Here is a 111083-nt window from a genome sequence, read left to right on the forward strand (position 1 = left end):
GCCCTTGAGGACCGCAATGGTCCCGCGGGCAGAAGCGACGTCGTCTTCGACCAGAAGCACACGCATTTTCACCACCAGGAGTTTTCGTTGACCAAACGTTACCACCTTGGGTTGCATTATGTCGATAGATAAACGTAAAAGCATCTCTAGATTTTTCTGATAATCAAAAATTAACCGTCTGGGTTGTATTCAATTAGGAGACGGATGGCGATTGCGGGAGAACTGACGTGCCGGCCCTGGATGACCTGAGCTCACGTCTCGACGCCGTGCGCGCGTCCCTCTCCGATGTGTCGGCCTTCCATGTCTCCGGTCAGGTGTCGGGGATCAGTGGACTGGCGGTCGAGTTGTCGGGCCTCGACCGGCATGTGGCCGTCGGTGACCGTATCCTGCTGCGTGGACGTGAGCCGCAGCCGGTGCAGGCCGAGATCGTCGGCTTCAGGAGCGGCCTGGCCCGCGCCATGGCATACGGTTCGCTCGACGGGATCGGGCCGGGAAGCGGCGCTACCTATGCCATCGGTGCGGGAGCGATACCCGGCCGGCTGGCGCCGACGGACGCCTGGCTCGGACGGGTTATGGATCCGCTCGGCCGCCCGATGGATGGCAAGGGGAGGCTGCCGCTTGGTCCGGTCTCCCGCCCGGTGCGCGCCGGCCCCCCAGAGGCAACGCTGCGCGCCCGGCTGGGGCCAAGGCTGGATCTCGGTGTGCGGGTGATGAACCTGTTCACCACCTGCCGCGAGGGCCAGCGCCTCGGGCTGTTCGCAGGCTCCGGCGTCGGCAAGTCGACGCTGCTCTCCATGCTGGCGCGGCAGACCAAGTGCGACGTCACGATCATCTCCCTGGTCGGCGAGCGCGGCCGCGAGGTTCGCGAGTTCATCGAGGACGATCTCGGTGCCGAGGGGCTGGCACGCTCCGTGGTGATCATCGCCACGTCCGACACCCCGCCCCTGATGCGCCGCGAGGCCGCCTATTCCGCCATGACCGTTGCCGAGCACTTCCGCGACCAGGGCAAGTCGGTGCTGCTGCTGATGGACAGCGTGACCCGCTTCTGCCTGGCGCTGCGGGAGATCGGGCTTTCGGCCGGCGAGCCGCCGGCGACGCGAGGCTATCCACCGAGTGTGTTCGCCGAGTTGCCACGCCTGCTGGAGCGTGCCGGACCGGGTCCGATGCTGCCGGATGGCACCGCGGGGCAGATCACCGCCCTGTTCACCGTGCTGGTCGAGGGCGACGATCACAACGAGCCGGTCGCCGACGCCGTGCGTGGCATCCTGGATGGGCATGTCGTGCTCGACCGCAAGATCGGCGAAGGTGGCCGCTATCCGGCGGTCGACGTGCTGCGGTCGTTGTCGCGCTCGGTGCCCGGCTGCAACGATGCAAGGCAGAACCTGCTGACCCGCAAGGCAAGACAGGTCCTGGCGCTCCATGCCGACATGGCTGACATGATCCGTCTCGGAGCCTATCGCAGCGGCAGCGATCCGGCGGTAGATGAGGCCATCGTGCTGGCTCCGCGCATCGAGGCCCTGCTGCGACAGGATCGCGGCGGAGCGACCGGGATCGAGACCAGCTTCGAACTGCTGGAACAGGCACTTGCTGTCGGGCACGCGACATGAGCCGGAACCCGCTCATCACCCTGCTACGCCTGCGTGATGCGGAACTCGACGATGCGAAACGCACGGTGGCCGGAGCGCTGGTGCGTGAACACGCGGCTAGCCGCCGCCTGGAAGTCGAGGAAGCCGCGTTGTCGCGCGAGATGACGATGGCGACCAGCATGGCAGGTGGCGACGACTGCGTGGACGCTTTCGCACGGTGGCTGCCCATCGGCCGGAAGGCGATCGGCGAGGCGCTCATTGCGTGCCAGGTGGCGGCGGCCGAGGTGGATCACGCCCGCACCGTCCTCACGCTGTCACGCGCGGGCCACCGGTCGGTGGAAATGCTGATGGAGAAGCAGACGCTGCAGACCGCCGCCGAAGCCGCGATCAGGACGCAACGCGAGATGGACGACCTCGCGTTGCGCCTGCGATCAGCGTAGCGGCCTGGAAGGCTTGCGACGGCGCAGCAGGCTTCGCACTGCTGCGAAAGCGCCACGTCCAGCATAGCGTCCAGCCGGACCCATGATGGTGCTGGTCACTGCCGTCAGGGCGACGGCGTTGCGCAGATCATGCAACGCCCTGTCGCGAACTATCCTGGCTTCGACCTCAACCGGATCCGGCAATTTGCCGCGCCCCAGAAGAAGGAACACCACCAGAAACAGAACGTCGACCCCGAGCACGATCACGGATGCCCAGACCTTGCCGGTGTGCCAGGGGCCCTCGCATAGGGTCCAGAGCACTACGTGCACCGAGATCAATGCGAAGAACCCGAACACGGCCGCCACGACCAGGAAGGCGGCACGCCGGGCAAAGCGCAGTGCAGTCTTCTGAAGAAGCAGCCCTTCGGACGAAGCGGCGGTCTTGGCGAGTTCGACGACCTTCATGCCCCGGGCCGGATCAGCGCGCTATGCGGCCGAGGAAGTATCCGACCACCGCCGAGATCGCGATCGCGATCAGCGGCTGCCCGCGAACCTGCTCCGACACGTTCTTGACCTGGGTATTGGTCAGGTCGCGAGCGCTGGTGACCGCGGATTCAGCCTTGCCGGCTGCGTCGGCCAGGGCCGGCGTGACACGCTCGTTCAACAGCTGCTCGACCTGGGCCCGTAGGGACTGAAGCTGCTCCTGGGTATCCTGCGCAGCATCTTTGACCTTGTCGGAAACAGCCATGATAAGCCCCCTTATGAATGTAGCGCTCGAACGTGTTGCAATCGGACAAGTTGCACCCGTCCGATGAGCCCGGAGAGGGCCCTGGAGGTGCAGGATCTCCTGCTGTCGACCGCGGCGGCGGGCAATCCGGCGACGGCTAACCAGGCCCTGTCGCTGTCCGTTGGCGGCGGCGAAAGCATCACCTTGCTGGGTCTCCGCGACGGCGGCGCGCCGGACCTGCTGGACACCATCGCCGGCCATCTTCCAGCCGCAGCCGGCCGGATCCGTGTCGATGGACGCGATGTCGCGGCGCTGCCACCTGGCGACCGCCGTATCGGGTTGATCTCGGCACGAGACCCCTTGTTCCGGCACCTGACCGTGCGGCGGAATATCGGCTTTCCGCTGCGCGCGCGGCGGGTGCCGGAACCGGAACGCACCCACCGGGTCGACCAGCTGCTCGCGCTGCTCGGGTTGGAAGCCGACGCGGATCGCAGGCCGCGCGACCTTTCCCCGGCTCGGACGGTACGCGCGGCGCTGGCGCGTGCGCTGGCCGCCGATCCGGCCTTCATCCTGCTTGACGATCCGTTCGCCGCCCTGGACCCGGTATCGCGGCGCGAGCTGCATCAGGTCTTGCGCCAGCTTGTCTCCGCGCGCGGTCTTGGCCTCCTGCTCGCCACCAGCGACCGCGAGGACGCGCTGTCGCTGGGCGGCCGCATCGGGATTCTCGATCGTGGGCGACTGCGCCAGCTTGCGACCGCGCCCGAGCTGCTCGACCGGCCGGCGGACGAGACCGTCGCCACCGTGTTCGGCGGCGCCAACAGCCTCACCGGTCAGGTTCAGGACATCGAGGACGACGTGGCGCTGGTCCGCCTGAGCGCCGGGCCGACGGTTGAGGCTATGGCTGCCGAGGGCCTGCAGGCCGGCATGCTGTGCATCGTCTGCATCCGGCCGGAACGGGTCGCGGTCGCCTTCCTGTCGGGCGCGCCTTCCGCCTCCGGAGACGGCCAGCTCGGCAGCGACGTACTGCCCGCGACGCTCTCCGAGACGGTTCATCTGGGCGACCATCTCAGGCTGCGCTTCCGGCTCGCCGGCGGCGGCGAGATGGTCGTGCACCGGCCGGCATCGCAGCCCACCTCCCAGCTCAAGCGCGACCGCCCGGCGGAACTCGCCTGGCAGCCGTCGCATGCCATCGCCTTTCCGGCCCCCGACATGTAGCCGGGCGTAGAAGGCCGGACGCCCGGCCGGCCTGTTCCAGCACGCCGCAACCTGCTCTATGCACTATCCGCTTTCGCCCAGCCGCCTTGTGCCCAGCTCCTGGTTCTTAGCCCAGCCCGTCCATCGCAAGAGAGAAAGTCCACGTCCTGAGCGCCGCTGCGACCCTCGAGAGATGATCCGACCGAGCAGATCGCCATTCCGGTGCGCTCCGGTGCTCTGGCTTCTGCCTGCACTGGCGTGCGGCGGCGCCGCTGCCGAGCCCCCGACCCCGACGGCCTCCCGTGCCGCCGTGTCTCGTCAGGCGAGCGCGCATCCGGACGCGCTGCAGGTCGCCTCCCTGGGCGGCGGCCTGCAGGAGGCGCAGCAAGCCACCCTGTTCAAGCCGTTCAACGATCAGACCGACATCGCCCTGCATGTCCAGGGCTGGGACGGCAGCCTGTCCACGCTGCAGAAGCGAGCGGCGAGCGGCGCCGTCGGCTGGGATCTGGTGTTGATGGAGGAGGCGCCGCTCCGGGTGGCCTGCCGGCAGGGACTCTTCATCCCCGACCCGCGAGGCACCGGCGATCGCGCCGACAGGCCGGACAGTACGGGTGCCGGGTGCGGCGTCAGCGCCTGGCGCGAGAGCATCGTGCTGGCCTGGGACAAGGGCCGGGTGGACTCCACGCCGACCTGGGCGGATTTCTGGGACGTCGCGCGCCGGCCCGGCAAGCGCGGCCTCAAGCGTGATCCGCGTGGCACGCTGGAGATTGCGCTTATGGCCGACGGGGTGGCGCCGTCCGACATCTATCGCACCCTGCAGACGCCGGACGGCATCAACCGCGCCTTCCGCAAGCTCGACCAGCTCAAACCCTACATCGTCTGGTGGCAGACCCCGGCCGAGGCGGTGCAGATCATAGAGAGCGGTGCCGTGCTGATGACAAGTGCTCCGAGTGGCGAGATCGCCACGGCCGATCGCCTCGGCAACCGGCATTTCGGCACCCAGTGGCAGCAAAGCCTGGGCGACGTGCTGGACTGGGGCATCACCCGATCGGCGGGCCCGGCAGCGCGTGACGTCGCCCGGCACCTCCTGGACTTCACCCGGCAACCGGACCGGGCGCAGGCATTCGCCGCAGCCTATCTCGCCCAGGCCAACCCGAGCCCGTCGACGACCGCCACGGCCGCAGACCCTCCGGGGGCAACCGCCTCGACCGACAAACCCGCACCGGCGGCTCCGGTGCCGCGACATGCCGACACGCTCATGCTCGACGAGGATTTCTGGGCAGCTCAACTCGAACCGCTGGGACGCCGGTTCGAAGCCTGGATCAGCGCGAAGTGACGCCTGATTGAGGGCCTGGCCCAAGCTGGCGGTGATCGCGCTCATGCTGCCAGGCGCGATCACCGCCGCGATCCTGCCCGTGCTGCTGAACCATCCCCCCAGCCCGGCCGGGCTGCGTGTATGGCGCCTCGCCCTGGCGCTGCCGGTGCTGCTGACGCCTGTCCTGGCTTCGTTCTGGCAGTTGCAACGCGGCGAGGCGCGGGCGGCCGCGAGCCTCGGCGCCAAGCGCTTCGACCGGCTGCGCTGGATCTGGCTGCCACAGCTCGCCCCAGGCCTCGCCGCCAGCCTGGTGCTGGCGTTCCTGCTCGCCGGTGCTGCATTCCTGACCCGGCATTAGCCGGCACTTCCAGCCTGCCGGCGGTCGCCCTATTCTTCCGGCGCATGACCGAGCCCTTCTGGAAGCGCAAGCGCCTGGACGAGATGACCACGCAGGAGTGGGAATCGCTCTGCGACGGCTGCGGCCGCTGCTGCCTGCACAAGCTGCGCGACGAAGACACCGAGGAGGTCATCTTCACCAACGTCGCCTGTCGCCTGCTCGATCCCGAGAGCTGCCAGTGCGCCGACTACGCGAAGCGGCAGCGCAAGGTGCCGGATTGCGTGCGCCTCACCCCGCAGAGCCTGCCCGAGATCGACTGGCTGCCGCCCTCCTGCGGCTACCGGCGCCTGCAGGAAGGTCGCGACCTCGCCTGGTGGCATCCGCTGGTCTCCGGCCGGGCGGAGAGCGTGCACGAGGCCGGGATCTCGGTGCGCGGCCGGGTCGTCGGCGAGCGCGAGGCCGGTCCGATCGAGCATCATGTCGTCGACTGGCCCGGGCGTACGCCGCGCGCCATCGGCCGGCCGGCGGTGCCACCGACGATGCGCCGGCGACGGGTCGAGCGGGCTTCATGAGCCGGGAGCCGGTCCGCAAGCTGAAGCGTACCGGCCAGAAGCGTACGGACCAGAAGCGCGCGGGCCAGAAGCGCACCGGAATGGCGCCGCCGCCGGAAATGCTGCTGCTCGCGGGCGGCGAGACGCCGATACGATGGCAGCGGTCACGGCAGGCGCGGCGGGTCTCGCTACGGATCGACCCGCGCGCCGGAACGGTGGTGGTGACGCTGCCCCCGCGTATCACCCGGGAAGCGGGACTTGCCCTGTTGCACGCCCACTCCGGCTGGATCTCCGGCAAGCTGGCGGCACTCCCTGGCCACGTGGTTTTCGATGCGGAGGCCATGGTTTCGCTCAGTGGCGTGCCGCACGTGATCCGCCACCATCCGCAGGCGCGTCGCGGCGTCTGGGTCGAGGCCGGCGAGATCCGGGTCAGCGGCGATCACGCCTTCCTGCAGCGCCGGGTGCTGGATTTCCTGCGTGGCGAGGCACGCGATGTGCTGGGTGCGCTGGCCCGGGGCATCGCCGAGGCCTCGGTCGCGACTGGTGCCGCCCTGCGGCCACGACGGCTCGCGATCAAGGATACCAGTAGCCGCTGGGGCAGCTGCTCGTCCGACGGCGTGGTGATGTTCAGCTGGCGCCTGGTGATGGCCCCGCCGGAGATCCAGCACTACGTCGTCGCGCACGAGTTGGCGCATCTTCGCCACCTGGATCACGGAGCCAACTTCTGGGCCCTGGTGGCGGCGCTGACCCCGCACCGGCAGCGCGCGGAGGCCTGGCTCCGGCTGCACGGCGCGGCGCTGCTGCGCATGGGCTAGGGCCGGTAGCCGCGTTTCGCTCCCGGGTTTGCGGTGGCCGCGGCTCGCCCTGTAGGTTCAAGCAGCCGCGTGCGCGCGGGCGTGATGGAATGGTAGACATAACGGACTTAAAATCCGTAGGGCCTCGCCCATGCCGGTTCGAGTCCGGCCGCCCGTACCACTCTCGCCGCCCATACCACTCCGACCGCTAGACGACCCGGCCGATGATGCGCTCGGCTTCCACGAACAGGCCAGGCGGCACGTCGTGGCCGGACGCCTTGATGTTCTCGTCGATCTGGTCGGGCCGCGATGCGCCGATGATGGCCGAAGCGACATTGGCCTCGCGCAGCACCCAGGCGATGGCGAACTGGGCCAGTGTCAGGCCGGCCTGCTGCGCCAACGGCTTCAGCGCCTGCACCGCCTCCAGCACCGGCGGCTCAAGCCACTGCTTGCGGAAGGCGCCGTTCATCGCCTCGCTGGCGGCGCGGCTGTCGGACGGCACGTTGGCGCCGGGGGCGTATTTGCCCGTCAGCACGCCCTGGCCAAGCGGCGACCAGACGATCTGCGAAATCCCCGAGCGTGCGCAGAGTGGCATGACCTCGCGCTCCGGATCACGGTGCAGCAGCGAATACTGCGGCTGGCTGGACACGAACTTCGTAACGCCCGGCAGAGCCAGCGCCGCGGCGATCCGGTCCGCCGGCCATTCCGAGAAGCCGAGTGTGCGTGCCTTGCCGGCCTTCACGATCTCGGTCAGCGCCTCCATCGTCTCCTCGAGCGGCGCATCGGCGTCATAGCGGTGGCACTGGTAGAGATCGACGTGATCGACCCTCAGCCGCGCCAGCGAAGCGTCGATCTGCTTGTGCACCTGTGCCCGGGACAGGCCGCGATCGGTGTCGCTCATCGGGAAATAGAGCTTGGTGGCCAGCACGTAGCTGTCACGCGGCAGGCCTGCCAGCGCCTCGCCCAGCACCGTCTCGGCGGCGCCGCGGCCGTAGACGTTGGCCGTGTCGATCAGGGTGATGCCGCGATCGAGCGCACGGTGGACGCAGGCGATTGCGGTCTGCTTCTCGACGCCACCGGACGTCGTCAGCCACGATCCGAACGCGATCTCGGATACGGTGATGTCGCTGTCGCCAAGTTTGCGAAATTTCATCTCTGCCTCACTGAAAGTGCGCTGTGCCCCACCGCCGCCAGGGTAATCGGTAGGGCAAGATGCAGCACAGTGCCGGGACTGCTACCGCCGCGACCACGCCGATCCTCTGCGATGCGCTACCCGCTTGACTGGACCAGGTTACTCACGCGAGCACTGCCAAGGCGCCCAGGGGCGGCGGCGGCAACAATGCTACGCTTTACGCTCGCGGCAGCGCGGGGTTGCGGCTGCGATACACCAGGCCCGCCGCCGACAGCGTCGCCTGCACCGGCAGATGGACAGCCAGCGCCTTGCCCCGGCGAAGGCCGGCGCGTGCCTGTTCGAGACGCTGGCGCAGCAGCATGGCAGTCGGCGTGGTGCCGAAATGGCTGCTGGAGGCTTCCTGCAGGGAGCGTATGCCGTCCGCCCTGCGCAAGTGGCGCGGCGGCAGGGATCCCGGACGGGATAGCTCGCCCTCGAGGCAGCCCATCAGGCCATCGATGCTGCGACCGGCCTCGCCGTCCCATGAAAAAAGTGGGCGTCAAAAACCACTGGAGCAGCACCGCGTGCTTCGCCATCGCACCGGCCAGCACCAGCTTCAACGCAACGTCGCGGCTGCCCGATGCCGTCGCCACCCTGCCGGCTGGCCTGGAGCTGTCCACCATCCGCAAGCTTGCAGGCAGACTGGCCTGCGACGCGTCGCCTGCGCCGGGATACACTTCGCAGGCCATGATGGGGCGGCTGACCTACCCGTTCTGACCGGTATCCTCCACCGGCGCCGGCGGCTGGTGCAGTTGCACGCACAGCCTGAAGTTCTGGATTGCCTCGTCACCCGGCTGCATGTCGATGCGTACCGCCCGCGTCGGCCATTGCGGCGTCGAGAGGGTCAGTGTCTGCGCGGGATCCAGGAAGCGCCCCAGGTCGGCCATCGAGATCGGCGCCACCAGGCCGACCGGACCGCTCTCGCCGAGCGGCACGAACGTTCCGGCGCGGTCGAAGCTGAAAGTCGGGCGATCCACCTGCACCGGCCAGGCCGCCACGTTCAGCGACAGCGTCGGCTGGTCGGAGCCGGCATCGTAGCGCAATGCCAGGGTCGCCTCGCCGTCCTGGTCGAACTTGAGGGCGCAATAGCTGCGGCCATCGGCGAGCAGCCCGCTGGCGCTGTGCCAGTGCAGCGCCGGATCCGCATGCGCCGGCAGCCCGCCCGGCAGCAGCAGGCAGCACGCCAACAGCCGACGCAGTCGACGCACCATCAAACCCCCCCTTGCTGCACCGGTGGGTATACCCTGCATGGTTGCGGGATGCATGCCGTGCATGCACCGCGCCACGGGTCGCGGGGCGATATCATGGATCAAGGACGGCAGCCGCCTTGCCGCCGACGCAGTTCAGCCGCCCTCGCCATCGGCGACGAGCACCAGGCTGATGCGGTGGCCCGGCACCGGCGTTCCGCGCTCCTCGATCCCGCGCGGCAGGATGCGCGTCCCGTGGAACAGGATCGCCGCCGGATGCACCCCCTCGTGCACCAGCGCAAGGGCAACGCTGCGCAGCAACTCCGCCTGCGCCTGCGGGTCCAGGTTCGCCGGGGCGGGAGCGATCTCGATCTGTGTCGTCGCAGCGCGTCCCATGCTGTGCAGGGCGAGGTCCATCACCCTCGCCGCGTCCTGATCCGGGAAGCGCACCGGGTCGGCGCGCATCAGGTAGCGGATCAGCTTCACATCCGGCGGCACCGGCCTGGTATCCAGTCCGGCGATTGAGGGAAGCGGCTTCGGCGGATAGCCCCAGCGTGCCACGACGAAGCTCAGGATGTTCGGGACACCGGCGCCGCCGCCGCCCTGGGTGCCGCCCACCTCGTCCACACCGACATGGTTGGTGCCGTAGAGCGGGTTGGCATAGCTGTAGGCGGTGCCGAACTCCTCTGTCCTGGTGCCGGTCTGGGTGTCATGGAGCACTTCGCGTGGCTGCTCGCCGGCGGTGATGCGCGGGATGATGGTATGTATCGGCGAGGCGGTGACGCTGTCGCTCAGGCTGAGCGCCTGCGCCCCCGGGGCCGGCTTCGTAAGAGTGAATGGCTGAGCCCCGCCGGACGCGGTCTGGGCATCGGCCCGGGGCGACAGGAAGGCCAGCAGGATCCCATAGCCAAGCGCGAAGCGTGTCCCCGGTGCATGCACGGGATCAAGCGTAGTCCGCCACTTGGCAGCCGTGCGAGACCTTCCCATGTTACGAAGATGATCCCGTTCTCCGTCCTCGACCTGTCCCCGATCATCGAGGGGGGCGACGCGGCGTTGGCGCTGCGCAACACCCTGGACCTCGCCCGCCACGCCGAGGCGCTGGGCTACCGGCGCTACTGGGTCGCCGAGCACCACAACATGCCGGGCATCGCGTCGGCGGCCACCGCCGTGGTCATCGCCCATGTGGCGGGTGGCACCAGCCGCATACGGGTCGGCTCGGGCGGCATCATGCTGCCGAACCATGCGCCGCTCACCATTGCCGAGCAGTTCGGCACACTGGCGGCGCTGCATCCTGGCCGCATCGATCTGGGCCTGGGCCGCGCCCCGGGCTCCGACCAGCGCACCATGCTGGCGTTGCGGCGCGATCCGGGCAGCGCCGACCGCTTTCCCAACGACGTGGTCGAGCTGCAGTCCTACTTCCAGCCGGCGGTGCCGGGCCAGGCGGTGCAGGCGGTTCCCGGCGCCGGCCTGGACGTGCCGATCTGGCTGCTCGGTTCCAGCCTGTACAGCGCGCAGCTCGCCGCGATGCTCGGCCTGCCGTTCGCATTCGCCTCGCACTTCGCACCGGACCTGATGGACACCGCGATCGAACTGTACCGCGGCCGCTTCGAGCCGTCGGATGCACTCGACAAGCCGCACGTGATGCTCGGCGTGAACGTGTTCGCCGCCGACACCGGGCGCGAGGCCCGGCGCCTGTTCACCTCGGCACAGCAGCAGTTCATGATGCTGCGGCGCGGCCAGCCGATCAAGCTGCAGCCGCCGGTCGACAGCATGGACGAGCTGTGGTCGCCGATGGAGGCGGCCGGCATCATGCGATCCCTCAGTGCCGCGGTGGTTGGCGACCGGCTCGCGGTTCGGGACGGAATAGAACGCTTCATCGAGATGCACCGCCCGGACGAGCTGATGGTGGCGGCGCAGATCTACGATCACGAGGCACGCCGGCATTCATTCGAGATGGTGGCTGAGCTGCAGCGCGACCACGTGCTGGCCTGATCGGTCGGGGCGGGTCGGGTTGCCCTCGCAACTGGCGCGCCGGCGTCCTGACCTGCGCGAGGCAGGCTGGCCTTCCAGACCGCCGGACTCGGCAACAGGCGCGACGTCGATGACGCGCTCACCGGCTACGCCCGGACCCAGCGCCAACGCCGGCAGGCGCTCGAGGTGGTGCGGCAGAGCCGGCTGACGCTGAATGCCGCGACGGAGTCGTACCGGCAGGGCGCCTTGGACTTCCTGAATGTGGACGACCCCGAACAGGCTCTCCTGCAGGCCCAGGGTCAGCGGGCGACTGCCGACACCCTGACGGAAGTCGACCTGGTCGCACGGTAAGAGGCACCTGGCGGCTGGGACGTTGCCGACCGCGTGCCCGGTCCGATCGCAGTCCCTGCTGCTACCCTGGCCCAGCCGGGCTTCAGTGCCGCAAATGGCGCATCGAGACGATCAGGTCGGGTCCGCGCAGCAGCGCCAGGTTCAGGAGCACGGCGAACACGATGGCGCCCAATCCGACGCAGACATAGTGATGCACGGCAAAATCAAGCCACTGGTCGAGAAGAACGGACACACGCTGCCTCCGTCGCCACACCCATCAGGCAACAGGAGTATCGAGCATCCCGCTTCGAGAAGTCGACAGAAATTCAGTCTCTCCTCGCGATCTCCTGAAGGATTGCGATGCTCTCCACGCACGCCGCCGCCGCCTCCCTGCCCTTGTTGTGGGCGTCGTCACGCGAACGCACCACCGCCTGTTCCTCGGTGTAGGTGGTGAGCACGCCGAACGCGATCGGTACGCCGGTGACGAGCGACGCCTGCATCAGGCCGGTTGCCGCACCCAGGCTGATGAACTCGAAATGCGCTGTATCGCCCTTGATCACGCAGCCGAGGCAGATCACCCCGTCATAGCGCCGCGTACGCGCCAGCGCCTGCGCCAGCAGCGGCAGTTCGAAGGCGCCGGGACTGGCGAAGATGTCCTCGTCACGCAGGCCGATGCCATGCTCCGCCAGCCACGCAACGGTGCCCGCGCGCAGACCGCCGGTGACGTCGGTGTTGAAGCGGCTGACCACCAAAGCGAGGCGCGGTGGCGTCTCGAAGGCGAGGAGCGGCGCGTCGCCCGTTGCGTCCGGCTTGCTCATGCGTATGTCTCCAGCTGACGGTTCACTGCGCCGCGGCAGCGTGATCGGGCTGCCGGCCATGGCCGAGCCGCATCGCTTTCGCCTCGAGATAGGCGCGGTTGTGCGGATTGGGCACGATCTCCAGCGGGACCTGCCGGCGCACATCGATGCCGTTGGCACGCAAGGCGCGGATCTTGTCGGGATTGTTGGTCAGCAGATCCAGCCGCTCGACCGCCAGCTGACGCAGGATGCGCGCGGCGATCCCCCAGTCGCGCTCGTCGGTGGCGAAGCCGAGCCTGTGGTTGGCGTCGACAGTATCCAGTCCCTGGTCCTGCAGCGCATAGGCGCGGATCTTGTTGGCAAGACCGATGCCGCGCCCTTCGTGGCCGCGCAGATAGACCAGGACCCCGCCGGGGCTTCCCGAAATCAGGTGCAGGGCGCGACGCAATTGCTCGCCGCAATCGCAGCGCAGCGAGCCGAGTGCATCCCCGGTCAGGCACTCGGAATGTAGCCGCACCAGCGGCGCGTCGCACGACTGGAGGTCGCCGCTGACGATCGCAAGATGCTCGATGCCGTCACGGGGATCGCGGAACGCATGCACGGTGAAGGCGCCATCCGGTCCGCCGGCATGCACCTGGCCGAACGCGCTCGGCAGGCGTGCGCTGCCGACCGGATCGAGGCGATCCGGCAGCGGGTTGAACAGGGCCGCGTTGGCGCCGCTCGCGGCCAGCGCCAGCCGGTAGCGTACCAGGTCGGCGATGCTAACGATCGGGATGCCGTTCCGGGTGCCGAACTCGCGCAGCTCGGGCAGCCGCGCCATGCTGCCGTCGGCGCTCATCACCTCGCAGATCACCGCCGCCGGCCTGAGCCCGGCAAGGCGCAGGATGTCGACCGACCCCTCGGTGTGACCCGCTCGTGCCAGCACGCCGCCCTGGGCAGCGCGCAGCGGAAAGACATGGCCGGGCGACACCAGGTCGTCGGCGCGCGCATCCGGCGCGGCGGCGACCTGTATGGTGCGGGCGCGGTCATGCGCCGAGATGCCGGTATCGACACCGTCACGTGCCTCGATCGAGACGGTGAAGGCCGTGCCACGCGGCGCGGTGTTGTTGCGCACCATCATCGGCAGGCCGAGGCGGTCGAGCTGGTCGGCCTCCAGCGCCAGGCAGACCAGCCCGCGGGCGTGCGTGACCAGGAAGTTCACCGCCTCGGGCGTCGCGTGCTCGGCGGCCAGCACCAGGTCGCCTTCGTTCTCGCGATCCTCGTCATCGACCATGATCACCATGCGGCCGTCCCGCAGTGCTGCGATCGCCTCGGCGAGAGGAGCAGGGATCTGCAGCGGGGGCGGGTTCAGGTCCGGGGCTGGCATAGCTGCTCCACATACTTGGCGATGACGTCCACCTCGACATTGAGGGACGCACCCGGAACCAGCCGGCCGAGGGTGGTGTGCTCCCAGGTGTGCGGGATGATCATCAACGCGAGGCTGAAGTGGTCCGGGGCGTTGGCGGTTCCTATCGCGTTGATGGTCAGGCTGATGCCGTCCAGCGCAATCGACCCCTTCTCGACGCAATAGCGCCGCAGCGCCTGCGGCACGTCGAGCTGCACGGCCCAGGCGTCACCCTGCGGCGTCGCCGAGGCGAGCGTTGCGGTGCCGTCGACATGGCCCTGCACCATGTGGCCGGACAGCCGCGTGGTCGGCGTCACCGCCCGCTCAAGGTTGACCTGATCACCTTCGCCAAGCCGTCCGAGCGAGGTGCGATGCAGCGTCTCCGGGCTGACGAAGAAGATCGCGGCCCCGCCGGCGTCGCTGTACGTGACGGTAAGGCAGACGCCGTTGACCGCGACGCTTTCGCCAAGGGCGAGGTCGGTCAGGCTGGTGTCCAGCACCAGCCGGATATCCTTCCCGCCCGGCTCGACGGCACGTACCCGGCCGAGGGTTTCTATGATGCCGGAGAACATGTGGCCTCCTGTTCCAAAGTGATTTCCGAGGGGATCCCGTCGATCAGTCGCAACGGCGTCGTCGCGGTGCGGGCGCGCACGCTGACCAGATCCCCGGCATCCGGCTGCCGGCGTATGGTCAGCCAGTCATCCCACAGATCGGTGCGCCGCAGGCTCGCGAGCAGGCGCGGGCCGGCCTCGACCATGGCCCACAGCACCCCGTCGTCACGCAGCCCCTGCATCAGGGCCGGCAGGTCGGGCGCCGTGCGTAACCTGAAGCCGCGCGCTTCGGCCTGCCGCCGCCAGGCTGCGGGCAGGCCGTCGCCGCGGTCCAGTACGGCGATGACACGACGGCGCTCCGGATGATCGGCGACATGCCGGACGGTGAATTCGGGCGCGTCGGCGATTATCGTTCCGAGCCCGGTGACGATCGCATCGGTGGCGCGGCGCAGCCGGTGCGCGAGCTGCAACGACGAGGGCGAGGTGAAGGTGCGGGCGCCGGGTGGCGGGATCATGCCGCCGTCGAAATCGAGCGCCTGCTTGACGGTGACCCAGGGACGTCCGCGCAAGGCGCTGGCGAACGGCGCGATCAGCGCCAGGCAGTCGCGAGCTTGCGGGCTGTCCGGCGCGGCCATATGCACGTCGAGGCCGGCATCGCGCAGTCGCCCGGCGCCACCGCCGGCCACGCGCGGGTTCGGATCGCGCACGCCGATCCAGACGGTACGGATCGGACTCGCCAGGATCGCCCCGGTGCAGGGCGGGGTGCGGCCGACATGGTTGCAGGGCTCGAGGGTGACGACGGCGGTGGCCGCCCGCGCCAGCACTCCGGCGGCTTCGCACCGGCGCAGCGCAAGCGCTTCCGCATGAGGCTCCCCGGCGCGATGGTGCGCCGCCACCGCCAGGATATGCCCTTGCGCATCGAGGATCGCGCAGCCGACCGGCGGATTGGGCGCGGTGGCGCCGACACGGCGCACGGCCTCGGCGATCGCGGCCTGATAGGCCAGCGCGATAGCGTCCGGATCGACCTGCTGCGTCGTGCCCTGCTGCATCCACCCCGTCCCTGCGGACGCACCCGGGGCATGCGGACAGGAGGGCACGGTTGTACGGGCACGCGCACATCCCTTCAGGGACGGGCGTGCCGAACCGCGTTCTCTCCCATCCGGACTATACCGTCGGCCCCGGAATCACACCGGGTCTGCTTGACCCTGCCGAAATTGGCAGGCGCTCGCGGGCTGAAACGGCCGGTTCCAGGCCGAAGCCGGGAGCCGGACATAATCACCGCCGGTGGGGAATTTCACCCCGCCCTGAGAACGTCTCGACCGGCCACCATGGCCGGACGGGTGTCATTAAAGGCTGCACCTGCCGCACCGCAAGATGTGACCTGGGTTTCACGCTTTCAGCTTGTGGATCAGCTCCTGCGCGGCTGCCGGGGCGCGGTGCTTGGCGCCGGAGATGACGTAGGCATAGACCGGCCGCTCCCGCGACAGTGCGCGCAGCCGCGCGGCCCAGGCATCGAGATGCTCCGGGGCATAGCCTAGCGGTTCCTCGTCGCGTGTCGCCTGCAGGCGCAGATAGGCGAAGTCCGCGGTGAGCGGATAGCCGGTCTCGGTCCCCGGCGCCTGCGGGTCGAGGTCGAGCGCCACCAGCGCGACGTTGCGCTGCTCGATCAGCCTGAGCGCCGGGTCGCTCGAAAAGCTTGGATGCCGTGCCTCCAGCGCATGACGGAGCGCGATCCCGTCACGCTCCGCCGGCAGCAGGTCGAGGAAGGCGGCCAGCGCGTCCGCGTCGAAGCGCCGCCCGGGCGGCAGCTGCCACAGGATCGGCCCCAGCGCCGGTCCCAGCTCGGTCAACCCGGAACCGAGGAACCGCTCGATCGCCGGCGCCGCCTCGCTGGCGTCCTTGCGCTGCGCGGCACCCCGCGCGGCCTTCACCGAGAACACGAAGTCCTCCGGCACCGCGTCGCGCCATGACCGGAAGGTCTGCGGCGTCTGGGTGCGGTAGAAGGTGCCGTTGATCTCGATCGAGCCGAGCCGGGCGGAGGCATAGGCCAGCTCGTCGGCCTGCCGCAGTCCCTTGGGATAGAAATTGTCCCGCCACTCCGGGAAGTTCCAGCCGCCGATGCCGATGCGTATCGGATGGGATACAGCCTTCTTCGCGCGCGCCATCATGTGCTCCAGGCTTGCCGCCCACTCGCGGTCTGCTTGCGAAAACGCTACGACCTCGGGCGGCCGGACAGAAGGAGCCACCGGATGCCAGACGCATCGACCGGGATGATCGTCACCATCGGGGAGATCCTGGTCGAGATCATGGCCGAGACGCCCGGCCAGGGCTTCCGCGAACCGCTCCCCCTGATCGGCCCGTTCCCGTCCGGCGCGCCGGCGATCTTCATCGACCAGGTGGCACGGCTCGGCGCGCCGGCCGGCATGATCGCCTGCGTCGGCGACGACGATTTCGGCCGCCTGAATATCGAGCGCCTGCAGCGCGACGGCGTCGATGTCGGCGCCATCCGGATCGATCCGGACCTGGTCACCGGCAGCGCCTTCGTGCGCTACCGCGAGGATGGCGAGCGCGACTTCGTCTTCAACATCCGGCACAGCGCCAGCGGCGCGATGCGGATCGACGATGCCGCCGAGCGCCTGCTGCGGTCCTGCCGCCACCTGCACGTGATGGGTTCGTCGCTGTTCTCGGACCACCTGATCGAGGCGGCCAACGGGGCAGTGGCGCGGGTTCGCGACAGCGGCGGCACCGTCTCCTTCGACCCCAACGTGCGCAAGGAGATCCTGCGCGCCCCGGGGATGCGCGCGGCGCTGCAGGAGATGCTGCGACGCTGCGACATCTTCCTGCCGAGCGGGCCGGAACTCACCCTGCTGACCACGGCGACCGACGAAGCCGGCGCCATCGCCGAGATCCTGGCGCTCGGGGTGCGCGAGATCGTGGTCAAGCGCGGGGCGGACGGTGCCAGCCATTACGATCGTGACGGCGCGCATCACGCACCGGCCTTCGGCGTCGCGGAGATCGACCCGACCGGCGCCGGCGACTGCTTCGGCGCCACCTTCGTCACCTGCCGCCTGATGGGCATGGGTGCTGCGGACAGCCTGCGCTATGCAACCGCCAGCGGTGCGCTCGCTGTCGGAGTACGCGGACCGATGGAAGGCGCCAGCAGCTTCGCCGACCTCGACGCCCTGATCTCCAGCCAGGCCGGAGACGCCACGTGACAAGCCCGGCCCTCACCCGCCTCGCCGCCGCGCGCGTGCAGGGCGTGCCCGCCGGTCTCGTGTCGATCTGTTCGGCGCATCCGCTGGTGATCGAGGCGGCGCTGCTGCAGGCACGCGACGACGGCACCGAGGTCCTCATCGAGGCGACCTGCAACCAGGTCAACCAGGAGGGCGGCTATACCGGCATGACGCCCGCCGCCTTCCGCGACTTCGTGCACGGCATTGCGGATCATGTGGGCTTCGCACGCGAGCGCGTCGTCCTGGGCGGCGACCATCTCGGACCCAATCCCTGGAAGCACCTGCCGGCGGACGAGGCGATGGCGCGCGCCGAGCGGATGATCGCGGGCTACGCCGAAGCCGGCTACGTGAAGCTGCATCTCGATGCCAGCATGGGCTGCGCGGGGGAGCCCGCTGCCCTGGACGACACCCAGACCGCCGGACGCGCCGCCCGCCTGGCCGCCGCCGCCGAGCATGCCGCCCCCGGGCAGGCGGTGTACGTCATCGGCACCGAGGTCCCGACCCCCGGCGGCGCGCTCGAGGCGCTCGACCATCTGCAGCCGACCGAGGCCGATGCCGTCCTCGCCACCTACGCCGTCCATGCGGACGCCTTCCGCGACGTGGCGAAGGGCGACGCCTGGCGCCGGGTGCTGGCGATCGTGGTGCAGCCCGGCGTCGAGTTCGGGCACGAGAACGTCGCGGTGTATGCGCCGGAGCGTGCGCTGGCTTTGAGCGCATCCCTCGACGCCATGCCGGGACTGGTGTTCGAGGCACATTCCACCGACTACCAGCCGGAAGCGAGCCTGCGGCGCCTGGTGCAGGACGGCTATCCGATCCTGAAGGTCGGTCCCGGCCTGACCTTCGCGCTGCGCGAGGCGCTGTACGGGCTGGACGCGATCGACGGCATCCTGCATCCCGGACACGACCGGCTTGTGGACACCATGGAGACGGTGATGCTGGCCGAGCCGAAGCACTGGCGGAGCCACTATCCCGGCACGTTCGACGAGCAGCGCCTGCTGCGCCACTACAGCTACAGCGACCGCATCCGCTACTACTGGCCGGTGCCGGCGGCGCAGGCGGCGGTGGACGCGCTGCTGGGCCGTCTCGGCGACAGCCCGATCCCTGAGACGCTGGTCAGCCAGCACCTGCCGCGGCTGCATGAGCGCGTCATGCTCGGCGCCATTCCGCCGCTGGCCCGCACGCTGCTGATCGAGAGCGTGCGCGACGTGCTGCGCATCTATGGCCGGGCATGCCGGCCATCCGCGACACCATCGACGAAGGAGAGGCAGGCATGATCCTGCAGGGCAAGGTCGCCATCATCACCGGTGGCGCGCGTGGCATCGGCCGCGCCATCGCCGAGCGCTACACGAGCGAGGGTGCCATCGCGGTGATCGCCGACCTCAACGAAGCCGGCGCCCAGGCGGCAGCGGCCGAGATCGGCGGCGGCTGCATCGGACTGGCGCTGGACGTGACCCGCCAGGACTCGATCGACACGCTGGTGGCGGCGGTGGTTGCGCGCTATGGCCGCATCGACATCCTGGTCAACAACGCCGGCATCTTCGACCTCGCCCCGACCGTCGAGATAACCCGGGCCAGCTACCAGCGGGTCTATGCGGTCAATGTCGAGGGACTGCTGTTCACCCTGCAGGCGGTGGCGAAGCAGATGATCGCCCAGGGAAGCGGGGGCAAGATCATCAATTTTGCCTCCCAGGCCGGGCGGCGTGGCGAGCCGCTGGTGGCGATCTACTGCTCCTCGAAGGCGGCGGTGATCAGCCTGACCCAGAGCACCGGGCTCGACCTGATCCGGCATGGCATCAACGTCAACGCCATCGCGCCCGGGGTGGTCGACAACGAGCACTGGGACGATGTCGATGCCCGCTTCGCCCGCTACGAGGGCCTGCAGCCCGGCGAGAAGAAGCGCCAGGTCGCCGCGTCGGTACCGTTCGGCCGGATGGCGCGTCCCGACGAGGTCGCCGGACTGGCCCTCTTCCTAGCCGGCCCGGACTCGGACTATATCGTTGCGCAGACATACAATATCGACGGCGGCAACTGGATGAGCTGACCGCCGGCAGGGGGAAGACGTTTATGAAGATGAACAAGAAGCACGGGCTGACGGCCGCCGTGGCCGCCGCCGGGATGGCGCTTGCGGGCTCGGCACAGGCCGACACGACGTTGACGATCGCGACCGTCAACAACGGCCAGATGATCCAGATGCAGAAGCTGACGCCGGTGTTCGAGAAGTCGCACCCGGGGATCCACCTGAACTGGGTGGTGCTCGAGGAGAACGTGCTGCGCCAGCGCGTGACCACCGACATCGCCACCCACGCCGGCCAGTTCGACGTGCTGACCATCGGCAACTACGAGGTGCCGATATGGGCGAAGCAGAACTGGATCGAGCCGATGGACAACCTGCCGGCGGGCTTCGACGCCGAGGACATCCTGGCCCCGGTGCGCGAGGGCATCAGCTACAAAGGCAAGCTCTACGCGCTGCCGTTCTACGCCGAGAGCGTTATGACGCTGTATCGGACCGACCTGTTCAAGAAGGCCGGGATCACCATGCCGGCAGCGCCGACCTACGACCAGATCCGCGAATTCGCCGACAAGATCACCGACAAGTCGCATGGCATCTACGGCATCTGCCTGCGCGGCAAGCCGGGCTGGGGCGAGAACATGGCCTACTTCTCGACGCTGGTGACGGCGATGGGCGGCCAGTGGTTCGACATGCACTGGCACCCGACCATCAACACCGCCGCCTGGAAGCAGGCGCTCACCTACTATGATGACATCCTGAAGGCCGACGGACCGCCGGGCCTGTCCTCGAACGGGTTCAACGAGAACCTGTCGCTGTTCACAAGCGGGCATTGCGGCATGTGGATCGACGCCACCTCGGCGGCCGGCATCGTCTACGACAAGAAGCAGTCCACCGTGGCCGACAATGTCGGCTTCGCGGCGTCGCCGACCGGCAGCTTCACCGGCGGTCCGACCTGGCTGTGGTCGTGGAACCTGGCGATCCCGAAGAGCTCGCCGCATCTCGACGCCGCCCGCCAGTTCGTGACCTGGGCGACCTCGAAGGACTACATCAAGCTGGTCGCGCAGACCGATGGCTGGGTCACCATTCCGCCCGGCACGCGCGCCTCGTCGTTCGCGGCGCCCGAGTACAAGCAGGTTGCGCCGTTCTCGTCCTTCGTCGAGGACGCCATCAACCACTCCAACCCGACCGGCCAGACCAAGAACCCGCGGCCCTATACCGGCGCCCAGTATGTCGGCATCCCGCAGTTCCAGGCGATCGGCACCAGCGTCGGCCAGACCGTCGCGGCGACGCTCGCCGGCCAGCAGACGGTCGATCAGGCGCTTGCTTCGGCGCAGGCCTCGACCAACCGGACCATCCGCCAGGCTGGCTACCAGAAGTAAGCCGGACCTGATTTCTCGCGCCTGACGAGCCGGCTCCCCGTTCGCGGGGAGCCGGTTTCGTTTCTGCTCTCTCCTGATCAGCCTCCGGGCGGCAGCTTCATGCCGAGCTGGTCGAACAGGAACGCCATGTAGTCCGCCTGCTGGTCGACGCGCACGCTGAGCGCGCTGCCGATGCCGTGCCCGGCCTTGTCGCTGATCGAAAGATAGACCGGATAGCCGGACGCGGTCGCCGACTGCAGGCGCGCGATCATCTTGCGCGACTGCGCCGGATTGACCCGTCCGTCATGCGTGCCGGTCGCCATGAATACCGCCGGGTAGCGCACCCCGTCGCGCACATGCTGGTACGGCGAATAGGCCAGCATCGCCCGGAACTGCGCCGGATCCTTCACCGAGCCGAATTCCGTCACGTTGAAGGCGCCGTTCGGGTCGAGCTCGATGCGCATCATGTCGTAGATGCCGACCAGCGACACCACGGCACGGAACATCGACGGCGCCTGCGTCAGCGCCGCACCCATCAGCAGGCCGCCGTTGCTGCCGCCGAGGATGGCAAGATGCGCCGGCGAGGTGATGTGGTGCGCGATCAGCGCGTGGCCGGCGGCGAGGAAATCGTCGAACACGTGCTGCTTGTGGGTCAGCGCGCCGTCGCTGTGCCAGGTCTCGCCGTATTCGCCGCCGCCACGGATATTCGCGACCGCATATTCGCCGCCGGCATCCAGCCACAGCCGCGTCGCCGCGCCGGCGAAGCGTGGCGTCATCGAGACGTCGTAGCCGCCATAGCCATAAAGCAGGGTGGGTCGCCGGCCATCGGCGGGAGCACCGCGACGGCGGATGATGTTCACCGGCACCCGGGTGCCGTCCTTCGACGTCGCGAAGATACGCACCACCTCGGCATCGTCGAACCTCACCGGACTGGTCTCGGCGAGACCGGTCGGCGCCGATCGCCGGGTCGCCTCGTCGTAGGACAGCACCCGCGTCGGCTGCAGGTAGGTCTGCACGCTGTACAGCACATGGCCGTCCGGCGTCGGCTCGAGTTCGTCCACCGCGGCGATCGGCGGCAGCGCGATCTCGCCCCTCGGCGTGCCGTCATGGGCGAAGACCGCCACCCGCGACGGGCCGCCGGCAAGTTCGCGCAGGTAGAGCGCGTCGCGCGTCACCGCCACCGCCTCGCCACCGAATTCGCCGCCGCCCTCGATCGCGCCCTCGCCCTGCGGGACCAGCAGTCTCGCGTGCGACAGGGCGAGGTCGGTGAGCTCCAGCGCCAGGATCCTGCCGCGTGGCGCATCCCGCTTGGACACCAGGTAGAGGATGTTGTCCGGTCCGATCGTGCCGGCGACCACCTGGTCGGCAAAATGGGTCACCTGCTCCACATGGTCACCGCCCGGGCCGCCGCCGGCAGCAATCACGTAGTGCTCGTACTCGCCGCCGTCGCCGTTCGCCACCGACACCAGCACGGCGTCCGGGTTCTCCCGGCTGTCGAGCTGGATTTCCGCGATGCGCGGAAAGTCGCGCCCCAGCACATAGCTGTCGGTCGCCGGGTCGGTGCCGATGCGATGATAGAACACCTGCTGGAAGAAATGCCGGTCGGCGTCCGGACGCTCGCGGCCAGGATAGCGCGTGTACCAGAAGCCCGAGCTGTCCGCGCGCCAGGCCAGCGATCCGCCGGCGGTCGGATATTGCGCGCGTGGCACCGCTTCGCCGGTCTCGTGGCCGGTGGCCACGTCATACACATGCACGGTGCCGTCCTCGCTGCCGTTGCGCGACAGCGACACAGCGACCCGCCTGCCGTCCGGGGACGGCACGAACCAGTCGATGGCGGTCTGCCCCGATGGATCGATGACATTCGGGTCGACCACCGCGCGCGCCTGCGCCGGATCCGCCGAGGCCGGCATGACGCTCACCATCGGCTGCTGCTTCGGCGGCTGCACGGTGAGCGTGAACAGCCGGCCGCCCGCCATGGTCAGGGAGTGATACGACGGCGAGGTGTGCGAGGCGACGGCCATGATGCGGTCGCGCAGGGGCCGGCGCGCCGGAAGCGGATCGAGGTAGGCCCGGGTGCGGTCGTTCTGCGCCGCCGACCAGGCGGCTGTCCCCGGATCGCTGCCATCCTCCAGCCAGCGATACGGGTCGGCGACGGCAACGCCGTGATAGTGGTCGGTCACCGTCCGCACGGTGGTGGCGGGGGCGCCGCGATCGGCGGCGATGCCCAGGGCCGGAGCGCCGGCCGCCATCGCAATGCCGGCAAGTAGAGCAAGGCGGGTGTTGGTCGAGCAGTGTCGCATCCTGATCTCCTTGGGGACAGGCCGGACGCTATGCGCCTGTTCCGTACTTGACGAGAAGGGTGCACGACACTTCCAGCCGCCTGCCGCGTTGCCATGGCCATGAGCCGCGAAGCCGAACCAGCACCGAACCCTTCCGAAGCGAGCACGATGCCAGAGAGCATTCCGCATCGCCGCGCGGATCGCACGCAGCTGCAGCAGATCATCCTGGGCCTCGATGACGGCGTGCTGATCATCGATCCGGACCAGACCATCGCCTGGGCGAACAAGGCGGCGCTCGACATGCACGGAGTGGTCGATATCGCCGATCTCGGTGCGACGATCGACGAGTATCGTGCCCGCTTCGAGTTGCGCTACCGGAACAACCATCGGTTGCCGGAGGGCGCCTACCCGATGGAACGCATCATGGCCGGCGAGGCGTTCGACGAGGTGGTGGTCGAGGTCGGGCCACCCGGCGAACCGGCGCGCTGGACCCACCGGCTGCGCAGCCTGGTGCTGAACACCCCGGACGGACGGCCGGACTGCCTGGTGCTGATCATCAACGACGAGACCGATCGCTACAGCGCCGAGGAGCGCTTCGAGGCGACGTTCGCAGCCAATCCGGCGCCGGCGATCATCTGCCGCCTCAGCGATCTCCGCTACGTCAAGGTCAACCAGGGCTTCGTCGACCTGAGCGGCTTCGCGCGCGAGCAGCTGCTCGGCCGCCTGCTTTACGACGTCGACGTGCTGGAGGCCGCGTCCGATCGTGACCTGGCGGTGGCGCGGCTGCAGGAGGGGCGCACCATCCCGCAGATGGAGGCGACGCTCAGGCTCGCCGACGGCGGCAGCAAGCTGGTGATCGTGGCCGGGCAGCCGATCGAGGTTGGTGACGATGCCTGCATGCTGTTCTCGTTTGCCGACCTGGAGCCGCGACGGCGTGCCGAGGAGGCGCTGAAGCACAGCGAGGAGCGCTTCTCGAAGGCGTTCCGGATCGCGGCCGGTCCGATGATGGTGAGCGCACTCGAGGATTGCCGGACGCTCGATGTCAACGACGCCTTCATCGCCGCCACCGGCTACGACCGCACCGAGGCAATCGGCCGGAGCATGGCCGAACTGCAGCTCTGGGGCGACGAGGCAGCCCACCTACGCATCCACGACGAGCTGCGCAACCTTGGCCACGTGCATAGCCTGGACGTGCGGCTGCGGACCAAGCATGGCGAGGTGGTCGACTACCTGCTGTCGGCGGAAACCGGGACCATCCAGGGCGAGCCCTGCATCATCAGCGTCATGCAGGACATCACGGCCCGGAAGCGCTCGCAGGAGGAACTGCTGGCCGCCATCGAGGCGGTCATGCAGGACACGTCGTGGTTCGGGCAGCGCATCGTCGAGAAGCTCGCCAACCTGGCCCGGGCCGGACAAAGTCGCCCCCAGGTGGAGACGACCGACCTTTCGCAACGCGAGCATGAGGTCCTGACCCTGGCGGCGGGAGGCCTGGACGATGTTGCGATTGCGGCAAGGCTCGGCCTGTCGCGTGTGACGATCCGCAATCATATGGCCGCGATCTACGCCAAGATCGGCGTCAATCGCCGGGCGGCCGCGGTGATCTGGGCGCGCGAACGCGGCCTGGACGGCTCGGGAGATCGTCGTTCCCGTCAGCATCGCCGGACGGGACCAGGGCAAAAGAACCAGCCGGCCGGTTCGAAAGGACCAGGATGGAGGCGTAATGATCAGCCTTTTCAGGAGGTTGACCACAGACTCGATGTAACGAACACTGTCTCTCAGCGGCGTTCGACCCACTCCGACCGTGGACGGGACAGCGGTGCCGACAGGGGGACGTCGGATGGCAATCATCGCAGCGAAGGCAGCGACCGCCGGCTCGAGGGCTCCATCAAGGATGCCTTCGGGAAAGTGACCGGCAATCATGCGGCAACCACGGCGAAACACACGGAGCAGCCCACAGGCAAGGCGGATGACGCCGCCCGTGTGCACCAGGGCAAGGGACGCGGCACCCCCGGATAGCCGGCCACGCGCCACGATGGTCCTGGGCGAACCGCCGTTCTGGCCCCATTGCGCGGATTTCGACAGCTCCATGCTGGACACGATGCCGGGCCGCATCGGCCCGAGACCCAGCCGGCTCTGCCCGGACGGGCGGCCCCCATGGCCTTGAAGCAAGTTGGCCCGGACCGGTTCGAGGATGCCGACAGGGGAGTGCGGATCGATCTGGCGGACCGCAACGGCAATGCCGGTTACCTCAAGGGTCACTCCGGCCCATGGCGCGACTATCTCGACTATGCCGTTGAACGGCTGCAGGCGGGCAACTGGTACTATCGATCATCAGGGCCGCCGGCCGATCGCTTCCGGGCCGACGGAGATCCCGCGGCGGCGCGACAGAAGATCATGTTGCCGAAGGACGCCTTCATCCGGGGCTTCAGGCGCGCCTTCATACGAAGACGCGGGCGCCCTGCCAGCCGGGACGAAGTCTCCCAGTATGTCTCGGACATAGTCGAGGCGCTCCTGCTCAATCATCGCGCCCTGCACGGTGATCGGGACATCGCCGTTGCGGATCCGGAGATCGTCCTGTTCGAGGGACGGATGTCGATGGATGAGCTCCATGCCTCCCTGCAATCCAAGCCCGGCGCCGCGCGGGCAACTGGCGCCGACCGGACCGCGTGACCACCCGCACCGTGGAGAGCGGACGGTCCGATGACCAGGTCGCACAGTACGTTTGACCCAGGCGAGTAAGTAAATAGCACCAGGTATTTCCGTAAAAATCTGCGGTTATCAGTGACTTGACTACGAAACCAGTCCGCCCACTTCTCGTTCCATGGCATACCGCGACGCCGGCCATGTCGGCCGCTTTCGCAACGGGAGGACGAGCATGGACAAGGATCGCATCGAGGGCGGTGCCCGAAAGATCAAGGGGGCTCTCAAGGAGACCTTCGGGAAGGTGACCGGGGATCGCGTGACAGCCGCCGAGGGCAGCGCGGAAAAGGCGGCGGGCGAGGCGCAGGCCGAGACCGGAGCGTTCAAGGACAAGGTGCGCGACGCGACGAAGTAGACCCGCTGCGGATCGATACCGGTGCCGCACAAGCATTCCTGGAGCCTCTGTAATCATGTCCACTTCCTATGACGCGACCGCGGCCTATCCGGCCGCGGGCGACGGCACGCGCGTCCGCGTCTCCTGGTCGGCGATCTTCTGCGGCGTCGTCCTGGTTGTCGCGATCCAGATCGCACTCGCCATTCTCGGCACCGGCGTCGGCCTCGGCCTGATCAATCCCGGTCATGCCGACAGCGCGAGCGCCTCCAGCCTCGGCAGCGGTGCCGGGGTCTGGTGGCTGGTCAGCACGATCCTGTCGCTGATCGCCGGCAGCTACGTCGCCGCTCGCCTGGCAGGCGTCGCGTCTCGCCTCGATGGCGCCATGCACGGGCTGGTGGTCTGGGGCCTGGCCCTGCTGCTCACCGTCTACCTGATCACAACCGCCGTCGGCGGGTTGGTCGGCGGCGCGTTCTCCGCTCTCGGCGGCACCCTGTCAGCCGCGACATCGGTAGTCGGCGGCGCTGCTTCCGCCCTCGGCGACGGCGTCAAGGCTGCGGCGCCGCAGGCCGCCCAGGCTGCCGGCATCACGCCCGACGGGATCCAGAAGCAGCTGACCGCGCTGATCAACAACCAGCCGCCCGCCGATCCCGCGACGATGTCGGCGCCCGATGCCGCCCACGCCATCGCGCAGGAAGTACCGGACCTGTTTGCCGCACCCGGCAAGGCCGATGCCGCCCGCCAGCGCATAACCGCGATCGTCGCCGCCCAGGCTCACATCACGCCGCAGGAGGCCCAGGCACGCGTCAACAACGTCGAGGCGCAGGTCAACCAGACGCGCCAGCAGGCGGTCGCGATGGCCACCCAGGCCGCCGATGCCAGCGCCAGCGCAGCCTCGCGCGCCTCCTTCATGGCGTTCGTCGGCCTGCTCATCGGTGCGCTCGCCGCGACCGGCGGGGGTCTCATCGCTTCCCCGCGTCGGGATATCGCAACCCTGGCCGGCCGGACGTCCAGGATCTGACTGTCAGGCTGCCAGACCAGCAAACAACGGCCAGACCGGCAAACAACGAAACGAAAGGAACCATCGATGGACAAGCATGAGGCAAAGGGCGCCATCAAGGACGCGGTCGGCAAGGTGAAGGATGGCTTCGGCGGCCTGACCGGCAAGCCGACCACACAGGTTGATGGCAAGATCGACCAGGCATCCGGCAAGCTGGAGGGCAAGTTCGGCGGGCAGATCGACGACCTCAAGGAGCAGGGTGCAGATCTCGCCGACGCCGGCTCCCGCCTTGCCGGGCAGGCGGCCGACCAGGTGCGCGATGCGGCGCGAGCGACACGTGCCCAGGCCAGCGAATACGCGCATAGCGCTGCGGACGCCGGCGCCCAGGCCAGCCGCACTATCGGCGAGACGGCCAAGCGCCAGCCGATCCTCTCGGTGGTCGCGATCGGGGCCGCCGGCTACCTGATCGGCTTCCTCGTACACTCGCCGCACAGCCCGTTTGCGCCGGCCCGCTCCACCCGGAGATAGTGCAACTGGCAGGACCGGATCCCCGGGGCTAGTCCCTGGGTATCCGGTCCTGGATATACCCGGTCGGGTTTCGAACCTTCCCGTCCGGCCGACGCATGAAGCCGCCCGGCTTGCGCCAGGCCAGACCGGGTCAATTCCCCTGCAGCGTCGCCGCCCTGGGCTCGGGCAACAGCAGGAGCAGCACGGCTGCGATCAGGCCGGAGGCGCACAGCGCATACAGCCCGGCGCCGTGCACCGCGAAATGATGATCCGCCCACTCGCGCAGGTTCGGGGCCACGAAACCGCCGAGATTGCCGAGCGAATTGATGATCGCGAACGCCGCCGCCGCCGCGACGCCACCGAAATGGTCGGCCGGGAAGGTCCAGAACACCGGCTGCGCGCTGATGATGCCGCTGGCGGCGACGCAGAGCGCGATGATGGCAATCACCGGCGGTGCCTGCGCCGAGACCGCGATGCCGATCGAGATGCCGAGCAGCGAGATCACGCCGAACAGGCGCCGCCGGCCGAGCCGTACCGCCATTGCCGGCCAGAACAGGGTGACGGCGATCCCGCAGGCCCAGGGCAGTGCCGAGACCAGGCCGACGATGAAGCCGATCTTGCGCCCGACCAGCTCGCTGACCTGGGTCGGCAGGTAGAAGGTGACGCCGTAGCTGCCGATCTGCAGGGCGAAGTAGATGGCGATGAAATGCAGCAGCCGCACGTCGCGGAAGGCGTCGAGCAGGCTGTGCCGACCGACCGCGCGCTTCTCCTCGCCCTCTGCGGCAATCGCCGCGTTGAGCGCCCGCTTCTCGTCCGGCTCGAGCCAGTGCACCGAGTCCGGACTGTCCGGCATCCAGAACAGCACGCCGATGCCGACGACCGAGGCGAGCAGCCCGTCGATCAGGAACATCCACTGCCAGCCGGCGAGGCCGAGCCAGCCATCGAGGTCGAGCAGCGCGCCCGAGGCCGGATTGCCGAACAGCAGCGCCAGCGGATAGCCAAGATAGAACAGTCCGATCACCCGGCCGCGCTCCGCGGACGGAAACCAGTATGTCATGAACAGGATCGCGCCCGGGAAGAAGCCGGCCTCGGCAGCGCCCAGCAGCAGGCGCAGGCCGTAGAAGGAGGTATCGCCGGTCACGAAGATCGTGGCGGCCGACACCAGGCCCCAGGTGATCATGATCCGAGCCATCCAGACGCGCGGACCGACGCGGTGCAGGATCAGGTTGCTTGGAAGTTCGAACACCGCGTAGGTGACGAAGAACAGGCCGGCTCCCAGGGCAAAGGCGGCGCCCGAGATGCCGACCTGGGACTGCAGCGCCTGCTTGGCGACGCCGAGATTGACGCGGTCGAGGAAGGCCAGCGTGTACATCACCAGCAACAGCGGGATCAGCCGCAGTTTCGCCTTGCGTATCGCCTCGACCAGGGCAGCCGGGTTCGCGCCGCGCTGGTCGTAAGTCTGGTCGGGCAAGGCGTTTTCCTTCCTGTCGTGCGCCTCCTGAAGCAGCGGGCGCCCGGGTTCAGCCGATACGGCCGCCCAACTCGTCCTCGATATGCGCCCATACGATATCGGTAAAGTGCTTCTCGGCGGTGAAGCCCAGCGCCTCGGCACGGCTGGCATCCAGCGCCTGCGCCCAGCCGGCCACGATGCGCTCGATGACCGGATCGCGCTCCTGGCGGATCAGCCCGGCGACACGGTCGCCGGCCACCTCGCGCAATGCCGCGATCTGCTCGCCCACCGTCACCGAGAGGCCCGGCATGCTGAGGTTGGGCCGATCGCCGAGAAGGGCGATATCCAGCGTGGCGGCATGGATCAGGAAGCCGATCGCGGATCGCGGACTGGTCATCCAGTGGCGCACGTCCTCGCCGACCGGCAGGATCGCCTCCTGGCCGGCCAGCGGCTCGCGGATGATGCCGGAGAAGAAGCTCGATGCGGCGCGGTTCGGCTTGCCGGGGCGCACGCAGATGGTCGGCAGGCGGATGCCGACGCCCTCGAGGAAGCCACGACGGGCGTAGTCCGCGAGCAGCAGCTCTCCCATCAGCTTCTGGGTGCCGTAGCTGGTCTGCGGGGTCAGCACGTATTCCTCGGGGATCACCGCCGGGAAGCTGCCGCCGAACACCGCCAGCGAGGAGGAGAATACCACGCGCGGCTTCCAGCCTTTTCCCTCGCCTTCGAGACGGATCGCATCGAGCAGCAGGCGGGTGCCATCGAGATTGATCCGGTAGCCCTTCTCGAGATCCGCCTCGGCCTCGCCGGAAACGATGGCGGCCAGATGGAAGATCAGGTCGGGGCGGCTCCGCACCATGGCCGCCATGGTGCCTGGCTCGGACAGGTCGCCGGCCTGGCAGTTGGCCTCGCCCTTGAACCCGGCCGGGGCGGCGGGGGTGATCACGTCGACAAGGTCGAGCGTGTCGACGGACTGGCCGCCAAGCTGGCCGTCGTGCGCGAGGCGCTCGGCCAGCTTGCGGCCGAGCATGCCGGCGGCGCCGAGGATGAGGATACGCATGGTGAAAGCTCCTGGAGCTGGTGTCACCGTCGATGGCACGACGGATCGAATGGTCTGACAAGTCCGGATCACGGCAAAAGATCAGTGATCGCGGTTCCACGCCAGGATGCGGAACTCCGCCGCGGCTGCATGCGGATCGCCCAGCGACGCCGCCATGTCCTGCATGACGCGGTCGGCGATACCGATGCGGTAGTGCAGCGGGTCCCAGAAGTTGCCGTGCGACAGGGTGACGGCGTCGGGCTGCGCGAAGTCCAGCACGATGCTGTCCGGCGTGCGCCCGGCGACGTCGATCGCGAGCTGCTTGCACCTGTCCCATGAGGCGCGCGTCCGGCTGCCGGCGACGCCCATCGTCTCGTCGGTGATCGGCGGAAGATACAGCAGCTTGACCGCGCCGCGCGGTAGCCGCCCGAGCAGCGAGGGCAGCCCGTTCATGTATGGCAGGTCGATCGGCGCCGCGCCGGCCGGGCTGTTGTCGACGTGGCCCCAGCTTCGGAAGATCGCATCCACCCGCCGGGGATCGTAGGCGGCGTCCGGCGGGAGGAAGTTGGTGTAGCCGTCGACGCCGTAGTGCTTGCGCTTCAGCCCGAGGGCGGCACTCGCCTGGTTGGCCGCCTCCTGCACGGCATACAGGCTCAGCATCTGCCCGTAGCCGCGCCATCGTGTGCCGCCATACATCCAGGCCGGGAACGGCCGTCCGGTCAGGCGTGGAGTATCGGGCCCGGCCAGGCACCAGGAGGCATCCAGCCCGAGGATCAGGGCGCGGGCCTGCGGATGGGTGCGGGCGAACAGCAGCAGCAGTCGCTCCTGTTCCCAGGCGGTGGCGGCGTTCATCGCGAGGTTGGCGAAGTGGGCATGGAACGGCGCATCGAGCACGGCGGGACGCAGCAGCCGGCTGGTCGAGGTGCCGACGATGACGGCGTCGAACTCCGGGTCGATCGCCAGCGCCGGGAACGAGTAGCGCGCATTGGTCGAGATCGGCACCCGCGTGATCGGCAGGTGCAGCGGCAGCATGCCCCAAGGATCGACGAGCACCACGAACAGATAGACGAGCGCCAGCGGGATGACGGTCGCGAGCAGCAGCACCGCCAGGAAGCGCCGCCACCGCGTCTCGGAGCGGCGCTCCTCAGAACTGGAAATAGATGAACTCACTCGGAATGCCGCCACCCACGAGGATCACGAGAAAAGCCAGCGCCGCGCCGATCGGCAGCGCAAGCCAGGGGCGCGGCGCCAGGCGGTCCAGCATCGCCGCCTGGCTGGTCGGGCCGATGAACACGCACAAGGCCGCCAGCATCACCACCGCCGCGTTGCGTACATGCACATGGCCGACGCCCTGCAACCCGGCCATGGCGCCCATCATGAGCCACGCGGCGTGGAAATCCGGCGCTCGGAACAGCACCCAGCCGACCATGACGAACAGCAGGGTCAGCATCCAGCCGGCGGCGCGCGGCAGCCGTCCGCCGGCGCGCTGCCACAGATGGTTGACCACCAGCCCCGCGCCATGCAGCCCGCCCCAGGCGACGAAGGTCCAGGCGGCGCCGTGCCACAAGCCACCAAGCAGCATGGTGGCGGCAAGGTTGCCCATCTGCCTCGTCTCGCCGCGACGGTTGCCGCCGAGCGGGATGTAGAGATAGTCGCGCAGGAACCGCGATAGCGTCATGTGCCAGCGATGCCAGAAATCGCGTAGCGAGGTGGCACTGTATGGGGCGTTGAAATTGAACGGCAGCTTCAGGCCGAACATCAGGGCGAGGCCGATCGCCATGTCGGAATAGCCGGAAAAATCGAGATAGATCTGCAGCGTGTAGCAGGCCGCCGCCGCCCAACCGCCGACGAGGCCGAGCGGTTGCCCGGTGGCGGCGAGCGCAAACAGCGCATCCGGATTGACCGCGATGCTGTCGGCCAGTCCGGCCTTCTTGGCGAGCCCGGCGGTGATAAGGGCAAGCCCGCGCGCGATGTCCTGCATCGGCGTCCCTGTCGGACGCGCGCGGTCGAACTGCGGCACGATCTCGGTATGGCGCACGATCGGCCCGGCGATCAGCTGCGGAAAGAACGTCACGAAGGCGGCGAATTCGAGCAGCCCGTGGATGCGCCTGCCGCCGCGGCGCAGGTCGACCAGATAGGCGATCTTCTGGAACACGAAGAAGCTGATGCCGAGCGGCAGCAGGATCGGCCAGGGCGAATGCACGCGCCCGAACAGCGCGTCGATGTTGGTCGCGAGGAAATTCGCATACTTGAACACGCAGAGCGTCGCGAGATTGATGACCACGCCTGCGGTTAGCCACCCCTTGCGGCCGCTACGTCCGTATGCGTTCGAGAGCAGCCAGTTCAGCAGCGTGAGCCCGGCCAGCAGCGGCACGTAGTGCCAGTTCCAGCTTGCATAGAAAACCAGCGAGGCGACGACCAGCACCAGCAGCCGCGCCTGCCTTGCGGTGCCGCAGGCGTAGTAGGCCGCCAGCACCACCGGCAGGAAGCCGAACAGGAAGATCTGCGAGTTGAACAGCATCGGCGGTCAGGCCCGCTTCTTGCCCTTCTTCTTGTTGGCCTTGGCGTTCTGGGACGGCGCCGCACCGCCCTTGGCGCGCTCGATGACGAACTTCGCGTAGTCGTCCATGTCGCCCTCGAACGGCACGATGGTGCCGTCGGCGGCGAGCCACAGCCGGTCGGCGACCAGTTCCATCAGCGACCGGTCGTGGGTGATCAGGATGACCGCGCCCTCGTAGTCGTTCAGCGCGTCCAGCAGCGCCCGCCTGCTGTCGATGTCGAGATGGTTGGTCGGCTCGTCGAGGATCAGCAGGTGCGGCGCTTCCATCGCCACCAGGTTGAGCAGCAGTCGCGCGCGCTCGCCGCCGGAGAGGTTGGCGACCGTGGTTTCCTGCTTCTGGAAGGCGATGCCGAACTGCGCCAGGCGCGAGCGCTGCACCGTCTCGCTGTCGTCCTTGCGGGCGCGGCGCATGATGTCGAGAGCGGTGTCGTCGGGATCGAGCGCCTCGATCTGGTGCTGGTGGAACCAGCCGACCTTGATGCGGCCTTCGCGCTGCATCCGCCCGGAGGCGATCGGCAGCGCGCCGGCCGCCATCTTGGCGAAGGTGGACTTGCCCGCGCCGTTGACCCCGAGCAGCCCGATGCGGTCGTCGACGTCGAGCCGCAGGTTGAGGTCGCGCAGCACCGGCGGCGCGTCGCCATACCCGATGTTGACGTGCTCGAGGCGCATCAGCGGCGGCGCCAGCGGACGCACCGGCGACGGCAGGGTGAACGGCACCACCCGCTCCTCGATGGTGGCCGAGATCGGCTCCAGCTTGGCGAGCCGCTTCATGCGCGACTGCGCCTGCGCCGCCTTGCTGGCCTTGGCGCGGAAGCGGTCGACGAAGCTCTGCAGATGCGCCCGCTCGGCCTCCTGCTTGACCCGCGCCGACGACAGCAGCCGCTGCTTCTCGGCGCGCTGGCGTTCGAAGTCGTCATAGCCGCCGGTGTAGTATTCGAGCTTGCCGTCGGTGACGTGCAGGATGGCGTCGACGCAGTTGTTCAGCAGCTCGCGGTCGTGGCTGATGATCAGCGCCGAGTGCGGGTACTTCTTCAGGCGCGCTTCCAGCCAGAGCGCGCCTTCCAGGTCGAGGTAGTTGGTCGGCTCGTCCAGCAGCAGCATGTCGGGCTGCGCGAACAGGGCGGCGGCCAGCGCCACCCGCATGCGCCAGCCGCCGGAGAACTCCGCCATCGGCCGGGTCAGGTCCTCGGTGGAGAAGCCGAGCCCGTTCAGGATCTCGGCGGCCCTGGCCGGCGCGCGGTCGGCGTCGATCTCGGTCAGGCGGGCATAGATCTCGCCCATGCGCTCGGGTTCGGCGGTGTCGAGCTCGGTCAGCAGCGCCTCCCGGTCGATGTCGGCGGCCAGGATGGTGTCGATCAGGCTGACCGGGGTGGCCGGATGCTCCTGGTCCACCGAGCCGAGCCGGGCCGCCTTCGGGATGCCGATCTCGCCGCCATCCGGGCTGAACTCGCCCTTGATCAGCCGGAACAGGGTGGACTTGCCGACGCCGTTGCGCCCGACCAGACCGACCCTGGTGTCGAGCGGCAGCGTGACGCTCGCACGGTCGAAGAACCGGCGCCCCCAGGCGTTGAAGGTCATTGAGTCGATTTGCAGCATGGCGCGTGCCTAGCGGATCGGGGTCCGGATGGCGAGGGACGAGGTCCGCAAGCCGGGGCCACCTGCACCCGACGGTTCGTTATCGCCGATGTCACGGCGAGCGGCCTGCCGGCGGCTGTCTTCGTTGCGATTGGCGTGGTAAGTCGTTGCACAGCCTATGTTTCAGACTGCCGGCATGGATCCGATCCATCACCCCGGCGGTGGCCTGATGGGAATCCGGATGCAACGGTCTGCACTGCTCGAGCAAGTGGTCGCGGCTACCTGGCTGCCGTCACTGCCGATCCGCCACGCCACCCGATTTACGGTCACGTCGCTGGCGACCCACCAGTCCAGGATGGAAGTCCGGTCCTGCTGGAACCAGCTGTTCTGCAGGAACGACCGGCCCGGGGCGATCTACCAGAGCGACAGTTACGACGAGTTCCGGCGCGAGAGCGGTGATGTCGAGGGTGACCTGCTGGCCATCACCGAGACGGCGCGCAACACCATCGTCGGCATCGTGCCGTTGAAGGCGACCGAGATCGGGCTGCAGTTCATGCTGCGCTCGAAGCTGATGTACCGTCTGCGGCCGCATGGCCTGATGCTGCTCGGCAGCGAGCCGATGCTGGTCGAGGAGCCCGAAGCCTTCGACAGCCTGTTCCTGCATCTGGCGCGGCACCACCCGGAGGCGAGTGCGATCTCGCTGATGGCGGTGCGCGAGGGCAGCTTCACCTGGCGCTACCTCGCCACGTCGGCGGTGATCAGGGAGCATTTCTACGTCTACAAGCCCGAGGGGCTGCGTAACTGCCACGCCGTCGAGGTGCCGACCTCGCTTGACGCCTATCACCGCGGCCTCGGCAAGAAGCGACGCTACAACCTGCAGCGCCAGGAGCGGCTGCTATCCGAGCATCTCGGCGACGAGCTGACGCTGGTGGCGATCGATCGCGCAAGCCGGCTGCACGAGTTGTATCGGGCGATCGAGCAGCTGGGCGCCACTGATGACGCCATCCTGAGCCCGGAGCATTATGCCCTGGCCTGCAAGCATGGCTTGCTGCTCTGCTATGTCCTGCGGGCGGGATCGCGCGTCGTCGGGCTCGCGCTGGGCTCGCAGTGCAGGCGGACCTTCCTGGTGCATCGCCTGTTCCACGACAGCTCGCTGCAGCGTTTCTCGCCCGGCACGGCCCTGTGGCAGCACATGCTGCGCGACCTCATCGGGAATGGCCGCTTCGACCGTGTCGAGATGGGCTTCGGCGACCCCGCCTACCGTCACCACACCACCAACATCATCGAGCAGCGGGCCAGGATCCTGTTGCTCCGGCGCACGGTCGTGAACCGCCTGCGCATCGAAGCGCACCGGGGATTCTACGCCGCGCTGGCCTCGATCAGCCAGCGGATGCGGGAGATCAGGCTGCTCAGGCAGGGCGCGTTGCCCGTCGCCGCCAAGCCGGACCCGTCGTGACCTAGGCAGGTTCCGTCGCAACTGACGCCGCCTTCGTGCGGCGGGTCGCCACGGCCTTTTGGGCGGCCGCGCGGCGTTTGCGGACCAACCCGGCTTTCGTACCGGCATCCTTCATACGTGGCTTGTGGTCGGTGCGATCGAGGTTGGTCTGCCAGTGCGCCTGCAAGAGGCGGATCGCCTCGATCGGATAGAGGCCACAATCGTACATCCAGTGATGGGTCCCGCACAGGCGGGCCAGATTATCCGGAGCATTGTTGGACGCGTCATGGTCGAGATGGGCGATCTGCAGGCAGGCCGGCAACTGCAGGCCGCACACGGCGCAGCACTTGAAAGGGTATTCCTGATCGATAACCTTGCGCGCCCTGTGCTGGTCCCGCAGTCGTATCCGTAAAGCAGGTACCGGGGCGTCAGGAGTGTCCATGAGATGCTCGCATTTGATACGATACCGCATCGTAGTCGCGGCGGGGTGACGCTTCAAGCACGGCGCCCGCCAGCTCAGGCCGAGGCTTCCAGCATCTCCCGGTAATCCTGTTCCGAAGCCGCCCGCGGGTTGGTGCGGTGGCAGTGGTCGGCCAGGGCGCGCTCGATGATCCGGGGATACAGGGCGGGCTCCACGCCCAGGACGCCGAGGCCGGCCGGCAGCTCCAGCCGGCGGTTGAGGTCGCGCACCGCCTGCACGACGTCGCCGTCTTCCGGCAGTCCGATCGCCAGCGCCAGCCGCGCCATGCGGCCCTCGGCGCGGACCGACGGCGCCTCCGCATTGAAGGCGAGCACCGCCGGCAGCAGCACCGCATTCAGCACGCCGTGATGCAGGCGCGGATCGAGGCCGCCGAGCGCGTGGCTCAGGCTGTGCACGCAGCCGAGGCCCTTCTGGAAGGCCATCGCGCCCATCATCGAGGCGCACATCATGTTCAGCCGCGCGTCGCGATCCTGCGGCGTCGTCACCGCGATCTCCAGGTGCGACCAGCCGCGCCGCAGGCCTTCCAGCGCGATGCCGTCCGCCGGCGGATTGAAGGACGGCGCCAGGAAGGTCTCGATGCAGTGCGAGATGGCGTCCATGCCGGTGGCCGCCGTAAGCCGGGGCGGAAGACCGAAGGTCAGCTCCGGGTCGCACAGCGCCACGCGCGGGATCAGGTACGGGGACAGCAGCCCGACCTTGCGGCCATCCTCGAGAATGATGATCGCGCCACGCCCGACCTCGCTGCCGGTGCCGGCGGTGGTCGGGATGGCGATGACCGGCGCCACCGCATCGGTGATCCGCGCCGCGCCGCCCTCGATCACAGCGAACGAGGACAGCGGGCCGTCATGGGTCGCCGCCAGCGCCACCGCCTTGGCGAGATCGATCGAGGAGCCGCCGCCGACCGCGACGATGCCGTCGCAAGCCCCGGCCCGGTAGCTGGCAACGCCGCAGCGGACCGCGGCCTCGGTCGGGTTGGACGGGGTGTCGCCGAACAAGGCCGGCTCCAGCCCGTCGAGCTCGGCCAGTACCCGGTCCGCAAGTCCCGCAGCACGCACGCCGGGATCGGTCACCACCAGCGGGTGCCGTATGCCAAGCCGGTCGCATTCCTGCCGCAGCAGGCGGACCGCGCCGAACTCGAACTGGATGGTGGTGACGTAGTTGATCAGCGCCATGTGGCTACTCCCGGGCATCCTCGATCAGCCGCAGCAGCGCCGCGCGTTGCTCCGGGCCGGCCTGGTCGAGCAGGTCGCGCACCCGGCGCAGGCGGCGGCGCTCCTCGTAGAGCTGGTCGAGCAGGGAAAGCACCACCGGCAGCGCCTCCTCGTTGACCCGCAGCTCCTCGCGCAGTTCGAGGATCAGCCGCACGCGGGCGACGTCGATGTCGCCGAACTCGTAGCGCCCCGATCCGCCGTGCGGGCGCACCCAGCTGCGTTCGATCCAGCGTTCGACATCGTCGCGCGCAAGGCCGCGCACCTCGACGCAGAGGGTCTCGATCGTGATCATGCTGCCCCCTCAAGATCGGCGCGCGGATCGACCCCGGCGGGCGGCGTCCAGCCACGCAGGAAGTCGCGCAGGCTGTCGTCCACCGCGCCGACATGCAGCCGCAGCGTTACATACAGGTCGCCGGCCGGGTGGCCGCCATGCGCCGCCACACCCTTGCCGCGCAGCCTGAGCTGGCGACCGGTATCGGAGTCCGGCGGCACGCTGAGCGAGACCGTGCCGGACGGCGTGGGCACCGGAACCTTGGAGCCCAGCACCGCCTCCTTCAGCGTCACCGGCAGGTCGAGATGCACATCCCGCCCGACGCGCCGGAACAGCGCATGCGGCAGCACCCGGATCTCGATCAACGCATCGCCGTCCGGGCCGCCCTCGCGCCCGGCGCCGCCGCGACCGCGCAGCCGCAGCGTGGTGCCGTCCTCGATGCCGGGCGGGATGCGAACGTCGAGCGTGCGGCCGTCCGGCAGGGTCAGGCGACGGGTGGCGCCGGCGATGGTGTCGACGAACGCCACGTCCAGCGCGTAGGTCTCGTCGCGGCCACGGGCCGGTCCGCTCGCCGCCCCGCCACCATGACGGAAGAACTCGCCGAAGATATCGCCGAGATCCTCCTCACCCCAACCTGCCGCTCCCGCGCCGGCTCCTGCCGCGCCATAGCGGCGACCCGCATCGCTTTCCGCATAGTCCCGGTAGCGACGCTGCCGGCCCTGCTCGCCGGGCCCCGGCCCACGCGGCTGGTGGCGCTCCTGGCCGGTCTCGTCGATCTCGCCGCGGTCGTAGCGGGCGCGCTTATCCTTGTCCGACAACAGGTCGTTCGCCGCCGACACCGCCTTGAAGCGTTCCTCGGCGGCCTTGTCGCCCGGATTGAGGTCGGGGTGGTGCTTGCGCGCCAGGGTGCGGTACGCCTTGCGTATCGCGTCCGCATCGGCATCGCGCGCAACGCCCAGGGTCGTATAGGGATCGTCCGCCACCCTGTCTCCGCCTGCTGTGGGCTATCTCTCAGCCTGGAACTTGCGCTCGTGCGGGCGCCTCGACAATGTCCGGCCAGTGCCGCGGGTCATGCTCGCCGAACAACAGGCGGATCCGCACCAGGTCGGGCAGCGTGTTGCCGGTCCAGGTCGTGCTCCATTGGCGGCTGGCGTCGGACCAGTAGCCGAGATCGATGCCGGCGATCCCGTCCATCAGCATCGTGGTCTGCGGCGCCGGAACCGGCCCCACCCGTACCGCATGACGGTGCGGCAGCCAGGACAGCAGCAGCCGGCCATCCTGGACACGCAGCCGCATGTCCGCCGCGGGAGCCACGGCGCCGGTGCCCGCACCGGATGGCAGCGGCGCCATGAACGCCATCGCATGGGCGCGGCCGGCCAGGGTGGCGCCGTCGCGTTCGGAGCCGGGGTCCATCTGCTCGACCAGCCGGCGCAGCGTGCGGTCGACGGCGGACAGTCCCTCGCCGGTGCGCAGCGCCTGGTCCTGGCGCCCCCAGCTTGCGAAACCGAAGCGCACCCCCTGCGACAGGGTGGCGAACAGCACGCCGAGCACGACCAGCGCCACGATGATCTCGAGCAGGGTGAAGCCGGCCTCGCCATCGGCGGACGCCATGTGCCGCTTCACGAACCCACCCCGAGCGAGGCGCGCCTGGTCGAGAGGGTGGTGCCGCGCGGCCCCTGCGGGCCATCCCAGCTCTCGGTAACGTGGATCTCGTAGAGCGTCTCGCGTTGTGGATGCAGCGGGTCGGTGCCCGCCTCGGCCAGCACCGCCGAGGTCAGCGGCCGGATCGACAGCGACCAGCGGAAGCCGTTGCCGTCCTCGCCCTGCTGGGTCGCCGTCTGCAGCGGGATGCCGTGCCCGACCGCGGCGAGGTGGGACCGCGCCACCGACACCGCCTCGGTGGTGCGGTCGGCGAGGCGCACCGAGGCAAGTCCCTCGATGCTGCCCTGGAACAGCACGCCGAGCGCCAGCGCCGCGATCACGAACGCGACCAGCACCTCGAGCAGGGTGAAGCCGGCCTCCCCCGCCTGGTTTGGAGGCATCCGCTCAGCCGCCATCGGTGCGGTGTATGGCACCCTGGCGGATCTGGCCGCTGAACCAGTCGATACCGATATCAACCCCCGCATCGCCCTCGCTCAGCCGGATCAGCGCGGCGCTGGCGCCGCCATCCGGATCGAAGCGCAGCGTGCCGTCGCCTTCGTGCTCGCCCGGCGGACTGTGCAGCTCCAGCGTGACGCGCCCCTGCATGCGCGCCATCGCCTCGCGCGCCTGCCGGGCGGTGACGTTCACCGGCCGGTCGGTGGCGATCGCACGGCCACGCGCCTCGCGGAGTGCGTCCACCAGGCTGCGCGAGGCGGCGCGCAGGTCCAGGCTCGCCGAACGGACCGGTCCGCGCTGCAGCACGATGGTGAGCACCAGCCCCAGCACCGCCAGCACCACGATCATCTCGATCAGGGTGAAGCCGGCCTCGCGCTCCGGGGCCTGCATCCTACTGGGCAAGATCGTTCAGGCTCAGCATCGCCAGCAGCAGCGACGACACGATGCCGGCGACCGCGGCGCCCATCACGATGGTGATCACCGGCACCAGCAGCGCCACCAGCCGCTGCACGCGGATGCGGGTGCTCTCCTCGTGGATCTCCGCCGCACGCAGGGCCATTGGGCCGAGCTGGGCGGTCTCCTCTCCGAGGCGCAGCAGGTGGATCATGCGCGGCGGGAAGATCGCCGCCTCGCCGAGCGTGCGTGCCAGCCCGGCGCCGCTCTTGGCGCCCTCGGTGCCACGGTCGATGGCGGCGAGTCCGGCGCGGTTGCCGATCACGTCGCGGACGATCCCCATGGCGGCGATCAGCGGCACGCCGTTGAGCAGCAGGGTGCCGAGGGTGCGGGTGAAGCGGGACGCCAGCACCTCGGACAGCACCCCGCCCAGCACCGGAGTGCGCAGCACCAGCGCGTCGAAGCGGGTGCGGGCCGGCCCGTCGCGCAGCAGCCGCCAGCCGAGCACGCCGAGCCCCGCCAGCACGACCAGGATCAGCAGGCCGTAGCTGCTGATGATGGCCCCCGCATCGACCAGGAACTGCGTCGAGGCCGGCAGCCGGGCGCCGTTCTGCTCGAACAGCGGGGTGAATTGCGGCAGCACCTCGGTCAGCAGCAGCACGATGGCACCGACCGCCGCGAGCGTCAGCATCGCCGGATAGATCATCGCCGAGGTGAGCGTCGCCGCCAGCGCCCGCTCGCGTTCCATCAGGGTGGCGATGCGCTCCAGCGTGGCGGCGAGATTGCCGCCCGCCTCGGCGGCGCGCACCAGGCCGATATGCAGGCGCGGGAAGCTGCCCGGATGACGCCCGAGCGCCTCGTGCAGGGTGGCGCCGTCGCGCACCTGGTCGCGCAGCGAGCGCACCACGGTGCGGACGCGGGCACTGGGCGCGGTCTCGTCGAGGAAGCGCAGCGCGCGGTCGAGGTCCTGGCCGGCGCCGAGCATCACCGCGAGCTCGCGGGTGAAATGGGCGACCTCGGAGCGGCGCAGGGTGCTGCGGGAGAACTCGAACCGCCGGAGCGCCTCGAACGTGCCGGAGCCAAGACCCGCGGACGCGGCGTCGGTGCGCATCGGGATGTTGCCCTGGCGGCGGATGAAATCGACCGCCTCCGCCTCGCTGCCGGCCTCGGTGACACCACGCACCAGCCCGCCGGCGGGATTTATCGCGGTGAAGCGGTAGCTCGGCATCGCTGCGGCACCCTGGCTCCTGTGTTTCTAGTTCTCTGCCCGGATGGAGCGGGCGACCTCCTCGACGGTGGTCTGGCCGGCCAGCGCGGCGTCGATGCCGGCATCGAACATGGTGACCATGCCACCTTCCACCGCCGCGCGCTCGATGGCGGAATGATCGGTGCGCTGGAAGATCAGCCGCTCGATGCTGGCATCGGGGATCAGGAACTCGGAGATCGCCTGCCGGCCGCGATAGCCGGTCTGGCGGCAATGCGCGCAGCCACGGGCATGGAACAGGGTGATCGGCCGCTGCGCGGTGCGCGCCTCCAGCCCGAAGCGCTCGATCAGCGCGGGGGGCGCCTCGTACGGCTCCCGGCACTCGGTGCACAGCCGGCGCACCAGCCGCTGCGCCAGCACGCCGCGCAGCACCGCGGTCAGCAGGTAGTCCTCGACGCCCATGTCGCGCAGCCGGGTGATCGCGGCGGCCGCCGAGTTGGTGTGCAGGGTGGACAGCACCAGGTGCCCGGTGAGCGCCGCCTGCACCGCGATCTGCGCGGTCTCCAGGTCGCGGATTTCGCCGACCATGATCACGTCCGGGTCCTGGCGCAGGATCGAGCGCAATAGGGACGCGAAGGTCAGGCCGATCTGCGGCTTGGTCTGGATCTGGTTGATGCCGCGCAGCTGGTACTCGATCGGGTCCTCGACGGTGACCACCTTGCGCGTCACCGAGTTCAGGCCGAGCAGCCCGGTGTAGAGCGTGGTGGTCTTGCCCGAGCCGGTCGGGCCGGTGACCAGCACGATGCCGTTCGGCAGTTCCAGCCGCTCGGTCCAGCGCGCCACCACGGCAGGCGCGAGGCCCAGCTTGCCGTAGTCGAACACCACCGCCGAGCGGTCGAGCACGCGCAGCACCACCGTCTCGCCATACAGCGACGGGATGGTGGAGACGCGGAAATCGATCTCCTGGCCGCGCACCGCCAGCTTGATGCGGCCGTCCTGCGGCAGCCGGCGCTCGGCGATGTCGAGGCGGGCCATGATCTTGACGCGCGAGATGATCGCCGGGATCAGCCGCGCCGGCGGGCTGTCCATCTCGACCAGCACGCCGTCATGCCGGTAGCGCACCCGCAGGCGGTCCTCGAATGGCTCGATATGGATGTCGGAGGCCTGCGTCTCGACCGCGCGCTGGATGATCTGGTTGACCAGCCGGATCACCGGCGCCTCGCTGGCGAGGTCCTTCAGGCGTTCGGCGTCCTCCTCCAGCGGGGTGTCGTCCTGCTGGTCGGGGCCACTGTTGGTCTCGGACGGGTAGAGCCGGTCGAACGCCGCCTCGAGCTCGATCGGCACCGCCACCTCGCGGCGCACGCGCAGTCCGGTGGCGGCGGCGACCGAAGCCGGCACGAACTCGTCGAGCGGGTCGACGCAGGCCATCACCAGCGCACCCTCCTCGAGCGCCACCGGCAGCGCCCGCACCTCGCGCAGGAAGCGCGGCGCCAGGCGGTCCGGCAGCAGCGGCTCGGCCGGGTAGCGCTCCGGCAGCGCGCGCGGCAGGCCGAGCAGGGCGCAGTAGGCATCCGCAAGGCCGCGTTCGGTGACCAGGCCGAGCTGCAGCAGGACGGTGTCGAGCCGGGTGCCGCTCTCCTCGGCGACGCGCCGGCCGCGATCCAGCGTGCGCGCGTCGCACTGGCCCTGCTCCAGCAGCAGTTGCGCCAGGCGTTCGACCGGGCTGCCCTGTGCCGGGAGCCCCGGTGCGGCGGGAACCGAGTGGCCGGTGGCGGGAACCTCGAGGATGGCGCTCATGCGGCGGACGATTGCCGGGGCGGCAGTCAAGTGCAAGCCTTCAGATATGAACGAATGCCCAGGATACTGGCGCTGCTGAGCGAGAGCTTCCTGGCCCTGCTGGTGTCGCCCGCGATCGGCAGCTTCCTCGGCGTCCTGGTCCGCCGCCTGCCGTCGGGGCGGCCGGTCGCGCTGGCCCGCTCCGGGTGCGAGCATTGTGGCCGGGTCCTGGGCGCGGCCGAGCTGCTGCCACTGGTGAGCTACGCCTGGCAGCGCGGACGCTGCGTGGGATGCGGCGCGCCGATCGGCTGGTTCCATCCCGCCATCGAGCTGGCTGCGCTGGCGGTCGCGGTGGTGATGGTGCCGGCAGCAGGAGGCGACGGCCTGACCCTGTGGGCCGGATGCGGGCTCGGCTGGACCTGCCTGACGCTGGCGCTGATCGACCTGCAGCACCAGCGGCTGCCCGACATCCTCACCCTGCCGCTGCTGCTGGCCGGGCTGGGGGTGTGTGCGCTCGGCACGCCGGACCGGCTCGCCTCGAACGCGCTGGCGGCCTGCCTCGGCTGGCTCGGCTTCCGGGCGATCGCCCTGCTCTACCGGCGCCTGCGCGGGATCGAGGGGCTGGGACAGGGCGACGCCAAGCTGCTGGCGGCGGCAGGGGCCTGGGTCGGGCTGGCCATGCTGCCGCTGGTGATGGGAGGCGGCGCCTTCCTCACTTTGCTCTGGGTGCTCGGCGAAGCAGCCTGGCGGCGGCGGATGCCTCCACCGCAACGCAGGCTACCATTCGGCCCCGGTCTTGCGGCAGCCTGCTTCGCGGTCTGGCTGCTGACAGCGACCTGAGGACGCTACTTGTTGCAGATCGCGGTATCGGAGCTGGCGTTGTTGTTCGGTCCCGGCGAGCACAAATCATAGTCGTGGTCGGGCCGGTCGGACGGTGCGCGATACACGTAGGGGTGGTTCCACGGATCGAGCGGCACGCTGTTGCCCTTCACGTACGGCCCGTTCCAGTTCTCGGCATCGGACGGCTTGGTCACCAGCGCCTGCATGCCGTCCTCGGTGGTCGGATAGTTGCCGACATCGAGCTTGTAGGTGTCGAGGATGGAGCCGATGCGCTCGATCGACTGCTTTGCGATCGACACCTTCGCACCGCCGAGTTGCCGCAGCACCGCCGGCGCCACCAGGCTGATCAGCAGGCCCAGGATGGCGATCACCACCAGCAGCTCGATCAGGGTGAACCCAGCATCCTGCCGCCGGTCGACGGGACGACGCTTAGACATCGCGATCATGCTCGGGTAGAGGCTGCTTGGAAACGTCTGCAGCAGGCGCCGGCTGGCAGCCTCCCGGGGGATGTGGTGGTACCGTACGTTGCCTGCATGGCGCTGGTCGCCTCGCTCTATCACCTGCCGCCGCGCGTGCTGCCCTCTATCCAGGCGGTCGAGGGCGGCCAGCCGGGTGTGCTGCACCACAACAGCGACGGGACCCTAGATGTCGGTGTGATGCAGATCAATACGCGCTGGCTCGGACCGCTTTCGCGCTACACCGGCACGCCGCCGACCGAGGTCTTCCTGCGCCTGCGCTACCGGCCCTGCTACAACATCGCCGCGAGTGGTGCGATCATGCGCACCTACCTCGACGAGGCGCATGGCAACCTGCTGCTGGCAGTCGGCTACTACCACTCGCACACCATCGAACTGAACCTCGCCTACCGCCGGCAGGTGCTGAACTCGGCCCGGATGCTGTTCATGCGGCCCGGCCGAACCGACCGCCTGCGCTACGCCAGCCACGAGGCCTCAGTCCCGCCCGGCTGACGCTGCGGCAGCGGCGGCGATTGGTTCGGCACCGCCCTGGCCCTCGGCAAGCGCCTGCAACACGCCACGTGCGGACTCTTCCCACGTTACCGGCCTGAACTCCCGGCGTACCCGCTCCGCCCAGGCTTCGGTCTCCTCCGGGTTCTCGATGGCGTGGCGGATCACGTCGTAGGCCTCGTGGGTGTTCTCCGGGTCGAAGTAGCGCGCGAGGTCGCCGCCGGCCTCGGGCAGCGAGGTCGCGTTGGAGATGATGCAGGGGCGGCCGAACGACAGGCTCTCGGTGACCGGCAGGCCCCAGCCCTCGTAGAAGGACGGGAACAGGGTGAAGCGGCAGCCGGCATAGAGCTGGCGCAGTTCCTCGTCGCTGGGGTCCTCGACCAGCACCAGCTTGCCGTCGAGATAGTCCGCGTTGTGGATCTGTTGCATCAGGTCGCTGACCAGCCAGCCGACCCGCCCTGCAAACACCAGTGTGGGAACCCGGTCCGGCGGCAGGTCCTCGACCAGCCGGCGCCAGACCCGGAACAGCAGCATGTGGTTCTTGCGCGCCTCGATGGTCGAGACGATCAGGGCATAGCTGCCGGCCTGCGGCAGCCGCCGGCGGGCGGGCTCGGGGGAGGCGGCGCCCGGCCGGGAGGGATGAGCAGGCTGTGGCGCGGCATCGCTGAAACCGGTGCCGATCGGGATCGGCGACGGCGTCCGGCGCAGCCGGTAGCCGGCCCGCTTCGCCTCGATCTCCAGGTCGCCGGCGCTGGCTTTGGAAATGGTCAGCATCACGTCGACCAGTGGGAACACCGCGCCGGTCCACTCCTTGAACCGCAGCACCAGGTTGTGGTCGCACCATTCCGGTCGGCGCACCGGGATGATGTCGTACACCAGCAAGGCGAACCGCAGACCCCGGGTACGCTGAGCCTTGTCCACGATCTCGGCGTAGTAGGGATGGAACCAGGGCGATCCGAGCACCAGCAGGATATCGCCGGGAGCGGTGGCGGTCTCGAACGCGGCCGGCTCGAGACCAGCTGCCCCGCCGACCGGCATGCCCGGGCCGAACGGGGCGGTCCCGGCCGCCACGCCGGACGCCGGCCCGCCCCTCCCGCCCGGGCCCGGCGATCGTGGCTGGCGCAACCGGCGTGCCAGGCGCGTGGCACGGGTGCCGCCGGCCCAGGCCACCGCGCTGCCCAGATGGACCAGCGCCCGCCCGGCCTCGCGCTCGGCCTTGAACAACGCGACCAGCGGATTGCGCAGGCCCTCCGGCAGCCGGTAGGCGATCCGCCGCAGCTTGCTGTCGGCAAGCTTCTGCCCCGGCTGCTGGCGAGCATCCACGATCCGCAACTTCGAGGAGGCCGACCTGGACGTATCCGGCCGGGTGCCGGTCAGCTTGTCGTGCAGCTGCTCGAGCTGCGCATACGGGATGGCGACGAACGATTGCTGGGTCGCGGTGTGCCGTACGAAGCGCACCCGCTCGCGCGACTCCGGCAGGGTCGCGAGCGCCCGGCACAGCTCGAACTCGATGCGCTGGATGCCGCTCGGACGCGGGTTGGCGGCCGCGTACTGGAACAGATCCTCGACGTCGATCCAGATCTTGCTGTGCCCGGCCATGCTGTCCAACAACAACTTTCCTCGTCCAATCTGTGCCGCGGCAACGGCGTAGCGCCGCCCGCGGTCGGCCTTGCGGAGCCGGCAGGTTACGATGAGCCCTGCTACACCCCTGGCCGATCTGCTAGCAACGGCCCGACCACCACGCCCGTACGGAACGCCAGATGCCTGATCCCTCGACGACTTCCGGTCGGCTGCCCGGCGCGGCCGGAGTGGCCGCCCTGGCCCTGCTGGCCGCGACCCTGGCCGGCTGTGCCCCGCCGGCCTGCTCGCAGCCCGACGTGATCAGGTTCGTGAACCGCACCGCGGCCTCGCACGATATCGGCTCGCTCGGCCTGCGCGGGCAGGTCGCCCAGCAGGACGTGCCTGGACGGCCGCTGGCGCAGTGTTCCGCCTGGATGCTGCAGCGCAATCCGCTGCATCGGACCGGCGACGCACAGCCACCGAACGTGCTGGTCGCCCGCACCTACACCGTGCGGCCGGTCGCCCAGGGCTACGAGGTGCGCGTGCAGCCGGTCTCGCCGCTGGCCTTGACCATGTATCCGGCGGCAACACGATAAGGTGTGCGAACCGGCTCAGGCGGGGTTCGTTCCCCGGAACTCTCAATGGAGGTTCCGATGGGCCTGTTTACCAAGCCGATCAAGACACTCGAAGACCTGCTCGTGCATCTGCTGCAGGACATCTACTACGCCGAGAACCAGATCACGAAGGCGCTGCCGACGATGATCGGCCGTACCACCAATCCACACCTTCGTGCGGCCTTCGAAAGCCACCTGCACGAGACCGAAGGCCAGATCGGGCGTCTCGAGCAGGTGTTCCGGATGCTCGACGTAGAGGTCAAGGGCGTGACCTGCGAGGCCATCGACGGCATCCTTACCGAGGCGAAGCACGTGATGTCGGATATTGCCGATCCGGACGTGCTGCAGGCGGCGATGCTGGCCTCGGCGCAGGCCGTCGAGCACTACGAGATCGCACGCTATGGCACCATGATCGCCCTGCTGCGCCAGCTTGGCCGGGCCGATTGCGGCAGCGTGCTGGAGCAGACGCTGGCCGAGGAGAAGGCCACCGACGAGAAGCTCAGCAAGCTGGCGACCGCCGAAGTCAACCGCGAAGCTGCCTGACCGTCTTCCGGCCGGGATCGCCGCTCAGGCGGCCCGGCCGGTGTTGCGGCCTGCCCATTGCCGCCTGGCTGCATGCAACGTGTTGCTGAGCAGGCAGGCGATGGTCATCGGCCCGACCCCGCCGGGCACCGGCGTGATGCGGCCGGCGACGCCAAGGGCCTCTTCGAAGACGACATCACCGACCAGCTTTGTCTTGCCGCTGCCGGTCGGGATGCGGGTTATGCCGACATCGATGACGGTGGCGCCGGGCTTGATCCAGTCGCCACGCACCAGCCCTGGCCGGCCAGTCGCGACCACCAGGATATCGGCTCGCCGGGCATGGGCAGCGGTGTCCACCGTATGGATATGCGCGGTCGTCACCGTGCAATCGGCGTTGAGCAGCAGCTGGCTCATCGGCCGGCCAACCAGGTTCGATCGTCCGACCACGACGGCATGCAGACCGCTCAGGCTACCGAGTTCGGCTTCGAGAAGCAGTAGGCAGCCGAGCGGCGTGCACGGCACCAGGGCTGGATGCCCGAGGGTTACCCGCCCGACATTGACCTGGCCGAGCCCGTCCACGTCCTTGGCCGGATCGATCGCGTCCAGCACCAGGGTGCTGTCTATCGATGGCGGCAGCGGCAGCTGCACCAGGATGCCGTGCACGTCGGGATCGGCATTCAGTCGCGCGACCAGGGCCAGCAGCTCGGCCTCGGAGGTGTCGGCGGGCAGGGTGTGCGCGAACGAGCGCATGCCGACCGAGCTTGTCTGCCGGGTCTTGTTGCGGACATAAACCTCGCTCGCGGCATCGGTCCCGACGAGCACGACGGCGAGGCCCGGCACTTGCCCCTGCTCGCGATCCAGCTGCGCGACCTCGGCGCTGACCCTGGCGGTCAACGCGGCGGCATGCTGCTTGCCGTCGATCAGGCGGGTGTCGATGGTGCTCATGAGATAGGCCTGTTCGGAAGTCGCTCCTGAGGCGGAGGCGAGGTCGGGCAGCGGAGGAACGAGATGACTGTGATACGGAAGAACTTCGGCAGCGACAATGTCGGGCCTGCCCACCCGCAGGTCGTGCAAGCCATGCTCGAAGCCAACCGGGGGGCGGTTGCCTCCTATGGCGGCGACCCGTGGACGGCCCGTGTCGGGACGCTGATCGACGAGATCTTCCAGACCGAGACGACGGTGTTCCCGGTGGCCACCGGGACCGCCGCCAACGCGCTTGCCCTGTCGGCGCTGGTGCGGCCGTTCGGCGCAATCGTCTGCGACGAGGTGGCCCACATCATGAACGACGAGGCGGGTGCGCCGGAATTCTTCACCGGTGGCGCCAAGCTGCTGACCTTGCCGAGCCCGGACGGGCGCATGGACCCGGAGGTGCTGCAGGCCACCCTGGCGCGCCGGCGGATCAGCGGCGTGCACCAGAGCCCGGTCGAGGCGATCAGCCTCACCCAGGCGACCGAGTGGGGCACCTGCTATCCCGTCTCCCGGATCGCGGCGCTGTCGGCGGTCGCCCGCGAGAACAGGCTGCATGTGCACATGGATGGCGCACGTTTCGCCAACGCGATCGACTTCCTGGGCGCCACGCCGGCTGCGGTGACTTGGCAGGCCGGGGTGGACGTCCTGTCGCTCGGAGCAACCAAGAACGGCGCCATGGCGGCGGAAGCGGTGGTGTTCTTCAACCGCGACCTGGCGCGGGAATTCGCCCAGCGGCGCAAGCGTGGCGGCCATCTCTGGTCCAAGCAGCGGTTCCTGAGCGCACAGCTTACCGGCTACCTGGAAGGCGGCCTGTGGCTGCAGAATGGCGCCCGTGCCAATGCGGCGGCCCTCCGGTTGTCGCAGGGCCTGGCTGCCCTACCCGGTGTCGCGGTCGTGCAGCCGACCGAAGCCAACGAGGTATTCGCAGCGTTGCCCGAGCCGCTGGTCGTGCGCCTCGAGGCGGCAGGCTACGGCTTCTATCGCTGGGCGAGATTGCCCGGGGATGGCGGGATCGTGGTGCGGCTGGTGTGCGCCTTCGATACGACCGAGGCGGATGTCGATGCCCTGCTGGGCAAGATCCGCCGGGACGAGTGATGCCCGGCATATTGTTCGAAACGACTTGGTAACTAATCTGGTGCATCACTCCGGTGTTGAATAGACACCCGGGGATCATCATGCAGGCTTCCATCGTGCGCACCGGATCGGTGCACGGGCAACGCTTCGTATTCGGGCTGGGTGCGAAGCTCACGGCGGGCTTCTTGACCCTGACGGTTTTGTCGCTTGCCCTGGGCTTGTTCGAGCTCGACAGGATGAGTTCGATCAACGCAGGCAACGTGGCGCTGCAGGACAACCTGGTGCCGAGCATGAAGTGGCCCGCGCGCCTTGTTATCGGGCTCGAGGACTCCAGGCGTTACGAACTCAGGAGTGCCAGGGACCCGGCGGGGTCCGCCGAACGCACCGCCGATGCCGCCGGGGCGAGGGAGGCGATGGCGGCGGTCGAGGCCAGCCGGCACAGCATGGAGCCGTTCATAGATGCCGGCGAGGAGCGGGCTGCCTACGCTGAGTTTGATAGGGCGTGGCCGATCTACCGTGCGGCTGCGGAGGCCTCGCTGGCTCAGACAGGGACAGCAGTTGCGCCGCCGGTTGCGTTCGAGACGCCGCTGGGTCTCGCGAAATCAGACATCGAATACAATGACAGGATGATGCATTCGGCCGGGCAGCTCGGACGCGGACTGTACGAAGACACCCGCATGCTCTCGATCGGCGGCGTCATCGCAGTCCTGCTGCTGAGCCTGTTGGTTGCCTTCATCCTGATCCGCCACATCAGCCGTCCCATCTCGGCCATGACCGCCGCCATGCGACGGCTTGCCGACCGCGACGGCAGCATAGAAGTTCCGAGCCTCGGGCGCGGGGACGAGATCGGCGGCATGGCTGCCGCCGTGCAGGTGTTCAAGGACAACATGATCAGCGCCGATGCGGCGGCCTCGGAGCAGGATCGCGAGCGTCAGGCGGTGGCGCAGCGTACCGCACGGGTCGAGCAGCTGGTCGGCGATTTCGAACGCCAGATCGGCGGCACCGTGTCGGCCCTGGCGGCAGCCTCGACGGAGATGGAAGCGACCGCGCGCTCGATGAGCGGCAATGCGGAGCAGACCGACCGGCAGGCAACCGCGGTGTCCCGCGCGGCGCAGAGTTCGGATGCCGGCGTGCAGACCGTGGCGGCGGCGTCGGAGGAACTCGCCTCCTCGATCAGCGAGATCAACCGCCAGGTCTCGGCGTCGGCCTCCCTGACCGCAAAGGTCGTGCACAGCATCCGGCAGACCGACACGACCGTGCGGGCGCTGGCGGAAGCGGCCGCGCGCATCGGACAGGTGGTCGACCTCATCAACAACATCGCCAGCCAGACCAACCTGCTTGCCCTGAACGCGACCATCGAGGCGGCGCGCGCCGGCGACGCCGGCAAGGGCTTCGCGGTGGTGGCCTCCGAGGTCAAGAACCTGGCGCAGCAGACCGCGAAGGCCACCGGCGACATCGGCGGCCAGATCGCCCAGGTCCAGCAGGCGACCCACGGGGCGGTCGAGGCGATCAAGGAGATCGCGATCCTGATCGAGGAAGTCGGCGCCATCACCACCTCGATCGCCGCCGCCGTCGAGCAGCAGGGTGCGGCCACCGGCGAGATCGCGCGCAACGTGCAGGAGACCGCGGTCAGCACCCGCACCGTCACCGACAACATCGCCGGCGTCAGCCGCGCCGCCAACGAGACCGGCGCCTCGGCCGGACAGGTGCTCGATGCCGCCGGCGGACTGTCGCGTCAGGCGGAGACGCTGTCCTCGGAAGTGGCGAGCTTCCTCACCTCGGTGCGGGCCGCCTGAGGCTCAGGCCGCAACCGCCCTGGTGCCGCGTGCCGACAGGATGGCCAGGCCGCGCTGCAGGGCGATGAAGCCGAACAGCAGGATGCCGACGGCGATCTTGGTCCACCAGCTGCTCAGCGTGCCGTCGAAGGTGATGTAGGTCTGGATCAGGCCCTGGATCAGCACGCCGACGAAGGTGCCGATGACGTAGCCCTGGCCGCCGCTGAGCAGGGTGCCGCCGATCACCACGGCGGCAATGGTGTCGAGCTCGACACCGGTCGCCGCCAATGATGAACCTGCCGACGTGTAGAACGAGAACACGATGCCGGCGAGGCCGGCGAGGCCGGACGACAGCATGTAGATCATGATGGTGGTGCGTGCGACCGGCACCCCCATCATCTCGGCCGAGACCCGGTTGCCGCCCATTGCATAGACGTTGGCGCCGAAGCGGGTGCGGTGCGCGATCACCATGCCGACCGCCACGACCGCCAGCATGATCATCGCGATCACGCTCAGCTTGCCGCGTCCCGGCAGGTCGATCGCATACAGGTAGAGGTGCTGGTACAGCGGGTGGCTGATCGGGATCGAGTCCGTGGTCAGCACGAAGCACAGGCCCCGCGCCAGGAACATGCCGGCCAGCGTGGTGATGAAGGGCGGGATGCGGAAATAGTGGATCAGCGCACCCATGCCGGCGCCGTAGCCGGCGGTGATCGCCAGGATCGCCGGGAAGGCGAGCCAGGGCGAGACGTGGTGGCGCTGGATCGCGAGAGCCAGGAAGACGCATGTGAAGGCGATCACCGAACCCACCGAGAGATCGATGCCGCCCGAGATGATCACGAAGGTCATGCCGACGGCGACGACGCCGAGGAAGGCGTTGTCGGTCAGGGTGTCGCCCAGCACCAGGGTCGAGGCGAAATGCGGGAACTCGAGCGAGCAGGCCAGCGTGCCGGCAAGGAACACGCCGACGGTGATCAGCAGGGGAACCAGGCTGCCGCGCATCAGTCGCGCCTCCGCACCGATTGCAGCAGCAGCACCGCCATCACCACCACCGCCTTCACGATCAGGTTGAATTCCGGCTTCAGGCCGGACAGCAGGATGCCGGTGTTCATCGCCTGGATGATGATCGCACCCGCCACCGCCAGCGGCAGGCTGAAGCGGCCGCCCAGCAGCGAGGTCCCGCCCACCACCACGGCGAGAATGGCGTCGAGCTCCAGCCACAGTCCGGCATTGTTGGCGTCCGCACCCTGGATGTCGGCGGCGGCGATGATACCGGCGATCGCGGCGCACAGGCCGCTCCAGACATAGGCCGCGATCTTGACGACACGCGCCGAGACGCCGGCATAGGCGCTGGCGCGCTCGTTGGCGCCGACCGCCTCGATGAACAGGCCGAGCGCGGTGCCGCGCACCAGCAGCGTGGTCAATGCAAAGGTGCCGGCGGCGATCAGGATCGGGACCGGGATGGCGAGCAGCGCGCCGGTGCCGAGGGCGATCAGGCCGCGATCGTCGAAGGTGACGATCTCGCCGGCGGTGATGAGCTGCGCGATGCCGCGTCCGGCGACCATCAGGATCAGGGTGGCGACGATCGGCTGGATGCGCAGCAGCGCCACCAGGATGCCGTTCCACAGGCCGCACAGCAGCCCGGCGCCGAGGGCGGCGGCTACCACCAGCACCAGCGGGGTGCCGGCGTTGATTAGCGTGGCCGCCACCGCGCCGGAGATCGCCATCACCGCGCCGACCGAAAGATCGATGCCGCCGGTGGCGATCACCAGCGTCATGCCGAGCGACAGCAGCACCACGGGTGCCCCGCGGTTGAGCACGTCGATGACGCTGCCGAACAGCCGCCCGTCGACCATCCGGATGTTGAAGAAGCCGGGGAACACCAGCCAGTTGCCGAGGAGCACGGCGGCGAGTGCGGCAAGCTGCGCGCTGCCGGGAATGTTGGTCAGGCGGGTCAGCCTGGCGGAGGTGGCGCTCATGTCAGGCGGCGATCGTGGTCATGATCTTGCTGGTGGTGACGTCGCTGCCCGACAGCTCGGCCACGTGCGCGCGGTCGCGCAGGATGACGACCCGGTCGGCATAGGCGGTGATCTCGTCGAGCTCGGACGAAATCACCAGCAGCGACAGCCCGTCCGCGCACAGCCGTTCGATCAGCCGGATGATCTCGGCGTGCGCCCCGACGTCGATGCCGCGCGTCGGCTCGTCGAGGATCAGGAAGCGCGGCTCGGTCACCAGCCAGCGCGCCAGCAGCGCCTTCTGCTGGTTGCCGCCGGACAGGAACTGGATGGCGCGCTCGGCGTCCGGCGTGCGTATGTCGAGCATCCGGATGTAGCGCGCGGCGATCTCGTCGGTCTGGCGGCGGGGCATCCGGCGCAGCCAGCCGCGACGCGCCTGCAAGGCGAGGATGATGTTCTCGCGCACCGACAGCGAACCGACGATGCCCTCGGTCTTGCGCTCCTCCGGGCAGTAGCCGAAGCCGCGACGGATCGCCTCGCGCGGCGAGCGGATGTGCGTCGGCTTGCCGTCGATGGAAACCAGCCCGCGGCCGCTGCCGGTCTCGGCGCGCTCGATGCCGAACACCAGCTTGGCGGTCTCGGTACGGCCGGAACCGAGCAACCCGGCCACGCCGACGATCTCACCGCGTCGCACCGAAAGATCGAATGGCGCCATGTAGCGGCGCTTGCCGTACTTCTCGAACCGCACCAGCGTCTCGCCGGCTTCGTTCTCGGGTTTATGGCGGTGCAGGGCGGTCTCGGACAGCTCGTGGCCGAGCATCATCTGCACCAGGTCGATGCGCGGCAACTCGCGCGTGAGGCGCTCGGCGACGCGGCGGCCGTTGCGCAGCACGGTGATGCGGTCGGAGATGGCGTAGACCTGGTCGAGGAAGTGGGTGACGAACACGATGGCCATGCCGCGCTCGCGCAACTGGCGCATGACGTCGAACAGCAGCGCCACTTCCTGGGTGTCCAGGCTGGCGGTGGGCTCGTCCAGGATCAATACGCGGGCGGACAGGTCGACAGCGCGGGCAATGGCGATGATCTGCTGCACCGCGACCGAGAGCTGGCCCAGCGGCGCCGCGACGTCGATCTTCAGCCCGTACTTGGCCACGATCTGGGCGGCCTGTTGGCGCATCCGCCGCTTGTCCACGAAACCCAGCCGCATCGGCTGACGACCCAGGAACAGGTTGTCGGCGACCGACATGTTCCCGAGCAGGTTGACCTCCTGGTAGACGGTGCCGATCCCGAGCGCCGTCGCCTGGATGACGTTGGCGGGCGAGATCTCCTGGCCGTCGAGCACGAAACGTCCGGAGTCTCGTCCGGTAAGGCCGGTCAGCACCTTGATCAGGGTGGACTTGCCGGCGCCGTTCTCGCCGAGCAGGGCATGCACCTCGCCGGCGTACAGATGCAGGTCGACCGCGTCGAGCGCCCGCACGCCGGGGTAGGTCTTGGTCAGGCCCTCGATGGAGAGCAGGGGCTTGCGTTCAGGAACCTGCATAGCCCCCGCTTCCCTGGCGGCCTGTCCTCAGTAGAGAGGCGCGCGACGCTTGTACTCGGCGGCAGCGGTCGCCGGCGTGTACAGGGTGGACGGCGTCTTGATCCACTTCTGCGGCTCGGTGCCGTTGCTCTTCAGCGCGATCAGCGCCTTCAGCGCCGGGCCGGCCATGTCGGGAGACAGTTCCACGGTGCCGTTGGCCTCGCCGTTGGCCATCGCCTTGAACATGTCAGGCACGCCGTCGATCGACACCACCAGGATGTCCTTGCCCGGCTTCAGCCCGGCTTCCTTGATCGCCTGGATCGCGCCGATGCCCATGTCGTCGTTATGGGCAAACACCGCGCAGATGTTCTTGCCGCCATCCTCTGCCTTGATGAAGCTCTCCATCACCGTCTTGCCGCCGGAGCGGGTGAAGTCGCCGGACTGGCTGCGCACGATCTTCATGTCGGGATGCGCCGCGATGGCTTCCTCGAAGCCCTTCTTGCGGTTGATCGCCGGGCTGGAGCCGACGGTGCCCTGCAGCTCGACGATGCGGCACTTGTTGTTGGTCAGCTTGGCCAGGTGATCACCGATCATGTGGCCCTCGAGGACGGTGTCGGAGGTCACCGCGGCGGTGTAGAGCGTCGGATCGCTGGTATCGATCTGCCGGTCGAGCAGGAACACCGGCACCTTGGCGTCGCGCGCCTCGCGCAGCACCGAGTCCCAGCCGGTGGCGACCACCGGGGCGAGCAGGATGCCGTCGACGCCCTGGGCCACGAAGGAGCGGATCGCCTTGATCTCGTTCTCCTGCTTCTGCTGCGCGTCGGAGATGCGCAGGTTCACCTTGTCCTGGTGGGCTCGGAGCTTGGCGGTCTTGGTCTCGGCGGCGCGCCAGCCGGACTCCGAACCGACCTGCGCAAAGCCGACCACCATTTCGGCGGCCTGCGCGGTGCCGGCGGCGGCCATGATGCCGAGCGCCGTGACTGCCGCAATCCTGTTGAGCTTCATGACGTTTCCTTGTTCCCCTGCTCGAGCCCCGTCTCCGCGGCGCGTCCGGCAGCGCAACTATTTGTCTGACAAACCAGTGCTGTCAAGCGGAGTTTGTGGTGCACCCCTTGACCGCGACGACGCCGCGCCGCTGATATCGCCGACATAAAAAACGCGGGTCCGGGGCCGGACGCCTCCAACCGCCACAGGAGAGGACGCGATCCCATGGACAATCCGGTCACGAACAAGCTGGGCGTTCACGCCTTCGTCTGGACCGCAGGCTGGAATCGCCAGGACGCCGCCTATGCCATCGGCCAGACCGCGGAACTCGGCTACGACCTGATCGAGGCGTCGGTGATGGACTTCACCACCGTCGACGTCGCCGAAACCCGGCGCGAGCTCGAGCGCAGCGGCATCGGCATCACCATGTCGTTCGGCCTGGACGGCTCCATGGATATCTCGAGCGAGGATCCCGATCGCATCAAGCGGGGCGAGCGCCAGCTTGCCGAGACCATCTCGGTGGCGCGCGATCTCGGCGCCACGCATCTGTGCGGCATCCTGTATTCGGCGTTCCAGAAGTATGCGGTGCCGCCGACCCAGAAGGGGATCGAGAATTCCATCGAGGTGATCCGCCGGGTGGCGAAGCAGGCGGCGGCGAGCAACATCATCCTCGGCATGGAGGTGGTGAACCGCTACGAGACCAACATCCTCAACACCGCAGCGCAGGGCGTCGAGTTCTGCAAGCGCGTCGGCGAACCGAACGTCAGGGTGCATCTCGACTGCTACCACATGAATATCGAAGAAGCCGACGTTGCCGCCGCGATCGTGCAGACCGGCGAGTACCTCGGCTATTTCCACACCGGCGATTCCAACCGCGGCTATCTGGGGTCGGGCTCGATCGAGTTCGGCAGGGTATTCCGTGCCCTGGTGGCGTCCGGATATGCGGGTCCGATCACCTTCGAATCGTTCTCCTCGGCGGTCGTCGGCCAGCCGCTGGAGGGCATCCTCGGCATATGGCGCAACCTCTGGGATGACGGGCGCGATCTGGCGCGCCACGCCAAGCTGTTCACCGAGGCGCACCTGAAGGCCGCGCAGGAGGCGGCCCGGCGGCGGCCGACAGTGCTCGGCTGACATCGCGCGTGACCACCGCCGGCGCGGTGTTCCTCGGCATCGACCTCGGAACGTCCGCGGTCAAGGCGTTGCTCGCCGACATGGACCAGGCGGTCGTGGCGACGGCTTCGGTGCCGCTGGCGACCTCGAGGCCGCGACCGGACTGGTCGGAGCAGTCGCCGCAGGACTGGTGGGCGGCGGTGGGCGAGGTTGTCGCCCGGCTGCGGCGGGCGGCGCCCGATGCCATGGCGCAGGTGCAGGGCGTCGGCCTGTCCGGGCAGATGCATGGGCTGGTGCTGCTGGATGCGGAGGGCGCCGTCCTGCGCCCCGCGATCCTGTGGAACGACAGCCGCGCCGCCGACGAGGCCGCGCAGCTCGCATCGGATCATCCGGACCTGGCGGACCTCGCGGGGGTGGCGCACTCGACCAGCTTCTGGCCTGCCAAGCTGCTCTGGCTCGCGCATCACCAGCCGGAGATCCTCGGCCGCACCCGGCACATGATGTTGCCGAAGGACTATCTCCGCTGGCGCATGACCGGCCGCTACCAGACGGACGGCTGCGACGCCGGCGGGACGGCCCTGCTCGACGTGTCCCGCCGCGACTGGTCTGCACCGATCATCGAGGTGTGCAACGTGGACCGCGCCGTGCTGCCGGAGATCGTCGAGGGCAGCCAGGCCGCGTCGCTGCTTGCCCCGGAGATTGCCGCCGCGTGGGGCATCTCGACGGCGCGCGTCGTCGTTGCCGGCGGCGGCGGCGACAGCGCGACCGGCGCGATCGGCATCGGGGCGATCGCGGACGGCGACGCCTATATCTCCCTCGGCACCTCGGCGCAGCTGTTCGTCACCACCGATCGCTACCGTCCGGCGGTCGAGGCCGGCGTGCAGAGCTTCGCGCACGCCCTGCCCGATCGCTGGTTCCAGGCCGGCGCGGTGCTGAACGGCGCCAGCGCCCTGGCCTGGGCGACACGCCTGTTCGGCGAGGCCGATCCGGCCGCGCTGCTCGCCGAGGCCGAGGCCAGACCGGCGGGTCCGGGCCGGCTGCTGTTCCTGCCCTACCTGACCGGCGAGCGCTGTCCGCATAACGACCCGTATGCCCGCGGCGTGCTGTTCGGCCTCACCCCCGCCTCGTCGCGCGCCGAGATCGTGCAGGCCGTGCTCGAAGGTGTCGCCTGCAGCCTCGCCGACGCGCTCGCCTGCCTGGCCCGGGCCGGCACCGTCATCGAGGAGGCCGCGATCGTCGGCGGCGGCGCACGCAGCTTGTTCTGGACCCGGATCATCGCCGACGTCGTCGGACTGCCGATCGTACGCTACGCCGGCAGCGAGACCGGACCGGCATTCGGCGCCGCCCGGTTGGCGCGCCTCGCGGTGACCGGCGAGCCGACCGAGCAGGTCTGCGGCAAGCCGCCGGTGCTGGACCGCACGCTCCCGGATCCCGCCCGCCACGCCGCCTATGGCGTTGCCCTGTCGCGCTTCAGGTCGCTGTACGGCGCGCTGCGCAGCGAGTTTCGAAACTGAACCGGATGCAGCCCGTGCGTTGCAGCCGCATGTCCGGAACCATTCCCGCCGAACAGACGCACCGCGCCCAGCTGCAGCAGATCATCGTCGGCCTCACCGACGGCGTGATCATGCTCGGTCCCGACCGCACCATCGCCTGGGCCAACGAGGCGGCACTGGCCATGCACGGCGCACACTCGCTCAAGGATCTCGGCGGCACCGTCGCCGGCTACCGCGCCGCCTTCACGCTGCGCTACCGCAGCCGGCAGCGGCTGGCGGCGAGCGACTATCCGATGCATCGGCTGCTCGCCGGCGAGGCGTTCAACGAGCTCGTGGTCGAGGTGGTCCCGTCCGGCGAGGCCAATGGCGGCGGCCGGCACTGGGTCCACCGCGCCCGCGGCCTGGTGCTGAGGGACCAGGCCGGAGGGCGCGACTGCCTGGTGCTGATCCTGGAGGACCTCACCGAGCAGTATGATGCCGAGGAGCGCTTCGAGCGTGCGTTCGGTGCCAACCCGGCGCCGGCCATCATCGTGCGTCTGACCGACATGCGCTACGTCAAGGTGAACCAGGGCTTCCTGGAACTGACCGGTCATAGCAGGGGCGCGGTGATCGGACGCTCGATCCACGAGATCGACGTGCTGCACGGCGCCACCCACCGCGAGACCGCGATCCGCCACCTGCATGCCGGCACCACCATTCCGCAGATGGAGGCCTGCCTGAAGCTGGCCGACGGCAGCGAACGGTTCGTCATCGTCGCCGGGCAGCCGATCGAGGTCGGTCACGCCGACTGCATGCTGTTCAGCTTCGCCGACCTGCACGCACGCAAGCGCGCGGAGGACACGCTGCGCCACAGCGAGGCCCGGTTCTCTCTGGCCTTCCGGATGGCGCCGGGGCCGATGGCGATCATGGCGCTGGATGGGCTGCGCCTGCTGGATGTGAACGATGCCTTCACCGCCGCCACCGGTTGGCGCCGCGAGGAGGTGATCGGCCGTGGCGAGGCCGAGCTCGAATTATGGGGCAGCGGCGACGCGCGTGCCGAGGTGGGCAAGCTGGTGACCCATACCGGCAGCTTCCGCGGCCTGGATGTCGAGCTGAGAACCCGCGATGGCGGCTACAAGGACTATCTGCTTTCCGCCGAGACCGTCACCATCCACGACCAGCCCTGCCTGCTGACGGTGATGGTCGATATCACCGAGCGCAAGCGCACCGAGGTGGAGTTGCTGGCGGCGGTCGAGGCGGTGATGCACGACACCTCATGGTTCGGACACCGCATCGTCGAGAAGCTGACGACGATCACCCGCACGCGCACTTCGCCGAAGGCCGCCCGCGAACTTGCCGCTCTCACGCCCAAGGTGCGCGAAGTGCTCGACCTGGTCGCAGCGGGCCACCCGGACGACGCGATCGCCAGCAGGCTCGGCATCAGCCGGAACACGGTGCGCAATCACCTTGCCGTGATCTACCGCACGCTCGACGTGCACCGGCGCAGCGACGTGGTGATCTGGGCACGGGAGACCGGGCTGCCGGCTTCGCGCAAGCCCGTGCAGAACCGGCAGAATTCGAAACAGCCGACGCGCCGCCTGGTGCATGAATAGTATTTCATGGTACTTCCAGACTAGAGCGTTGCAGCAAATCTGACAGAATTCGGCCTGTTTTCTTTTAGAACTTTCCCTCCCAGTTTGCTTTCACGCCGGCACACAGGAAGCCTGGCGACCGACTGTGATCTGCAATCTGCGAGGAGACACCCACAAATGACCGATGAGACAATCGTAGCCGTATTCGACGAGCCCGCGCACGCGGAGGCCGCCAAGCGCGATCTTCTGGCGGCCGGCATTCCTGCCGAGGCGATCAGCCACTATGCCGGCTCGACCACCGAGGCGCGTTCGGCCTCCACGGTAGCGCCAGCACAGGAGCAAGGCTTCTGGTCGCGTCTGCTCGGTGGCGAGCCCGACCATCATCCGTCCGTGTTCGACCGCAGTGTCGAGAGCGGCTCAACCGTGCTGACGGTTCGCACCCCGGCGCAGCACGTCGAGTCCGTCGGCGGAATCCTCGAGCGTCACAACCCGATCGATCTCGACGAGCGCGCCGGCGCCTATGGTGCGACGCAGGACGCACCGGCACAGGATTACCGGAGCACGGCTGCGCCGGTCGCCACCCGCGGCGAGGATGCCGCCTCGTTGCAGTTGTCCGAGGAGCGTCTCGAAGTCGGCAAGCGGCTGGTCAACCGCGGCACCACGCGGGTGCGTCGCTACGTTACCGAGATCCCGGTTGAGCAGCAGGTCAGGCTGCATGACGAGACCGTCGGCATCGAGCGCGTTCCGGTCACCGATGGCCGTCCGGTATCCGAGGCAGCCTTCACCGACCGGACCATCGAGATGACGGAGAGTTCGGAAGAGGCAGTCGTCGGCAAGACCGCGCATGTCTATGAAGAGGTCGCGCTGCGCCGCCAGGAAGCCGAGCGGGTCGAGACGGTGCGCGACACCGTGCGCCGCGAGGATGTCGAGGTGACCGAGGCTCCGGATACGCTTCGTACTCCGAAGAAAATCTGAAATCCGGTTGCACAAGGAATATGCCCATGAGATCCATTCCTCTCGCCCTGGCGGCCGCGCTGATCGCCACCGCCGCCTCCGCCCAGACCACTACGAACAACGGCGCCGCGACGAACAACGGCACCGCGGCGGCAAGCGGCGACAACAACCAGGCGGTCGCGACGACCAGCGCCGATGCGCCGCAGCCTGCGCATGGCGCCAACTCGTTCAGCCATGGCGAGGCCCGCCGGCGCATCACGGCGCACGGCTTCCAGAAGGTGGCCTCCCTGCACAAGGACGCCAACGGCGTGTGGTGGGGCCAGGGCATGAAGGACGGCCAGCAGGTTCGCGTCTGGCTGGATTACAAGGGCAACGTCGGCCAGCAGCAGCCGTAACGCAGACGCCTTCCCGCATCGCAACCCCAGCATCAGGAGGCCTGCATGGCCATTCGCACGTTCACGCATCTCTACGACGACTACGCAGAAGCCGAGCAGACTGTGCAGGCGCTGGAGGCGGCTGGCGTGCCGCATTCCGACATCAGCATCGTGGGCAACAATGTCGATGACCGCCACGCCTCGACCGGCCGCACGGCCACGACGGGCACGACCGCCGGCACGGTCGCTCACGACGCGATCGCCCACGATGGAGAGCCGAACCGTGCGGCGACCGGCGCCACTACCGGCACCCTGGTCGGCACCGGCGTCGGCCTGTTGACCGGGCTCGGCCTGCTGGCGATCCCGGGCGTAGGCCCGGTGGTCGCAGCCGGCTGGCTGGTGGCGACGGTGACCGGTGCCGGCATCGGAGCTGCCGGCGGCGGCCTGCTCGGCTCGCTGGTGCATGCCGGCGTGCCTGAGGAGCACGCCCACGCCTACGCAGAGGGCGTGCGGCGCGGCGGCACGCTGGTCAGCGTGCGTGGCGATGATAGCCAGGCGGTCACCATCGAGGAGATCCTCGCCGGTCGGCAGGTCCGGGCAGTCGATCTCGACACCCGTCGCGCCGACTTCCGCACCGGCGGTTGGGATCGCTTCGATGAGACCTCGCCACACTACACCGCGGAGCAGCTCGACGCGGAGCGTCGCCGCCGCGTCTAGCAGACCGCGATAAAACGCCGCAGTCCGGGCAACCGGGCTGCGGCACGCGGGTTCGACCGCTGCTTGCTACCGGTGGATGAAATGCGCGGCGCCGATCCCGTGAATAACGAACTTGAGGTTGGCTTCAATGCCGATTTCGAGAAGCGCTGGCACGGCGCCGAACTTGTCGGCCGCGTATTGATGATGATGTTCGTGTTGGCGGCGGTTACCGGACTGCTCGGAAACGGTCCACTCGACCATCACACCCTGCTTTCCTCGCCCGAAGCGCTACCGGCCGACTCGCGGCTCGCCATCGATTACGAGCCCGCGGTGCGCTATGGCACCGGCACCCAGATCACCTTCCATCTTGGCGCGCGGTCCGGAGCAGATACTGTCCGGCTGTTCCTTGGGTCGAACATCGTGGAGCCGTTCGGTCTGCAACAGATCGCGCCGCAGCCGCAGCGATCGGTAGCGACCCATGACGGGATGGTGCTCACCTTCCCGGTGCCGCCCGGCGCGTCCGACGTGCTGGTCCGGGTGATGGCAAAACCGGGCACCGTCGGGCCGGTGGGACTGCTGGCGCGCGAAGACGACGGCGTCGAGCTGCGTTGGCGCCAGTGGGTGCTGCCATGATCGTCACCCGGGGGACACCCTCATGAGCGTCGTGATCAGGGCCGCCATTGCCTACTGGACGTTGCTGATCGCGGTGCGCCTGATCGGCCGCCGGACCGTCAGCCAGTTGGCGCCGTTCGATCTGATCGTGTTGTTCCTGTTCGCCGGTATCACCATCACCGCGGTAATTGGCGAGGATCATTCTTTCGTTGCCAGCTACAGCGCGATCTGCACGATCGGCCTTATGCATATCCTGGTCTCGATCCTGAAGGGTCGATACGACTCGTTCGGCCGGCTCGTCGATGGAACGCCGGTGGTGGTCTTCGAGCGTGGCCGCTGGCATGAGAACCGCATGAAGCGCCTGCGCGTGCAGCGGCCGGATGTGATGTCCGCAGCCCGCCAGCGTGGTCTGCAGCGGCTTGACCAGATCAAGTATGCAGTGGTCGAGCGCGATGGCAAGGTATCGGTGATCGAGCAGGAAGAGCCTCCTGCCTGAGCGTTACCCGAGGATCTGCCATGCCTGCTGATGCCGCGACCGCCAATCCCCTCACGCACCGTTCGGAGTTCGCCTCCGGGCTTCGTCCGCGTCGCCATCGGCATCTCCTTCGGCACGTGCTCAACCTCGAGGATTTCGAGCGCATGGTCGAGCACAGGCTGCCGCGCGCGGTCTTCGGCTATGTCTCCGGTGGCGCCGAGGCGGGGGTGACGTACCAGCATAACCGCGAGGTGTTCGCGCAGTGGCGCTTCATCACCCGCATCCTGCGTGATGTCTCGCGGCGCAGCACCGCCACCACCCTGTTCGGGCGCACCTACGCCGCACCCTTCGCGATCGCCCCGATGGGCGCCTCTGCAGTGGTCGGATACGATGCCGACAACCGGATGGCGCGGGCTGCGATGGATGCCAACATCCCGTTCATCCTCAGCGCCAACTCGATCACGCCGCTCGAGGAACTGGCGCAGACCAATCCACATGCCTGGTTCGCGGCCTACCAGAAGCCGGCGGCCGAGAATATCCAGGCCATGTGCGAGCGTGTCGCGGCGGCTGGATACGACGTGTTCATGCTGACCGTCGATGTGCCGGTCGGCTCCAACCGCGAGAACAACATCCGTACCGGCTACACGATGCCGTTGCGCCCGACGCCGCGGCTGGCGCTGGACGGTCTCAGCCACCCGCGCTGGCTTGCGGGCACCGGACTGCGCACTGTGCTGAAACGTGGCGTTCCGGCGATCAGCAACATCGATCCGACGCAGCGGCCGACGATCTTCTCGCGCACGCTCGGTGGCGTCACCGGCCACGCCGCCTTTGCGTGGGAGCAGGCGGAACTGATCCGGCGCCACTGGAAGGGCCGCTTCGTACTCAAGGGCATCCTGTCCAAGGAGGATGCACGCATCGCGCGCGAAAGCGGCGTGGACGGCATCGTGGTGTCCAACCATGGCGGCCGGCAGCTGGACGGATCGGTGTCCCCGATGGACGTGTTGTCGGAGATCCGCGCCGAGACGGGCGACATGACGGTATTCGCCGATAGCGGTTTCCGACGTGGCACCGACGTGCTCAAGGCGTTGGCGCTCGGCGCGCATTGCGTCCTGATCGGCCGGCCGTTCCTGTTCGCGGCGGCACTGGCGGGGGAAGCCGGGGTGGAGCACGCCATCAAGCTGCTGAGCCGCGAGATCGATACCGACATGGCGCTGCTGGGCGTGAGCGCGGTCGACCAGGTCGATGCCAGCGTGCTGCGCTGAGGATCAGTCCTCCGGCAGCAGCAGCGCCACCGGCAACATCGCCGCCGGGACCAGAAGCGGCAGCGCGAGGTGCGTCTGGCAGAGCACGCCGAGTGCGCCGCCCACCACATAGGCCAGCCAGAGCGACGGGACGATGACGAGGGCGACCCGGTCGCCGTCGTCCCGGGGATCGCGGCGGATCCACTTGGCAAACGCCTGTGAAAGCTTCTGCAGGTCGCCGGAGATGAAGCTGGTATTCAGGCTCTGGCCGCCGAACCGGGAAAACACTGCGTTCTGCGCCCCGAGCGCCACCGACAGCGAGAGGACGTTGAACGGCTTCGGAAGGAACGCCGCCAGCACGATGACCAGGGTAGCCAGCAGCACCGCGACCGCCCGGCCAGCCCGCTCCCGCTGCCCCGGCCGGTGCAGCAGCCGGGCCAGCAGCAAGCCCGCAAAGAAGCACAGGATCGCCGTCGCCTTGTAGCCGGCGCTCCACCAGTGGCCCTGGGCGAGGGCGATGCCAAGCAGGGCGGTGTTGCCGGTCATCTGGGCTGCGAACAGCCCGGTCTGCAACCAGCCCAGCGCATCGGACAGGCCGGCGATCAGGGCCAGCCAGGAGGCAAGCCAGGCAGGGTGGCGCAGGGTCATGGCCGGCTGCTGCCTACATCGTGCGCCGCCTCCGGGCGAGGGCGAGGCAACCTCAGGGGATCGCCAGCAGCACCGTCAGCGCCCGCACGCCCTGGGCGCCATGGATCAGCACTCCCTCTATGTCGGCCGTGGCCGACGGACCGGTCTGCAGGACGAGATAGTGACCATCGTGGAATTCGGGCCGGCTGTAGGCGAGGTGCAGGTTCTCGACGATGGTCGCGGGGTCGACCAGGACGAGCAGGCGCTGGGCCAGGTAGCCGAGCGCGTTGACCCCGAGGTCGGCAGCCCGCAGCGCCACCGAGCCGGTCTCGGCGACCGCGAAGCTTGCCTGCAGGACGGCGAGATCGACATCGTGCAGGCTGGCCGGCTCCGCCCGATCGAACGCCCGGTTGCCGGGAAGCTGCGGCACCATCGAGCAGGTGATCCCGGCCTCGGCGATCATCCGGCGGGCGGGGGCAAGCCGGTCCGGCTCCGGTCCGGGCTCGATCAGCTTGCCGCCCATCTGCGCCAGCCGGCGGCGGAACTCGGCCTGCAGGCCATCGGGCGGCAGCGTAGCGAAGGATTGCAGCTCAGGCAGCACCGTGGTCGCCGCCGGACGATTGCGACGGATCGCGGCGAGCATCTCGTCTCGCGCGCTCACGGCTTGCGGCGCCGGGCCTTGAACCAGGCATGGAAGCTCTGGCCCGGCGCCTGCGGTATCTCCCGCCCCTTCCCCCAGGCATTGGCCGGGTTGTACAGCGCGAACCGCGGCATGTGCGGCAGCACCGCATTGGCGCCGTCGACCGCGGCGCGATAGGCCGAGGGGCGCGACAGGAGGGCGGACGCGCCCTTCATCGAGATCTGCTTGGTCATCGACGGCTCGTGATGCTCGGCCATCACGCGGCGCCAGGACAGGATCTGCTCGTGGATGTTGATCTTCACCGGGCAGACCGCGGTGCAGCTTCCGTTCAGCGTCGAGGCATACGGCAGCAGGCTGTATTTGCGACGGTTGAAGCTGGGATCGATGATGAGCCCGATCGGGCCGGCATAGGTCGCGCCATAGGAGAGGCCGCCGGAACGACGATAGACCGGGCAGGTGTTCATGCAGGCGCCGCAGCGTATGCATTTCAGCGAGGTCCAGAACTCCTCGGCGCCGAGCCGTTCGCTGCGGCCGTTGTCGACCAGGATCACATGCATCTCGCCACCGGCGCGCGGGCCGCGGAAGTGCGAGGTATATTGCGTGATCGGCGAGCCGAGCGCCGAGCGCGACAGCAGGCGGATGAACACGCCGAGATCGCCGGTCCGCGGTACGATCTTCTCGATGCCGGCCGATACGATATGCACCGCCGGCACGCTGGCGCACAGGTCGGCGTTGCCCTCGTTGGTGCACACCACCACCGCGCCGCTATCGGCAACCAGGAAGTTGGCGCCGGTCATGCCGACACGCGCGTCCAGGATCAGGGGCCGGTTCGACATCCGCTGGCTCTCGGCGAGATAGGCCGGATCGTCACGTCCGGGATCGGTGCCGATGGTGCGCGCGAACACCGCGGCGACATCGGAGCGCAGCTTGTGCACCGCCGGCACCACCACATGACTTGGGTCCTCGTTGTCGAGCTGCTGGATGCGCTCGCCGAGATCGGTCTCGATCACCGAAACCCCGGCCTCCTGCAGATGGTCGCGCAGTCCGCACTCCTCGGTGAGCATGGACTTGCTCTTGACCAGTTCGGTCGCGCCATGCGTGCGCAGGATGTCGGTGACGATGCGGTTATGCTCTGCCGCGTCGCGCGCCCAGTGCACGACAACGCCGTTCGCCGTCGCGTTGCGCTCGAACTCCTCGAGCAGGTCGTCGAGACGGGTGAGCGCGTATTCCTTGATGTCCGACGCGAGCTGGCGCAGCTGCTCCCATTCGGGAATGCCGTGGCTCTCGCGGTCGCGCTTCTCGCGCAGGTCCCAGAGCCGCTTGTCGTGGAAGCTGAGATGGTCGGGTGCAGCCAGGAAGCGCTCCGCCGCCTCGGCATGATCGACCGGGCGCCGGCCACGTATCACCGCACCGCGCGGCTGCGGCTCGCGCGCCGGATCCGCACCATCGGGTGCGATGGGATGCGAGCGGCCCTCCGCGTGATCCACCCTGACCCGCTTCATGCGTCGACAGCTTTCGTGTTCAGGATCTGGGCGATGTGGACATATCGCATGTCGATGCCATGCCGTGCGGCGCTGCCGCCCTGGTGCATCAGGCAGGACATGTCGGCCGAGACGACATACTCCGCGCCGGACGCTGCCTGCCGCGTCGCCTTGTCCTGTCCCATGCGTGCCGATACCGCCGCTTCCGATACCGAGAAGGTGCCGCCGAAGCCGCAGCATTCATCGGCACGCTCGGTCTCGACGATTTCCAGTCCCCCGACACGCGCGAGCAGCGCACGCGGCTTGGAGAAGAACGGCACGTTGAGTTCCGGCGCCGGTTCGTGATCGAGGCTGCGCAGGGCGGTGCAGCTGTTGTGCAGCGTGACGCGGTGCGGGAAGAAGGCCGGCGGCAGCGCATCGACACCGATGACGTCGTGCAGGAACTCGACCAGCTCGAAGGTCCTGGCACGGATCGCGTCCGGCAGCGCCGACTTGTGGCGCACATGATGCACGCAGCTCGCCGAGGGGCAGACGATGGCATCGTATTCGTCGAAGTTGCGCACGAACAACGCCTCGACCGCGCGGCACTCTGCGACAAAGCCGGCATTGCCCATCGGCTGGCCGCAGCAGGTCTGGTCGGCCGGATAGTCCACCGCGTGTCCAAGACGCTCGAGCAGTTCCAGCGTGGCGATGCCGACGTCCCGGTAGAACAGGTCGATGAAGCAGGGAATGAACAGGCCTATCCGCATCGCGATCAACGTGTCTCCTATCCATCAGGATAGGCCTGCGATCCGCCCCTGTCGATCGCACGGCCGAAGCCGGGACGCGCCAGCAGCGCCGCCACCAGGCCGCACAGGGCAGCTCCGGTCAGCCACACGCCCGGCATCGCGTGGTCGCCGGTCCGCTCGATCAGCCAGGTGCAGACCGCGGGGGTGAAGCCGCCGATGCAGGTCGCCAGGCTGTAGGCCATGGAGAACCCCGAGTTGCGCACGTCCTGCGGCACGAACTCGGTCAGGAACACCACCATGGCACCGTTGTAGGAGCCGTACAGGAACGACAGCCACAGCTCGACCATGAGCAGGTGGGCAAAGGAGGCATGGCCGACCAGCCAGTGCATCGCGGGATAGGCGGTGACGAGCGCGAGCAGCGTGGCGGCGATGAGCACCGGCCGCCGGCCGATGCGGTCGGTGAGCGCTCCGGCGAGCGGCAGCCAGACCAGGTTGGACAGCCCGACGCACAGCGTCACCACCAGGCTCGCCCGGGTCGACAGGTGCAGCACCGTGCGGCCGAACGATGGGGTGTAGGCGGTGATCAGGTAGAACGAGCTTGTCGTCATCACCACCAGCAGCACGCCGACCAGCACGATGCGCCAGGACTGCAGCAGGCGGCGCATGATCGCGGACATGGCCGAGGGCGCATGGCGAGGGGCGTGCGCCGGCTCGTCGCGGGCGAGCGAGCGGCGGAGGATGAACAGGAACGGCACGATGGCGCAGCCGACCAGCAGCGGGATGCGCCAGCCCCAGGCATCCATCCGCGCCGGGCTGAGCCAGGCCTCGAGCGCCACCCCGAGCGAGGCGGCGACGATGACGGCGACCTGCTGCGAGACCGACTGCAGCGACACGTAGAGGCCGCGGCGTCCCGGGGGTGCGAGGTCAGCGAGGAAGACCGAGGTCGAGCCCAGCTCGACGCCCGCCGAGAAGCCCTGCAGCAGGCGCCCGGCAAGCACCAGCACCGGCGCCGCGAGGCCGATCGTCGCGTATCCGGGCATGCAGGCCAGGGTCAGGGTGCCGATCGCCATCAGCCCGAGTGTCAGCACCAGGCCACGCCGCACGCCGATGCGGTCGACATAGGCGCCGAGCACCAGCGCACCGAGCGGCCGCATCAGGAAGCCGGCGCCGAAGGTGGTCAGCGCCAGCAGCAGCGAGCCGATCGGATTGCTGGTCGGGAAGAAGGTCCGGCCGATGGCGGCAGCGTAGTAGCCGAACACCATGAAGTCGTACATCTCGAGAAAATTGCCGCAGGCGACCCGGACGGCGAGGCCGAGGCGGGAGCGTGTGACCGGAGCGGCGATGGTCATGGCCGCCCGAGACCCGAGGCGACGATCGCCTCCTGGGCGGCGGCGGACGACAGGAAGGCGACAAACCGGGCCGACGCCGTACGATCCCGGGTAGCGGTTGCGACACCGGCTGCCAGCGCGTCCGGCATCTGCAGCGACGGAGGCAACGGCACGATGCGCAGCCCACGCACGTCGCCGATTTCGCTGATCTGCTGGAAGCCGATGGTGGCCCGTCCCTCCGAGACGACACCGGCGATCGGCCGACCCTTGATCTCGTGCATGTGACCGGCGACCGCATCCTGCACGCCGAGGCGCCGGAACAGTGTGTGCGAGACGAAGGCGCCGCTGCCACCATCGGGATAGACGATCGACTGCGCCAAGAGCAGCGCCGCGCGGAGCCCGGCCGGGCTGGCGAGATCGCCGACCGACGCATCCTCCCGCACCAGCGAGGCTACCCGCGCCCGGGCGATGTCCGCGGTGCTGCCGCGCACCGCCAGACCCTTCGCCACCAGCCGGTCGAGGTCCGGCCGCAGGATCACCAGCACGTCCGCCGCCATGCCGTGCGCCAGGCGGGCGGGGATCGAGTTCGGACCGCCGCCGCCGGACAGTCCGGCTGCGAGGTCGATGCGGTCGCCGGTCCGGTGCTCGTAGATGGGTGCGATCCGCAGCAGCGCCGCGCGCACGCTGTTGGCGACGATGACGTGAAGATCAGCCGCCCTGGCCTGGCCGGCGGCGCCTGTCAGGATCAGGGCCACCATCGGCAAGCACCTCAATTCAATCCAACGCATCGCGCCCCGATCCCCGGCATCCAGTCCCGCCAAGGCTAGACCGGGATCCGCTCGCTTGCATCCCGCCGACCGGCCTGCCTACGGTCCCGGCATGCGACCCGCAGCACCCAATTGCCCCGAAGGCGTGCGTGCCTGAGCCAACGGCCGGACGACCCGCTTCCAGCACCGTGACGGAAGCGCTTCGGCAGGCATGGGCCGGCATCGCCGCCGGCGACGATGCCGCGGGGACGCTGTTCCGCGACGCCTGCCGGTTGTTGCGCGCCGGCGATCCGGCAGCGGCCGGCCTGCTGCCACAGCTCGAGGCGTTCCCATCCCATGTGCCGGGCTGGCTGGTGCTGGGCGCGCTGCTGCGGGATCGCGGGCAGCCGGTGGCAGCCCTGGTCGCCTGCGGCCGTGTGCTCGAGGTCACGCCGGGCCATCGCGACGCCCTGTATATCGCAGCGCAGTGCGAGCGCATGCTGGGCCGCGACGATGCGGCACTCGCCAGGCTGGAACTGGCGGTCGGCATCGACGGCCAGTTTGCGGAAGGCTGGTACAGCCTCGCCGTGCTGCGGCAGGACCGCCGGCAGCCTGGTCCCGCCGCCGAGGCCTACCGGCGGGCGTTGCAGGCTACCCCCGGCCACCATGAGGCGGCGCTCAATCTCGGTGTCGCGCTGCAGGAACTCGGAGACCTCGAAGCCGCCCTGGATGCCTATGCCGTCGCCTATCGCCTGCGCCCCGAAAGCTTCGGACGGATCGCGCAGTCGCTGGTCTCAGGCCGGGTCGGCGCGCTGTGGCTCGATCCCGCCCGGCTGCGCCAGCGCCTCGGCGGCGCCTGACCGCGCCGCACGGTAGGCCCGGCGATAGTGCCCGGGCGCTTCGAGCAGGGCACGCGCGGCTGCGTCATAACGAGCCGCCTCGCCATCGCCCAGCGTCTCGACCTGGAGCGTCAGTGACTCCCGGCGGACCGGGATGCACTGCGCCACCGGAGTGCCGCGCGGCAGCACCCCGTCGAAGCCGGGATCGGTCCAGACAGCCGGAAACAGGATACCGACATCGTGGTAGCGGTCGCAGTCGACCATGCCGGTCAACAGCCGGAACGGCAGGTCGTCGCGGTTGACCGGATGCGTAGCCAGCAGCGACCAGCCCGGCTCGACTTCGATGGTCCAGAAGCTGTTGAACTTCACCGCCACCTGCCCGGGACGGTGCAGCGGCGTGCCCTCGAGCTGGGCGGGTGTATGGAAGCTGATCGGCGAGCGCGGGTGCAGCGCGGCGGCCAGCAGCGGGATGTCCCAGTCCCACGACAGCCGGCCCGCCTCGATGCGCACGTCGCACGGCAACGGGATGATGAAGCCGTGCGACATGGCATCGATGAAGGGCGGGCACTGCTTGACTGTGCGCACCGCCTCGCCGCCATGCAGCTCCGATGTTGCACGCGGCGCCATGTCGCGCAGCCAGCCGGGCAGCGCCTCCCGCGCCGGCACCGGGGCAGGCAGCGTGTCGCGCAACGCAGGATCGCAGCGGAACACGACACGCACTGCCCGGGGCCGCCGGTTGCCGGTTCAGGTCTTGCCGGGCGCCCAGCTCTTGATCAGCTCGTCATAGTCCACGGTCTCGCCCGGGGGCTTCTCGTTGGCGAGCTTGCGTTGCGGCGCCAGGTTGCCGTCCTGCTCGGACTTCTTGTACCAGTAGTCGGGCGTACGGATCGGATTCATCAACGGCCCCAGGTCGCCCTGCACGCCCGAACGCTGGATGCGCGCCATGATCGCGTCCTGGTCACGCGCCAGCCCGTCCATCGCCTGCTGCGGCGTCACCGAACCGGCAATCGCGTTCGACACGTTCTGCCACCAGACCTGCGCCATCTTGCCGTAGTCGGGCACGTTGACGCCGGTTGGCGTCCAGTTCTTGCGCGCCGGGCTGCGATAGAACTCGACCAGGCCGCCGAGCTTCGGCGCGAGGTCGGTCAGCGCCTGGCTCATCACGTCGCTCTCGCGGATGATGTGCTGGGTGAACACCGCCTTCTTGAGGGTGACGGTCTTCGACGTGCAGAACTGCGCATACAGCCAGCCGGCCTTGGCACGCTCCGGTTGCGCGTATTTCAGCATCGTCCAGCAGCCGCAATCCTGGTAGCCGAGCTTCTGGCCTTCCTTCCAGTACGCGCCGTGCGGGCTGGGGGCCATGCGCCATTTCGGCGTGCCGTCCGGGTTCATCACCTGGGACCCCGGCTTGGTCATGGATTCCGAGAAGGTGGTGTACCAGAAGATCTGCTGGGCGATGTGGCCCTGCCCCGGCACCGGCCCCGCTTCCAGGAAGTCCATGCCGGCCGCTTCCGGCGGCGCATACTTCTTTAGCCAGTCGACGAACTTTGTAAGCGCGTAGACAGCGGCCGGCCCGTTGGCGTCGCCGCCGCGGCTGATCGAGGAGCCGCGCGGGCGGCCATCCTCCATGCGAATGCCCCACTCGTCCACCGGACGCCCGTTCGGCAGTCCGCGATCGCCGGCGCCGGCCATCGACAGCCAGGCATCGGTGAAGCGCCAGCCCAGCGACGGATCCTTCTTGCCGTAGTCCATGTGGCCATAGACACGGACGCCGTCGATGGTCTTGACGTCGTTGGTGAAGAACGCCGCGATGTCCTCGTAAGCCGACCAGTTTTTCGGCACGCCGAGTTCGTAGCCGTATTTCTGCTTGAACTGCGCCTTGAGTTCCGGCCGCTTGAACCAGTCGTACCGGAACCAGTACAGGTTGGCGAACTGCTGGTCGGGCAGCTGGTACAGCTTGCCATCGGTGAAGGTCCCGAACGACAGGCCGATGAAATCCTGCAGGTCGAGCGTCGGGCTGGTGACGTCCTTGCCGTCGCCGGCCATGAAATCGGTCAGCGAGCCGCCGATGATGTCCTTGTAGCGCGGATGGGTGCCGATGAAGTCGGAATCGTTCATCCAGAAATCGTAGATCGGCCGGCCGGACTGCATCTCGACCTCGATCTTGTCGACGAGCAGGCCCTCGTCCATCAGGTCGTGGTTGACGGTGATGCCGGTGATCTCGCCGAACGCCTTGGTCAGCGTCTTGGATTCGTATTCGTGGATGTTGAGGATCTCGGAGACGCAACTGACCTTCATGCCGGCGAACGGCTTGGCTGCGCTGATGAACCACTCCATCTCGGCCATCTGCTGGTCCTTGGACAGCGTGGAGGGCTGGAACTCGCTATCCACCCACTTCTTCGCTGCGTCCACCTTCTGCGCATGCGAGGTCCGGCTGTTGATCAGGACACCGGTGCCGACGGCAACCGCGCCGGCGCCCTTGATCACGTCGCGTCTGTTGATGGCCATGTCGCTTCTCCCTGTTGCCGGACACCGGCCGCGTCATGCGCGCCGTTCGCCGGAAGTGTAGTCGTTAGCTATGCAAAACGGAACATTGCCGTCACGTAGAGGATGGATATCACCAGCGGCGCCCACATCGTATTGCCGCCGGTGAAACGGATCCACAGGATGTAGATGAAGGCGGTGCCGATCAGCGAGACGAACAGCCGGTCCCCGCGTGTGGTCGGGAAGCGGAGGATGCCGCGCCGCGGAGTCTCCGGCCGGGTGATCGCCAGCACCGTCATGAGTGCCAGCAGCAGCGCGATGACCAGGAAAAAGACCGCCGTGTGCCAGTTCCAGGCCATCCAGCCCATGCGCCCGGCTCCCTAGACGCGACCAAGGGCAAAGCCCTTGGCGATGTGGTTGCGCACGAACCAGATGACGATGGCACCGGGGATCATGGTCAGCACCCCCGCCGCCGCCAGCAGGCCCCAATCCATGCCGGCCGCAGAATACACCCGGGTCATCACCGAGACGATCGGTTTCGCGTTCACCGTGGTGAGCGTGGTGGCCAGCAATTGCTCGACCCAGGAGAACATGAAGCAGAAGAAGGCGGCGACGCCGATGCCGTTGGCGATCAGCGGCAGGAAGATGCGCACGAAGAAGCGCGGGAACGAGTAGCCGTCGAGCGCCGCGGTCTCGTCGATCTCGCGCGGAACTCCGGAGATGAAGCCCTCCAGGATCCAGACCGCCAAGGGCACGTTGAACAGGCAATGCGCCAGCGCCACCGCCCAGACGGTGTCGAATAGTCCGATCGAATAATACAGGTTGAAGAACGGCATCGCATACACTGCCGGCGGCGCCATCAGGTTGGACAGCAGCCAGAAGAACAGGTGCTTGTCGCCGATGAAGCGGTAGCGGCTGAAGGCATACGCCGCCGGCAGCGCGATGGTGACCGAGATCACGGTGTTGATCGCGACATACTCGAGCGAATGGACGAAGCCTAGATACCATGCGGGGTCATGGAAGATGTGGCTGTAGTTGCCAAAGGTCACGTGGTGCGGCCAGAACGACAGGCCGGACATGATCTCGCCGTTCTCCTTGAACGACATGTTCAGCAGCCAGTAGATCGGCAGGAACAGCGCCAGCAGATAGAGCGTGATGCCGATGGTGCGACCGCGCGACGGCATCACAGATCCTTCCGCTGGTCGAGCTGCGTCATCACGGTGAAGAACACCCAGCAGATCGACAGCGTGATCAGGTTGTAGACCAGCGACAGCGCCGCCGCGTTGCCCAGATCGACCTGCCCGAGCGCGATCTTGACCAGGTCGAGCGACAGGAAGCTGGTCGCCTCGCCGGGTCCGCCACCGGTCACCGTGGCCGGCTCGGTATAGATCATGAAGCTTTCCATGAAGCGCAGCAGCACCGCGATCACCAGCACCTTCTGCAGCTTCGGCAACTCGATGTTGCGGAACACCGACCAGCGTCCGGCGCCATCGATGCGGGCCGCCTGGTAGAAGGCATCCGGGATCGACTTCAGCCCGGCATAGGCGAGCAGCGCCACCATGCCGGTCCAGTGCCAGACATCCATCACCACGATGGTGGCCCAGGCGGAGGTCGGGTCCTGGGTGTCGTTGTAGTGTATTCCCATGCGGGTCAGTGCAGCGCCGAGCAGGCCGATATCCGCACGCGCGAAGATCTGCCAGATGGTGCCCACCACGTTCCACGGGATCAGCAGCGGCAGCGCGATCATCACCAGGGTGGCGCCGACCTTCCAGCCATGGCGCGGAATGCAGATCGCCACCGCGATGCCAAGCGGCACCTCGATGAACAGCACGACCAGGGAGAAGATCAGGTTGCGCAGCAGGGCGTTGCCGAACCGGCCGCCGATGTCGGTGCTGGGATCGAGCAGGTTCTGGAACCAGGCGATGCCGTTCCAGAAGAAGTTGTTCTGCCCCATCGTGTCCTGGAACGAGTAGTTCACCACCGTCATCATCGGCAGCAGCGACGAGAACAGCACGAACACCAGCACCGGCAGCACGAACAGCCAGGCCCGGTTGTTGATCGGTCTGTCGTTCATGCCGGCTGTCCTTCCAAGGGCTGGCCTTCCACGGACTGGCCCTCGATGCGATGGTCGTCCACGTAGACGTGCAGATGACCGGGTGCCACCTGCAGCAGCGCCGTATCGCCGGACAGCTCGACCTCCGGCGGCAGCGTCGCCACCAGCTCGTAGGCACCGAGCGCCACGCGGGCGAGCCGCCTGCGGCCGAGATCCTCGATACGCCGCAATGTGACGGGGATGCCGGTGCCGGCCGAGCGGTCGAGCACGGTGGCATAATCCGGCCGGAAGCCGAGTTGCACGGCGGCCGAGTTCGGTGTCTGCGGATAGGATGCGCTCAGGTCGAACCGCACGTCGCCGACATGGGCGGTGCGCCCGGCGATCGTCGCGGGCAGGAAATTCATCCCGGGCGAGCCGATAAAATAGCCGACGAAACTGTGCGCCGGCCGCTCGAACAGGTCCGCCGGGGTGCCGATCTGCAGCACGCGGCCGTCATTCATCACCACCACCTGGTCGGCGAAGGTCATCGCCTCGACCTGGTCGTGGGTGACGTAGATCATCAGCATGTCGAGCGCCTGGTGCACGGCCTTGAGCTTGGACCGCAGCTCCCATTTCAAGGCAGGATCGATCACCGTCAGCGGCTCGTCGAACAGCACCGCCGAGACGTCCGCCCGCACCAACCCCCGCCCGAGCGAGATCTTCTGCTTGGCGTCCGCGGTCAGTCCACGCGCCCGCCGGTTCAGCACCGGCCTGAGGTCGAGCAGCCCGGCGATCTCGTCGACCCGGCGCGCGATCGCCTGCTTTTCCACACCACGGTTGCGCAGCGGGAACGCCAGGTTCTCGGCCACCGTCATGGTGTCGTAGATCACCGGGAACTGGAACACCTGCGCGATGTTGCGCCGCTCCGTCGGCAGCCGGGTGACGTCCTGCTCATCGAACAGCAGCCTCCCGTCGGACGGGATCACCAGGCCGGAAATGATGTTGAGCAACGTCGTCTTGCCGCAGCCGGACGGGCCCAGCAGCGCGTAGGCGCGGCCGTTCTGCCAGACATGGTTGATCGGCTTGAGGGCGTAGCGACGCATGTCCTGCAGGTCGGCGCCATGCGGGCTGCCGTCATAGGCATGCGCGATGCCGTCGAGGGTGATCGTCGCCATGCGCGTCCTCAGCCAGTCGTCGCATAGGCGGCCGAGCGCTGCGGTGCAGCGACCGCCACCCGTGCGCCAGCCTGATCGAATACATACACGCCGCGCGGATCGACGCGCACCGAAACCTTGGAGCCGGGTGTCCAGTCATGCACGCCGAGCACCAGGCAGACCCAGGTGGCGAACCCCACGTCGACATGCACGAAGCTTTCCGAACCGCTGATCTCGGTGACCGCCACGGTGCCGTTGAAGCGGCCGCTCGTTCCACCCGAGGCATCGCTCGCGGCAGCATCGTCCGGGGCATCGACCTCGGCGCTCTCGACCCTGAAGCCGAGCCGCCACTCGCCGTCCGGCAGGTCGGGGGCCAGCCAGGCCGCCGAGACGTCGCGCCCATCGGGAAGCTTCGCGCGCGCGCCATGCTTGCGCACCGTCAGTTCGTTCAACGGGGGATCGGAGAACACCCGCGCGGAGTCGATGTTCCCGGGCTGCCGGTAGACGGTCGCGGTATCGCCGAACTGGGTCAGGCCGCCCTGCCACAACGTTGCGGTGCGGCCGCCGAGCAGGAGCGCCTCCGACGGTTCGGTGGTGGCATAGACCAGGATCGAGCCGGACTCGGCGAACAGCCGCGGCAACTCGACACGCAGCTCCTCGCGCAGCTTGTAGTCGAGGTTGGCCAGCGGCTCGTCGAGCAGCACCAGCTCGGCACGCTTGACCAGGGCGCGTGCGATGGCGGTGCGCTGCTGCTGGCCACCGGACAGCTGTGCCGGCAGCCTGGTCAGGAACGGCTCGAGCCGCAGCACGCGCGCGGCCTCGGCGACGCGGGTCTCGATCTCGGCCTTCGCGACACCGGCGACCCGCAACGGCGAGGCGATGTTCTCGTAGACGGTGAGCGACGGGTAGTTCACGAACTGCTGGTAGACCATGGCAACCGAACGGCGGCGCACCGGCACCTTCGCGACATCCTTGCCATGCACCGACACATGCCCGCTGCTCGGCTTGTCCAGGCCGGCCATCAGACGCATCAGGCTCGTTTTGCCGGACAAGGTCGGCCCCAGCAGGATGTTCATGGTGCCGCGATCGAAGCGCAGGCTGACCGCGTCGATGATGGTGTCGGCGCCGGACTTCAGGCCGACATTCTCGAGGACGAGGCTCATGCTCCCGATGCCTGTCGCCAAATCCGGGTGCCGCCGGGCCGCATGGGGCGTCGACCGCGCCGCGCCGCGTTCGTCGATACCCTCCAGCCGTTGACGGCTGGGTCGGTGAGCGGGCTGCGACGATGGGCCGGCGCTTGATGCAAGGACATTCCCCGAGCGCGCATCAGGTGCGCTTTTTCGAAAAAAAACATTTCCACGAAAGAACAGAACATGCAACCGATCAGGCGCGACATCTGGCCGTGGCCGTGACCGCAGTGGATCTGCTCAGGACTCCGGCACGACGCCGAAGTTGAAAGCGAGCGATATGCGCAGGGCGCGACCCCGATACGGCCGCACCTGGTGGAACAGCCAGGACGGGAACAGGAACAGCAGGCCCGGCTTCGGGCGGATGGTTTCCCCGCTGCCGACTGACCGCCCATCCTCGCCCGCGAACTTGTAGCGTGGCGCGTACATCCCCGGCCCCGGACCACGCGGATCCAGCATCTCGAACTCGCCGCCGAGCGATGGATCCGCTGCGCAGCCGCCATCCTCGACATAATACGTGCCCGACCAGTACGCGCCGGGGTGATAGTGGCAGATGTTGCCGTCGCCCGGGCCGTTCACGTTCGCCCAGGCCTGCGTGATCCAGGCCGGGTGCGCCGGCTCGCCGTTTCGTTCCGCCGTCAGCTGGGTGGCGATGTCACGGGCGGCCTTCAGCACCTCCGCGACACGTGGGCCGCCCCAGTCCGCGATGGCCCGGTCCGAGTGCCAGCCGCCGGCATTGGACGCCTGGATCGAGGGGGTCTGCTCGCGCCGGCGCAGGATGATTTCGGCAAGCTCCCGGTTGCGCGCGGCGGCATCCGGCAATTCCACCGCGGCGACCAGTGTCGGAAACAGTCCTTTGACTGCGATATCGAGGCGCGCCATGGCGTCGGGGTCCCAGCTGGATGCAGGACTTAGCCGGCAGCGCTCGGCCGGCTGTCAAGCGGCCAACCGTATAGCGCCTCCCCGGTCTGCCGCCGGACCTGCATGATGCCGGTGTCGCGATGGCGGGTCGGATGCACGCGGTTGGTCAGCAGGCTCCAGGCCACGCCGGCGGTGCGGTCGATCCACAGCCCGGTGCCGGTGAAGCCGAGATGGCCGATGGTCCGCGGCGAGCACAAGGCGCCGCCGGACCAGCCATCGTGGCGGTGCTCCCAGCCGAGGGTGCGACGGGCGCCGGCCGGCTGGGTGATCGCGTCGAGCTCGGCATCGGTCCAGCCGTCACCGGTCAGCACGCCCTGAGCGAAATCGAGCACGCCATCAATGGTGCCGAACAGCCCGGCATGGCCAGCCGCGCCGCCGAGGGCAAAGGCGTTCTCGTCATGCACCTCGCCGCGCAGCATCCGGCCCCGCCACATGCAATGTTCGGTCGCGGCGCACTCTTCCGGGACCGGCTCGAAGGACAGTCCCGCCGGCACGGGTTGCGCTGCGAGCGGCATCCCGGTCAGCCGCTCGATGGCGATGCCGAGCAGGATGAAGTTGATGTCCGAATACACCGGCTCTGCCACCGCCCGCCACGCGCGCTGCAGCACGAAGGCGCGCAGGGTCTGCGGGTCGCTGCCATAGGTGTAGATCGGCTCCACCGCCGGCAGGTGGGTGCGATGCGCGAGACACTGCCGCACCGTCAGCCGGCGCTCCGGGGCGTTCGCCACATCGTATTGCCGCAGGTCCGGGATCAGCGCGGCCAGCCGCGTGTCGAGATCCAGCCGGCCGGCACGCCACAGGCGCAGGATCGCCGTGGTGGTGAAGATCGGCTTGGTCAGCGAGGCGAGGTCGAACCAGGTGCCGGCGGTGACCGGCTCACGCCCGGGCACCAAGGTCGCCCAGCCGGCATGACGCACCGCGCGCCGGCCGCCGCGATCGATGACGCCGAGCACAGCCCCCGGGATCAGTCCGGCCTCGACCGCGGCGGCGGCCGGCGCGAACGCGCTGTCGATACGATCCGCGAACTCCATGCCGCCTCCTGCCTTGCACCCGCGACAGTAGGACGGCGTTGTGGCGCCGGTAACCGGGAGTTGCGCCGCATGTCCACCGACACCCCGCCGCCCGTGGCGCCAATGCTGGTCGCGACCGAGGCACAGGACCCGCGCAGCCGGGATCTCGATGGCTGGGAGGCGCCTGCGATCCTGGACGTCCTGCTCGACAGCCAGGCCGAGGCAATGGCGGCGGTGCGGGCCGCGCTGCCGGAGCTCGGACGCGTGGTCGAGGCCGCCCTGCCGCGCCTCGTCGCAGGCGGCCGCCTTGCCTATGCCGGCGCCGGCACCTCCGGCCGGCTCGCCTTCCAGGATGGCGCGGAACTTACCCCGACCTTCGACTGGCCGCGCGACCGGCTCGCCTTCCTGGTCGCAGGCGGCGAGCGGGCGCTGGTGCAGGCCGTGGAGGGCGCCGAGGACCGCACGGAAATGGCGGTCGCCGATGTGGCAACGCTGTCTCTAGGGCCGAACGACGTGCTGCTGGCCCTCGCCGCCAGCGGCACCACGCCCTACACCCGCGCCGCGCTGCGTTCGGCGCGGCAGGCGGGTTGCCTCACGGTGGGGATCGCCAACAGCCCCGGCGCACCGCTGCTGGACGAGGCGGAACTCGCCGTGCTGGTCGAGACCGGGGCCGAGGCGGTGGCCGGCTCCACCCGGCTGAAGGCGGGCACGGCGCAGAAGATCGTGCTGAACCTGATCTCGACGACGCTGATGATCCGGCTGGGCCGGGTCTGGCATGGCGAGATGGTCGACATGCAGGCGACCAACGTGAAACTCCGCGCCCGCGCCGAGCGCATGCTGCGCAGCCTGACCGGTGCGGATGACGACGCGATCCGGGCGGCCCTTGCGATGGCAGATGGCCGCGTGAAGCTGGCGGTGCTGCTGCTGCACGGCATGAGCCGGCCGGAGGCGGAGGCGGCGCTCGCGCTGCATGGCAATCATCTGCGTGGGGTGCTGCGGAAATGACCAGCCTGATCGTGCATTCCGCGGCGCCGTTCAACGCCGAGCCGAACCTGGACCGGCTGCGCGCGTCGTTCGTGACCGACGCGGAGGATTTCTACGTCCGCAGCCACGGCGATATTCCGCAACTGGACGCGGCCACGCATCGGCTGCGCATCGATGGCCTGGTGGACCGGCCGCTCGATCTCTCGATGCCCGAGCTGCGGGACCTGGCGCCGCACCGGACGGTGGGCGCGGTGCTGCAATGCGCCGGCAACCGCAGGGCCGACCTGCAGCCGGTCAAGCCGACCACCGGCGATCCCTGGGCGCCGGGCGCGATCGGCTACGCGAGATGGACCGGCATTCCCCTGTACGAGGTGCTGCGCGCGGCGGGCGCGTCGGCCGCGTCGCACGTCGCCTTCACCGGCGCGGATGTCGTCGAGGAGGCCGGGCAGCGCGTCCGGTACGGCGTCTCGATCGGCATGCAGCGCGCCCTGCAGGACGACGTGCTGCTCGCCTGGGCGATGAACGACAAGCCGCTGAAGCGCGAGCATGGCTATCCGCTGCGGCTGATGGTGCCGGGCTATGCCGGCGTGCGCAGCCCGAAATGGCTGACCTCCATCACAGTGCAGGACCGGCCGTCGGACAACCCGATGCAGCAGCAGGACTACAAGCTGCTGCCGCCCGATATCGACGCCGAGACGGTGGACTGGAATGCCGGCCTCACCATCGACGCCATGCCGCTGAACTCGGCGATCTGCACCCCGCAGGCTGACGCGATATTGTCGCCGGGCTGCACGGAAGTGCGCGGCTACGCGATCGCCAGCGGTCGCGCCGTGGCGCGTGTCGACGTATCGCCCGATGGCGGCCGGCACTGGGTGCAGGCGGCTCTGCAGCGCGACCCGGAGGAGCCCGCGGCCTGGATTTTCTGGCAGACGACGCTGGATCTGCCGGCCGGTGAGCACGAGCTGGTGGTTCGCGCCTGGGACGAAGCCGGCCAGACCCAGCCCGCCTCGGCCGCCGAGGTGTGGAACTTCAAGGGCTATCTGTGTGCCGCATGGCACCGGGTGAAGGTCATCGTCACATAGCCGTCCGGCCTATGCGCGGCGGCCGCCGCATGCTTTGCTTTCCCCAACAAATAAGACGGGGAGGGTGCCATGGACCGGAGAAATCTGCTGGCCGGGCTCGGTGGATCGGCGGCCGCGATCCTGGCAACGGGCTCCAGGACAAAGGCCGCCGGCAAGCGATATTCCATCGCCCTGGTGCCGGGCCTGACGACCGACGCCTTCTACATCACCATGCATCGCGGCGCCGCGGCGGCGGCCAGCGCGCTCGGCGTCGGCCTGGTGTTCCAGGGGGCGCCGACCTTCAACCCGGTGTCGCAGGTGCCGGTGCTGGAGGCGGTGGTGGCGCGTCACCCGGATGCGCTGCTGATCGCACCGACCGACAAGACGCAGCTCATCCGGCCGCTGCGCGCGGCCTTCGACGCCGGCGTCCCTGTGATCACGGTCGACACCTTCATCGGCGGCGGCCAGTACCAGACCGGATCCGGCGACGCCGATTTCCCGCTCTCCTACATCGCATCGAACAACACCACCGGCGGCGAGATCGCGGCGCGCGCGCTCGCCCACTCGATCGGCGACAAGGGCAAGGTGTACGTCTCGAACATCGAGGCCGGCGTCTCGACCACCGACCAGCGCGAGGCCGGCTTCAAGGCGGAAATGGCCAGGCACCCGAACATCACGGTGCTGCCGACCGAGTTCAACGACGACGACGCCAACAAGGCGGCGTCGCAGGCGCAATCGGTACTGTCGCGGCACACCGATCTCGCCGGCATCTTCGGCACCAACCTGTTCTCGGCGATCGGCGCCGGAAACGGCGTGCAGCAGAGCGGCGCCGCCGGCAAGGTCAAGGTCGTGGCCTTCGACGCGCCGCTCTCCATCGTCGGCAACCTCAAGAGCGGCCTGGTCGATATTGCCATCGCGCAGCATCCGGCCGAGATCGGCTGGTTCGCGGTCGCCAGCGCCTACGCGCATCTCACCGGCCAGTCGATCCCGCCGGCGATCGCGACCGGTTTCACCATCATCGACAAGAAGAACGTCGACGATCCGGCGATCAAGCGCTTCCTCTACGCCGCATGAGCGCCACCGGCATCGCGAGCGCCGGTCGCGCCCAGGGCAGCGGGCGACGCAACCTGCTGGCCACCGTGGCATCGCTGCGGGCGTGGCTGTTCCTGATCGTGCTGCTGGTCACCTTCGAGATCTGGTCGCAGGTCGCGTACGGCGTCAGCTTCATCGCCAGCGGCGCCAACATCCGGTCGATCGCGGTGTTCGCGGTGGCACCCGTGCTGCTCGGCCTCGGGCAGACGCTGGTCATCATCTCCGGCGGCATCGATCTCTCCGTCGGCTTCACCATGGGCCTCGCCTCCGTCATCGCCGCCCTGGTGGTGAATGCGACCGGCAATGCCCTCGGCGACGGCGGCGCGCTGGTGGCGGCAATCGTCGCCGCCCTCGCCGTCTGCCTGGTACCCGGCTGGGTCAACGGCCAGATCGTCGCGCGCCTGAAGGTGCCGCCGTTCATCTGCACGCTCGGGATGTACGGCGTCACCCGCGGCGCCGCCTACATCATCGCCAACGGCACCACCGTCCCGGTGTCCAACAGCTGGCTCACCACGCTCGGCAACGGCCGCATCGCCGGCTTCCCGATCGTCGTCCTGGTGACGCTGCTTATCGTGCTGGCCGTGCACTACCTCCTCGCGGAATCGCTGACCGGCCAATACACCTACGCGATCGGCGGCAATTCCCAGGCAACGCTGCGGGCCGGCGTCGACGTGCGCAAGCTGACGACGCGGCTCTATATCCTGTCGGCGCTGACGGCAGGGATCGGCGGCATCCTCTACACCGGCCGTTTTGCCGCCGGCGCGCCACAGGCCGGCGAGCCGCTGCTGCTGGACAGCATCGCCGCCGTGGTGATCGGCGGCGCCAGCCTGTTCGGCGGCTCCGGCACGGTCAGCGGCACCATCATAGGCGCGCTGATCATCGCCGTGATCCAGTACGGGCTGGTGTTCCTCGATGTCGAGCCGTTCTGGCAGTTCATCGCCGTCGGCCTGGTGATCATCGTTTCGGTGCTGGTGGACCAGAGCCAGAAACGGATCGGCGGCGGGGGACGCGCGGATGGGTGATACCGCCGAGCCGCTGCTCGAAACACGTGGCCTGTCGAAGCGCTTCGGCGGCGTGCACGCACTCGAGCGTTTCGATTTCCAACTTGCTCCGGGCGAGGTGGTGGCGCTGGCCGGCGATAATGGCGCCGGCAAATCCACCTTCACCAAGATCGTCTCCGGCGTGTATCTGCCGAGCGACGGCGAGATCCTGGTCGGCGGCCGGCCGGTGACGTTCGACGGTCCGCAGGACGCAAGGCGGCAGGGGATCGAGACGATCTACCAGGACCTGGCGCTGGCCGATAACCTGGATATCGGCGCCAACGTGTTTCTCGGACGCGAGCTGATGACGCGTTTCCTGTTCCTGCCGCGCGTCGATCGCCGGCGGATGCGCGAGGAGGCGGCGGGCGCGCTGGCCGTGCTCGACGTGCATCTCGATCGCCTCGACCGGCCGGTACGCGCGCTGTCGGGCGGCCAGCGGCAGGCGGTCGCGATCGGGCGCGCGATCCATTTCGATGCGCGCGTCATCATCATGGACGAGCCGACGGCAGCACTCGGCGTGCCAGAGCAGCGCAAGGTGATGGACCTGATCCGCAACCTGCGCGCCAAGGGTCTCGGCGTGATCTTCATCTCGCACAACCTCGCCGACATGTTCGCGGTATCGGACCGCATCGTGGTCCTGCGTCGCGGCCAACTCGCCGGCGAGCGTCGGGTCGGCGATACCGAGCCCGAGGAGATCGTGCGCCTGATGGTGGGACGCGACGGGGCCGCCTGAGTCGAAGGGAGATACGGCATGTGGGGATTGGACGGGCGGACCATCCTGGTGACCGGCGCGAGCGGCGGCATCGGCGGGGCGACGGTGCGGCAACTGGTTGCGGCGGGCGCAGACGTCATCGCCAGCGGACGCTCCACGGCAGCGCTTGAAACCCTGGCCGCCGGGACCGGATGCCGGATACTGCCCTTCGAGCTTGAATCCGAGGAGAGCGTGCGCAACGCCTTGCAGCATCTCGACCTGTGGGGCGTGGTGAATTGCGGTGGCTTCGGCGGCGAGATCGCCACCCCGATGGAAACCGACATCGCCGTATTCGACAAGGCGATCGCGATCAACACACGCGGCGCATTGCTGGTGACGAAATACGCGTCGCAATCGATGATCCGGCAGGGCAAGGGCGGTGCCATCGTCAACGTGTCGAGCCAGGCGGCGCTGGTCGCGTTGTCGGGGCATATTTCGTATGCGGCCTCGAAGACAGCGCTGGACAGCATCACCCGTGTCTCGGCGCTCGAACTTGGTCCGCACGGGATACGCGTCAACAGCGTCAACCCGACCGTGGTCATGACGGAGATGTCCGCGTTCTACTGGGGCCGGCCGGAAATCGGCGGTCCGTTCCTCGACAAGATGCCGCTGCGTCGGTGGGCCACCGAGGACGAGATCGCCGCTCCCATCGTGTTCCTGCTCGGCGATGGCGCGTCGATGATTTCGGGCGTCACGTTGCCGATCGATGGCGGGTTCACCAGCTGCTGAGAAGCCGTCCGCGAGATCTGCTGTTGCTGTCGGGTGTCTCCAGCAGCGTCGCCACCCGCGCGACCACGATCGCCTCGTCATACAGCGCCTTCGCCCGCGCGCATCCGGCCTCGCCCATTCGCAGCCGGAGCGCACGGTCGGTGGCTAGGCGCTGCAAGGCCTCCGCAAGCGGCGCCACGGTTGCCGGCGGCACCAGCAGGCCGGTCTCGCCCTCGACCACCTGTTCGCGCGGGCCGCGTATGTCGGTCGCGACCACCGGCAATGCGCACAGCATGGCCTCGATCACCGACATCGGCAGGCCCTCGAAATGGCTTGGCAGCACGAAGATGTCGGACGCGGCCAGCAGGGCGGCGATGTCGCGCCGGTAGCCGAGCCGGCGCAGCCTGTCGCCCAGCGCCTCGGGTCGTGCGGCCGCCGCAAAGGCCGGCTCGAGTCCCTCGCCATGGTCGGAGTCCAGGCGCGCGCCCACCACCCACAACTCCGCCCCCGGCACCGCGCGCATTGCCTCAAGCAGTTCCGGGTAACCCTTGTGCCGGACCATGCGGGACACCGCGATCACCACCACGCAGCCTTCCGGCACATCGAGGGAGTCACGGATCGCGGCGCGTGCCTCCGCGTCGGGGTGGAAGATCGCGGGGTCGCGTCCGTTGCCGACCGCGACCGCTCCCGGATGGATGCGCAGCCGGCGCGCATCCCGCGCCTCCTCGTCGGAGACAGTGAAGTAGCGGTCGGTGATGTGGCCGGCGAGCCATTCGAGTGCCAGCGCCAGGGCGCGCCGGGGCAGCGGGCCGGGCTGGTTGAACAGGTAGCCGTGGCAGGTATAGGCAACCACCCGCACACCGCAGAGCCGTGCCGCCAGGCGGGCCAGCAGGCCGCTGATCGGCATGTGCGCGTGCACGCAGTCCGGACGCTCGGCGCGTATGAGCCTGAGGAGTGCAACGAACGCGCGCAGCTGCGCCCCCGGGTGCAGGCTGCGCGCCATCGGCAGCGCCACCACCCGGAAGCCCTCCGCGCGCACCTCGGCGAGCAGGGCACCGTCGGCACAGACGCCGACCACCTCGTGGCCGCGCCGGCGCAGTTCGCGCATCAGCGGCAGCAGGAAGTGCCGCAGCGAGAAATCGACGTTGGTGACCTGGAGGATCTTCACGCAGGCAACAGGAAGCCGGTGTTCAGTCCACGCTGGACAGCGCCCAACGCACCGCCTGGACGCCCGGCGCCGCCTGCGTCTCGTTCTGCGCGTCGACAGGCGCATCGTCCGGCCCAACGGGAGGAGCGGCCACAACCGGGTTCGCGCCCGGTTCGGCAACCGCGACCACGATCTGCCGGCTGAGCCGCGGCGCGCCACGGCCGAGATAGATGCTCTCCTCCACGGTGACCGTGCCGCCCTCCAGGCGCATGCGCCACTTGCCGCCGGACGGCAGCGTCAGCAGCACACCGCCAGCCTCGGCGTCGATGCTCACCTCGACATCCGGATGCAGGTGGAAGCGCAGCGAAAAGGCGCAGGGCCGGTCCGCCTCGACGAAATCCTCGCCACGGATGTCGCGGCCATCCTCGGCAAGATACAGCCGGCGGCGATGCACCGCGCCGAAGGCGGGCTTGTAGCCATCCTGGCTGAGCTCGAGCCAGTGCGCCTCGCCGGACTGCTTGTGGTCGATCTCGACATGCGCCGGCCGCCGCGAGATGCCCGCCCTTTCCGCCCCGGCCGCTTCCACCAGATCCGAGGACGAGCGGTCGCCGATCGCGAGCGTCGAATGCGCCGCCGTGGAACGCATCGCCTCCTGCCAGCCCGCCGCGATCGAGGCGCCGCAGTTCACGATCAGGCGCTCGCGGCCGACCGACAGCTCGAAGGACAGCGTGCCGGCCTGCGCCAGGGCATCGTAGCCCGGCGGCGCCGGTGGCCCGGCATCGACGAACAGCAGGCTGCGGCCGACCTGCAGCCGCAGGAAGCCGCCTTCTGGAAGCGCCTGCTGCACCGCCCGGCCACGCGCCGCCAGCATCAGCACCTGATCGATATGCGCGGGGTCCTCTTCCTGGCTGCCGTTGAACAGCGCAAGCCCGCCATCCCCGTGCCGCAGTGCGCGCAAGGCGGGCGCCATGCGGTCAAGGGCCGCCGCCAGCGAGAGCGGCGGTGCGATCTGGCCGGTCTGCATCAGCGCACGCATCTCGGCGAGTTCGCGCAGGGTGACGAGGTGGGCGTACGGGCTGCGCTCGGTCTGGCAGCCATCGAGCAGCACCTGCCGGCCAAGCTCGGCGGTGATGAAGCGCATGTAGCGGGCCAGCAGTGCGCCCTGCTCCGGGAGTGCCACCGCGCAGGCGAGCAGGCCCTTGAAGGCGCTGAGCGTGCGATGGTCGTGGGTGCCGGACGGCAGCACCGCCATCAGCGAGCGGCCGTCGATCACCACGCGGGCCATCAGCCGCTGCCGGAAGCCGTCGTCCGCCGAGGCCGCGAAGAAGTCGTAGTGCATCAGCCAGGCGGCGACGCGTGCGCCAATCACGTCCGGGCTGCGCGCGGTGGCGTCGTTCGGCGGCCGCTGCAGCCACTCCGCGACCAGGGCGCGGGCGCGCAGCCGGGCGCTATCGGTGTTGAGCGCTCGCAGGTCGCGCAGCCAGGTGAAGCCCTGCGCATGGGCACGCAGCATCGGCGACACCACGCCGGCGGCGCTTCCGGGTGCGCCCCCGAATGCGCCGTTGCCCGCACCGCCGTTGCTGCCGTGGACCACGATCGCCGGCACGCTGACCACCGACACCGGGCAGATCGCGCCGCGATGGTGCATCTCGCCCTTCATGATCCGCGCACCGATCGCGGGATCGCCGGCCCAGAGGTCCCGGATCGCCTGCTGCGGCGCGTCGGGGATGCGTCCGAGGCCGAGCCCCCCGCTCAGGCCGGGCAGGCGGGCGATGGAGAGCCTGGCATCCTGGCTCCAGCGGCGGACGCTCATCCGGCTACGCTCCCCGATCGACCGCGCAGCCCGGCGATCGCCGCCGCGTAATCCCCTGCCCCGAACACCGAAGTGCCGCCCACCATGACGGTGGCGCCTGCTTCGATGCAGCGCGGTGCGGTATTCCGGTCGACCCCGCCATCGACGAGGATCGGCAGGTCACGCCCCATGCCGGTCAGCATGCTGCGGATCCGCTTCACCTTGGAGAGCTGGCTGTCGAGGAACTTCTGGCCGCCGAAGCCGGGATTGACCGTCATCACCAGCACCATGTCGGCGATGTCGAGTACTTCCGCGATCGCCTCGGGCGATGTCGCCGGGCAAAGCGCGATGCCGGCCTTGGCGCCAAGCGCGCGGATCGTCTGCAGCGAGCGGTGGGCGTGCGGACCGGCCTCGATGTGGACATGGATGTGATCGGCGCCGGCCTCGACGAATGCCGCGAGAAACGGATCGGCCGGCTCGATCATCAGGTGCACGTCGAACGGCAGCTTCGAGCGCGGCCGCAACGCCTTGATCATCTGCGTGCCGAACGACAGGTTCGGGACGAAATGACCGTCCATCACGTCGAGATGCAGCCAGTCACCGCCGGCAGCCTCGACTGCGGCGGTTTCCTCCCCTGCACGGGCAAAGTCCGCCGCCAGCAGGCTGGGAGCGACGATGATGCCTGATGTCGATGTCATGCTGCGCTTCTAGCAGGAAGGACGTGACCGTACACAAGTGACACTCGGTCATGTACGAACGAAACGTGCAGCAAAGAAGCCGTCCATGCCGCCATGCTCCGGCCAGAGGCCGGGATGGGTGCGCAGGCAGCCTTCCGCGGTGAGCGCCTCGGGCAGCATGGCGAGCTCGGCGGCTTCGAACGGGACGTGCCGCAGGCCGGCTCGGTGCGCCACCGCAAGCTGCGCCTCGGCCTCTTCCGGCTGCATCGAGCAGACCGCGTAGAGCAGCCGTCCGCCGGGCCGCAGCATGGTCGATGCCGCCTCGATCAGCCGCGCCTGGCCCTGGGCGAACGCCGGCAGGTCGGCGGAAGCGCGGGTGTGCAGCACCTCGGGATGCCGGCGGGCGGTGCCGGTGGCGCTGCACGGCGCATCCAGCAGCACGGCATCGAGCAGGGCCGGAGGTCGCCAGGACAGCGCGTCGGCCTCGACCAGATCGGCCTGCATCGCGAGCCTGTCGAGATTTTCGCGGACACGTTGCAGCCGGCTGCGGTCGCGATCGAGTGCGATCACCTCGGCGCCGGCATCGACAAGCTGCGCCGTCTTGCCGCCGGGTGCGGCACACAGGTCGGCGATGCGCTCACCCGGCTGCGGGTCCAGCAGCATGACCGGCAGCGCGGCGGCGACGTCCTGCACCCAGAACGTGCCTCCCGTATCCACCCGGGCGTATCCGGCAAGGTCGGCGACCCTGGTGCCCGCCGGCAGCCGCATCGTGCCGGTGGGCAGGCGCACGGCACCCTCGGGGGCGGCGGCGGCGCGACGCAGCGTCAGATCCAGCGGCGCCTCCTGCCGGATGCCGTCGGCGATGCGACGCGCGGCGTCCTCCCCGAACACCGTGGACAGCGACGACCACAGCCAGCCCGGCATATCGAGCAACGCCTGGTCGAGACCGGCCAGCGACGCCTCGCCCTGCGCCGCGACGCGACGCAGCACCGCGTTGACCAGGCCGGCGAACGGCGCCAGCCGCCTCCTGCGCACAAGTTCGACGCTGGTGCCGACCGCGGCATGTGCGGGTGTCTGCAGGAACAGCAGCTGCGCCGCTCCGAGCAGCAGCACCAGCCGCACCGGCGGTGGCGGCGGCCGGGCCAGCAGCGGACGCAGCACGGCATCGAGCGTGCCGAGCCGACGCAGCACCATCGCCGCCAGCCGGTGCGCCGCCGCGCGATCGCGGGCGGGCACCGTCGCCGGCGCGCGATCCAGCACCGCATCCAGGCTGCGCCGGCGCTCCAGCACCGAGACCAGGATGTCGTAGGCGATGTCGCGCGTCGGATCGGCCGGTGCCTGGTCCGTCTGCGGCGGGGATTGCCGTCCGCCGGGTTCCGGGCTGCGCATTGAGGTTTTGTTCATAGACCGCCGGTACGATGGATCGAAGGCAGAGGGGGCATGGAGAGCAGATGGCACGCGACAGGCCGTCTCGCCAGCGCTGCCGGATCCGTGAAGGGCGACGGGCCATCGAAGCATGCCGGCACAGGTGAGCAGCGCAACCGCAAGCGGCCTGGGGACGGGCATCAGGCTGGGGCAGATCCGGTCCGGCGTCGCCTGGACCGCTCCGGCAAGGCGGATCGGCGTTCCCGGCGTGGGACTGCCGCTGACCGGGCCTGACCTGGTCGGGCTGCGTGCCCGCGTCGGGGCGTCGGGCGAGCTCGAAATGCTGATCGGCAACCCCGGTGGCGGGCGCGGCATCTATGTCGGAAGCTGGGAGGCAATCCGGCTGCAGGCGACGCCGAGCCTGCACGACAGCCGCCTCCTCGAACTCCTGCAACCGGGCGCCGGCGCCCCGCTGACCCCGGACCGGGTCCGGGCGGCGGCGCTGGAAGCGGCCGGCGAAGGCTTTTGCGGACGCCGGGCGGCCCAGGTTGCCCGTACCGCCCAGGCCGCCGAGCGCACCAACCTGCTCCGGCTGCGATCGCATCTGCTGCTCGAAACGGCCTGCGCCCTCGATCTGCCGGGAGCGCGGATGACACGCTTCGATCCCTGGACCGCGGGGCTCGAGGAGCAGGCCATCTGGCTGGGTGGCGCGCCGGAGGCGATCGCCGCGCGCATCGGTATGCAGGCCGGCCGGCTCGATGGTCTTGCCGCGGCAGAGCTGTCGGCCTCGGCGACCGCCCTTGCCACGGTCGCGTTGCCGCTCGGCTTCGGACCGGCCGGCGACCGGTTCCGATTGCCGCGCATCCTGCAGCTGATGGCGCGGGCGGGAAGCGTCGGCCAGGGCGCGGTGGCGGCCTGCATCCTCGCCCGGCACACCCTTGCCTGCGACGCGCTGCGGCAGGCGCGGGCCGCCTTCGACAAGCCCCTCGCGTTGCTCGCGGACTGGCGGCACGACCCCGACGCGGTGACGCAACTCCTCATGCAGCCATCCTGGCTGCTGGATGGCTGGGACCGGCTCTGCCTGGTGCGGGCCGATCCGGCATTCGGGGCGGCCGGCCGCAGGGCGGTGGCGCAGCTGCTCACGCAAGACATCTCGAGCCGGATGGCGGTGACGCAGCCGTCCGCCGCGACCGATGCTTCCGAAGCGGGCCAACCCGCCGACCGGAGCGGGTCCGCCCTGGCGATGGACCGGACGTGCCGCAACGAGCGGCTGCGTCTCGCCGAGCTCCGTCTCGACGACCCGGACGACAGCCCGCCGGCTTCGGCGGACGATCTCCCCGGCACGCCGGCCGGAGTGCCACGATGACGGCGCAGACGCCCGGTGCGGAGCTGCCCGCTGCCGAGCCGCCCGCTGCCGGGCCGCCCGCTGTCGAGCCGCCCGCTGCCAAGCCGATGCATGCGACCGCCACGCTGCCGGCCATCGCGTCCCTCGCCACGCGGGTGCAGGAGGCGAGCGACGAGGCTGCCATGCGGATCACCGGCCTGCTGGACAGCCTGGTGGCGCGCGGCGACGTCGATCGCGTGCTGGACGCCGTGCGTCCGCGCCTCAGGATGCTGGGGCCGATCCGCCGGCGCACGCTGGCACGCGCCTTGTTCGAGCCGTTCGATCCGGTGATCGCCACGCCCGCCGCCTGGCGCGCCGGCCTCGGCAGCATCCCGCGCAGCATCATTGCCCCGGTGACGGCCTTGGTGAGGCTGCGCCTGGCCACCATCGCCGAGGTCGATACCGCCCTCGCCGCCGGCACCGAGCCGGCACCGCAGCTCTGGACCGAAGCCGCCCGGCTGCTCGCGGAGACCTCGTTGCCGCAGCACTGGCACAGTACCGCCTTCAGGGCGGAGACCGGCATCAGGCAAGGCATGCTCGAGCCGCTCTGCGAAGCCCTGCGGCTGCTGTTCTCCCAAGCCGCTCCACTCAGGCTCGCCGCCCAGGGCCATGAGATCGAGGTTCGCAGCCTGCGACCGTTGCTGCTCGCGGCAACGCGGTCGGGCCCGATCGGCTGTGCGCTGGTGGTCGCGCTGCTGCTGGAACGCACCGGCCGGCCCGAGGACATGCTGGATACCATGCTTGCGGTTGCCCGCGAGAGCATGCTGGTGCGGCCGCTGGACGATGCCCTGCAGAGCGTCATGGAGGGCGTGGTCGGGCACCTGCACCGGCCACCGGCAACGGCTTCCAGCGCCGACGGAGCCCTTGCGGCACAGGCACGGCTGGCGTCCCGCGTCGTCGGCTTCAGCAGCCTGCGTGGCGACATGGCGCGCTTCGGCCCCCAGCTCGCGCCGCGGCGGCACGAGCTTGCATCCGAATGCTGCGTTGCGCTGGAACTCGGCTTCGATCAGGTCCGCCGGTGGGCGCTGACGGCGCCCGGCGGCGCGGCGGCGGAGGATGCCATGGTGGAGCGAATCGAGGCGCACCTGCGGGCGCTGAAACGCCTAGACGTGGCGTCCCGCCCGCTCGGCGCGGCAGTCGCCCAGGACCACATCTTCAAGCAGATCGTCGCCTTCTGCGCGGACGGCGGGCGGGCGAGCTGGCTCACCGCGGTGGACCGGATGCGGCTATGCGAGATCCTGGTCGGCTCCGAGGCAGCCCGGCTGCTGTGCTGAGCGGGCGCCGGCGCGCCGCTGCCAGGAGGGCGCTTGACCGCGGGCATGACCGGTTCCAGCCTAGGGCCGATGTCGATGCAGGCGGCCCTGGATGCAATACGCGCGCGGATCGAGCGAGCCGCCGCCGCCAGTGGCCGGCCGGCCGATGCGATCTCGCTGGTCGCCGTCTCCAAGACGCATCCGGCGGAGCGGGTGGCTGAATTGCTGGCCTGTGGGCAGCGCCGCTTCGGCGAGAACCGCGTGCAGGAGGCGCAGGCCAAGTTCCCGGCCCTGCGCGAACAGCATCCCGACCTGGTGCTGCACCTGATCGGCCCGCTGCAGACCAACAAGGCGGCCGACGCGGTGCGCCTCGCCGACGTCATCGAAACGCTGGATCGCCCGCGCCTGGCCGACGCCATCGCCCGCGCGGCGGAAGCCGGAGGCCGGCTGCCGGAGCTGCTGGTGCAGGTCAATATCGGCGACGAGCCGCAGAAGGCCGGGGTCGCCCGCGCCGATGCGGAAAAGTTCATCCGGAACTGCCAGACGCGCTTCGGCGACCGGCTCACCGGCCTGATGTGCATCCCGCCGGTGGAGGGCGACCCGCGGCCACATTTTCGTGCCCTGGCGGATCTCGCCGCCGGCTTCGGCCTGCAAACGCTGTCGATGGGCATGTCGGGGGATTTCGAGCAGGCCATCGAGGAGGGCGCCACGCAGGTGCGGGTCGGCTCGGCGTTGTTCGGCGCCCGCCCCGTCCAGGAGAGCGCAACGCAGGCCATCCAGACGCCTCCGGCCGGCGCCACCCCGCCGCTTGCCTCGCTCGCTCGATGAGCAGTATGGGGGCGCTCCCCGGACCTGTGCCGGGCCCCTCCGGAGCCTCTTCATGAGCCGTGACGCCGGAGCCCCGCTCGACGGCATGCAGCCTTCCCCGACCACCGGCGCCCACACCGCAGCCGCCATGGCCCTCCCGGCGCCCGGATCGAGAGTGCCCCATGGCACGTCCCGCGCCACGCCGCGCGGCAGCATCGGCGTGGCGTCGCTCATGGGCGTGCTCGGCGTCGTCTATGGCGACATCGGCACCAGCCCGCTCTATGCGCTGAAATCCACCATCTCGATCATCAGCGAGCATGCGCCGACGCGCTGGGAGGTGATCGGCATCGAGAGCCTGATCTTCTGGTCGCTGATCCTGATCGTGACCATCAAATACGTCCTGCTGGTGATGCGCGCCGACAACGGCGGCGAGGGCGGCATCCTGGCGCTGATGGCGCTCGCCCAGCGCGTCGCCTCGGGTGCGAGGATGCATGCGATGCTCGGCCTCGTCGGCATCATCGGCGCCTGCCTGTTCTTCGGCGACGGCACCATCACGCCCGCCATCTCGGTGCTGTCCGCCATCGAGGGCCTCGAGGTCAGCATCCCCTCCGCGCGCGAGGTGGTGCTGCCGATCGCGGTCGGCGTCATCGTCGCGCTGTTCAGCATGCAGTGGCGTGGCACCGGCAGCGTCGGGCGCATCTTCGGGCCGGTCATGGTGGTGTGGTTCGGCACCATCGGGGTGCTCGGCGCCATCGAGGTGGTGCGCTACCCGTCCGTGCTGGAGGCCCTGCTGCCGCACCATGCGGTGATCTTCGTCTGGCATCATGGCTGGATCGCCTTCGTGGCACTCGGCGCCGTGGTGCTGTCGGTCACCGGCGCCGAGGCACTGTATGCCGACATGGGCCATTTCGGCGCGCCGCCGATCCGGCTCGCCTGGCTGGTCTTCGTGCTGCCGTCGCTGGCGCTGAACTACCTCGGCCAGGGCGCGCTGATCATCAACCACCCCGAGGCGATCGCTAATCCATTCTTCTTGCTCGGGCCGCACTGGCTGCGGCTGCCGATGGTGCTGCTGGCGACTGCCGCCACCGTGATCGCCAGCCAGGCGATGATCACCGGCGCCTACTCGATCGCACGCCAGACCGTGCAGCTCGGCTACCTGCCGCGCATGCGGGTCAGCCACACCAATCCGAACGAGGAAGGCCAGATCTACGTCCCGCAGATCAACTGGGCGCTGATGGTCGGCGTGCTGCTGCTGGTGCTGGCGTTCCGCTCCTCCGACGCGCTTGCATCCGCATATGGCATAGCCGTCACCGGGACCTTCATGTGCACCTGCATCCTGGCGATGGTGGTGTTCCGCCGGCAGTTCGGCTGGTCTCGCTTCGCCGCGGTTACCGTGTTCGGCGGCTTCTTCCTGATCGACACGGTGTTCTTCGCCGCCAATGCGCTCAAGATCCCGCAAGGCGGCTGGGTGCCGGTGCTGCTCGGCATCGTGCTGACCGCGCTGATGACCAGCTGGAAACGCGGCCGCGAACTGCTGGCGCTGCGCTGGAAGCAGGACAGCATGCCGCTGGCCTCGTTCCTGGCCCGGCTGCCGCAGTCGCGCACCGTGCGGGTGCACGGCATGGCGGTGTTCCTGACCGGCAACCCGGACGTCGTGCCGGCGTCGCTGCTGCACAACCTGAAGCATAACAAGGTGCTGCACGACAGGGTGCTGTTCGTCACGATCCAGAACCTCGACCAGCCCGAGGCGGGCCGCAACCACCGCATGAGCGTCGAGGAACTGGCGCCGGGCGTTCACCGGGTGACGCTCCGCTATGGCTTCATGGAGAGCCCCAATCTGCCGCGCGCCCTCGAGGAGCTGAAGAGCCATGGGGTGGCGTTCGATGCGATGCAGGCGAGCTACTTCGTGAACCGCGAGGTGCTGGTGCGCGCCACCATCCCGCGCATGCCGCTCTGGCGGCTGTCGCTGTTCCTGGTGATGGCGCGCAATGCGGTCACCACCACCGAATTCTTCCGCATCCCGAGCGATCGCGTCGTCGAACTGGGCGTCCGGGTCGCCATCTGAGCGAAGTGCCCGAACCGCTCGCGCTCTACATCCACTGGCCGTTCTGCCTCGCCAAGTGCCCGTACTGCGACTTCAACAGCCACGTCCGGGACGTGGTGCCGGAGGCGCGGTTCGCGCACGCGTTGTCGCGTGAGCTGGCGCATGAGGCGGCACGCCTGGGTCGGCGTCCGCTCACCTCGATCTTCTTCGGTGGCGGCACGCCCAGCCTGATGGCGCCGGACAGCGTGGCGGCCCTGATCGAACAGGCGACCACCCTGTTCGATCCTGTCCCCGACATGGAGATCACGCTGGAGGCGAACCCGACTTCCGTCGAGACCGGTCGGCTGCGCGGCTTCCGCGAGGCCGGGGTCAACCGGGTGTCGCTCGGCATCCAGGCGCTGGACGGCGAGGCGTTGCACCGGCTCGGGCGCGAGCATACGGCGGGCGAGGCGATCGCGGCGCTCGAGCTGGCGCGCACGCTGTTCCCGCGCATCTCGTTCGACCTGATCTATGCGCGCCCGGGACAGGCGATGGCGGAGTGGCGGGCCGAACTCGACGCCGCCCTCGCCCTGGTCGCGGACCATCTGTCGCTCTACCAGCTCACCATCGAGCCCGGCACCCGCTACGAGGCGCTGCATCGGCAGGGGCTGATCGCGCTGCCCGACGAAGACGACGCGGCGGCGTTGTACTGCGAGACCGCGACCGTGGCGGCACGCCATGGCCTGCTCGGCTACGAGATCTCGAACTACGCCCGTCCCGGGGCGGAAAGCCGGCACAACCTCGCCTACTGGCGCTACCAGGACTATGCCGGCATCGGCCCCGGCGCGCACGGAAGGCTGACGCTGGACGGACGCCTGCACGCTACCCGCCGCCATCGCGCCCCGGAGCCCTGGGCCGAGCGCGTCGAGCGCATGGGCAGCGGCCAGACCTCGGAGACGCCGCTGGAACCCGGCGAGCGGGCGCGCGAGATGCTGCTGATGGGGCTGCGGCTGGCGGAAGGCATCCCGGCCGCGAGGTTCGCGGCGCGCACCGGCATCGCACTGGCCGACGCGATCGACGGCGACGTGCTGGGCGATGCCATCGAGGCGGGCTACGTGGCGTGGCATGGCGATTGCCTCGCCGCGACCTCCGAGGGCCGGCTGCGCCTGGATGCGCTGCTGGCCGCCCTTGTGCTCTGAAAGGCTGCCCATGATCCGCATGACCCGGCGGTTTGCGCTGCTCCTCGCCCTTGCCGCCGCCTGGGTGCCCGCTTCCCGGGTGCCGGCCCGCGCGGCGGCGCCGATGCTGGTGATCGAGGACAACGACTATCTCGGGCCGGGCGGCTCCGACCTGCAATCCACCCTGCCGCTGCTCGCCGACCCCGCGGTGCAGGTGCTCGGCTTCACCGTCGTCGTCGGCGATGGCTGGGAGAATGCCGAGAGCGCGCACCTGCGCCGCTTCCTGGAGATCGCCGGGCATCCGGACATCCCGGTGGTGGATGGCGCGACGCTGCCGCTGGTGAACAGCGTGGCGCGCATGCGGCTCTGGGAGAAGGCATACGGCACCATTCCGTGGAAGGGCGCCTGGGGTGGCCTCGGCTCGATCGACAAGGTCCCGGCGACGCAGCCGCCGGTGCCGGCGCTCGACGAAGGTGCGCCGACGACCAAGGCATTGTCGTCCAGGGAGGGGGCGGAGCGCGCCGCCGAGTTCCTGATCCGCACCGTGCACGCGCATCCGCACCAGGTCACCATCGTCGCCGCCGGGCCGCTGACCAACCTTGCCCTGGCGATCCGGCTCGATGCGACCTTCGCGACCGATGCAAAGCAGCTGGTGTTCATGGGCGCGCTGATCGACACCAACATGGAGGCGGTCACCGGCAACGCCGACTTCGCGTCGGACTTCAACATGATCTTCGATCCCGAGGCGGCGCATATCGTGCTGACCGCGCCCTGGCCGAAGATCACCTCGGTCGGCAACGTGTCGAACGCGGTGTTGATGACCCACGCGCTGATGGCGCGCATCGCCGCCCGCCACAACGCGCTGACGCAGTACCTGAGCCGCTACTACGCGCCGCTGCCGATGTGGGACGAGCTGACCTCGGCCATCGCGGCCGACCCGTACCTGGTGACCAGGTCGGTGCAGGCGTATCTCGACATCGACACCAACCCGGGCATCGACTACGGCCACGCGCACGTCTGGCCGGAGGCGCTTGCGCCGCGCAACATGGGCCTGCGCCCTGTCACGATCGTGCAGACGGTCGACACCAAACGCTTCCTGGATCGTTTCGTGCAACAGGCGCAGGAGGGAGAAGCCCAGAACGGGCAGAACCGGAACGGCGCCGTGCATCCGTGACAAGGACACTACGACCATGCTCGCTTTGATCATCGGCGCATCACGCGGCCTGGGGCTCGGCCTCGCGCGGGAATATCTGCAGCGCGGCTGGGACGTGATCGGCACCGTCCGCCCGGGTGCCGCGCAGGGCCCGCTGCACGCGCTGGCGAAGGAACATGCCAGGCTCTCGCTGGCCGAAGCCGACGTCACCCGGCCCGCGACTTTCGCCGGTCTCGACGACGCGGTCGGCGGCCGGCCGCTCGACCTGCTGTTCGTGGTCGCCGGCATCTCGAACGGCCCGGGCGAGACGCTCTCCGACATCACCGACGAGGCATTCGCGCACATCCTGCTGACCAACGCGCTCGGACCGATGCGCGCGGTGCGGGCGCTGGCCCCGCTGGTCGCCAAGCCGGATGGCGTGATCGCGGTGATGACGTCCGGCCTCGGCAGCGTCGCCAACAACACCAGCGGCGGCTGGACCGGCTACCGCGCCAGCAAGGCGGCGCTGAACACCATGCTGCGCAGCTACGCCGCCGAGAACAAGGGCGATCCACGGGCGATGCTGGCAATCGATCCGGGCTGGGTGCGCACCGACATGGGTGGCGCGGACGCGACCCTCGATGTCGAGACCAGCGCGCGCGGCATGGCCAACGCCATCGCTGCCCGCGCGGGAAGCCCGGGCAGCCAATACGTGTCGTACGAGAACAAGGACATCGCCTGGTAGGTGCTGCACCTGATCAAACTGGCGGTCGGCGCCCCCGACATCGAGACGCTCGTCCGGTTCCAGTCGGACCGGGCGCGGAACAGCGACGCGCACGGCCGCCGGCCGTTCCTGCGCACCCGAAACCATCCGCGCCGTGCCGACGAGATCCTCGATGGCGGTTCGCTGTACTGGGTGATGGCTGGCGTGCTGCTTTGCCGGCAGGAGGTGGCGGAGTTCGTGCCGGATCATCGCGACGACGGCTCTCCGTGCATCGCGATCATCCTGCAGGGACCTCCGGTGCCGGTGCTGCCGCGCCTGGTGCGTCCGTTCCAGGGCTGGCGCTACCTCACGCCGGCGGATGCGCCGGCGGATCTGGGGTTGCAGCCTGACGCAGGCGGTGACGTGCTGCCGGCCTCGCTGCGTCGCGAGCTGGCGGCGCTCTGCCTGCTCTAGCACCCTGCTTCTGTGGCTTATCAGCACTCCACATGACGCAATCGCGCCCGTGTCCACCCGCAGGCGTAACCTCGGATTGATTGCGGCAGCGCGACGGCTCACCATCCGCCGGCAATGACCCGGCCGCCGTTCCTGCGCGCCTCGATCCTGGGCGCCATGCTGATGCTGACTGCCTGCAGCGGCGGCCAGCGCGTGGCCTATGGTCCGGGCCGCACCGACTACCCCGAGCCGGGACCGCCCGGCGACCCCTGGCGGCCCTACATCCGGCAGGCCGCGAACCGCTTCAGCGTGCCGCAGCAATGGATCCGGGCGGTGATGCGGCAGGAGTCCGGCGGCCAGGAATATCGCTACGGCCAGCCGATCGTCTCCGGCGCAGGCGCAATGGGACTGATGCAGCTTATGCCGGCCACCTACGCCGACATGCAGGCGCAGAACGGTCTCGGCAGCGACCCGTTCGAGCCGCACGACAACATCATGGCCGGCACCGCCTATATCCGGCTGATGTACGACCGCTATGGCGCACCGGCCTTCCTCGCGGCCTACAACGCCGGCCCGCAGCGGCTCGACGACTACCTCAACACCGGCCGGTCGCTGCCGAACGAGACGGTGGACTACGTCGCGTCGATCGCGCCCAATCTCGGCACGGAGCTGGCCATGAGCGGTCCGCTGGCGACCTATGCCGACAACAGCCGGAACCTCGCCTACGTGCCACCCTCGGCGCCGGTGCGGCTGGCTTCCTGGCACGCACGGTCGCGGCAAGCCGGCGCCTGCTGGCACGATCAGGATGCGGCGTACGACCCGGAAGCGCCTTGCCAGCCGGCACCGGTGCAACCCGTCGTGCAGGCTGCGTCGTACGCCCCCGCGTCCTATGCCCCGCCCGCCGCATCGAACATCGGCTGCGGGCAGGATCCCGACGCCGCCTACGATCCTTCCGCGCCCTGCCGGCCCGCCTCCGGCTGGCAAGCGCCGGCTCCTCCGGTGGTCTCGGCGATCGCCATGCCGGCCCCGCCTGCCCCCGCACCGCGCGCTCCTGCCTACGCGCCTGCCTACGCCAACGTCTCCTACGCGCCGCCGGCGTTCGGCGACTGGTCGATCCAGGTCGGCGCCTACAACTCCCCCGGACAGGCCCGTTTCGCGACCACGATGGCGCGACAGGCCGCCTATGCGCAGCTTGCGGCGGCACGCAGCCTGGTGATGCAGACCAGCCGCTTCGGCGGCGCCGTATTGTATCGCGCCCGCCTCGCCGGGCTCGCGCGGCCCGGCGCGGGAGCTGCCTGCGCCGCCCTCGGCGGACACGACATCCCGTGCATGGTGGTGCCGCCCGGCGGTTGACCGGCCGATCCTCCGGGATCGATGGCCGAACCGCATCGTCGCTGCCTCGTTCTCGAAGCAGGACAGGAGAGCAGCATGGCCAAAATCATCGATCTCGCCCCGCACGATCCGCTGCCCAACGGACCGGCGGTGGTGGTGATGCGACGCTTCGAGGAGGATGACCCGAAGACGGTGATGATCGAGCTGATCGCCATCGACGCCGATCGAAGCGAGGGCAACGCCCGCATGACCGACGCGCACGGCGCCCCGCTCTCCTTCGAGGAGGCGACCCGGCAGGCGTCCGAGCGCGCCCATGCGGCCAGCATCGAGACCATCTACCGGATCGACCGCACCGCCGGCCCGGTGGAGCGTGAGATCGCGGCGCATGGCGGCGACCACAGCGCTTCGAGCGACATGGTCGATAGCGATGTCGAGGACGGCGAGACCGGCGGCGACATGCGCGACCACAACCACAACGAGGCGCCGCGCCGGTTCTGACGACGTCAGGTGCTGGCGCGCACCTCCAGCCGGAAGCCGACATCGATGCGCGCCGGCCCGGACGCGTGGCCCTGGATCCGGCCGAGCAGCTTGCGGGCAGCGATTTCGCCGATCTGCTGGCGCGGCGAGACGATGGTGGTGAGCGGCGGCGTGGTCAGGGCGCTGATTTCAAGGCCGTTGAAGCCGGCGATCGCCACCCGCGCCGGCACCACGATGCCCTCGCGCTGCGCCCGCAGCAGGGCGCCGACGGCGAGGTCGTCATTGGCGAAGAACAGGGCATCGAGCTCAGGCGCGGCCTCGAGCGTCGCCATCAGCGCGTTCCCGCCGACCTGCGCGCTGGATTTCTGGTCATGCTCGAACGGTGGCCGCCGGGCCAGCCCTGCCGCCGCCAGCGCCTGGTCCAGGCCCCGGTAGCGCTGTGCCGCACGATAGTCCTGCTTCAGCCGGCCACCGATGAAGCCGATCTGCCGGTAGCCCCGCTCGACCAGGTGCTGCCCCATCGTCTCACCGGCGCGGACGTGCGACAGGCCGACATTCATGTCGATCGGCCGGGCGCCCAGTTCCATGATCTCGACCAGCGGCCGGCCATAGCCACGCAGCAGGGTCCGCGTGCGCTCGGCGTGCCGCATGCCGGCGACGATCAGTCCGGCGGGCGACCAGCCGAGCAGGGTCGCGACCAGCTTGCTTTCGCGGTCCAGGTCGTACTGGGTATTGCCGAGCAGCGGCTGGTAGCCGGCCTCCTCCAGCACCTGCTGGATGCCCTGGATCACCTCGATGAACACCGCGTTGGACAGCGACGGCACGATCACCGGGATGATCCGGCTCGCTGCCGAGGCCAGCGCGCCGGCATACTGGTTGCGCACGTAGCCGAGCGCGCTCACCGCCTCTTCGACCTGTGCCCGCAACGCGGCGGAGACGCTGTCCGGCGCGTTGAGCGCACGCGAAACCGTGATCGGTGCGACGCCCGCGCGCTCGGCGACATCCTTCAGCGTCACGGCGCCGCTATGCGCACGGCGGCGAACCGCCATTCTCGTCGATGTCATTGCAGCAGAAGCATAGACGGCGGGCCTCAGCGCGCCAATAAGCCCGGACCCTGGTGGTACGAATTTGTTGGTTGCGCTACCATGGCCGCCCCGCTACGGTCCGTGCCAAGCAACGTCGCGCCGAGCGGCGGCAGCGATTGCCCGAGTTGAACGGGCATCCGGGAAGTCCATCGAGATGTCTTACGCCGCAGCAGAAACGGCCCCCGTCGCCGCTGGCCACTATCAGGCCACCGAGGTCACCAAGACGTTCGGGAGCGTCTCCGTCCTGCGTGGGGTCAGCCTGACGCTCCGGCCCGGCCGCATCCACACGATGATGGGCGAGAACGGCGCCGGCAAATCCACGCTGTTCAAGATCCTTTCCGGGCTGCTTCGCCCCACCACCGGCGAGTTGCGCCTCGATGGCGCCCCGGTCGCGTTCTCGGCCCCGCACGATGCCCACCAGCGCGGCATCTACCTGGTGCCGCAGGAGCCGGCGCTGATGCCGGAGCTGACGGTGGCGGAGACCATGTTCGTGGGCCAGCTGCCGACGCGTGCAGGGTTCCCCCGCCGGGTCGACTGGCCCGGACTTCGCCGGCAGGCGCAGCAGGCGCTGTCGTCGCTGGGTCTCGCCATCGATGTCGGCCAGCTCGCGCGCCATCTGTCGATCGCGCAGCAGCAGCAGGTGGAGTGCGCCAAGGCGCTGCTGCGCGGCTGCCGCATCATCCTGTTCGACGAGCCCACCTCGCCGCTCACCAGTCACGAGGTCGAGCGGCTGTTCGGCATCATGCGGCGGCTGCGCGACGATGGCTGCACGCTCGGCTTCATCAGCCATCGCATGGACGAGGTGCTCGACATCAGCGACGATATCAGCGTGCTGCGCGATGGGGCGCTGGTCGACACCGTGGATCGCAGCGGCTTCGACCGCGTCAGGCTACTGTCGCAGATGGTCGGGCGCGAGATGCGGGTCATCCCCCGTCGCACGGCCTCGTTCAGCACCGGCCGGCCGATGCTGCAGGTCGAAGGTCTGGCGCACGCCCCCCGCTTCCACGATGTCGGCTTCACGCTCCACGAAGGCGAGGTGCTCGGGCTTGCCGGCCTCGTCGGCGCCGGACGCACCGAGATCGCCGAGACCATCTTCGGTATCCGGACGCCGGATGCCGGGCATGTCCGCCTCGGTGGCGACGAGATCACCGGCCTCGCGCCGCATGCCATCATCCGCCGCGGCCTGGTCTATGTGCCGGAGGATCGTGCACGGCACGGCGCGATCCTGCCGATGACCATCACCGAGAACATCACCTCCGGCCTGCTCGACCGGCTGCGCCAGCGCTTCGGCCTGATCGACCGGAACGACGAGGACCGTACCGGGGCGGCCATCGTCACGCAGTACCGCGTCCGCTGCGCCGGCATCGACCAGCCGCTGCGGCAGCTTTCCGGCGGCAACCAGCAGAAGGTGGTGTTCGGCAAATGGATGGGGCTGCAGCCGCGCGTCGCCATCCTGGACGAGCCGACACGCGGCGTCGATGTCGGCGCCAAGGATGAGATCTACGAGCTGATCGAGGAACTCGCCAAGGCGGGTCTCGCGATCCTGGTCATCTCGTCGGAGATGGAGGAGCTGGTGCGGCTGTGCGACCGCGTGCTGTCGATCTACGAGGGCCGCATCGTGGCCGAGATCGAGGGCGCCGATATCACGCCGGCGCGCGTCGGCCAGTCCTATCTGAGCCGCGACGGCCTGGCTGCATGACCACGTTGCCGCTGCCCGCCGCCGGGGTTCCGGAGCGCGAGATGAGCGCAGCCGCGCCACGACGCAGCCGGCGCGAGGTGCGCGAGATCACCCTCATCGTCGCCACCGCACTGACCATCGTGACCGTCGGCCTCTTCAACCATGGCTTCATGTCGACGCAGAACCTGCGCTTCATGCTGCTGAACTCGGTGGTGCTGTCGCTGGTCGCACTCGGCCAGACCCTGGTGATCGCCACCCGCGGCATCGACCTCTCGGTGGCGCCGGTGATGGGCCTGACCGCGGTGGTGACCGGCCTGCTCGCGCAATCGAGCGGGTTGCCCTTGGTGGGCGCGGTCGGAATCGCCATCGTGCTCGGCCTGTTGCTCGGCACGCTGAACGGCCTGCTGGTCGCACGCCTCGCGATCCCGCCGATCATCACCACGCTCGGCACCTACAGCCTGTACAGCGGCCTGGTGTTCGTCTACTCCAACGGCACCCAGGTCGACTCCGTGCCGCGTGCCTATGCGACGCTCGGCAACGGCTTCGTCGCACCGTTCATCCCGGTCCCGATCGCCGTCGTGGTGCTGGCGGTGGCGTTGCTGCTGGTCTGGTTCATGCTGAACCACACGCGCTTCGGCCGCGCCATCCTGGCCGTCGGCAACAACGACGCCGCCGCCTACAATGCCGGCATCGGCGTCACCGGCGTGAAGGTGCGCGTCTATGCGCTGTCCGGTCTGCTGGCCGCGATCGCCGGGCTGATGTTCGTCTGCTACACCGGCTCGGCCACCGTCACCACCGGCACCGGCGATCATGTCGAGTTGCAATCCATCGCGGTGGCGCTGATCGGCGGCACCGCGATCGCCGGCGGGCGCGGCAACGTCGTCGGCACCGTGCTCGGTTCGCTGTTCCTGAGCGTCATCCTGACCGCGCTGGTGTTCATCCATGTGCCGCCGATCTGGTACTCCGCCGGCGAGGGGCTGATGATCCTGGTCACCGTCACCGCCGGCATGCGGCAGAACCGCGGCGGGGCGAACTGACATGGCCGATCCGAGCAACCCGGGCCGCAACGAGGTCACCGCGCGCCGCCGCAACGCCGCCCGGCTGCCTCTCGATGGCTGGGAGCGCTCGCTGCTGGTGCTGCTGGTGCTGCTGGTCGCCGGCCTCTGCCTGTCGGTCGACGGCTTCTATCCAGGCTTCGCCGGCTTCCTGGCGCTCACCGAGAACTTCCTGCCGTTCGGCCTGGTAGCGCTCGGCCTGACCACGGTGATCCTGACCGGCGGGATCGACCTCTCGGTCGGCGCCACCGCAGGGCTGTCGGCAATCGTCATGGCCGAGCTGTGGAGCGGCCTGCACGTCTCGATCTGGCTGGCGGCGGTGGTCGGGCTGCTGGCCGGCGGCGTGCTCGGCGCCGTCAATGGCCTGATCATCACCCGGCTGCGCACCGAACCGCTGATCGCAACGCTGGCCACCAGCTTCATCTATGCCAGCATCGCCACCGCGCTCGCCGGCCCCTCGCCGCCGGCGGGTTTCCCGGACGCCTTCAACCTGATCGGCACCGGCACCCTGATCGGCCCGATCCCGCTGCAGCTGGTGCTGTTCTCCGTGCTCGCCCTGCTGTTCACGCTGCTCCTGCAATACAGCACCTTCGGCCGTCGCATCGTCATGGTCGGCTACAGCAGCGAGGCAGCCCGCTACAGCGGCCTGCGCATCGACCGCATCGTGCTCAGCGCCTACGTGATCAGCGGCGTCATGTCGGCGTTCGCCGGCATCGTGCTCGCCGCCTACTACAGCGCGGTGCGTCCCGACATGGGCGACGTGCTGCTGCTCAGCACCATCACCATCGTGGTGCTCGGCGGCGTCAGCATCTTCGGTGGCGAGGGGACCATCGCCGGCGTGGTGATCGCCGTCCTGCTGCTGGGCTTCCTGCGCCAGGGCATGCTGATCGCAGGCTATTCCGACATGGTCACCACGATGCTGACCGGCGCCATCCTGCTCGGCGCCATCGCGATCAAGAATATCCTGTCGGGACGTGGCACCGGGCTCGCCGCGCTGCTGACACGGATACGCGGCCGCCGGCCTGCAACGACAGGCAGCGCCGCGGAATGAACGTCACGACCTCAACCAGGGAAACAGGAACTCCATGACCTCCTCACTCTCCTACCGGCTTCGCGCGGCACTGTTGGCGGGTCCCCTGATGCTGGCCGGGCTCGTCTCGGCGCATGCCGCCGACATCGACACCGGCAAGCGCATCAAGGTCGCGATGGTGCCGAAGCTGGTCGGGCTGTCGGTGTTCAAGGCGAACCAGCAGGGCGCCGAGACCGCGGCGAAATCGCTCAATATCGACTTCCTCTATACCGGCCCGGTCACCGCCTCCGCGCAGGGACAGGTGGACGTGTTCAACAGCCTGATCGCGCGCCGCTTCAACGTCATCACGACCACCTCGAACAACCCGACGCAGCTGGCACCCGCGCTCAAGCGCGCCCGCAAGCAGGGCATCAAGGTGGTGTCGTACGACAGCGACGTGGCGGCTGACGCGCGCGACTTCTTCATCCAGAACACCGACTATGCCGAGTTCGGCAAGGCGCTGGTCGAATCCGTCGCCAAGTACATCAAGCCCGACGCCGAGATCGCGATCCTGTCCTCGACGCCGGATGCCACGATCCAGAACGAGTGGATCAACGCGCTCAAGACCTATCTCTCGGCGCACTACCCGAACATCAAGATCGTGACCACCCAGTATGGCCAGTCGAGCCCGTCGCAGTCGCTGACCGCCGGTCTCAATATCCTGCAGGCCAACCCGAACGTGACCGCGATCATCGCCCCCGACGGTGCGGCCGAGGTAGGCGCCGCCGCCGCTGTCGAGAAGCTCGGCAAGTCCGGCAAGGTGGTCGTCGGCGGGTGCAGCGATCCGAACTCGATCCGGCAATACGTGAAGTCGGGCACCATCCGCGAGACCCCGCTCTGGGACGAGGTCAAGGAAGGCGAGCTGGTGATGTACGTGGCGCGGCTGGCGGCCAACAACGCGATCGGGCCGAACAGCACCTTCACCGCGGGCGACCTCGGCACCTTCACCGCGAAGAACAAGGTGATCGTGTTCAGCAAGCCGCTGGTGTTCAACAAGGACAACATCGACCAGTACCAGTTCTGACCGGGACGGGTCGCGTTACAAGGATAGCAGAATGAAGCAAATTCTCTTCACCGGCGGCAGCGGCAAGGCCGGCCGCCACGTGGTGCAGTACCTGGTCGAGCGGGGCTACCACGTGCTCAACATCGACCAGAAGCCGCTGGACAACCCGAAGGTCCGCACGCTGATCACCGACATCACCGATGCCGGCCAGCTGTTCAACGCGTTCTCGTCCTATACCGGACTGCACGAGTTCGACCCCGACCTGCGGCCGAACAAGATCGACGCGGTGGTGCATTTCGCGGCAATCCCGCGCGTCATGATCGTGCCGGACAACGAGACCTACCGGATCAACGTCATGGGCACCTACAACGTGCTCGATGCCGCCACCAAGCTCGGCATCCCGAAGGTGATCATCGCGTCGAGCGAGACCACCTACGGCGTGGTGTTTGCCAACACGCCGCGCGAGCCGGACTATTTCCCGCTCGACGAGGAGTATCCGGTCGATCCGATGGATAGCTACGCGCTGTCCAAGATCTGCAACGAGCGCACCGCTCGCGCCTTCTCGCTGCGCAACAACTCGGACATCTACGCCTTGCGCATCGGCAACGTGGTCGAGCCGTCCGAGTACGAGCTGTTCCCGGGCTGGTTCGCCAAGCCGGACTTCCGCAAGAAGATCGCCTGGAGCTACATCGACGCGCGCGACCTCGGTGAGATCGTGCGTCTCGGCATCGAGACCGACGGCCTTGGCTACCAGGTCTTCAATGCCGCCAATGACCACACTTCGTCGGACCTGCCGACGGCCGAGCTGCTGCGACGCTATTACCCTAACGTGCCGGTGCGTGCGGAGCTCGGTGAGTTCGAGGGCCTGCTCTCGAACAAGAAGGTTCGCGAGAAGCTGGGCTTCAAGGAGAAGCACAACTGGCGCAACTACGTGAAGGTCTGAGGCAGGCTAGGCCCCGGCGCCGTCACCATGCGCATCCGGCACCGGCAGGTCGATCTTGAAGGTCGCGACCAGATCGTCGACCTGCGCAGTGGTCAGCGCCCGGGGATCCAGGCCGCGCAGCATCAGGTAGAGCCGCGCGGTCTCTTCCAGCTCTTCCATCGCATAGACGGCAGCTTCAAGGTCGCGGCCGGCAACGACGGGGCCGTGATTGGCGAGCAGGACGGAGGAGTAGCGGCCGGCGAGCCCGCGTATGGCGCCGGCCACCGCGGCGTCGCCGGGGCGGTGATACGGGATCAGCGCCGTCTGACCGACGCGCATCACATAGTACGGCGTCAGCGGCGGCAGCACCGTGCGCGGATCGATGCCGGGGAGCATGGAGACGGCGACGCTGTGCGCGGAGTGCAGATGCACGACCGCGCCGGCACCGTGCCGCGTCTCGTAGAGCGCCTGATGCAGCGGGATCTCCTTGGTCGGCGGATCGCCGGACAGCAACCGCCCGTCGATGCCGAGATGCGACAGCCGCGCCGGATCGAGGAAGCCCATCGAGGCGTTCGTCGGCGTCATCAGCAGGCTGCCGTCCTCGAGGCGCGCACTGACATTGCCGGAAGAGCCTGGCGTCAGGCCACGCTCGAACAGCGAGCGGGAAAACATGCAGATCTGCTCGCGCAGGGCATTCTCGTTCATGACCGGTCCATATCCGTAGGCGGGGTTTTCGCGATGTGCCATGGCAGCGCAATCACATTAAGTCGTCCGGAGGCACAATGACCAGCAGTCCAGGCAAGCCGCGCGCGTCCGTCATCGGCCTTGGCTCGATGGGCCTTGGCATGGCGCAATCGCTGCAGCGTGCCGGCTTCGAGGTCGCGGGCTGCGACGTCTCCGAGGCTGCTGTGGCGCGCTTCGCCGAGCACGGCGGCGTGCCGGCGCAGACGCCCGCCGAGTGTGCGCAGGGCGCCGGCTGCGTGGTGTCGGTGGTGGTCAATGCCGCGCAGACCGAGGCGGTGCTGTTCGGTCCCGAAGGCTGTGCCGGCAGCATGCCCGAGGGCGCGGTTTTCGTCTCCTCGGCGACGATGGCCCCGGAAGCCGCGCGCGCGCTGGCGTCAAGGCTGGAGGCGACGGGCCGGCTCTATCTCGACGCTCCGATGAGCGGCGGCGCCGGCCGCGCCGCCGACGGCTCTCTGACCATGATGGCGTCCGGAAGCATCGCGGCATTTGCCCGGGCGCAGCCGGCACTCGACGCGATGACCGGCACGTTGCACCGCCTCGGCGACGAGGCCGGCCTGGGTTCGGCGTTCAAGATGGTCAACCAGCTGCTTGCCGGCGTACATATCGCCGCCGCCTGCGAGGCGATCGCGTTCGCATCGCGCCAGGGGCTCGATCTCGCGCGGGTCTACGAGGTGATCACGCAATCGGCCGGCAACAGCTGGATGTTCGAGAACCGGGTGCCGCACGTGCTGGACGGCGACTACAGCCCGAAAAGCGCGGTGTCGATCTTCACCAAGGATCTCGGCATCGTCATGGACATGGCGCGCGACCTGAAGTTTCCTGTCCCGGTCGCGGGCGCTGCGTTGCAGATGTATCTGATGACGGCGGCAGCCGGAATGGCGCAGGACGACGATGCGTCGGTTGCCCGCCTCTATGCGCAGATTGCCGGGCTCAAGCTGCCGGCCGGGAAGTAGCCATGCCGCGTTTCGCCGCCAACCTCACCATGATGTTCAACGAACATGCGTTCCTCGACCGCTTCGACGCGGCAGCGGATGCGGGCTTCGAGGCCGTCGAGTTCCTGTTCCCCTACGAGGCCACCCCCGACGAGGTCGGGGCGCGGGTGTCGCGCAACAGGCTCGAGGTGGCGCTGTTCAACCTGCCGCCGGGGGACTGGGCGGCCGGGGAGCGCGGGCTGGCGGCACTGCCGGAACGCGCGCCGGAGCTGGACGGGCTGCTCGACCGCGCGCTGCCCTACGCCGAGGCGACCGGGGTGCGCCGGCTGCACCTGATGGCGGGGATCGCCGATGCACACGATCCGCGCGCCACCGCGGCCTACGCCGCAGCGGTGGAGCACTGCGCCGGACGGCTCGGCGAGCGCGGGCTCGACCTGGTGCTGGAACCGATCAACGGCCGCGACATGCCGGGCTATTTCCTGAGCGATTTCTCCCGCGCGGCGCTGCTGATCCAGGAACTCGGCCTGCCGAACCTGAAGCTGCAGTTCGACATCTACCATCGGCAGATCCTGCACGGCGACGTCACCATGGCGCTGCGGGCGATGATCGGGCTGATCGGCCATGTGCAGATCGCCAGCGTGCCGTCGCGTAACGAGCCGGACGGCGAGGAGCTGAACTGGCCGTTCCTGTTCGAGGAGCTGGACCGCGTCGGCTATGCGGGCTTCGTGGGATGCGAGTATCGCCCGCGCGGCAGAACGGTCGACGGGCTCGGCTGGTTCGCCCCCCATGCCAGGAAACGCTGAGCCATGACGCTCCTGCTCGGCTGCATCGCCGACGACTATACCGGCGCCTCCGACCTCGCCAGCATGCTCTCGCGCTGCGGCCTGCGCACGGTGCAGACCATCGGCGTGCCGCCTTCGAGCCTGGAGCTTCCCGAGGTGGATGCCGTGGTGGTGGCGCTGAAGAGCCGCTCGATCGAGGCCCATCGCGCGGTGGAGCTGTCGCTGGAAGCGGAGAGCTGGCTGCGTGGTCGCGGCGCCGGGCACGTGCTGTTCAAGATCTGCTCGACCTTCGACTCCACCGATGCCGGCAATATCGGCCCGGTGCTGGACGCGCTGCGAGCCCGCGCCGGGGGCGGCATCGTTGCCGTCAACCCGGCCTTCATCGAGACCGGGCGCACCGTCTACCAGGGCCATCTGTTCGTGAACGGCGTGCCGCTGCACGAGAGCCCGCTGAAGGACCATCCGCTCAACCCGATGCATGACAGCAACCTGGTGCGTGTGCTGGCCCGGCAGAGCGCCAGCCCGGTCGGGCTGGTGCCGCTCGCCGTCATCGAGCAGGGGCCGGATGCGATCCGTGCCGCGCTGCAGGCGCTCGCCTCCGACGGAAACGGCAGCGCAATCCTGGACTCCGTGGCGCCCCGCCATCTGCTGGCCATCGGCGAAGCGGCGCTATCGGAGCCGGTCTCCACCGGCGCCTCCGGCATCGGCTACGGGCTGGCGCGTGCGCTGGTGGCGCGCGAGGGATTGCCCGCGCA

Annotated in this window: 115 protein-coding genes, 1 tRNA gene and 1 riboswitch (1 of these 117 running past the window's edge); of the genes, 61 read left to right on the plus strand and 55 right to left on the minus strand. The window is 69.0% G+C overall.

Annotated features, from left to right (window positions below; translation table 11 throughout):
- Nucleotides 1-236: 236 nt before the first annotated feature.
- Both FE263_RS14145 and FE263_RS14150 read left to right on the plus strand, forming a co-directional pair.
- A complete protein-coding gene (locus FE263_RS14145; RefSeq protein ID WP_456306574.1) occupies nt 237-1607 on the plus strand; it encodes a FliI/YscN family ATPase in 1371 nt (456 codons plus the stop codon).
- Nucleotides 1604-2026 (plus strand): flagellar FliJ family protein, encoded by a 423-nt coding sequence (locus tag FE263_RS14150; protein ID WP_138326689.1) that lies wholly within the window; start codon nt 1604-1606, stop codon nt 2024-2026. The genes FE263_RS14145 and FE263_RS14150 overlap by 4 nt, the downstream gene beginning before the upstream one ends.
- Here the strand turns inward: FE263_RS14150 and FE263_RS14155 are convergent.
- Together FE263_RS14155 and FE263_RS14160 are read right to left on the minus strand one after the other, a co-directional pair.
- The gene (locus tag FE263_RS14155; protein WP_138326690.1) at nt 2018-2470 is read right to left on the minus strand and encodes a hypothetical protein; all 453 of its coding nucleotides are present in this window, start codon (nt 2468-2470) and stop codon (nt 2018-2020) included. The two genes, FE263_RS14150 and FE263_RS14155, sit on opposite strands and share 9 nt — an antisense overlap.
- 13 nt (nt 2471-2483) lie before the next feature.
- A complete protein-coding gene (locus FE263_RS14160; RefSeq protein WP_138326691.1) occupies nt 2484-2753 on the minus strand; it encodes a hypothetical protein in 270 nt (89 codons plus the stop codon).
- A gap of 63 nt (nt 2754-2816) precedes the next feature.
- Between FE263_RS14160 and FE263_RS14165 the strand changes: the two genes are divergently transcribed.
- The 6 genes from FE263_RS14165 (at nt 2817) to FE263_RS14190 (ending at nt 7104) form a co-directional block, all read left to right on the plus strand.
- Nucleotides 2817-3947 carry an ABC transporter ATP-binding protein gene (locus FE263_RS14165; RefSeq protein ID WP_138326692.1) on the plus strand — a complete coding sequence of 377 codons (1131 nt, stop codon included), beginning with the start codon at nt 2817-2819 and terminating at the stop codon, nt 3945-3947.
- 211 nt (nt 3948-4158) lie between these two features.
- Nucleotides 4159-5262, plus strand: a complete 1104-nt coding sequence (locus FE263_RS14170) for an extracellular solute-binding protein (protein ID WP_171034116.1) — start codon at nt 4159-4161, stop codon at nt 5260-5262.
- Nucleotides 5263-5269: 7 nt separating this feature from the next.
- Nucleotides 5270-5599: an ABC transporter permease subunit gene (locus FE263_RS14175; protein WP_138326694.1), complete on the plus strand. Its 330-nt coding sequence runs from the start codon at nt 5270-5272 to the stop codon at nt 5597-5599.
- A 44-nt stretch (nt 5600-5643) separates the two neighbouring features.
- A complete protein-coding gene (locus FE263_RS14180; protein WP_138326695.1) occupies nt 5644-6150 on the plus strand; it encodes a YcgN family cysteine cluster protein in 507 nt (168 codons plus the stop codon).
- A complete protein-coding gene (locus FE263_RS14185; RefSeq protein WP_338086729.1) occupies nt 6147-6944 on the plus strand; it encodes a M48 family metallopeptidase in 798 nt (265 codons plus the stop codon). The genes FE263_RS14180 and FE263_RS14185 overlap by 4 nt, the downstream gene beginning before the upstream one ends.
- Nucleotides 6945-7019: 75 nt before the next feature.
- A tRNA-Leu gene (locus FE263_RS14190) sits at nt 7020-7104 on the plus strand.
- Nucleotides 7105-7131: 27 nt separating this feature from the next.
- On the opposite strand, the gene FE263_RS14195 is transcribed toward FE263_RS14190, so the two are convergent.
- The gene (locus FE263_RS14195; RefSeq protein ID WP_138326696.1) at nt 7132-8076 is read right to left on the minus strand and encodes an aldo/keto reductase family protein; all 945 of its coding nucleotides are present in this window, start codon (nt 8074-8076) and stop codon (nt 7132-7134) included.
- 196 nt (nt 8077-8272) lie between these two features.
- Complete coding sequence (locus FE263_RS14200; RefSeq protein WP_138326697.1) at nt 8273-8542, minus strand: helix-turn-helix transcriptional regulator; 270 nt, start codon at nt 8540-8542, stop codon at nt 8273-8275.
- Between the two features lie 44 nt (nt 8543-8586).
- Here FE263_RS14200 and FE263_RS14205 point away from each other — a divergent pair, with 44 nt between their 5' ends.
- On the plus strand, nt 8587-8811 hold the full coding sequence (locus tag FE263_RS14205) for a hypothetical protein (RefSeq protein ID WP_138326698.1): 225 nt from the start codon (nt 8587-8589) through the stop codon (nt 8809-8811).
- Here the strand turns inward: FE263_RS14205 and FE263_RS14210 are convergent.
- Together FE263_RS14210 and FE263_RS14215 are read right to left on the minus strand one after the other, a co-directional pair.
- Nucleotides 8799-9305: a hypothetical protein gene (locus tag FE263_RS14210; protein WP_138326699.1), complete on the minus strand. Its 507-nt coding sequence runs from the start codon at nt 9303-9305 to the stop codon at nt 8799-8801. The genes FE263_RS14205 and FE263_RS14210 overlap by 13 nt on opposite strands.
- Before the next feature lie 132 nt (nt 9306-9437).
- On the minus strand, nt 9438-10268 hold the full coding sequence (locus tag FE263_RS14215; protein ID WP_138326700.1) for a hypothetical protein: 831 nt from the start codon (nt 10266-10268) through the stop codon (nt 9438-9440).
- A 9-nt stretch (nt 10269-10277) separates the two neighbouring features.
- Between FE263_RS14215 and FE263_RS14220 the strand changes: the two genes are divergently transcribed.
- Both FE263_RS14220 and FE263_RS14225 read left to right on the plus strand, forming a co-directional pair.
- Nucleotides 10278-11273, plus strand: coding sequence for an LLM class flavin-dependent oxidoreductase (locus FE263_RS14220; protein WP_138326701.1), 996 nt, complete (start codon nt 10278-10280; stop codon nt 11271-11273).
- Between the two features lie 66 nt (nt 11274-11339).
- A complete protein-coding gene (locus FE263_RS14225) occupies nt 11340-11603 on the plus strand; it encodes a TolC family protein (protein WP_138326702.1) in 264 nt (87 codons plus the stop codon).
- An 82-nt stretch (nt 11604-11685) separates the two neighbouring features.
- On the opposite strand, the gene FE263_RS22150 is transcribed toward FE263_RS14225, so the two are convergent.
- The 6 genes from FE263_RS22150 to FE263_RS14250 all read right to left on the minus strand — a co-directional run bounded on the left by FE263_RS22150 (nt 11686) and on the right by FE263_RS14250 (nt 16479).
- On the minus strand, nt 11686-11835 hold the full coding sequence (locus tag FE263_RS22150) for a hypothetical protein (protein WP_171034117.1): 150 nt from the start codon (nt 11833-11835) through the stop codon (nt 11686-11688).
- 73 nt (nt 11836-11908) lie between these two features.
- Nucleotides 11909-12400 carry a 6,7-dimethyl-8-ribityllumazine synthase gene (gene ribH, locus FE263_RS14230; protein WP_138326703.1) on the minus strand — a complete coding sequence of 164 codons (492 nt, stop codon included), beginning with the start codon at nt 12398-12400 and terminating at the stop codon, nt 11909-11911.
- A gap of 22 nt (nt 12401-12422) precedes the next feature.
- On the minus strand, nt 12423-13745 hold the full coding sequence (gene ribB, locus FE263_RS14235; RefSeq protein ID WP_138326704.1) for a 3,4-dihydroxy-2-butanone-4-phosphate synthase: 1323 nt from the start codon (nt 13743-13745) through the stop codon (nt 12423-12425).
- Complete coding sequence (locus FE263_RS14240) at nt 13727-14335, minus strand: riboflavin synthase (protein ID WP_138326705.1); 609 nt, start codon at nt 14333-14335, stop codon at nt 13727-13729. The genes ribB and FE263_RS14240 overlap by 19 nt, the downstream gene beginning before the upstream one ends.
- Nucleotides 14317-15363 (minus strand): bifunctional diaminohydroxyphosphoribosylaminopyrimidine deaminase/5-amino-6-(5-phosphoribosylamino)uracil reductase RibD, encoded by a 1047-nt coding sequence (gene ribD, locus FE263_RS14245; RefSeq protein ID WP_138326706.1) that lies wholly within the window; start codon nt 15361-15363, stop codon nt 14317-14319. Before ribD ends, FE263_RS14240 begins: the two co-directional genes overlap by 19 nt.
- 94 nt (nt 15364-15457) lie before the next feature.
- Nucleotides 15458-15630, minus strand: a riboswitch (FMN riboswitch).
- Nucleotides 15631-15702: 72 nt separating this feature from the next.
- Nucleotides 15703-16479, minus strand: a complete 777-nt coding sequence (locus tag FE263_RS14250; protein WP_138326707.1) for a DUF72 domain-containing protein — start codon at nt 16477-16479, stop codon at nt 15703-15705.
- Between the two features lie 84 nt (nt 16480-16563).
- On the opposite strand from FE263_RS14250, the gene FE263_RS14255 reads away from it, so the two are divergent.
- Genes FE263_RS14255 through FE263_RS14270 form a run of 4 tightly spaced genes read left to right on the plus strand, consistent with a single transcriptional unit; the run spans nt 16564 to nt 20937 of the window.
- The gene (locus tag FE263_RS14255) at nt 16564-17529 is read left to right on the plus strand and encodes a tagatose kinase (RefSeq protein WP_138326708.1); all 966 of its coding nucleotides are present in this window, start codon (nt 16564-16566) and stop codon (nt 17527-17529) included.
- Nucleotides 17526-18821, plus strand: coding sequence for a D-tagatose-bisphosphate aldolase, class II, non-catalytic subunit (locus tag FE263_RS14260; RefSeq protein ID WP_138326709.1), 1296 nt, complete (start codon nt 17526-17528; stop codon nt 18819-18821). Before FE263_RS14255 ends, FE263_RS14260 begins: the two co-directional genes overlap by 4 nt.
- The gene (locus FE263_RS14265; protein ID WP_138326710.1) at nt 18818-19588 is read left to right on the plus strand and encodes an L-iditol 2-dehydrogenase; all 771 of its coding nucleotides are present in this window, start codon (nt 18818-18820) and stop codon (nt 19586-19588) included. Before FE263_RS14260 ends, FE263_RS14265 begins: the two co-directional genes overlap by 4 nt.
- 23 nt (nt 19589-19611) lie before the next feature.
- Entirely contained in the window at nt 19612-20937 is a 1326-nt protein-coding gene (locus FE263_RS14270) for an ABC transporter substrate-binding protein (protein ID WP_408886196.1), read from the plus strand.
- Between the two features lie 77 nt (nt 20938-21014).
- Here the strand turns inward: FE263_RS14270 and FE263_RS14275 are convergent, their stop codons facing one another.
- Nucleotides 21015-23216: a prolyl oligopeptidase family serine peptidase gene (locus FE263_RS14275; protein WP_240759619.1), complete on the minus strand. Its 2202-nt coding sequence runs from the start codon at nt 23214-23216 to the stop codon at nt 21015-21017.
- Between the two features lie 147 nt (nt 23217-23363).
- On the opposite strand from FE263_RS14275, the gene FE263_RS14280 reads away from it, so the two are divergent.
- The 5 genes from FE263_RS14280 (at nt 23364) to FE263_RS14300 (ending at nt 27754) form a co-directional block, all read left to right on the plus strand.
- The gene (locus tag FE263_RS14280) at nt 23364-25211 is read left to right on the plus strand and encodes a PAS domain S-box protein (protein ID WP_138326711.1); all 1848 of its coding nucleotides are present in this window, start codon (nt 23364-23366) and stop codon (nt 25209-25211) included.
- 138 nt (nt 25212-25349) lie between these two features.
- Nucleotides 25350-25865: a hypothetical protein gene (locus FE263_RS14285; RefSeq protein ID WP_138326712.1), complete on the plus strand. Its 516-nt coding sequence runs from the start codon at nt 25350-25352 to the stop codon at nt 25863-25865.
- Nucleotides 25866-26070: 205 nt separating this feature from the next.
- Nucleotides 26071-26250, plus strand: coding sequence for a CsbD family protein (locus tag FE263_RS14290; protein WP_138326713.1), 180 nt, complete (start codon nt 26071-26073; stop codon nt 26248-26250).
- A gap of 55 nt (nt 26251-26305) precedes the next feature.
- Nucleotides 26306-27247, plus strand: coding sequence for a hypothetical protein (locus tag FE263_RS14295; protein ID WP_138326714.1), 942 nt, complete (start codon nt 26306-26308; stop codon nt 27245-27247).
- Nucleotides 27248-27313: 66 nt separating this feature from the next.
- Complete coding sequence (locus FE263_RS14300; RefSeq protein ID WP_138326715.1) at nt 27314-27754, plus strand: CsbD family protein; 441 nt, start codon at nt 27314-27316, stop codon at nt 27752-27754.
- A gap of 130 nt (nt 27755-27884) precedes the next feature.
- On the opposite strand, the gene FE263_RS14305 is transcribed toward FE263_RS14300, so the two are convergent.
- From FE263_RS14305 to FE263_RS14325, 5 genes are all read right to left on the minus strand, one after another.
- A complete protein-coding gene (locus tag FE263_RS14305; RefSeq protein ID WP_205880390.1) occupies nt 27885-29204 on the minus strand; it encodes an MFS transporter in 1320 nt (439 codons plus the stop codon).
- Nucleotides 29205-29253: 49 nt separating this feature from the next.
- Complete coding sequence (denD, locus tag FE263_RS14310) at nt 29254-30240, minus strand: D-erythronate dehydrogenase (RefSeq protein ID WP_138326716.1); 987 nt, start codon at nt 30238-30240, stop codon at nt 29254-29256.
- An 81-nt stretch (nt 30241-30321) separates the two neighbouring features.
- Nucleotides 30322-31389: a hypothetical protein gene (locus FE263_RS14315; protein WP_205880391.1), complete on the minus strand. Its 1068-nt coding sequence runs from the start codon at nt 31387-31389 to the stop codon at nt 30322-30324.
- A complete protein-coding gene (locus FE263_RS14320) occupies nt 31364-32740 on the minus strand; it encodes an MBOAT family O-acyltransferase (protein WP_138326717.1) in 1377 nt (458 codons plus the stop codon). Before FE263_RS14320 ends, FE263_RS14315 begins: the two co-directional genes overlap by 26 nt.
- A 6-nt stretch (nt 32741-32746) precedes the next feature.
- Nucleotides 32747-34375: an ABC-F family ATP-binding cassette domain-containing protein gene (locus FE263_RS14325; protein ID WP_138326718.1), complete on the minus strand. Its 1629-nt coding sequence runs from the start codon at nt 34373-34375 to the stop codon at nt 32747-32749.
- A 220-nt stretch (nt 34376-34595) separates the two neighbouring features.
- Between FE263_RS14325 and FE263_RS14330 the strand changes: the two genes are divergently transcribed.
- Nucleotides 34596-35810: a GNAT family N-acetyltransferase gene (locus tag FE263_RS14330; protein WP_171034118.1), complete on the plus strand. Its 1215-nt coding sequence runs from the start codon at nt 34596-34598 to the stop codon at nt 35808-35810.
- A 1-nt stretch (nt 35811) separates the two neighbouring features.
- Here the strand turns inward: FE263_RS14330 and FE263_RS14335 are convergent, their stop codons facing one another.
- From FE263_RS14335 to FE263_RS14375, 9 genes are all read right to left on the minus strand, one after another.
- On the minus strand, nt 35812-36231 hold the full coding sequence (locus FE263_RS14335) for a hypothetical protein (protein WP_138326720.1): 420 nt from the start codon (nt 36229-36231) through the stop codon (nt 35812-35814).
- A 74-nt stretch (nt 36232-36305) separates the two neighbouring features.
- The gene (locus tag FE263_RS14340) at nt 36306-37442 is read right to left on the minus strand and encodes an iron-containing alcohol dehydrogenase (protein ID WP_138326721.1); all 1137 of its coding nucleotides are present in this window, start codon (nt 37440-37442) and stop codon (nt 36306-36308) included.
- A 4-nt stretch (nt 37443-37446) separates the two neighbouring features.
- Nucleotides 37447-37773: a chaperone modulator CbpM gene (locus tag FE263_RS14345; RefSeq protein ID WP_138326722.1), complete on the minus strand. Its 327-nt coding sequence runs from the start codon at nt 37771-37773 to the stop codon at nt 37447-37449.
- Nucleotides 37770-38735: a DnaJ C-terminal domain-containing protein gene (locus tag FE263_RS14350; protein WP_138326723.1), complete on the minus strand. Its 966-nt coding sequence runs from the start codon at nt 38733-38735 to the stop codon at nt 37770-37772. Before FE263_RS14350 ends, FE263_RS14345 begins: the two co-directional genes overlap by 4 nt.
- A 28-nt stretch (nt 38736-38763) precedes the next feature.
- Nucleotides 38764-39363, minus strand: coding sequence for a PulJ/GspJ family protein (locus FE263_RS14355; protein WP_138326724.1), 600 nt, complete (start codon nt 39361-39363; stop codon nt 38764-38766).
- 8 nt (nt 39364-39371) lie between these two features.
- A complete protein-coding gene (locus FE263_RS22405; protein ID WP_205880392.1) occupies nt 39372-39794 on the minus strand; it encodes a type IV pilus modification PilV family protein in 423 nt (140 codons plus the stop codon).
- A gap of 4 nt (nt 39795-39798) precedes the next feature.
- Nucleotides 39799-40239 carry a prepilin-type N-terminal cleavage/methylation domain-containing protein gene (locus FE263_RS14365; protein WP_138326725.1) on the minus strand — a complete coding sequence of 147 codons (441 nt, stop codon included), beginning with the start codon at nt 40237-40239 and terminating at the stop codon, nt 39799-39801.
- A 1-nt stretch (nt 40240) separates the two neighbouring features.
- A complete protein-coding gene (locus FE263_RS14370; RefSeq protein ID WP_138326726.1) occupies nt 40241-41470 on the minus strand; it encodes a type II secretion system F family protein in 1230 nt (409 codons plus the stop codon).
- A 27-nt stretch (nt 41471-41497) separates the two neighbouring features.
- Nucleotides 41498-43243 (minus strand): GspE/PulE family protein, encoded by a 1746-nt coding sequence (locus FE263_RS14375; RefSeq protein ID WP_138326727.1) that lies wholly within the window; start codon nt 43241-43243, stop codon nt 41498-41500.
- Nucleotides 43244-43297: 54 nt separating this feature from the next.
- Here FE263_RS14375 and FE263_RS14380 point away from each other — a divergent pair, with 54 nt between their 5' ends.
- Complete coding sequence (locus FE263_RS14380) at nt 43298-44062, plus strand: prepilin peptidase (protein WP_138326728.1); 765 nt, start codon at nt 43298-43300, stop codon at nt 44060-44062.
- Between the two features lie 5 nt (nt 44063-44067).
- Here the strand turns inward: FE263_RS14380 and gspG are convergent, their stop codons facing one another.
- Nucleotides 44068-44499 (minus strand): type II secretion system major pseudopilin GspG, encoded by a 432-nt coding sequence (gene gspG, locus FE263_RS14385; RefSeq protein ID WP_138326729.1) that lies wholly within the window; start codon nt 44497-44499, stop codon nt 44068-44070.
- Nucleotides 44500-44574: 75 nt separating this feature from the next.
- On the opposite strand from gspG, the gene FE263_RS14390 reads away from it, so the two are divergent.
- A complete protein-coding gene (locus FE263_RS14390) occupies nt 44575-45030 on the plus strand; it encodes a lytic transglycosylase domain-containing protein (RefSeq protein WP_338086730.1) in 456 nt (151 codons plus the stop codon).
- Here the strand turns inward: FE263_RS14390 and FE263_RS14395 are convergent.
- Nucleotides 45013-46626 (minus strand): glycosyltransferase family 4 protein, encoded by a 1614-nt coding sequence (locus FE263_RS14395; protein ID WP_240759734.1) that lies wholly within the window; start codon nt 46624-46626, stop codon nt 45013-45015. The two genes, FE263_RS14390 and FE263_RS14395, sit on opposite strands and share 18 nt — an antisense overlap.
- A 161-nt stretch (nt 46627-46787) precedes the next feature.
- Here FE263_RS14395 and FE263_RS14400 point away from each other — a divergent pair, with 161 nt between their 5' ends.
- Complete coding sequence (locus tag FE263_RS14400; protein ID WP_138326732.1) at nt 46788-47183, plus strand: hypothetical protein; 396 nt, start codon at nt 46788-46790, stop codon at nt 47181-47183.
- Between the two features lie 57 nt (nt 47184-47240).
- Complete coding sequence (locus tag FE263_RS14405; protein ID WP_138326733.1) at nt 47241-47744, plus strand: YciE/YciF ferroxidase family protein; 504 nt, start codon at nt 47241-47243, stop codon at nt 47742-47744.
- A 24-nt stretch (nt 47745-47768) separates the two neighbouring features.
- Here FE263_RS14405 and folD read toward each other — a convergent pair whose 3' ends face one another.
- On the minus strand, nt 47769-48668 hold the full coding sequence (folD, locus tag FE263_RS14410; RefSeq protein ID WP_138326734.1) for a bifunctional methylenetetrahydrofolate dehydrogenase/methenyltetrahydrofolate cyclohydrolase FolD: 900 nt from the start codon (nt 48666-48668) through the stop codon (nt 47769-47771).
- Nucleotides 48669-48731: 63 nt separating this feature from the next.
- Between folD and FE263_RS14415 the strand changes: the two genes are divergently transcribed.
- Nucleotides 48732-49787 carry a threonine aldolase family protein gene (locus FE263_RS14415; RefSeq protein WP_138326735.1) on the plus strand — a complete coding sequence of 352 codons (1056 nt, stop codon included), beginning with the start codon at nt 48732-48734 and terminating at the stop codon, nt 49785-49787.
- A gap of 80 nt (nt 49788-49867) precedes the next feature.
- Complete coding sequence (locus FE263_RS14420; protein ID WP_138326736.1) at nt 49868-51562, plus strand: methyl-accepting chemotaxis protein; 1695 nt, start codon at nt 49868-49870, stop codon at nt 51560-51562.
- A 3-nt stretch (nt 51563-51565) separates the two neighbouring features.
- On the opposite strand, the gene yjfF is transcribed toward FE263_RS14420, so the two are convergent.
- Genes yjfF through ytfQ form a run of 4 tightly spaced genes read right to left on the minus strand, consistent with a single transcriptional unit; the run spans nt 51566 to nt 56017 of the window.
- Nucleotides 51566-52540 (minus strand): galactofuranose ABC transporter, permease protein YjfF, encoded by a 975-nt coding sequence (gene yjfF / locus FE263_RS14425; RefSeq protein ID WP_138326737.1) that lies wholly within the window; start codon nt 52538-52540, stop codon nt 51566-51568.
- The gene (locus FE263_RS14430) at nt 52540-53517 is read right to left on the minus strand and encodes an ABC transporter permease (protein WP_138326738.1); all 978 of its coding nucleotides are present in this window, start codon (nt 53515-53517) and stop codon (nt 52540-52542) included. Before FE263_RS14430 ends, yjfF begins: the two co-directional genes overlap by 1 nt.
- Nucleotide 53518: 1 nt before the next feature.
- Nucleotides 53519-55033 carry a sugar ABC transporter ATP-binding protein gene (locus tag FE263_RS14435; protein ID WP_138326739.1) on the minus strand — a complete coding sequence of 505 codons (1515 nt, stop codon included), beginning with the start codon at nt 55031-55033 and terminating at the stop codon, nt 53519-53521.
- Nucleotides 55034-55060: 27 nt separating this feature from the next.
- Nucleotides 55061-56017: a galactofuranose ABC transporter, galactofuranose-binding protein YtfQ gene (ytfQ, locus tag FE263_RS14440; RefSeq protein ID WP_138326740.1), complete on the minus strand. Its 957-nt coding sequence runs from the start codon at nt 56015-56017 to the stop codon at nt 55061-55063.
- A 204-nt stretch (nt 56018-56221) separates the two neighbouring features.
- Between ytfQ and FE263_RS14445 the strand changes: the two genes are divergently transcribed.
- The 9 genes from FE263_RS14445 (at nt 56222) to FE263_RS14485 (ending at nt 64543) form a co-directional block, all read left to right on the plus strand.
- The gene (locus tag FE263_RS14445; protein WP_138326741.1) at nt 56222-57127 is read left to right on the plus strand and encodes a sugar phosphate isomerase/epimerase family protein; all 906 of its coding nucleotides are present in this window, start codon (nt 56222-56224) and stop codon (nt 57125-57127) included.
- Between the two features lie 8 nt (nt 57128-57135).
- Nucleotides 57136-58620: a xylulokinase gene (gene xylB / locus FE263_RS14450; protein WP_240759629.1), complete on the plus strand. Its 1485-nt coding sequence runs from the start codon at nt 57136-57138 to the stop codon at nt 58618-58620.
- Between the two features lie 29 nt (nt 58621-58649).
- Nucleotides 58650-60191, plus strand: coding sequence for a helix-turn-helix transcriptional regulator (locus tag FE263_RS14455; protein ID WP_138326742.1), 1542 nt, complete (start codon nt 58650-58652; stop codon nt 60189-60191).
- A 156-nt stretch (nt 60192-60347) separates the two neighbouring features.
- Entirely contained in the window at nt 60348-61145 is a 798-nt protein-coding gene (locus FE263_RS14460) for a YsnF/AvaK domain-containing protein (protein ID WP_138326743.1), read from the plus strand.
- A gap of 26 nt (nt 61146-61171) precedes the next feature.
- The gene (locus FE263_RS14465; protein WP_138326744.1) at nt 61172-61519 is read left to right on the plus strand and encodes a PepSY domain-containing protein; all 348 of its coding nucleotides are present in this window, start codon (nt 61172-61174) and stop codon (nt 61517-61519) included.
- A 45-nt stretch (nt 61520-61564) separates the two neighbouring features.
- Nucleotides 61565-62215, plus strand: coding sequence for a general stress protein (locus tag FE263_RS14470; RefSeq protein ID WP_205880393.1), 651 nt, complete (start codon nt 61565-61567; stop codon nt 62213-62215).
- 81 nt (nt 62216-62296) lie between these two features.
- Entirely contained in the window at nt 62297-62827 is a 531-nt protein-coding gene (locus tag FE263_RS14475; RefSeq protein ID WP_138326745.1) for a hypothetical protein, read from the plus strand.
- A gap of 61 nt (nt 62828-62888) precedes the next feature.
- A complete protein-coding gene (locus FE263_RS14480; RefSeq protein ID WP_171034119.1) occupies nt 62889-63302 on the plus strand; it encodes a DUF421 domain-containing protein in 414 nt (137 codons plus the stop codon).
- Between the two features lie 20 nt (nt 63303-63322).
- Nucleotides 63323-64543 (plus strand): alpha-hydroxy acid oxidase, encoded by a 1221-nt coding sequence (locus FE263_RS14485; RefSeq protein WP_138326747.1) that lies wholly within the window; start codon nt 63323-63325, stop codon nt 64541-64543.
- Nucleotides 64544-64546: 3 nt separating this feature from the next.
- Here the strand turns inward: FE263_RS14485 and FE263_RS14490 are convergent, their stop codons facing one another.
- Genes FE263_RS14490 through FE263_RS14515 form a run of 6 tightly spaced genes read right to left on the minus strand, consistent with a single transcriptional unit; the run spans nt 64547 to nt 70084 of the window.
- On the minus strand, nt 64547-65170 hold the full coding sequence (locus FE263_RS14490; RefSeq protein ID WP_138326748.1) for a YoaK family protein: 624 nt from the start codon (nt 65168-65170) through the stop codon (nt 64547-64549).
- A gap of 52 nt (nt 65171-65222) precedes the next feature.
- Nucleotides 65223-65810 (minus strand): LutC/YkgG family protein, encoded by a 588-nt coding sequence (locus FE263_RS14495; RefSeq protein WP_138326749.1) that lies wholly within the window; start codon nt 65808-65810, stop codon nt 65223-65225.
- The gene (locus tag FE263_RS14500; protein WP_138326750.1) at nt 65807-67291 is read right to left on the minus strand and encodes a lactate utilization protein B; all 1485 of its coding nucleotides are present in this window, start codon (nt 67289-67291) and stop codon (nt 65807-65809) included. The genes FE263_RS14495 and FE263_RS14500 overlap by 4 nt, the downstream gene beginning before the upstream one ends.
- Nucleotides 67288-68019: a (Fe-S)-binding protein gene (locus FE263_RS14505; RefSeq protein WP_138326988.1), complete on the minus strand. Its 732-nt coding sequence runs from the start codon at nt 68017-68019 to the stop codon at nt 67288-67290. Before FE263_RS14505 ends, FE263_RS14500 begins: the two co-directional genes overlap by 4 nt.
- A gap of 17 nt (nt 68020-68036) precedes the next feature.
- The gene (tcuC, locus tag FE263_RS14510; RefSeq protein ID WP_138326751.1) at nt 68037-69347 is read right to left on the minus strand and encodes an MFS transporter; all 1311 of its coding nucleotides are present in this window, start codon (nt 69345-69347) and stop codon (nt 68037-68039) included.
- Complete coding sequence (locus FE263_RS14515) at nt 69344-70084, minus strand: substrate-binding domain-containing protein (RefSeq protein ID WP_171034120.1); 741 nt, start codon at nt 70082-70084, stop codon at nt 69344-69346. Before FE263_RS14515 ends, tcuC begins: the two co-directional genes overlap by 4 nt.
- A gap of 158 nt (nt 70085-70242) precedes the next feature.
- On the opposite strand from FE263_RS14515, the gene FE263_RS14520 reads away from it, so the two are divergent.
- A complete protein-coding gene (locus FE263_RS14520) occupies nt 70243-70932 on the plus strand; it encodes a tetratricopeptide repeat protein (RefSeq protein WP_138326753.1) in 690 nt (229 codons plus the stop codon).
- On the opposite strand, the gene FE263_RS14525 is transcribed toward FE263_RS14520, so the two are convergent.
- From FE263_RS14525 to FE263_RS14565, 9 genes are all read right to left on the minus strand, one after another.
- Nucleotides 70867-71631 carry a hypothetical protein gene (locus tag FE263_RS14525; RefSeq protein WP_138326754.1) on the minus strand — a complete coding sequence of 255 codons (765 nt, stop codon included), beginning with the start codon at nt 71629-71631 and terminating at the stop codon, nt 70867-70869. The genes FE263_RS14520 and FE263_RS14525 overlap by 66 nt on opposite strands.
- A gap of 24 nt (nt 71632-71655) precedes the next feature.
- Nucleotides 71656-73419, minus strand: a complete 1764-nt coding sequence (locus FE263_RS14530) for an ABC transporter substrate-binding protein (protein WP_138326755.1) — start codon at nt 73417-73419, stop codon at nt 71656-71658.
- A 68-nt stretch (nt 73420-73487) separates the two neighbouring features.
- Complete coding sequence (locus tag FE263_RS14535; RefSeq protein ID WP_138326756.1) at nt 73488-73763, minus strand: DUF2160 domain-containing protein; 276 nt, start codon at nt 73761-73763, stop codon at nt 73488-73490.
- Between the two features lie 12 nt (nt 73764-73775).
- Nucleotides 73776-74579 carry a carbohydrate ABC transporter permease gene (locus FE263_RS14540; RefSeq protein ID WP_138326757.1) on the minus strand — a complete coding sequence of 268 codons (804 nt, stop codon included), beginning with the start codon at nt 74577-74579 and terminating at the stop codon, nt 73776-73778.
- Complete coding sequence (locus FE263_RS14545; protein ID WP_138326758.1) at nt 74579-75469, minus strand: carbohydrate ABC transporter permease; 891 nt, start codon at nt 75467-75469, stop codon at nt 74579-74581. Before FE263_RS14545 ends, FE263_RS14540 begins: the two co-directional genes overlap by 1 nt.
- The gene (locus FE263_RS14550; RefSeq protein ID WP_138326759.1) at nt 75466-76602 is read right to left on the minus strand and encodes an ABC transporter ATP-binding protein; all 1137 of its coding nucleotides are present in this window, start codon (nt 76600-76602) and stop codon (nt 75466-75468) included. Before FE263_RS14550 ends, FE263_RS14545 begins: the two co-directional genes overlap by 4 nt.
- An 8-nt stretch (nt 76603-76610) precedes the next feature.
- Complete coding sequence (locus FE263_RS14555; protein ID WP_138326760.1) at nt 76611-77744, minus strand: ABC transporter ATP-binding protein; 1134 nt, start codon at nt 77742-77744, stop codon at nt 76611-76613.
- Nucleotides 77745-78008: 264 nt separating this feature from the next.
- Nucleotides 78009-78650, minus strand: a complete 642-nt coding sequence (locus tag FE263_RS14560) for a TIGR02466 family protein (protein ID WP_138326761.1) — start codon at nt 78648-78650, stop codon at nt 78009-78011.
- Nucleotides 78651-78679: 29 nt separating this feature from the next.
- Nucleotides 78680-79720, minus strand: coding sequence for a serine hydrolase domain-containing protein (locus FE263_RS14565; protein ID WP_138326762.1), 1041 nt, complete (start codon nt 79718-79720; stop codon nt 78680-78682).
- 69 nt (nt 79721-79789) lie between these two features.
- Between FE263_RS14565 and FE263_RS14570 the strand changes: the two genes are divergently transcribed.
- From FE263_RS14570 to FE263_RS14595, 6 genes are all read left to right on the plus strand, one after another.
- Nucleotides 79790-80704, plus strand: a complete 915-nt coding sequence (locus FE263_RS14570; protein WP_138326763.1) for an N-acetylmuramic acid 6-phosphate etherase — start codon at nt 79790-79792, stop codon at nt 80702-80704.
- Nucleotides 80701-81765 (plus strand): sulfite oxidase, encoded by a 1065-nt coding sequence (locus FE263_RS14575; protein WP_138326764.1) that lies wholly within the window; start codon nt 80701-80703, stop codon nt 81763-81765. The genes FE263_RS14570 and FE263_RS14575 overlap by 4 nt, the downstream gene beginning before the upstream one ends.
- 69 nt (nt 81766-81834) lie before the next feature.
- A complete protein-coding gene (locus tag FE263_RS14580) occupies nt 81835-82818 on the plus strand; it encodes an ABC transporter substrate-binding protein (protein ID WP_138326765.1) in 984 nt (327 codons plus the stop codon).
- Nucleotides 82815-83858, plus strand: coding sequence for an ABC transporter permease subunit (locus FE263_RS14585; RefSeq protein WP_138326766.1), 1044 nt, complete (start codon nt 82815-82817; stop codon nt 83856-83858). The genes FE263_RS14580 and FE263_RS14585 overlap by 4 nt, the downstream gene beginning before the upstream one ends.
- On the plus strand, nt 83851-84609 hold the full coding sequence (locus FE263_RS14590; RefSeq protein ID WP_138326767.1) for an ATP-binding cassette domain-containing protein: 759 nt from the start codon (nt 83851-83853) through the stop codon (nt 84607-84609). The genes FE263_RS14585 and FE263_RS14590 overlap by 8 nt, the downstream gene beginning before the upstream one ends.
- Nucleotides 84610-84627: 18 nt before the next feature.
- Complete coding sequence (locus FE263_RS14595) at nt 84628-85356, plus strand: SDR family oxidoreductase (RefSeq protein ID WP_138326768.1); 729 nt, start codon at nt 84628-84630, stop codon at nt 85354-85356.
- Here the strand turns inward: FE263_RS14595 and FE263_RS14600 are convergent.
- From FE263_RS14600 to FE263_RS14615, 4 genes are read right to left on the minus strand one after another with little or no spacing between them, the layout of a single operon-like run.
- A complete protein-coding gene (locus FE263_RS14600) occupies nt 85343-86503 on the minus strand; it encodes a glycosyltransferase family 4 protein (protein WP_138326769.1) in 1161 nt (386 codons plus the stop codon). The two genes, FE263_RS14595 and FE263_RS14600, sit on opposite strands and share 14 nt — an antisense overlap.
- A gap of 22 nt (nt 86504-86525) precedes the next feature.
- Nucleotides 86526-88295, minus strand: a complete 1770-nt coding sequence (locus FE263_RS14605) for a heparinase II/III family protein (protein ID WP_138326770.1) — start codon at nt 88293-88295, stop codon at nt 86526-86528.
- On the minus strand, nt 88292-88972 hold the full coding sequence (rpe, locus tag FE263_RS14610; RefSeq protein WP_138326771.1) for a ribulose-phosphate 3-epimerase: 681 nt from the start codon (nt 88970-88972) through the stop codon (nt 88292-88294). The genes FE263_RS14605 and rpe overlap by 4 nt, the downstream gene beginning before the upstream one ends.
- A 48-nt stretch (nt 88973-89020) precedes the next feature.
- Nucleotides 89021-90340 carry an RsmB/NOP family class I SAM-dependent RNA methyltransferase gene (locus tag FE263_RS14615; protein WP_240759632.1) on the minus strand — a complete coding sequence of 440 codons (1320 nt, stop codon included), beginning with the start codon at nt 90338-90340 and terminating at the stop codon, nt 89021-89023.
- Nucleotides 90341-90479: 139 nt separating this feature from the next.
- On the opposite strand from FE263_RS14615, the gene FE263_RS14620 reads away from it, so the two are divergent.
- From FE263_RS14620 to FE263_RS14665, 10 genes are all read left to right on the plus strand, one after another.
- Nucleotides 90480-91682, plus strand: coding sequence for a hypothetical protein (locus FE263_RS14620; RefSeq protein ID WP_138326773.1), 1203 nt, complete (start codon nt 90480-90482; stop codon nt 91680-91682).
- The gene (locus FE263_RS14625) at nt 91679-92974 is read left to right on the plus strand and encodes a hypothetical protein (RefSeq protein ID WP_138326774.1); all 1296 of its coding nucleotides are present in this window, start codon (nt 91679-91681) and stop codon (nt 92972-92974) included. Before FE263_RS14620 ends, FE263_RS14625 begins: the two co-directional genes overlap by 4 nt.
- A gap of 45 nt (nt 92975-93019) precedes the next feature.
- A complete protein-coding gene (locus FE263_RS14630; RefSeq protein ID WP_138326989.1) occupies nt 93020-93781 on the plus strand; it encodes a YggS family pyridoxal phosphate-dependent enzyme in 762 nt (253 codons plus the stop codon).
- 52 nt (nt 93782-93833) lie between these two features.
- Nucleotides 93834-95825, plus strand: coding sequence for a potassium transporter Kup (locus FE263_RS14635; protein ID WP_240759635.1), 1992 nt, complete (start codon nt 93834-93836; stop codon nt 95823-95825).
- A gap of 5 nt (nt 95826-95830) precedes the next feature.
- The gene (hemW, locus tag FE263_RS14640; RefSeq protein ID WP_138326775.1) at nt 95831-96982 is read left to right on the plus strand and encodes a radical SAM family heme chaperone HemW; all 1152 of its coding nucleotides are present in this window, start codon (nt 95831-95833) and stop codon (nt 96980-96982) included.
- 19 nt (nt 96983-97001) lie between these two features.
- Nucleotides 97002-98135, plus strand: a complete 1134-nt coding sequence (locus FE263_RS14645; RefSeq protein WP_408886197.1) for a nucleoside hydrolase — start codon at nt 97002-97004, stop codon at nt 98133-98135.
- Nucleotides 98136-98151: 16 nt separating this feature from the next.
- Nucleotides 98152-98838, plus strand: coding sequence for an SDR family NAD(P)-dependent oxidoreductase (locus FE263_RS14650; protein ID WP_138326777.1), 687 nt, complete (start codon nt 98152-98154; stop codon nt 98836-98838).
- Nucleotides 98839-99270 carry a DUF1489 family protein gene (locus FE263_RS14655; protein WP_138326778.1) on the plus strand — a complete coding sequence of 144 codons (432 nt, stop codon included), beginning with the start codon at nt 98839-98841 and terminating at the stop codon, nt 99268-99270. It abuts the gene before it with no gap.
- Between the two features lie 114 nt (nt 99271-99384).
- Nucleotides 99385-100602 (plus strand): lytic transglycosylase domain-containing protein, encoded by a 1218-nt coding sequence (locus FE263_RS14660; protein ID WP_138326779.1) that lies wholly within the window; start codon nt 99385-99387, stop codon nt 100600-100602.
- 75 nt (nt 100603-100677) lie between these two features.
- Nucleotides 100678-101079, plus strand: coding sequence for a hypothetical protein (locus tag FE263_RS14665; RefSeq protein WP_138326780.1), 402 nt, complete (start codon nt 100678-100680; stop codon nt 101077-101079).
- Nucleotides 101080-101084: 5 nt separating this feature from the next.
- Here the strand turns inward: FE263_RS14665 and FE263_RS14670 are convergent, their stop codons facing one another.
- On the minus strand, nt 101085-102107 hold the full coding sequence (locus FE263_RS14670) for a LacI family DNA-binding transcriptional regulator (protein WP_240759637.1): 1023 nt from the start codon (nt 102105-102107) through the stop codon (nt 101085-101087).
- Nucleotides 102108-102297: 190 nt separating this feature from the next.
- Here FE263_RS14670 and FE263_RS14675 point away from each other — a divergent pair, with 190 nt between their 5' ends.
- The 5 genes from FE263_RS14675 to FE263_RS14695 are packed head-to-tail and all read left to right on the plus strand — an operon-like array spanning nt 102298 to nt 107891.
- Nucleotides 102298-103842, plus strand: a complete 1545-nt coding sequence (locus FE263_RS14675; RefSeq protein ID WP_138326782.1) for a sugar ABC transporter ATP-binding protein — start codon at nt 102298-102300, stop codon at nt 103840-103842.
- Nucleotides 103839-104858 carry an ABC transporter permease gene (locus FE263_RS14680; RefSeq protein WP_138326783.1) on the plus strand — a complete coding sequence of 340 codons (1020 nt, stop codon included), beginning with the start codon at nt 103839-103841 and terminating at the stop codon, nt 104856-104858. The genes FE263_RS14675 and FE263_RS14680 overlap by 4 nt, the downstream gene beginning before the upstream one ends.
- 1 nt (nt 104859) lies before the next feature.
- Nucleotides 104860-105927, plus strand: a complete 1068-nt coding sequence (locus FE263_RS14685) for an ABC transporter permease (protein ID WP_138326784.1) — start codon at nt 104860-104862, stop codon at nt 105925-105927.
- Nucleotides 105928-105961: 34 nt separating this feature from the next.
- On the plus strand, nt 105962-106969 hold the full coding sequence (locus FE263_RS14690) for an autoinducer 2 ABC transporter substrate-binding protein (protein WP_138326785.1): 1008 nt from the start codon (nt 105962-105964) through the stop codon (nt 106967-106969).
- A gap of 31 nt (nt 106970-107000) precedes the next feature.
- Nucleotides 107001-107891: an NAD-dependent epimerase/dehydratase family protein gene (locus FE263_RS14695; protein ID WP_138326786.1), complete on the plus strand. Its 891-nt coding sequence runs from the start codon at nt 107001-107003 to the stop codon at nt 107889-107891.
- A 6-nt stretch (nt 107892-107897) separates the two neighbouring features.
- On the opposite strand, the gene otnC is transcribed toward FE263_RS14695, so the two are convergent.
- Nucleotides 107898-108575: a 3-oxo-tetronate 4-phosphate decarboxylase gene (otnC, locus tag FE263_RS14700; RefSeq protein WP_138326787.1), complete on the minus strand. Its 678-nt coding sequence runs from the start codon at nt 108573-108575 to the stop codon at nt 107898-107900.
- Between the two features lie 77 nt (nt 108576-108652).
- On the opposite strand from otnC, the gene ltnD reads away from it, so the two are divergent.
- The 3 genes in view from ltnD to otnK are tightly spaced (at most 3 nt apart) and all read left to right on the plus strand, a layout consistent with a single transcriptional unit that may run on beyond the window.
- Nucleotides 108653-109567 (plus strand): L-threonate dehydrogenase, encoded by a 915-nt coding sequence (gene ltnD / locus FE263_RS14705; RefSeq protein WP_138326788.1) that lies wholly within the window; start codon nt 108653-108655, stop codon nt 109565-109567.
- Nucleotides 109568-109569: 2 nt separating this feature from the next.
- Nucleotides 109570-110349: a 2-oxo-tetronate isomerase gene (gene otnI / locus FE263_RS14710; protein ID WP_138326789.1), complete on the plus strand. Its 780-nt coding sequence runs from the start codon at nt 109570-109572 to the stop codon at nt 110347-110349.
- A 3-nt stretch (nt 110350-110352) separates the two neighbouring features.
- Nucleotides 110353-111083, plus strand: partial view of a 3-oxo-tetronate kinase gene (gene otnK / locus FE263_RS14715; protein WP_138326790.1) — the 5' portion only. The gene runs 568 nt beyond the window's last position; 731 of the gene's 1299 nt are visible here — the first part of the coding sequence; the start codon lies at nt 110353-110355; its stop codon lies off the right edge, out of view.

Source organism: Lichenicoccus roseus, assembly GCF_005844085.1.
Classification (GTDB): Bacteria; Pseudomonadota; Alphaproteobacteria; order Acetobacterales; family Acetobacteraceae; genus Lichenicoccus; species Lichenicoccus roseus.

What these genes read in the sequence shown, in the direction of transcription:
- FE263_RS14150 (WP_138326689.1), top strand. Translation starts at nt 1,604, where the DNA reads ATGAGCCGGAACCCGCTCATCACCCTGCTACGCCTGCGTGATGCGGAA.
- FE263_RS14155 (WP_138326690.1), bottom strand. Translation starts at nt 2,470, where the DNA reads ATGAAGGTCGTCGAACTCGCCAAGACCGCCGCTTCGTCCGAAGGGCTG.
- FE263_RS14160 (WP_138326691.1), bottom strand. Translation starts at nt 2,753, where the DNA reads ATGGCTGTTTCCGACAAGGTCAAAGATGCTGCGCAGGATACCCAGGAG.
- FE263_RS14165 (WP_138326692.1), top strand. Translation starts at nt 2,817, where the DNA reads ATGAGCCCGGAGAGGGCCCTGGAGGTGCAGGATCTCCTGCTGTCGACC.
- FE263_RS14180 (WP_138326695.1), top strand. Translation starts at nt 5,644, where the DNA reads ATGACCGAGCCCTTCTGGAAGCGCAAGCGCCTGGACGAGATGACCACG.
- FE263_RS14185 (WP_338086729.1), top strand. Translation starts at nt 6,147, where the DNA reads ATGAGCCGGGAGCCGGTCCGCAAGCTGAAGCGTACCGGCCAGAAGCGT.
- FE263_RS14195 (WP_138326696.1), bottom strand. Translation starts at nt 8,076, where the DNA reads ATGAAATTTCGCAAACTTGGCGACAGCGACATCACCGTATCCGAGATC.
- FE263_RS14200 (WP_138326697.1), bottom strand. Translation starts at nt 8,542, where the DNA reads ATGGGCTGCCTCGAGGGCGAGCTATCCCGTCCGGGATCCCTGCCGCCG.
- FE263_RS14210 (WP_138326699.1), bottom strand. Translation starts at nt 9,305, where the DNA reads ATGGTGCGTCGACTGCGTCGGCTGTTGGCGTGCTGCCTGCTGCTGCCG.
- FE263_RS14215 (WP_138326700.1), bottom strand. Translation starts at nt 10,268, where the DNA reads ATGGGAAGGTCTCGCACGGCTGCCAAGTGGCGGACTACGCTTGATCCC.
- FE263_RS14220 (WP_138326701.1), top strand. Translation starts at nt 10,278, where the DNA reads ATGATCCCGTTCTCCGTCCTCGACCTGTCCCCGATCATCGAGGGGGGC.
- ribH (WP_138326703.1), bottom strand. Translation starts at nt 12,400, where the DNA reads ATGAGCAAGCCGGACGCAACGGGCGACGCGCCGCTCCTCGCCTTCGAG.
- ribB (WP_138326704.1), bottom strand. Translation starts at nt 13,745, where the DNA reads ATGCCAGCCCCGGACCTGAACCCGCCCCCGCTGCAGATCCCTGCTCCT.
- FE263_RS14240 (WP_138326705.1), bottom strand. Translation starts at nt 14,335, where the DNA reads ATGTTCTCCGGCATCATAGAAACCCTCGGCCGGGTACGTGCCGTCGAG.
- ribD (WP_138326706.1), bottom strand. Translation starts at nt 15,363, where the DNA reads ATGCAGCAGGGCACGACGCAGCAGGTCGATCCGGACGCTATCGCGCTG.
- FE263_RS14250 (WP_138326707.1), bottom strand. Translation starts at nt 16,479, where the DNA reads ATGGCGCGCGCGAAGAAGGCTGTATCCCATCCGATACGCATCGGCATC.
- FE263_RS14255 (WP_138326708.1), top strand. Translation starts at nt 16,564, where the DNA reads ATGCCAGACGCATCGACCGGGATGATCGTCACCATCGGGGAGATCCTG.
- FE263_RS14265 (WP_138326710.1), top strand. Translation starts at nt 18,818, where the DNA reads ATGATCCTGCAGGGCAAGGTCGCCATCATCACCGGTGGCGCGCGTGGC.
- FE263_RS14270 (WP_408886196.1), top strand. Translation starts at nt 19,612, where the DNA reads ATGAAGATGAACAAGAAGCACGGGCTGACGGCCGCCGTGGCCGCCGCC.
- FE263_RS14275 (WP_240759619.1), bottom strand. Translation starts at nt 23,216, where the DNA reads ATGCGACACTGCTCGACCAACACCCGCCTTGCTCTACTTGCCGGCATT.
- FE263_RS14280 (WP_138326711.1), top strand. Translation starts at nt 23,364, where the DNA reads ATGCCAGAGAGCATTCCGCATCGCCGCGCGGATCGCACGCAGCTGCAG.
- FE263_RS14285 (WP_138326712.1), top strand. Translation starts at nt 25,350, where the DNA reads ATGGCCTTGAAGCAAGTTGGCCCGGACCGGTTCGAGGATGCCGACAGG.
- FE263_RS14290 (WP_138326713.1), top strand. Translation starts at nt 26,071, where the DNA reads ATGGACAAGGATCGCATCGAGGGCGGTGCCCGAAAGATCAAGGGGGCT.
- FE263_RS14295 (WP_138326714.1), top strand. Translation starts at nt 26,306, where the DNA reads ATGTCCACTTCCTATGACGCGACCGCGGCCTATCCGGCCGCGGGCGAC.
- FE263_RS14300 (WP_138326715.1), top strand. Translation starts at nt 27,314, where the DNA reads ATGGACAAGCATGAGGCAAAGGGCGCCATCAAGGACGCGGTCGGCAAG.
- denD (WP_138326716.1), bottom strand. Translation starts at nt 30,240, where the DNA reads ATGCGTATCCTCATCCTCGGCGCCGCCGGCATGCTCGGCCGCAAGCTG.
- FE263_RS14320 (WP_138326717.1), bottom strand. Translation starts at nt 32,740, where the DNA reads ATGCTGTTCAACTCGCAGATCTTCCTGTTCGGCTTCCTGCCGGTGGTG.
- FE263_RS14325 (WP_138326718.1), bottom strand. Translation starts at nt 34,375, where the DNA reads ATGCTGCAAATCGACTCAATGACCTTCAACGCCTGGGGGCGCCGGTTC.
- FE263_RS14330 (WP_171034118.1), top strand. Translation starts at nt 34,596, where the DNA reads ATGCAACGGTCTGCACTGCTCGAGCAAGTGGTCGCGGCTACCTGGCTG.
- FE263_RS14335 (WP_138326720.1), bottom strand. Translation starts at nt 36,231, where the DNA reads ATGGACACTCCTGACGCCCCGGTACCTGCTTTACGGATACGACTGCGG.
- FE263_RS14340 (WP_138326721.1), bottom strand. Translation starts at nt 37,442, where the DNA reads ATGGCGCTGATCAACTACGTCACCACCATCCAGTTCGAGTTCGGCGCG.
- FE263_RS14345 (WP_138326722.1), bottom strand. Translation starts at nt 37,773, where the DNA reads ATGATCACGATCGAGACCCTCTGCGTCGAGGTGCGCGGCCTTGCGCGC.
- FE263_RS14355 (WP_138326724.1), bottom strand. Translation starts at nt 39,363, where the DNA reads ATGGCGTCCGCCGATGGCGAGGCCGGCTTCACCCTGCTCGAGATCATC.
- FE263_RS22405 (WP_205880392.1), bottom strand. Translation starts at nt 39,794, where the DNA reads ATGCCTCCAAACCAGGCGGGGGAGGCCGGCTTCACCCTGCTCGAGGTG.
- FE263_RS14365 (WP_138326725.1), bottom strand. Translation starts at nt 40,239, where the DNA reads ATGCAGGCCCCGGAGCGCGAGGCCGGCTTCACCCTGATCGAGATGATC.
- FE263_RS14370 (WP_138326726.1), bottom strand. Translation starts at nt 41,470, where the DNA reads ATGCCGAGCTACCGCTTCACCGCGATAAATCCCGCCGGCGGGCTGGTG.
- FE263_RS14375 (WP_138326727.1), bottom strand. Translation starts at nt 43,243, where the DNA reads ATGAGCGCCATCCTCGAGGTTCCCGCCACCGGCCACTCGGTTCCCGCC.
- FE263_RS14380 (WP_138326728.1), top strand. Translation starts at nt 43,298, where the DNA reads ATGCCCAGGATACTGGCGCTGCTGAGCGAGAGCTTCCTGGCCCTGCTG.
- gspG (WP_138326729.1), bottom strand. Translation starts at nt 44,499, where the DNA reads ATGTCTAAGCGTCGTCCCGTCGACCGGCGGCAGGATGCTGGGTTCACC.
- FE263_RS14395 (WP_240759734.1), bottom strand. Translation starts at nt 46,626, where the DNA reads ATGGCCGGGCACAGCAAGATCTGGATCGACGTCGAGGATCTGTTCCAG.
- FE263_RS14400 (WP_138326732.1), top strand. Translation starts at nt 46,788, where the DNA reads ATGCCTGATCCCTCGACGACTTCCGGTCGGCTGCCCGGCGCGGCCGGA.
- FE263_RS14405 (WP_138326733.1), top strand. Translation starts at nt 47,241, where the DNA reads ATGGGCCTGTTTACCAAGCCGATCAAGACACTCGAAGACCTGCTCGTG.
- folD (WP_138326734.1), bottom strand. Translation starts at nt 48,668, where the DNA reads ATGAGCACCATCGACACCCGCCTGATCGACGGCAAGCAGCATGCCGCC.
- FE263_RS14415 (WP_138326735.1), top strand. Translation starts at nt 48,732, where the DNA reads ATGACTGTGATACGGAAGAACTTCGGCAGCGACAATGTCGGGCCTGCC.
- FE263_RS14420 (WP_138326736.1), top strand. Translation starts at nt 49,868, where the DNA reads ATGCAGGCTTCCATCGTGCGCACCGGATCGGTGCACGGGCAACGCTTC.
- yjfF (WP_138326737.1), bottom strand. Translation starts at nt 52,540, where the DNA reads ATGCGCGGCAGCCTGGTTCCCCTGCTGATCACCGTCGGCGTGTTCCTT.
- FE263_RS14430 (WP_138326738.1), bottom strand. Translation starts at nt 53,517, where the DNA reads ATGAGCGCCACCTCCGCCAGGCTGACCCGCCTGACCAACATTCCCGGC.
- FE263_RS14435 (WP_138326739.1), bottom strand. Translation starts at nt 55,033, where the DNA reads ATGCAGGTTCCTGAACGCAAGCCCCTGCTCTCCATCGAGGGCCTGACC.
- ytfQ (WP_138326740.1), bottom strand. Translation starts at nt 56,017, where the DNA reads ATGAAGCTCAACAGGATTGCGGCAGTCACGGCGCTCGGCATCATGGCC.
- FE263_RS14445 (WP_138326741.1), top strand. Translation starts at nt 56,222, where the DNA reads ATGGACAATCCGGTCACGAACAAGCTGGGCGTTCACGCCTTCGTCTGG.
- FE263_RS14455 (WP_138326742.1), top strand. Translation starts at nt 58,650, where the DNA reads ATGTCCGGAACCATTCCCGCCGAACAGACGCACCGCGCCCAGCTGCAG.
- FE263_RS14460 (WP_138326743.1), top strand. Translation starts at nt 60,348, where the DNA reads ATGACCGATGAGACAATCGTAGCCGTATTCGACGAGCCCGCGCACGCG.
- FE263_RS14465 (WP_138326744.1), top strand. Translation starts at nt 61,172, where the DNA reads ATGAGATCCATTCCTCTCGCCCTGGCGGCCGCGCTGATCGCCACCGCC.
- FE263_RS14470 (WP_205880393.1), top strand. Translation starts at nt 61,565, where the DNA reads ATGGCCATTCGCACGTTCACGCATCTCTACGACGACTACGCAGAAGCC.
- FE263_RS14475 (WP_138326745.1), top strand. Translation starts at nt 62,297, where the DNA reads ATGCGCGGCGCCGATCCCGTGAATAACGAACTTGAGGTTGGCTTCAAT.
- FE263_RS14485 (WP_138326747.1), top strand. Translation starts at nt 63,323, where the DNA reads ATGCCTGCTGATGCCGCGACCGCCAATCCCCTCACGCACCGTTCGGAG.
- FE263_RS14490 (WP_138326748.1), bottom strand. Translation starts at nt 65,170, where the DNA reads ATGACCCTGCGCCACCCTGCCTGGCTTGCCTCCTGGCTGGCCCTGATC.
- FE263_RS14500 (WP_138326750.1), bottom strand. Translation starts at nt 67,291, where the DNA reads ATGAAGCGGGTCAGGGTGGATCACGCGGAGGGCCGCTCGCATCCCATC.
- FE263_RS14505 (WP_138326988.1), bottom strand. Translation starts at nt 68,019, where the DNA reads ATGCGGATAGGCCTGTTCATTCCCTGCTTCATCGACCTGTTCTACCGG.
- tcuC (WP_138326751.1), bottom strand. Translation starts at nt 69,347, where the DNA reads ATGACCATCGCCGCTCCGGTCACACGCTCCCGCCTCGGCCTCGCCGTC.
- FE263_RS14515 (WP_171034120.1), bottom strand. Translation starts at nt 70,084, where the DNA reads ATGGTGGCCCTGATCCTGACAGGCGCCGCCGGCCAGGCCAGGGCGGCT.
- FE263_RS14530 (WP_138326755.1), bottom strand. Translation starts at nt 73,419, where the DNA reads ATGGCCATCAACAGACGCGACGTGATCAAGGGCGCCGGCGCGGTTGCC.
- FE263_RS14535 (WP_138326756.1), bottom strand. Translation starts at nt 73,763, where the DNA reads ATGGGCTGGATGGCCTGGAACTGGCACACGGCGGTCTTTTTCCTGGTC.
- FE263_RS14540 (WP_138326757.1), bottom strand. Translation starts at nt 74,579, where the DNA reads ATGCCGTCGCGCGGTCGCACCATCGGCATCACGCTCTATCTGCTGGCG.
- FE263_RS14545 (WP_138326758.1), bottom strand. Translation starts at nt 75,469, where the DNA reads ATGAACGACAGACCGATCAACAACCGGGCCTGGCTGTTCGTGCTGCCG.
- FE263_RS14550 (WP_138326759.1), bottom strand. Translation starts at nt 76,602, where the DNA reads ATGGCGACGATCACCCTCGACGGCATCGCGCATGCCTATGACGGCAGC.
- FE263_RS14555 (WP_138326760.1), bottom strand. Translation starts at nt 77,744, where the DNA reads ATGAGCCTCGTCCTCGAGAATGTCGGCCTGAAGTCCGGCGCCGACACC.
- FE263_RS14560 (WP_138326761.1), bottom strand. Translation starts at nt 78,650, where the DNA reads ATGGCGCGCCTCGATATCGCAGTCAAAGGACTGTTTCCGACACTGGTC.
- FE263_RS14565 (WP_138326762.1), bottom strand. Translation starts at nt 79,720, where the DNA reads ATGGAGTTCGCGGATCGTATCGACAGCGCGTTCGCGCCGGCCGCCGCC.
- FE263_RS14570 (WP_138326763.1), top strand. Translation starts at nt 79,790, where the DNA reads ATGTCCACCGACACCCCGCCGCCCGTGGCGCCAATGCTGGTCGCGACC.
- FE263_RS14575 (WP_138326764.1), top strand. Translation starts at nt 80,701, where the DNA reads ATGACCAGCCTGATCGTGCATTCCGCGGCGCCGTTCAACGCCGAGCCG.
- FE263_RS14580 (WP_138326765.1), top strand. Translation starts at nt 81,835, where the DNA reads ATGGACCGGAGAAATCTGCTGGCCGGGCTCGGTGGATCGGCGGCCGCG.
- FE263_RS14585 (WP_138326766.1), top strand. Translation starts at nt 82,815, where the DNA reads ATGAGCGCCACCGGCATCGCGAGCGCCGGTCGCGCCCAGGGCAGCGGG.
- FE263_RS14590 (WP_138326767.1), top strand. Translation starts at nt 83,851, where the DNA reads ATGGGTGATACCGCCGAGCCGCTGCTCGAAACACGTGGCCTGTCGAAG.
- FE263_RS14595 (WP_138326768.1), top strand. Translation starts at nt 84,628, where the DNA reads ATGTGGGGATTGGACGGGCGGACCATCCTGGTGACCGGCGCGAGCGGC.
- FE263_RS14605 (WP_138326770.1), bottom strand. Translation starts at nt 88,295, where the DNA reads ATGAGCGTCCGCCGCTGGAGCCAGGATGCCAGGCTCTCCATCGCCCGC.
- rpe (WP_138326771.1), bottom strand. Translation starts at nt 88,972, where the DNA reads ATGACATCGACATCAGGCATCATCGTCGCTCCCAGCCTGCTGGCGGCG.
- FE263_RS14615 (WP_240759632.1), bottom strand. Translation starts at nt 90,340, where the DNA reads ATGCGCAGCCCGGAACCCGGCGGACGGCAATCCCCGCCGCAGACGGAC.
- FE263_RS14625 (WP_138326774.1), top strand. Translation starts at nt 91,679, where the DNA reads ATGACGGCGCAGACGCCCGGTGCGGAGCTGCCCGCTGCCGAGCCGCCC.
- FE263_RS14630 (WP_138326989.1), top strand. Translation starts at nt 93,020, where the DNA reads ATGACCGGTTCCAGCCTAGGGCCGATGTCGATGCAGGCGGCCCTGGAT.
- FE263_RS14635 (WP_240759635.1), top strand. Translation starts at nt 93,834, where the DNA reads ATGAGCCGTGACGCCGGAGCCCCGCTCGACGGCATGCAGCCTTCCCCG.
- FE263_RS14645 (WP_408886197.1), top strand. Translation starts at nt 97,002, where the DNA reads ATGACCCGGCGGTTTGCGCTGCTCCTCGCCCTTGCCGCCGCCTGGGTG.
- FE263_RS14650 (WP_138326777.1), top strand. Translation starts at nt 98,152, where the DNA reads ATGCTCGCTTTGATCATCGGCGCATCACGCGGCCTGGGGCTCGGCCTC.
- FE263_RS14660 (WP_138326779.1), top strand. Translation starts at nt 99,385, where the DNA reads ATGACCCGGCCGCCGTTCCTGCGCGCCTCGATCCTGGGCGCCATGCTG.
- FE263_RS14665 (WP_138326780.1), top strand. Translation starts at nt 100,678, where the DNA reads ATGGCCAAAATCATCGATCTCGCCCCGCACGATCCGCTGCCCAACGGA.
- FE263_RS14670 (WP_240759637.1), bottom strand. Translation starts at nt 102,107, where the DNA reads ATGGCGGTTCGCCGCCGTGCGCATAGCGGCGCCGTGACGCTGAAGGAT.
- FE263_RS14675 (WP_138326782.1), top strand. Translation starts at nt 102,298, where the DNA reads ATGTCTTACGCCGCAGCAGAAACGGCCCCCGTCGCCGCTGGCCACTAT.
- FE263_RS14680 (WP_138326783.1), top strand. Translation starts at nt 103,839, where the DNA reads ATGACCACGTTGCCGCTGCCCGCCGCCGGGGTTCCGGAGCGCGAGATG.
- FE263_RS14685 (WP_138326784.1), top strand. Translation starts at nt 104,860, where the DNA reads ATGGCCGATCCGAGCAACCCGGGCCGCAACGAGGTCACCGCGCGCCGC.
- FE263_RS14690 (WP_138326785.1), top strand. Translation starts at nt 105,962, where the DNA reads ATGACCTCCTCACTCTCCTACCGGCTTCGCGCGGCACTGTTGGCGGGT.
- FE263_RS14695 (WP_138326786.1), top strand. Translation starts at nt 107,001, where the DNA reads ATGAAGCAAATTCTCTTCACCGGCGGCAGCGGCAAGGCCGGCCGCCAC.
- otnC (WP_138326787.1), bottom strand. Translation starts at nt 108,575, where the DNA reads ATGAACGAGAATGCCCTGCGCGAGCAGATCTGCATGTTTTCCCGCTCG.
- ltnD (WP_138326788.1), top strand. Translation starts at nt 108,653, where the DNA reads ATGACCAGCAGTCCAGGCAAGCCGCGCGCGTCCGTCATCGGCCTTGGC.
- otnI (WP_138326789.1), top strand. Translation starts at nt 109,570, where the DNA reads ATGCCGCGTTTCGCCGCCAACCTCACCATGATGTTCAACGAACATGCG.